Source organism: Actinomadura opuntiae (genome assembly GCF_030283205.1).
Lineage (GTDB): Bacteria > Actinomycetota > Actinomycetes > Streptosporangiales > Streptosporangiaceae > Spirillospora.
In genome coordinates this window covers 56,278-169,723 of record NZ_JASNWF010000021.1, presented here as the reverse complement: position 1 = coordinate 169,723, position 113,446 = coordinate 56,278, and the positions used below count along the sequence as shown (strand labels likewise).

The following is a 113,446-nucleotide window of genomic DNA, read 5'->3' as shown; positions in this document are numbered from 1 at the left end:
CCTCGGCTACACGCTGGCGCACGGCGTGGCGACGTCCTGGTATCCGTACCCCTACCTGGACACGGCGGAGTACGGCTTCGGGCCGTTCACCTCCTACACCTCGGCCATCGCGGTGCTGTTCGTGGTCCTGGCGGGACTGCTGGCCGCCTGGCCCGCGCTCCGCCGCCGGACCGCGGCTCAGCGACGGCGGCGGCCCAGCAGGTAGCCAACGGCGACGCCGGCGAGCGCGATGGCGCCGCCGGACGCGAACGCGGCGGTCATCGGCCACGCGGGCGACACGCCGCCGGAAGGCGGTCCGGCGGCGCGTCCGGCGAAGACCCGGCCGGTCCCCGAGGCCGGGGCGGGCGGCACGGCGTCCGACGAAGGTTCCGCGGGTGCGGGCGACGGCGCGGTGAGGTCGCGTTCGACGGCGGCGAAGAACTCGCCCGCGGTCCGCTTGGCGACGCCGCCGAGCATCCGCTGGCCGACGCCGCCGATCATCCCGCCGACGACCGCGTCGGCGTCGTAGTCGACGCGGGTGGAGCCGCCGCCGTCCGACAGCCGGACGCGGACCGTCGCGTCCACCGTGCCGGGCGCGCCCTGCCCCCGCGCGCGCAGCGTGAACGCGCGCGGCGGGTCGGGGTCGGCGAGCTCGACGCGGCCGACGTAGGTGCCCTGGATGGAGGCGACGCCGGCGGTGACCGTCATGCGGTAGGTGTCGGGGCCGGTCTCCTCCAGGGAGCGGCACCCGGGGATCGTCCGGGCGAGCACGGCCGGGTCCTGGAGCGCGTCCCAGACGCGGGCGAGCGGCGCGGCGACGCTGGCACTGCCGTTGACCTGCATGTACCGACCTTAGGGAATGGGGGCGCGGCACCGAACGGCAACATCTGCCGAGTACACGCCGACGATTGGGCACATCCCTGGCACCACCCCTGAAAAGTGATCAGATATGTCCGGCTGATCCTGCCGCGCGCGAACTCCCGGGCGCGCGGGCGCGTCAACCGAAGCGAACGACGCACAACTGAACCTCCCCCCACCTGAATGGAGTACGCGGCCGATGCGAGGGAAGACGCCCGTGATCGCGATGGTGACCGCCGGAGTCGTCGGCGCGGCCGCGGGCGGCTGGCCGGCGGTCCGGGCCGAGGCGGGCGGCGGCTCGGGGCCGTCCATGCGGACGCAGCTCTCCTCGGTGCTCGCCGACCAGAGATGGGCGACGCCGAAGCCCGGCACCTGGACGCCGCCGAAACCGCCCGCCGACGGGCTGCCCCCGGTCATCGACCACATCGACACCACCGAGCGCGTCGTCTTCCTCACGATCGACGACGGCTACACCTACGACTCGGAGTTCGTGGACATCGTCCGCAAGGAGAAGGTGCCGATCCTGACGTTCCTGACGACGACGTATCTGAAGGGCCAGGGCCAGTACTTCCTCGCGATGCGCAACGCGGGCTCGCAGATCGAGGACCACACCGTCACGCACCCGAACATGCCGACGCTGTCCCCCGAGGCGCAGAAGCGGCAGATCTGCGACTCGGCGGACGCGATCCAGCGCGAGTACGGCCGCCGCCCGCAGATCTTCCGGCCGCCGTTCGGCGCCTACAACCAGGCGACGCGGCAGGTGTCCAAGGAGTGCGGCATGAAGTCGATCCTTACCTGGACGGCGGAGTTCTACAACGGCACCACCGGTCCGGGCGTCGGGTACAACGGGTTCGCGCGCGCCGACGGCGGCAAGGGCTTCAAGCCGGGCGACATCATCCTGATGCACTACCGCAAGGGCCTCGCCGGGGAGTTCCGGATGATCCTCGGCTGGATCAGGCAGGCGGGCCTGCGGCCCGCCGCCGTGCAGAACTACCTGCCGCGCTCGCTCGGCGGCAACGCGCCCGACACGCCCGCCGGGAACTGACCGCCGTCCACGGGGGCGGCGTCCGGCCGGACGCGCAGGCCCGGCTCGTCGAACGCCCGTTCGCGCAGGTCGTAGAGGGCGTCCGGGGACAGCGGCATCGCCTCGACGCGCAGCCCCTCGGCGTCCTCGACGGCGGACGCGATGACGGCCGACACCGGGATGACGCCGGCCTCGCCCGCGCCCTTGATCCCGAGCGGGTTCAGCGGGGACGGTGTCTCCAGGTGGTCGGTCTCGATGCGCGGCACCTCCGTCGCGTACGGCATGAGGAAGTCCATGAACGAGGCGTTGACCAGCTGGCCCGACTCGTCGTAGACCATCCGCTCGTAGAGGGCGCCGCCGATGCCCTGGGCGACGCCGCCGTGGATCTGGCCCTCGACGACCATCGGGTTGATGAGCTTCCCGCAGTCGTGGACGACCGCGTACCGCAGGATCGCGATCTCGGCGGTGTCCGGATCGGTCTCCACGATGGCGGCGTGCGCGCCGGCGGCGAACGTCGACCGGACGGGCGAGTAGTACTCGCGTCCCTCCAGGCCGGGCTCGTCCCCCGCCGCGACGGGCGGCTCGGTCGGCGGGCGTCCCACCGCGAACTGCGTCGCGGCGGCGGTCTCCGCGTCGAAGGCGTACCGCAGCGGGTTGGACAGCACCGCGACCGTCCGCAGCGGGACCGACGCCGAGGTGTCGCCGCGGACGTGCACGACCCCGTCGGTGATCTCCAGGTCGCGGGGGTCGGCCTCCAGCGCCTCCCCCGCGATCCGCAGCGCCTTCTCGCGGACCTTGCGGCAGGCCAGCGCGATCGCGTTGCCGCTCATCACCGCCGCGCGGGACGCGAACGTGCCGACCGCGTACCCGAAGCGCCGCGTGTCGCCGGTCGTGACGTGCACGCTCCTGAGGGGCACGCCCAGCTCCTCGGCGGCGATCTGCGCGAACACGGTCTCGTGGCTCTGCCCCTGTGAGGTGAGGCCGGTCGACACGTGCACCCGTCCGGCCGTGTCGATCTCGACGTGGCCGCCTTCGTACGGGCCGACGCCGGTGCCCTCGACATACACGCCGAGGCCGATGCCGATGCGGCGGCCGCGGCGCGCGGCGGCCTCCCGTTCCGCCTCGAACCCGTCCCAGCCGATCAGCTCGCGGGCCTTGCGCAGCAGCTCGGGATAGTCGCCGGAGTCGTAGATCAGCGGGCGGCCGTCCTGGAACGTCAGGCCCTGGTCGTAGGGGAACTCGTCGGGCTGGATGAGGTTCGCGGCGCGCACGTCGGCGCGGTCGAGGCCGAGGTGGCGGGCGATGCGGTCCATCGTCCGCTCCATGCAGAACACGCCCTGCGGGCGGCCCGCGCCCCGGTACGGCGTGACGATGAGGGTGTTGGTGTAGAGGCTGACGACCTCCGCCCGGTACGCGCCGATCTTGTAGGGGCCGAGGAGCTGCGTGGACGTGACGATCGGGATGATGATCCCGTACGGGGTGTAGGCGCCGTGGTCGTGCAGGATCCGCACGTCCAGGCCGAGGACGCGGCCCGCGTCGTCGAACCCGACCCGGACGTCCTGGAGCTGGCCGCGCTCGTGGGCGGCGGCGACGAAGTGCTCGCGGCGGTCCTCGGTCCACTTGATCTCGCGGTCGAGCAGCCGCGCGGCCCACGGGACGAGCACCTCCTCCGGCCACGGGTGCACGATCTTGACGCCGAACCCGCCGCCGACGTCCGGCGCGACGACCTCGACCTTGCCGTTCGGCAGCCCGAGCCGTGCGGCGATCGCGGCGCGCACGCTGGTGGACGCCTGCGTGGAGGAGTACACGCGCAGTGACCCGTCGTCGGCGTCCCAGCGCGCGTAGACGCCGCGTCCTTCCAGCGGCGTGGACGCCGACCGCTCGATCGACAGCCGGAACTCCAGCTTGTGCGGTGCCGCGTCGATGGCCGCGCCCGCGTCACCGGTCTCCTGGAGGAGGACGGCGCCGACGTTGCCGGGGACGTCGTCGTGCACGAGATGCTCGGCGCGTTCGGCGTTCTCGATGCCGACGACGGCGGGCAGCGGCTCGTACTCGACGCGGATGCGTTCGGCGGCGTCCTCGGCGAGGTAGCGGTCGCGGGCGACGACCATCGCGACGGGCTCGCCGACGTGCCGGACGACGTCGCGCGCCAGCGGGTACCCGGTGCGGCCGTGCGTGAGCGCCGGGTGCGGGATGAGCAGCGGCAGCGGCTCGCCGACGCGTCCGGGCAGGTCCTCCCAGGTGTAGATCGCGACGAGGCCGTCCACGTCGAGGGCGTCGGACACGTCGATGTCGACGATGCGGGCGTGGGCGTGCGGCGACCGGACGAACGCCGCCGCGAGCGCGTCGCGGCCGAGGTCGTCCAGGTAGCGTCCGCGGCCGGTGAGGAGCCGGGCGTCCTCGCGGCGCTTGACCGGCTCGCCGAACACGCGCGTCCCCATCACGCCTCGCTCTCTGCGCCGGACGTGCCGGACGCGCTGGGCGCGCCGGACGCGCTGGCCGCGCCGGGTTCGGCGAGCAGTTCGGCCGCGCGGTGCACCGACCTGACGATGTTCTGGTAGCCGGTGCAGCGGCACAGGTTCCCGGAGATGCCTTCGAGCACCTCGTCCTGCGTCGGACGCGGCGTCTCGCGCAGCAGCGCCGTCACCGTGCACAGGAAACCGGGGGTGCAGAAGCCGCATTGCAGGCCGTGGCATTCCCGGAACGCCCGCTGCACCGGCGACGGCGTCCCGTCGGGCGCGGCGAGGCCCTCGACGGTGGTGACGTCGTGCCCGGCGGCGGTCACCGCGAACGTCAGGCAGGACCGCACCGGCTCGCCGTCCATCAGCACCGTGCAGCAGCCGCAGACACCGTGCTCGCAGCCGACGTGCGTGCCGGTCAGGCCGAGGTCGTGGCGCAGCAGGTCCGACAGCAGCCGCCGGGCCGGGGCGCGGGCCGTGCGGTGCACGCCGTTGACGGTCAGGGCGATGTCGTGGAGTTCCTCCATCAGTCCCGCGCCCTCCTCAGCGCCTCGGCGGCCGCCCCCGCCAGCGCGCGCTCGGTGAGCACGCCGGTGAGGTGGCGGCGGTAGCGGGCGCTCGCGTGGATGTCGGCGTCCGGGTCGATCCGGTCCCGGACGAACGCGGCGGCGGCCGGCCAGTCACCGCGCGGCCCGGCCGCCTCGGTGAGGTCGAGGACGAGCGGCGCCGGCGCGATGCCGAGGTAACCGGCGCGGACGCCGCCGACCCGCAGGTCCTCGTCCAGCGTGACGACGGCGGCGACGCCGGACAGCGCGTAGTCGCCGTGCCGCCGGGCCGTCTCGGTGAACGCCGTCCCGGTCCGGGGCGGCGCGGCGGGGAAGAACGCGGCGACGGCCAGCTCCCCCGGCTCGAGCGCCGACTCCAGCGGGCCGACGAAGAACTCCGCCGCCCGGATCGTCCGGCGCCCGCGCGCGGACGCGACCTCGACCGTCCCGCCGAGCACGGCGAGCACGGCGGGCAGCTCGGCGGCCGGATCGGCGTGCGCGAGGCTCCCGACGACCGTGCCCCGGTTGCGGATGACGGGATGCGCGACGTGCCGCAGCGCCCGTCCGAGCAGCGGCTGCACGGCCGCCGCCTCCACCGACCGCTCCACCCGCGCGTGCCGGGCCAGCGCGCCGACCCGCACGCCCTCGTCACCGGCGTCGAGGGTGTCGAGTTCCGTGACGCCGTTGATGTCGACCAGGTCGGACGGCGCGGCGAGCCGCATGTTCAGCAGCGGGATGAGGCTCTGCCCGCCCGCGAGCACCTTGCCCCCCGGCGCGGCGGCGAGCATGCCGAGCGCCTCGTCGACGGTGCGGGGCGCGTGGTGGCGGAACGGCGGCGGTTTCACGGCGCCGCCCCCTCAGCCCGCATCGTTCTCGCGTCCCGGAGACTCGCCGCGTTCGCCGCCGGGCCGCGCGGCCGTGCCGGGCCGGACCGGGCCGCCGATCTCCTCCTCCGCCGGTGCGATGACGCCGCCGCCCGCGCCGTCCGGCCGGCGCACCGCGTTCAGCACGTGGTAGCCGACCAGCACCGCGATGGTGCCGAGCGCGATGCCCTGCAGCGGGAAGTCGTCGGTGATCTTCAGCGTCACGTTCCCGATCGCCAGGATGATCGCCGCCGCCACCGGGACGAGGTTGACCGGATCGCCGAAGTCGACCCGGTTCTCGATCCAGATCTTCGCGCCGAGCAGGCCGATCATCCCGTACAGCACGACGGTGATGCCGCCGAGCACCCCGCCGGGCGTCGCCGCGACCAGCGCGCCGAACTTCGGGCACAGCCCGAACAGCACCGCCACGATCGCCGCGACGTAGTACGCGGCCGTCGAGTAGATCCGCGTCGCGGCCATCACGCCGATGTTCTCGGCGTAGGTCGTGGTCGGCGAGCCGCCGACGGCGGTGGCCAGCACGGTGCCGACGCCGTCCGCGCCGATCGCGCGTCCCAGCACCGGGTTCAGGTCGTCGCCCGTCATCGCCGCGACCGCCTTGACGTGCCCGGTGTTCTCCGCGATGAGCGCGATGACCGGCGGCAGCGCCAGCAGGATCGCCGAGGTCTTGAAGTCGGGCGCGTGCGTGTGCGGGAACCCGAACCAGTCCGCCGCCTTCACCGCCGAGAAGTTCAGCCGGTCGTGCCCGAACGCCGTCGCGACGCAGTACGGGCCCTCCGCCGTGCACGCCTTGCCCGACCCGTCCAGCAGGTTCTGCCCCGGCAGCACCGAGGTGATCTGCCCGGCCGTCTTGTCCAGGACCCACGACAGGACGAACCCGAACACCAGCGCCAGCAGGATCGCGATCCGCGACCAGAACCCGCGCAGGATCACCGTGCAGAACACCGCGAAGCACAGCGTCGCCAGCGCGACCCACTGGTCCTGCGGCCAGTAGGTGTTCGCGACCACCGGCGCCAGGTTGAAGCCGATCAGCATGACGACCGCGCCGGTCACCACGGGCGGGAACACCCGCTGGACGACCTCGCCGCCGAGGAAGTGCACGACGACGCCGATGACCAGCAGCACCGCGCCCGCGACCAGGATCGCGCCGGTGACCCGCGCGCTGTCGCCGCCCGCCGCGCGGATTGCCGCGACCGCCCCGACGAACGAGGCGCTCGTGCCGAGGTAGCTCGGCACCCGGCCGCCGACGATCAGCAGGAACAGGATCGTCGCGAACCCCGACATCATGATCGACAGGTTCGGGTCGAGGCCCATCACCACCGGGAACACGAACGTCGCGCCGAACATCGCCACGACGTGCTGGGCGCCGATGCCCGCGGTGCGCGGCCACGAGAGCCGCTCGCCGGGCCCGACCACCTCGCCGGGCGGCGGCGTGCGCCCGTCCCCGTGCAGCTTCCAGCCGATCACCATCGGGGCCCCTCCTGCTCGTCCTGTCCGCCCGCGGGCACACCCCGCCACCGGACGGGCACGCTTGCGCGCAACGTAGATCTACCCCGGTGGACGGGCATCGGCGACATCTGCCGAAGTTCGGCGCGCCGTCCGGGCGGACCCGGACGGCGCCGCTACGCTCAGATACCGCGCATGCGCAGCACGTGCAGGGCGAGGGTGAGGTTGAGCCGCAGATGCGCGTCCTCGGTGAACGCCCCGAGCATCCGTTCCAGCTTGCCGATCCGGTACCGCAGGGTGTTGTAGTGGAAGTGCAGCCGGCGCGCCGTCTCGGCCACGTTGAGGTTGGTCTCCAGCAGCACCTGCAAGGTGCGGCGCAGGTCCACCAGCTCCGGCTCGTCGTCGCCCGCGAGGTCGCCGAGGGTCTCCTTGACGAACGCGTGCAGTTCCGCCGGATCCGACACCAGGCTCAGCAGCCGGTACACCCCGAGCTGGTCGAAGTGCGCCCGCGCGCCCGCGCCGTGCAGCTGCCGCCCGACCCGGACGGCCTTCACCGCCTGCTCGTAGGCCTCCGGCAGCTCCGTCGGGGAGGCGACCGTGCGGCTGATGCCGGTGGAGAACGTCCGGCGCACCGGCAGGTGCTCGGTGAACAGCGCCGCCGCCTCCTTCACCATCGCCTGCACCGGTCCCGCCGGCACCTCGCCGCCGCCCGCGCCCGCGCCGTCGGGTTCTGCGCCGACGATCGCGACGATCTCGTGCGCGAAGCTGGCGACCGCGGCGCCGCGGTCGTGCCGCCGCACGGCGGTGCTCCAGGCCGCGGCGAGCCGTTCCTGCGCGGTCCGCTCCTCGGCGCCGCGCACGCCGCGCAACGCCGCCTCGGGTTCCGCGCCGCGCCCGCGCGCCTGCTCGGCACCGCGCCGCGTCTCCCCAGCGCGCTGGGTATCCGGACCGCGCTGGGTATCCGCACCGCGCTGTGCCTCGGCACCGCGCTGGTCGGGGACGCGCTGGTCGGCGGAGCGTCCGCGCGCCGGGTCCGCGCCGTGCTTGCGCGCCTTCGCGTCGTTCTCCGGGCTGGGCGCGGGCGCCGGGACGCTCACCCCGGACGCGCCGCGCGGCCGCCCGTCCAGCTCGGCGACGACCACCATCACCGGGCGGTCCAGGTCCCAGCCGAAGCCGCCGCAGTGCGCGACGACCCGGTCGTCGTCGCCGGCGCGGCCCGCGAGGATGTCGCGCAGGAAGTCGGCGCGGTACTTGCTCTCCACCGCCGCGACGGCCTGCTGCTTGGTCACCACGAGCGCCGCGACGGTCGCGGCCCGCTCCAGGATGCCGAGGTCGGAGCCGCGCAGCGTGCCCGCCGGGCTGAACGCGATGATCCGGCCGTGGTCGAAGCCGCCCGCGACGACCGGCACCACCAGGTGGTCGCCGGTGCCGTGCGCGCCGATGATGCCGCAGCCGCCGCGCCCGCAGGCCGCGTGCCGGCCCGCGTCGAACGCCCGCATCGCCTGGACGTGCTCGTCCGGGCCGGCGCCGGCGAGCACGCGCTGCTCGCCGTCCAGCACCACGACCGCCGCGTCCAGCAGCGTCGCGACCTCGTCCACGACCTCCTGGAGGCCGCCGCCGCACAGCACGATCTGCACCAGCGCCCGGTGCACCTCCTCGGTGCGGGCGAGGACGGCCGCCTGCCGGTTCAGGATGTCGGTCAGCACCTGGTTCAGGATGTCGTCGAAGCCGACGTCGTTGGGGAGCAGGATGAGCGGGAAGCCGCGCCGGTCCGCCTGGGCGATCATCTCGGCGGGCAGCGAGTCCAGGTAGCGGCCGAGCTTGATGGCCAGGGCCGCCAGGCCCCGCTCGTCCAGGTCGGCGACCAGGTTGTCCAGCGACTGGGGGGTGTTGCGCAGCGGGTAGCCGGTGGTCAGCAGCAGCTCGTTGGGTTTGACCCACGACAGGATGTCGGGGACCTCCATCACGTTGAGCCGCTGCACGACGCGCTCGATGCCGGACCGCCCGGCGATGAGGCGGGCGCCGTTCAGGGTGCTGGCGCCGAGGACCTCGCCGACGGACAGGCCGTAGGTCAGTGTTCCGGTGCTCGCGAGCCGCAGGGCCGGTGGGCCCGGGTCCGCGCTGGTGTAACTCATGCCAGGGGTCACCTCGCCTTTTGGTGCGTACATCGCCGGATGTGGCGATTTCGCTACCGATTCCTGATCAACACTGACAACAAAGACGAACGATGACAACCATCCTTGGCAGCTTTCCCCATACGTCCGCCGCGGGGGCCGTTCTACCGTCTCACCGGAGGCCGGGCCGCCCGCGATCCGGGCGGCAGCCGACACCGGCCCCGGGAGGTTCCGTGACCGCACTCGTCCGCGACCCGATCCGGTTCCCGGCGCGTCCCGGACGGCGGCCGCCCGCCACCGGCGCCGCGAGCACCGCGCTGCGCCCGCTGCTGGACCCGCCGCGCCGCGCCGCCCGCGTCATCGCGGTGTTCCCGTCCGCGCTGTACCTGGAGAGCCGCGGCGGGCCCGAACCGCGGGTGCTCGCCGTCGTCACCTGCGACGCCGTCCGGCTGCCGAACGCCGTGGTGGTCGCCGCCGAACGCCGCGAGCAGCCGTTCCGGTCCGTCCGCGAGGGCGACGAGGCGCTGGTCGGCGACGGCCGGGTGGAGGCCGGGGCGCTGTGCGTGCGGGTGCGCCGCTGGTGGGACCCGGCGCCCGTGCTCGGCCGGATGCAGCCCGCCGAGCTGGCCCGCGGCGTCGCCGTGCTGGAGGACGCGTTCGTCGACGCCGGGATGGCGGGCGGCGGGCTCGCCGGGCACCCCGACCCGCTGCTCCTCGCCGAGTGCTGCGCCGACGGCGACCTCGCGGGCGCCGTCGAGGCCGCCGAGCGGATCGTCGGCCTCGGCCCCGGCCTCACCCCGAGCGGCGACGACATTCTGTGCGGGCTGCTGGTGTCGCTGCGGCTGGTCGGCGGCGCGGTCTCCGCCCAGCGGGGGGAGACGGCGGTGTGGCTGGCCGACTGGCTCGGCGCCGCCGTCACCGCCGACGCGGGCACCCGCACGACCGCGCTGGCCGCGACGCTGCTGCACTGCGCGGCGGCGGGCGGGGCGGGCGGGGAGATCGCCGCGGTGCTGCGCTGCGTCGCCGGCCACGAGCCGCCGTCGGCCGCCGTCCGCCGGCTGCTGGCGATCGGGCACACCTCCGGCACCGACCTGGCGTGGGGCGTCCTCGCCGGCTGCCGCGCCGCCCTCGCCCTCACCTCCCCCGCGCGGCACCGTCCCGTCCCGCACCGCGAGAACACCGCATGAGCGCTGACTGGGTCGAGGTGCGGCGGGGGGGCTACCGCGATTCGGTCACCCTGATGCGGGTGAGCCGGCTGCTGTCGCAGCGGGCGGGCGTGTCGGCGGCGATGACGGCGATGGGCACCGAGCTCAACCTGGAGATGCTGGCCCGGATGGGCTTCGCGGTGCCGGCGGACGCGGGCCCGGCGGACCTGGTCGTCGCGATCCGGGCGGACGACGGCGGCCTCGACGGGGCGCGGGACGCGCTGGAGGGTCTGCTGCGCGAGGCCGCGCACGCCCCGGACGGCGGCGCGCCCGATGGACTGCTCGGCGCCCCGCCCGCTCCGCGGACGACGGCGTCCGCCGCGGCGCGCGGCGAGGCGTCGGTCGCGCTGGTGTCGGTGCCGGGGCCGCACGTGTTCCCCGAGGCGATGGACGCGCTGGACGCCGGCCTCAACGTGATGATCTTCAGTGACAACGTGCCGGTCGCGCAGGAGATCGCGCTGAAGGAGGCGGCGGCGCGGCGCGGGCTGATCGTGATGGGCCCGGACTGCGGGACGGCGGTGGTCTGCGGCGCCGGGCTCGGGTTCGCCAACGCGGTGCGGCCGGGACCGGTCGGCGTGGTCGCGGCGTCCGGCACGGGCGCGCAGCAGGTGATGTGCCTGCTGGACGCGGCGGGCGCCGGGGTCGGCCACGTCCTCGGGGTCGGCGGGCGCGACCTGTCGCCGGAGGTCAGCGGGCGGTCGGCGCTGGCGGCGCTGGCCGCGCTGGACGCCGATCCGGGCACCGGGCTGATCGTGCTGGTGTCCAAGCCGCCGGCGCCGCAGGTCGCGGACCTGATCCGGGAGGCCGCGCGGCGGCTGGACACCCCGGTGGTGTTCGCGCTGCCGACGCCCGGCGAGGACGATCTGACGCGGGCGGTGGAGAAGGCGCTGAAGGCGCTCGGGCTGCCCGTCCCGCAGTGGCCGCGCTGGCCCGCGCCGGCGGCGGCGCGGGTGCCGGCCGGGCGGGCGCTGCGCGGGCTGTTCGCCGGCGGGACGCTGCGCGACGAGGCCGAGGTGATCGCGCGGGAGGCGCTCGGCTGGGACCTGGAGGCGCGCGGGCACCGGTTCACCGACTTCGGCGACGACGCCTACACCCGGGGCCGCCCGCACCCGATGATCGATCCGACGCTGCGGCTGGAGGCGCTCGCCGGCGCGGCGGGCGACGCGGCGTGCGGGGTGCTGCTGCTGGACGTGGTGCTCGGCCACGGCGCCGATCCCGACCCGGCCGCGGCGCTGGCGCCGGCCGTCGCCGCCGCGCTGCGGGACCGTTCCGACCTGGCGGTGGTGGTGTCGCTGTGCGGGACGCGCGCCGATCCGCAGGACCGCGACCGGCAGGCCGAGGCGCTGCGGGACGCGGGCGCGGCGGTGTTCGCCTCGAACGCGCAGGCGGCGCGGCACGCGGTCGCGCTGGTGCAGGGGCCGCACCCGCAGGACGGCGGCACGGGAGGAAGCACGCGATGACGGACGCGCGGCCACCGCTCGGCGGGCTGCTCACGCGGGAGCCGCGGGTCGTCGCGGCGGGCGTGGAGGTGCTCGCGGACGCGCTGGCGGACCAGGCCGTGCCGGTGCGGAGGGTCGACTGGCGGCCCCCGCCGGCCGGCACCGAGGCGGCGCTGGCGGCGGTGCTCGGCGATCCGCGGCACGCGGCGGCCAACGCCGAGGCGGTCCGGCGGATGACGACGGCGCGGCCGCATCTGGTGGACGTCCGCCCGGCCCGCGAGGTCCTCGGGCTGGAGAAGGGGACGTTCCTGCACGCGGGCCCGCCGCTGGAGTGGGACCGGGCGTCCGGACCGATGCGCGGCGCGCTGATCGGCGCGATGATGCTCGAAGGTCTCGCCGAGACGCCGCGCGGCGCCGAGCGGGAGCTGGAGCGCGGCGCGGCGGTGCTGGAGCCGTGCCACCACCACGGCGCGGTCGGGCCGATGGCGGGCGTGGTGTCCCCGTCGATGTGGATGCTGGTCGTGGAGGACGCCGAGCACGGCGGCACCGCGTGCTGCTCGCTGAACGAGGGGCTCGGCAAGGTGCTGCGGTACGGGGCGTACGGGCCGGAGGTGATCGAGCGGCTGGCCTGGATGGGCGAGGTGCTCGGCCCGGCGCTGCGGGCGGCCGTGCGGCGGCACGGGCCGGTCGACCTGATGGCCATCGTCGCGCAGGCGCTGCAGATGGGCGACGAGCTGCACAACCGGAACCGGGCGGCGACGTCGCTGCTGCTGCGCGAGCTGGCGCCGGACCTCGCCGCCGCCGAGGAGGTGCCGCGCGACCGGGCCGCCGAGGCGCTGCGGTTCGCCGCCGGCAACGACCACTTCTTCCTGAACGCCGGGATGGCGGCGGCGAAGGCGTGCGCGGACGCGGCGCGGAACGTCCCGGGGTCGAGCATGGTCGTGGCGATGTCCCGCAACGGCACCGACTTCGGCATCCAGGTGGCGGGGACGGGCGACCGCTGGTTCACCGGCCCGGCCGGGGTGCCCGACGGGCTGTACCTCGGCGGGTACGGCCCGGCCGACGCCAACCCCGACATCGGCGACTCGGCGATCACCGAGACGGCCGGGATCGGCGGGTTCGCGCTGGCCGCCGCGCCGGCGATCGTCCGGTTCGTCGGCGGCGAGGTGCCGGACGCGGTCGCCGCGACGCAGCGGATGTACGAGATCACCCTCGCCGAGCACCCGGTGCTGCAGATCCCGCTGCTGTCGTTCCGCGGCACCCCGGCCGGGATCGACGTGACGCGGGTCGTGCGGACCGGGATCCTGCCCGTCATCGACACCGGGATCGCCGGCCGGGAGGCCGGGACCGGCCAGGTCGGCGCCGGGATCGTCGAACCGCCGTCGAACGCGTTCGGCGCCGCCCTGCACGCGCTCGCGGAGATCGCGTAGCGGGTCCGGGTCGGGGTACCGTCCGGGACATGACCGAGTCGATCACCGGAGAGCAGTACGCCATCGGCGCCGGGCCCTACCGGGCCGTCATCACCGAGTCGGGCGCGAGCCTGCGCGAGCTGACGCACGAGGGGCGGCCGCTGGTGCTGTCGCACGGCGCCGACGAGCCCGCGCCCGCCGCGTTCGGGCACCTGCTGATCCCGTGGCCGAACCGCGTCGACCGCGGCCGCTACACCTACGGCGGCACCGCCTACCAGCTGGACGTGTCCGAGCCGGAGCTGGACTGCGCGATCCACGGGCTCGTCCGGTGGGCGGCCTGGCGGGTCGCCGAGCACGCCGGCGACCGGGTCAGGCTGACGCACCGGCTGCTCGGCACGGCCGGCTACCCGTTCCGCCTGGACCTGGAGGCCGAGTACACCCTCGACGCGGCGGACGGCCTGCGCGTCCGGATGACGGCCGTGAACGCCGGCACCCGGACGGCGCCGTACGGGCACGGCGCGCACCCCTACCTCACGGTCGGCGTGCCGATCGACGAGTGCACCGTGACGCTGCGCGCCGACCGCTACATCCCGGTGAACGACCGGATGATCCCGGACGGCGGGGACGCCGACGTCACCGGCACCGACCACGACCTGCGGGACGGGCCGGTGCTCGGCGCACGGAAGATCGACAACGCGTTCGCCGGGGTGCGCCGCGACGACGGCGGGCTCGCCTGGGTGACGCTCGCCGGCAACGGCCGGACCGTCCGGCTGTGGGCCGACGACGCGCACCCCTGGATGGAGATCTACACCGCCGACAACGCCCCGGACCCCCGCGCGGGCCTCGGCGTGGAGCCGATGACCTGCCCGCCCAACGCGTTCGCGTCGGGCGAGGGCCTGGTCGACCTCAAGCCGGGCGAGCGGTTCACCGGCACCTGGGGCGTCCGGGCCGGCTAGCCGGCCGGCGGCGCAGTGGCGACCGGGTCCTCGGCGGGGACGGTGTCGGCGGGGGGCTTGGCGGCCGGGCCGCTGCCGCGCAGCGGGACCTCCTTGATGAACCACGCGACGGCGAACGCGATCGCCGCGAGCACCGTCCCGCCGATGGCGATGCCGTGGACGCCGCTGGTGACGCCGGCCTCGAACGCGTTGCGGACCGTGGCGGGGAGCGTCTTCAGCATGTCCGGGGTGACGTGCTGGCCGCCGGAGGCGAGCTTGTGCCCGGCTTCGGGGCCGATCCTGCGCACGAGCTCGTCCTCGAACCGGTTGTTGTAGACCGAGCCGAGCAGCGCCACGCCCAGCGAGCCGCCGATCGTGCGGAACAGCGTGACCGACCCGCTGGCCGAGCCCATGTCGCGCAGCTCGACGCTGTTCTGGGTGACCAGCATCGTGTTCTGCATGATCAGCCCCATTCCGAGGCCGACGCCCATCGTCAGGAACGAGCTGGTGAGCGTGCTGGTGTCGACCTTCAGCATCAGCAGGAGCAGCATCCCGCCGGTCAGCACCGCGCCGCCGATGATCGGATAGTGCCGGTAGCGGCCGGTGCGGGTGATGAGCTGGCCGCTGAGCAACATCATGGCGAGCATCCCGAACATCAGCGGGAGCAGCAGCAGCCCGCTGGTGGTCGGGCTCGCGCCCTGGACGGTCTGCATGTAGAGCGGCAGGTAGTTCACCGCGCCGAACATCGCGGCGCCGACCATGAAGCTGAGGATCTGCGCGGCGGTGAAGTTGCGGCTGCGGAACAGCCGCGGCGGCAGGATCGGCTCGGGCGCCCGGTTCTCGGCGAACACGAAGACCACGAGCGCGGCGACGCCGACGACGGCCAGCGCGATGATCCGCGCGGACCCCCACGGGTACTGCGAGCCGCCCCAGCTGGCCACCAGCGTGACGCAGACGATCCCGACGGTCAGCAGGGCCGCGCCGAGGTAGTCGATGCGGGCCTTGATGCGGACGGTGTGCAGCCGCATCCCGAACGCGATGACCAGCAGCGCGACCGCGCCGATCGGCACGTTCACGTAGAAGGCCCACCGCCAGCTCAGGTGGTCGGTGAGGAAGCCTCCGAGCAGCGGGCCGCCGACGAACGCGACCGGCATCATCGCGCCGATCAGCCCCTGGAAGCGGCCCCGCTCGCGCGGCGGCACCAGGTCGCCGATGATCGACATCGCGCCGACCATCAGCCCGCCCGCACCGAGGCCCTGCAGCGCGCGGAAGCCGATCAGCTCGCCCATGTTCTGCGACAGCCCGGACAGCATGGACCCGACCAGGAACACCACGATCGAGGTCATGAACATGCCCTTGCGGCCGAACAGGTCGCCGAGCTTGCCCCAGATGGGGGTGGCGGCGGCGGTGGCCAGCGTGTACGCGGTCACCACCCACGACAGGTGCTCCAGCCCGCCGAGGTCGCCGACGATCGTGGGCAGCGCGGTGCCGACGATCAGGTTGTCGAGCATCGCCAGGAACATCCCGAGCATCAGCCCGAAGATGGCGATGTAGATCTGCCGGGTGCTGAGCGCCGGGCGCTCGGCCGCCCCGTGTTCGGTCATGGTCACCTTCCCCTGGGGTTCCCGCGGGACGGGAACCCACTTACTTGCCGCCCGGCTAGTTATACTAGCCCCAAGCCGGAGGAATCGGTCCACGTCCCCGGCTTCGGAGGGGACGTCCCCTGACAATCGGCCGGGTCTTGCGGGATCATGGCGGGGTGAACTTCAGCGTCTCCTCGTTCGACGACCTGTCCGCGCGCATCGCCGCCGTCCGCGACGAGCACCGCGAGCGCTTCCCCGGCGGCGCCGACGGCCGCCAGCCGGTGCACACCGTCTACGTGCCGGCCGACCGGTTCTCCCGCTCGACGCCGGCCGACTTCGGCGCGGAGGCGCTGCGCCTGCTGAACACCCACACCCCCGGCGCCGGGTCGTTCGGCGCCGCGTTCGGGCTCGACCCCGAGCTCGCCGGCCCGGTGCGCGAGCGGGTCGCCGCCAAGCTCGCCCGCGAGCCGATCGAGGACGTGCGGATCGACTTCGAGGACGGCTACGGCGTGCGCTCCGACGCCGAGGAGGACGCGCACATCGAGCAGGTCGTCGAGGCCGTCGCCGCCGCCTACCAGGTCAAGGGGCTGCCGCACTACTGGGGCGTGCGGATCAAGTCGTTCGCCGACGGCGGCCACGACCGCGCGATGCGCACCCTCGACGGATTCCTCACCGCGCTGCGCGACCGGCTCGGCCGGCTGCCCGGCGGGTTCACCATCACCTTCCCCAAGATCGTCGCGGCCGAGCACGTCGCGCTGTTCGCCGAGTACCTGGACCGGCTGGAGACCGCGCTCGGGCTGCCGTCCGGCATCCTGCGGTTCGAGATCCAGGTGGAGACCACCGAGGCGATCTTCGACCCGGACGGCCGGATCGCGCTGCCGGGCATCGCGGCCGCCGCGGGGGGCCGGCTCACCGCCGCGCACTTCGGCGTGTTCGACTACACCGCCGCGCTCGGGCTGCCGCCCGAGCAGCAGCGCCTCGACCACCCCGCCTGCGACTTCGCCCGGCACGTCATGCAGGTCGCGTTCGCCGGCACCGGCGTGCGGCTGTCGGACGGCTCGTCCAACGCGGTCCCGCGCAACGACGGCCCGGACGAGGTGAACGCGACCTGGCAGGCGCACGCCGCGCAGGTCGCGCACTCGCTGCGGCACGGCTTCTACCAGGGCTGGGACCTGCATCCCGCGCACCTGCCGAGCCGCTACGCCGCCGTGTACGCCTTCCACCTGACCGGCGCCGACGAGGTGATCGGCCGGGTCCGCGCCTGGCACGAGCAGGCCGCGACCGGCGGCGTCCTGGACGAGCCCGCCACGATCCGCGCGCTCACCGACCGGCTGCGCCGCGCCGTCGACTGCGGCGCCCTGGACGAGAGCGTCCTGCCCGCGTCCTGACTAGGCCCCGTCGGTGAAGGCGGCGAGGTCGTCCGGGGTGTCGATGTCGGCCGGGGACGCCACGTCGTCGCACGGCACGCGCGTCACCAGCTCGGGGTGGGCGCGCAGGAAGCCGCGCGCGCCCATGTCCCCGACCGCGGCCTCGGCGACCGCAGCGAAGTGCGCCGCCCGCAGCAGGACGGGGTTGCGCGGCGCCCCGCCGTAGGCGGCGACCGCGATCTCCGCGCCCGCGTCGTGCGCGGCGATCAGCCGGGCGACCGCGGCGGCGGTGACCTTCGGCTGGTCGACGAGCGCGACGACCACCGCGGGGCAGCCGGGCGGCAGCGCGGCGAGCCCGGCGCGCAGCGACGAGCCCATCCCGTCCCGCCAGTCCGGGTTCGGCACCACCACCGCGCCGATCACCTCGACCTGCGCGGCGCCCGCCACCACCAGCACCGGGGCGCAGCCGCCGTCGCGCAGCGTCCGCACGCCCCGGTCGACGAGGCGCTCGCCGTCCAGCTCCACCAGCGCCTTCGGCCGGCCGAGCCGGCTGCCCTCCCCCGCCGCGAGCAGCAGGCCGGCCGGGGAGCCGGCACCGTGCCGGCTCAACTCATACGCGGTCATCCCGCGAGGGTAGCCCGCCGCTCACGGGCCGGCGTGGATCCTGCCGCCGGTGTCGGTCAGCGGCCGCCCCGAACCGCCCCAGCGCAGCTGCACCAGCTCCGCCGCGATCGACACCGCGGTCTCCTCCGGCGTCCGCGCGCCGAGGTCCAGGCCGATCGGCGAGCGCAGCCGGGACAGCTCCGCCCCGGTCAGGCCCGCCTCGCGCAGCCGGGCGAGCCGGTCGTCGTGGGTGCGCCGCGACCCCATCGCCCCGACGTACCCGGCGCGGGTGCGCAGCGCCACCTCCAGCAGCGGCACGTCGAACTTCGGGTCGTGGGTGAGGACGGCGATCGCGGTGCGCTCGTCGATCTCCGCGCCGGACTCCTCCAGGTACTTGTGCGGCCACTTCACCACGACCTCGTCGGCGTCGGGGAACCGCTTCGGCGTCGCGAACACCGGCCGCGCGTCGCACACCGTCACGTGGTAGCCGAGGAACTTGCCGATCCGCGCCACCGCCGCCGCGAAGTCGATCGCGCCGAACACCAGCAGCCGGGGCGGCGGCGCGAACGACTGCACGAACACCGCGAGGTCGTCCAGCCGCCGCTCCCCCTCGCGGCCGTAGTGGCGCTGGCCGGTGAGGCCCTGCGCGAGCATGCCGCGCGCGTCGTCGTCGACGGCCGCGTTCAGCCGCGCCTCGTGCGGCTCGCCGGGCGCCAGCGAGCCCGCCGCCCGGTCCCGCCAGACGACGCGGCGCGCGCCGGTCCGGCCGGGGCCCGCCACGATCGTCGCGACCGCGACCGGCTCGCGCGCCGCGATCGCCGCCGCGACCTCCGGGAACTGCGGGAACGTCGCGGGGCTCACCGGCTCCACCAGCACGTCCAGGATCCCGCCGCAGGTCAGCCCGACCGCGAACGCGTCGTCGTCGCTGACCCCGTAGCGCTGGACGACCGGCTCCCCGCTGTCCATCACCGACCGCGCCAGCTCGTAGACGGCGCCTTCGACGCAGCCGCCGGACACGCTGCCCGCGACCTCGCCGCCCGCCGACACCGCCATCGCCGCGCCCGCCGGACGCGGCGCGCTGCGGAAGGTGTTCACCACCGTCGCCAGCCCGAACGCCTCCCCCGCCGCGTACCAGCCGGCGATGTCATCCAGCACGTCGCGCATGCGAGCGCCCCTTTCCGCTGTCGGCGATCAGCCTCGCCAGCTCCTCCAGGGCCGCGAGGCTGTGGCCGGAGGTGAAGTCGTCGACGTGCGGCAGCGCGGCGGCCATCCCGGCGGTCAGCGGCGCGTAGCCCGGCCGCGCCTTGTGCGGGTTCGCCCAGATCACCCGGTGCGCGAGCCGGCGCAGCCGGGCCATCTGCCCGCCGAGCAGGGCCGCGTCGCCGCGCTCCCAGCCGTCGGAGGCGATCACCGCGACCGCGCCGCGCGCCAGTCCGCGCTGCCCGAACCGGTCGAGGAACTCCTTCAGCTCCTCGCCGAGCCGGGTGCCGCCGCTCCAGTCCGGGATCGCGGCGGACGCCGCCGCCATCGCCGCGTCCGCGTCCCGGTGCCGCAGCTCGCGGGTGAGCCGGGTCAGCCGCGTCCCGGCGCTGAACACCTCCACGTCGCGGCCGCCGGAGCGGGCGGCGGCGTGCGCGAACCGCAGCAGCGCGTCGGCGTACGGGCTCATCGAGCCGCTGACGTCCACGATCAGCACGACGCGGCGCGGCCGGGTGCGGTGCGTCCGGTGCCGCAGCAGCGACGTCTCGCCGCCGCGCCGCAGCGTCTCGCGGACGGTCCGGGCCGGGTCGAGGCGGCCCGACGGCGCGGGCGCGAACCGGCGCGACCGGCGGCGCTCGGCCCCCGCGTCGAGGAGCGCGATCAGCCGGGCGACCTCGGCGCGCTCGGCGGTGGTGAGGCGCGCGACGTCCCGGTCGCGCAGCACCTCCACCGCGCTGGCCGTCGCCGCCGTCGGCTCGCCGTCCTCCTCGCCGCCTGCGCCGTCGTCCGGCTCGGCGACCGTCATGCGGCGCACCACCACGGGCGGCGGGCGGTGGGACGGGCGCGCCGTCGCGCCGGAGAAGTACGCGGCGAAGCAGCGGTCGTAGCGGGCGAGGTCGCCGGGGTCGGCGCACAGCGTCAGCCGGCCCGCCCAGTACACGGCGGACGGGTCGAGGACGTCGAGGTGGTCGAGCGCGGCGAGCATCGCCTGCACCCGCTCGGGATCGGCGGACCCGCCGGCGGCGCGCAGCGTCCTGGCGAACCCGACCATCGTCTCGGTGACGTCCCGCACCACCCGCTCAGCCTCCGTTGAGCAGGGCGTCGAGGCCGCCGGCGAGCACGCGCTGCTGGTCCTCGCGGTACTTGAGCACGGCGCCGAGCGTCACGGCGGCGGTGCCGGGGTCCAGCTCGCGGGCGCCGAGCGCGACCAGCGCCTCGGTCCAGTCCAGGGTCTCCGCGACGCCGGGCGGCTTGAGCAGGTCCCGGTCGCGCAGCCGCTGCGCGGCGCCGGCGACCTGCCCGGCCAGCCGCTCGGCCGCGCCGGGCAGCCGCCGCCGGATGATCGCGACCTCCCGGTCGAACGACGGGTGCTCCAGCCAGTGGTACAGGCAGCGCCGCTTCAGCGCGTCGTGCACCTCCCGCGTCCGGTTGGACGTCACGACGACGACCGGCGGGTGCTCGGCCCGGATCGTGCCGAGTTCGGGGACGGTGATGGTGAAGTCGCTGAGCACCTCGAGCAGGAACGCCTCGAACTCGTCGTCGGCGCGGTCCAGCTCGTCGACCAGCAGGACGCTCGGCGCGGTCTCCAGCGCCCGCAGCAGCGGCCGGGCCAGCAGGAACCGGCGGTCGTAGAGCTCGCCTTCGAGCCGGTCCACGTCGTGCACGCCCGCGGCCTCGGCGGCGCGCAGGTGCAGGAGCTGGCGGGGGAAGTCCCAGTCGTAGAGCGCCTGGGAGGCGTCCAGCCCCTCGTAGCACTGCAACCGGATCAGCGGCGCGCCGAGCGCCCGCGCGAGCGTCTTGGCCAGCTCGGTCTTGCCGACCCCGGCCTCGCCCTCCAGGAACAGCGGGCGGCCCATCCGCAGCGCGAGGAAGCAGGCGGTCGCCAGCCCCTCGTCGCAGAGGTAGGCGTGCCGGTCCAGCAGGCCCGCGAGCTCCGCGGGCGAGGCGACCCCGCCGGCTGCCGTCTCCGCCATGCCTGCCAGGCTACCCAGCCGGGGACCGGTCTCCCAGACGTCCGCATCGCGGGTTTCCGGAAGGGTTTCCATGGTAATTCCGTAGGGAAAGTCGACTTTCGGCTGGGCCATCAGCAGCATCGAGCCCATGCGACCCGGTGACACCGCCCACGGCTGCCTTCCCGACCCCGGCGACGACCTGACCGACGAGACGACCTACGAACGCGTGCGCTCCGCCCAGGCGCCGTCCGTCTTGCCGCTGTCGCGGCGCGGCATGCTGCGGCTGTCGGCGGGCGCGGGCCTCGGCGCCGCCCTCGGCACGGCCGCCACCGCCCCGCGCGCGCTCGCCGCTCCCGTCGCCGCACCCGCCACCGGGATCGTCAAGCCGCTGCCGCCCGAGCTGTTCATCCCGCAGGGCACCAACGCCGAGATGCGCTGGGAGGCCATGCGCGGGCAGGGCGACCTGACGCCCGTCGACCGGTTCTTCGTCCGCAACCACGTCGCCACCCCGCGCATCGACGCCCGCACCTGGCGCCTCAGGCTCTGGGGGACGGGCCTGCACGGCTCCCCGCCGGAGTCGCGCCCGGTCGAGTTCTCCTACGAGGACCTCCTCGGCATGCGCGCCGAGACCATCACCTCGTTCATCGAATGCACCGGCAACGGGCGCAGCTTCTACGCCTCCCAGCAGGGCCAGGAGGTCTCGGGCACCCCGTGGAAGCTCGGCGGCGTGGGCGTGGCGCGCTGGCGGGGCGTCCCGCTGTCGGCGGTCCTCGAACGCGCGGGTCTCACCTCCCGGGCTGTGGACATTCTGCCGCGCGGATTGGACGCTGACTTCGTGGACAAGGGCGAGAACCTCGGCCCGGTCAGGCGTCCCCTGCCGGTCGCGAAGGCGCTCAAGGACGTCCTGCTCGCCTACGAGATGAACGGTGCGCCGCTGCCGCCCGACCACGGCTTCCCCGTCCGGCTCGTCGTCCCGTCCTGGGTGGGCGTCGCGAACATCAAGTGGCTCGGCGACATCCAGGTCGCCGACGGGCCCCTCTTCTCCCCGTGGAACACCCGCTACTACCGGCTCTTCGGCCCCGGCTACCCGCCCGAGGGCAGCGCGCCGCTCACCCGCATGAACGTCAAGTCGGCGTTCGAGCTGCCGTGGGAGGCGACCCTGCCGGCCGGCCGCCACGCCCTGCACGGACGGTCCTGGTCCGGCAACGGGCGGGTGCGCAGGGTCGAGGTCAGCGCGGACGGCGGGGCCACCTGGCGGGCCGCCCGCGTGCGCGACCGGCACGCCAACCCGCGCGGCTGGGTCCGCTGGGAGTTCCCGTGGCGGCCGGACGGCCCGGGACGCCACGAGCTGCTCGCCCGCGCGACCGACGAGACCGGCGCGTCCCAGCCGTCCACCGCGCCCTACAACACGCTCGGCTACCTGTTCGGCGCCGTCGTCCGCCACCCGGTCACCGTCTCCTGAAGGGACCCGCCATGGCACTGTGGAAGCCCGACCCGACCTTCTACGCCTCGCCGCGGGACGCGGTGTCGGCGCCGCCGGAGAAGCTCGCCTACGTCGCCGCGTTCGACCGCGCCGCCGAGAAGCCGGACGCGATCGCCGTCCTCGACGTCGACCCCGGCTCGGCGTCCTACGGCGACGTCGTCGGCTGGACGGACCTGCCCTACCTCGGCGACGAGCTGCACCACTTCGGATGGAACGCGTGCAGCAGCGCCCTGTGCCCGTACGCGCCGCACCCGCACGTGGAGCGCCGCTACCTGATCGTGCCGGGGCTGCGGTCGTCGCGGGTCTACGTCATCGACACCAAGGACAAGCCGACCGCGCCCGAGATCATCAAGGTGCTGGAGCCCGACGAGCTGGCGAAACGCGCCGGGTACTCGCGGCCCCACACCGTCCACTGCGGCCCCGAGGGGCTGTACCTCACCGCGCTCGGCGGAGCGAACGGTGAAGACGGGCCGGGCGGGATCGCGCTGCTCGACCACACCTCGTTCGACGTCCTCGGCCGCTGGGAGGTCGACCGCGGCCCCCAGTACTTCGCCTACGACGCCTGGTGGCACATCGCGCACGACGTGCTCATCACCTCCGAGTGGGGCACCCCGTCCATGATCGAGGACGGTGTGGTCGGGGAGCTGCTGCTCGGCCGCAAGTACGGGCACAAGCTGCACTTCTGGGACCTGCGCAAGCGCCGCCACGTCCAGGAGGTCGACCTCGGCGACGAGCACCAGATGGTGCTGGAGCTGCGGCCAGCGCACGACCCGACCCAGCAGTACGGCTTCGCCGGCGTCGTCGTCAGCGTCGAGGACCTGTCGGCCTCGGTCTGGCTGTGGCACCGCGACGGCGACCGGTGGGCCGCGACGAAGGTCATCACCATCCCCGCCGAACCCGCCGACGAAAGCGCGCTGCCGCCGGTCATCGCGCCGTTCGGGGCCGTCCCGCCGCTGGTCACCGACATCGACCTGTCGGTGGACGACCGGTGGATGTACGTCTCGTGCTGGGGCACCGGCGAGCTGAAGCGCTACGACGTCAGCGACCCGTTCCACCCCGTCGAGGCGGGCTCGGTGCGCATCGGCGGCATCGTCGGGCGCACCCCGCACCCGGCCGCCCCGGACGTGCCGCTCGCCGGCGGGCCGCAGATGGTCGAGGTCAGCCGCGACGGGAAGCGCGTCTACGTCACCAACTCCCTCTACGGCTCCTGGGACGACCAGTTCTACCCCGACGGCGTCGGCGCCTGGATGGCCAAGCTCGACTCCACCGCGGACGGCTTCGCCTTCGACGAGCGGTTCTTCCCGCACGGCGACGCGTTCCGCGGCCGGCGCCCCCACCAGACGCGGCTGCAGGGCGGGGACGCGTCGTCCGACTCCTACTGCTACCCGTAACCGGTGAAGGACGGCTCGCTCGCCGCGCTCGTCGCGATGGGCGCGTTCCACGGCCTCAACCCGGCGATGGGCTGGCTGTTCGCCGTGGCCCGCGGCCTCCAGGAGCGCAGCAGGGCCCTGGTCCTGCAGTCGCTCCCGGCGATCGCCGCGGGCCACGCCGCGTCCGTCGGGGCCGTCGCGATCCTCGTCGCGCTGACCCGCTCGGTCGTGGCGACCCAGGCGGTCGCGATCGGCGGCGGGATCCTGCTGGTCGGGTTCGGGCTGTGGCGGCTGCTGTCGCAGCGGCACTTCCGCTGGGTCGGCATGCGGATCTCGCTGTGGCAGCTGGCCGCCTGGTCGTTCCTGATGTCGTCGGCGCACGGCGCGGGGCTGATGCTGTTGCCCGTCCTCACCTCGTCCGGGACGATCCCCGCCGGCCACCACCACGGGCTGGCGTCGGCGTCCGGGAGCGCCGTGTCCGCCGCGATCTTCGTGACCGGCGTCCACACGCTGGCGATGCTGGCCGTCGCCGGGATCATCGCCGTCGCCGTCTACGAGATCGTGGGCCTGGCGATCCTGCGCCGCGCCTGGTTCAACCTGGACCGGCTCTGGGCCGCCGCCCTCATCACGGCCGGCGCCGTCACCCTCGTGACCGCCCTTTAGGCGGTGGTGGCGCGGGTCAGGTGGAGGCCGATGCCGTAGCCGGTGACGACCGTCAGGGTGTAGGCGTCGATCGGGGTTCGGGCGGCGTCGTAGGCGGTGCCGGTGATGGCGAGCGCCGGGTCGCCGGGGGACGCGCCGCAGCGCTCGGCGTCGGCGGCGTCCAGGACGGCGGGTTCGAGGCGTTGCAGGCTCTCGGCGACGCGGCTGCCGGCGAGCGTCAGCGCGTCGACGATGGTGGGGCTCGCGTCGAGGACGTCCGGGGTGATGCGCTCGGCGACGGACTGCGGGACGACGTCGGTCGCGACACCGTAGGGCACGCCGTGCCGGAGCCGGGTGGCGCGGTAGCGGACCACGGGCGCACCCACCGGGACCTTCAGGCGCGCGGCCAGTGCCTCGTCCGCGGCGAGCGTGTCCTGGACACGGTCGCGTTCGACGACGTGGTGGGCCTCGTTGTCCAGGTCGTCGAGGAAGCCGGTGTAGACGGGGCCCGAGCGCGGTGACAGCGGCTCGATCGGCAGCGGATCGGCGACGTAGCTCCCCGAACCGCGGCGGCTGGTGACGTAGCCGGTGTCGCGGAGCTCGGTCAGCGCCTGGCGGACGGTGCTGCGGCTGGCGCCCATCGCCGCGGCGAGGTCGTCCTCCCCCGGCAGGCGCTGGCCCGGCGTGTAGTGGCCGGCCAGGATCCGGCTCTTGAGCGACATCGCGATCCGCACGTACAGCGGGCGGTCCGCCCCCGGCGGGCGTGCCATGGCAGGTTCCTCCTCGTCACAGGGCGACGTCGTCGAGTTCCCGGCGGACGGCGGTCTTGGTCGCGGCGGGGGCGTACGAGGCGCCGAGCGCGGCCGCCTGCGCGTCCAGCAGCGCGTGGCGGGTGAAGCCGTGCAGGTCGTGGGCCATGCGCAGCTCGTCGTTCAGCGTGGTCTGGAAGTAGGCCGGGTCGTCGGTGTTCAGCGTGACGACCAGCCCGGCCCGCGCCAGCTCGCCGAGCACGTGGCTCTGCGGGTCCTTCGCCAGCCTGAGGGCGACGTTCGACGTGGGCGCCACCTCCAGCGGGATCCGCCGCTCGGCCAGGTGCGCCACCAGCGCGGGGTCGTCCAGGCAGCGGATGCCGTGCCCGATCCGGTCGGCCTTCAGCGACCGCAGCGCGCCCCAGATGCTCTCCGGGCCGACGGTCTCCCCCGCGTGCGGGAGCGCGGCCAGCCCGGCGGCCTTGGCCTTGGCGAACGACGACGCGAACGGCTCCGGCGGGAATCCCTCCTCCACCCCGCCCAGGCCGAGGCCGACCACGCCGGCGGGCGCCGTCCGGCCCAGCAGGAAGTCCACGGTGAAGTGCGAGGCGGGTTCCTCCGACTCGCGGGAGATGTCGCAGATCCAGCCGATCTCCACCCCGTGCTCGTCGCGGGCGCGGCGCCGCCCCTCGTCCAGCCCGGCCGCGTACTCCTCCAGCGCGACGCCACGGCGGTGGTGCTGCACCGGCGTGGTCGTGACCTCGGCGTACCGGACGTTCTGCGCCGCCAGCTCGGCGGTCAGCGCGACCGTGGCGTCCGCGAAGTCAGCGGCGCCGCGCAGGACGTCCAGCCCGGCGAGGAACAGGCGCGCGAAGTCGCCGAAGTCCTCGAACCGGTACAGCCCTTCCAGGTCCTCGGCCGACTCGGCCCCCAGGTCGACACCGTGACGGCGCGCCAGCGACAGCAGCGTCGCCGGCCGCAGTGACCCTTCCAGGTGCACATGCAGCTCCACCTTGGGCAGCCGCGCGATCCACGCGTCGATCCCCATCGCCCCTCCGATCTGTACGGTCAACCATACAGGTCAATTTGTACGCTTGACCATACAGATCTCTTGGTGGGACATTTGCCCTGGTGACGGGCCCGGACGGTGCTTGAAGACGGGGCGTCCGGCTGGCAGTGTCCGAATGTGTGATCATCACACTCGCCGCCCGCCACCGCACGGTCGCCGCCCTCCTGCCCCTGGTCGCCGTCCCGTCGCTCCTCACGGCCCCGGCCCGTGCGGCGGCGCGTCCCGCCGCCGGACCGACCGGCGTCGGCGCCAGGTCGGCGCTGCTGTACGACGCGACGTCCGGCACCACCGTGTGGTCGCGCGCCGCCGACACCGAACGCCCCATCGCCAGCATCGCCAAGGTGATGACCGCGCTCGTCGTCCTGCACGAGGGCGGGCTCGACCGCAAGATCACGATCAAGCGCAAGTACCTGACGTACGCCAAGAAGCACGACGGCAGCAACGCGGCGCTCCACACCGGCGACAAGCTCACCGCGCGGCAGCTCCTCAACGCGATGCTGCTGCCGTCCGGCTGCGACGCCGCCTACGCCCTCGCCGACGCCTACGGCCCCGGCAAGGAACGGTTCATCGCCAAGATGAACGACGCCGCCCGCGAACTGCGCCTCGACCACACCACCTACGCCAACTTCGACGGCCTGCCCTGGCCGACCGCCACGTCCACCCGCTCCACCGCCCGCGACCAGGTCCGCCTCGCCGGCTACGCGATGGACGACGCGACCTTCCGCACCACCGTCGGCCGCAGAACGTACAAGCTCGCCAGGACCAAGACCCACCACGCCTACAAGTGGACGAACACCAACCGGCTCCTCGGCTCCTACCGGGGCGCGGCCGGCATCAAGACCGGCACCACCGACGCCGCCGGCTACTCCCTGCTGTTCGCCGCCCGCCGCGACGGCCGCGCCCTCACCGGCATCGTCCTCAACAGCTCCACCACCGACGAGCGCGCCCGCTTCACCGACGCCGCCCGCATGCTCGACTGGGCCTTCGGCACCACCGACCCCTACCGCGTCCCACCCGCCCCCACCAACACCCCCACCGACTGACCCGCGCCCTCACCAGCGCGCGTCGATGGCTTCCAGATCGATCTCGATGTCGAACGGCACCGTCACCTTAAGCCGATCATGATAGATGCCGGTCAGGAAGTACGCCTTGGCGGCGGGATCGATCTCGTAGACGTAGACGACCGTCCGGTCCCCGTCTTCCTCGACTCGCCAGAAGTGCTTGATCCCCGCGGCCGCGTACCTTCGGGGCTTGACATCGCGGTCGCGCATCCTGGAGTCCGGCGACACCACCTCAACGGCGAGCACAACCTCGTCCGGCAGGAGGTAGGCCCGTCGCCTCTGGTCGGCCTCTACCTTGAATACCGAGATGTCTGGTTCTGGCGCCTGATCGCTCGCCAACCGGATCGTCATCTCGTCCATGGCCTTGAACTCGGGCGGAGCCTGACGATCGAACTCGTTGGAAGACGTCCCTGAGTCCGATGTCGATGGAGAACGGGACGGTCACCTGGAGGCGGTCGCGATGGACCCCGATCAGAACGTAGGACTCCATGACCGGATCGAGTTCATGGACGTATACGACCGCGTCCCTGCCGTCCTGCTCCCCCGCGAGCCTGACGTCCTCGAGAAAGAAGTAATGGTCGGGGACTCTGCGATGGAAGGCCTCCGACGAGACGAGCAGCACGTCCGGCGCCGGCGCCTGCCGTTCGTCGAGCCGTACCGTCATGCCGTGAAGCGGCTCGATGCTCTCCGGGGCCTGCCGCCTGAGTTCGGCGACCATCAAACTGACCACCGCCGAATGCCACTTGCTCTGCGGAGCGGCGAAGACCAGGGCACCGTCGATCAGCTCAGTCCGGCGGGGCAGACCACACATGCGAAGGAAGTGATCCGCGGTGAACCCGCCCGTCGCGGAAATGCCCGTCTGGAACGTCAGGTGGGGTCAGGGGTTTCGCTGCGGGTGCGGAGGAGGGTCTCCAGCTCGGTGAGCTGGCGGGCGGCGAGGGGCTTCTCGGCGCCGTTGATGCCCATCGCGCCGAGGGACGTGCCGTCGGCCAGGTCGAGGGTGGGCCACGGGTCGCCCTCGGTCATCGTGACGCCGAGCACCTCGGGCCAGGCGAGGCGGCGGGTGCGGAAGGCGTTGACGACCGTGAGGCCCGACTCGTCGGCGGTGACGCGGCAGCGGGCCAGCATGTGCAGGACCCACGCGACGACCAGGCCGAACACGACGATCAGGACCCGGTCGAACAGCTTGAACTGCGGTGCCACCACCACGGCGAGCGCGATCAGGCCGACGACGACCACGCCCGCCGTGATGTAGGCGACGAGCCGTGTGGTGCGCGGGCGCCACACGGCCGGCAGGGCCCCTTCCTCAGTCAACGATCTTCGAGATGGGGATTTCGAGGATGTCGTGGGCGCCGGCGGCCTTGAGGGCCGGGATCAGCGTGTTCACGCCGCGCTTGGCGACGACGGACTCGACCGCGCTGGAGTCGCCGCCGGCCAGGGAGGTGACCGTGGGCGCGGACATCGACGGCATGATGTCGAGGACGTTCTGCAGGTCGGCCTGGGCGACGTTCAGCTTCAGCAGCACGTTGCCGCGCGCACGGATGGCGCCCTGCAGCAGCAGGGAGATGTCCTCCATCGCGGCGCGCTTCTCGGCGTCCTCGTAGGCCTCGCGGTTGGCGACCAGCTCGGTGTAGCTGGTCAGGAGGGTGTCGAGGATGCGCAGGCCGTTCTTGCGCAGCGACGAGCCGGTCTCGGTGAGGTCGACGATCGCGTCCACGATGTCGGGGACCTTCGCCTCCGTCGCGCCGTAGGACGGGACGACCTTCGCCTTCACGCCGTGCTTGTCGAGGAACCGCTTGGTCATCGCCGGGAACTCGGTGGAGATCCGGACGCCCTCCGGCAGGTCGGACACGCTCCGCCAGGGCGCGTCCTCCGGCACCGCCATGATCACGCGGACGGGGTTGGAGGTCGCCTTGGAGTACTGGAGCTCGCCGAGGCTGACGACGTCGGAGTCGGTCTCGGTGATCCAGTCGCGGCCGGTGATGCCGAGGTCGAACAGGCCCTGTTCGAGGTAGGTCGGGATCTCCTGCGGGCGCAGCACCCGGACGCGGTCGATGCGCGGGTCGTCGATGGAGGCGCGGTAGTCGCGGTCCGAGGCGCGCCGGACGGTGAGGTCGGCGGCGTCGAACAGCTGCATGGTCGCCTTCTCCAGCGACCCCTTCGGCAGGACGAGTGACAGCACGGAATTGCCTTTCGGAATGGGTTGCGTACGGGATACCGGGGTGAGCTCAGGAGCCCGAATGCTCCAGGCCGTGCCCGGCGTGACCGTGATGCCGCAGACCTCGCAGGGTCAGTGCCGTGTCGAGTGCGGCCACAGTCGCCTCCCATCCCTTGTCCTCGGAGCTGCCTGGCAGCCCGCTGCGTTCCAGTGCCTGCTCAATGGTGTCACACGTGAGGACCCCGTTGCCCACCGGAGTCGACTCGTCCAGTGCAACGCGTGTCACACCGGTCGTCACGGAGTCGCAGACATAGTCGAAATGCGCCGTCGCTCCCCGGATGACCGCGCCGAGGCAGACGACGGCGTCGAGGTCGCGTGCCATCTGCTGGGCGATCACGGGGAGTTCCAGGGCGCCGGCGACCCGCACGACGACGGGGGCGTCGACGCCGCAGGCCTTCGCGGCGGCGACGGCGCGTTCCAGCAGCTGGTCGGTGATCTGCCCGTGCCAGCGGGTGCAGACGATGCCGAGCGTCAGCCCGGCCGCGTCGACGGCGGTGTCCTCAGGGCGTCCGGCGCCGCTCATGAGAGTCCTTCGATCTGGTGCCCGAGACGGTCCCGCTTGACCGTCAGGTAGCGCCGGTTGTGCTCGGTGACGATGACGGGCATCGTCTCGCGGCCGCGCACCTCCAGCCCGAACCCGTCCAGGCCCTTGAGCTTGTCGGGGTTGTTGGTGAGCACCCGGATCGAGCGGACGCCGAGGTCGCGCAGCATATGGGCGGCGTTGGAGTACTCGCGCGCGTCGGCGGGCAGGCCGAGCTCGAGGTTGGCGTCGACGGTGTCGGAGCCGTTGTCCTGCAGCGCGTAGGCGCGCAGCTTGGCCAGCAGGCCGATGCCGCGGCCCTCGTGCCCGCGCAGGTAGACCACGACGCCGCGGCCCTCCTCGGCGATGCGCTCCATCGCGGCGTCCAGCTGGGTGCCGCAGTCGCAGCGCTCGGAGTGCAGGACGTCGCCGGTGAGGCATTCGGAGTGCGCGCGGATCAGGACGTCCTCGCCGTCGCCGATGTCGCCGAGGACGAGCGCGAGGTGCTCGCCGCCGTCGATCTCGCTGGAGAACCCGATGGCGCGCCACATCCCGTACCGGTTCGGCAGCCGGGTCTCCACGACCCGGGTGACCATCGGCTCGGTGCGGCGGCGGTACTCGGCGAGCTGCTCGATGGAGATCAGCTTGAGGCCGTGCTCCTTGGCGAACACCTGCAGCTCGGGCAGGCGCGCCATGGTGCCGTCCTCGTTGACGACCTCGGCGAGGACGCCCGCCGGGGTGAGCCCGGCCATCCGGGCGAGGTCGACGGCGGCCTCGGTGTGCCCGCGCCGGCGCAGCACGCCGCCCTCGTGGTAGCGCAGCGGGAAGATGTGCCCGGGACGGACGAGGTCGCGCGGCTCGGACGCCGAGTCGGCGAGGGTCCGGATCGTGCGGGCCCGGTCGGCGGCGGAGATGCCGGTGGTGACGCCGAGCCGGGCGTCCACGCTGACGGTGTAGGCGGTGCGCATCCGCTCCGTGTTCTGCGCGGTCATCAGCGGGATCTGCAGCCGGTCCAGGTCGGCGCCCTCCATCGGGACGCAGATCACGCCGCTGGTGTAGCGGATCGTGAAGGTGAGCAGCTCCGGCGTCGCCTTCGACGCGGCGAAGATGATGTCGCCCTCGTTCTCGCGGTCCTCGTCGTCGACGACCACGACGGGACGCCCCGCCGCGATGTCGGCGATCGCCTCCTCGATCGGGTCGAAGATCCCGCCGCCGTTCAGTCCGCCGCCGCCGTTCAGTCCGTCACTGCCGTTGAGTCCGTCGCTGCCGTTGAGTCCGTCGTTGCCGCTCATGCGGTCACCGCCTTGTTACCGGGGGCCGGCACTGCCTTCGCTTCCCGCAGCCAGTTCCTGAACCCGACCATCACCATCACGAAGAAGATCACGTAGACCGCGCCGGAGACGTACAGCCCGGAGTGCAGGGCCACCGGCACGCCCACCAGGTCGACCAGCACCCACACGATCCAGAAGTCGACGAGCGCGCGGCTCTGCGCGAACGTCGCGACGGCGCTGCCGACGAAGATGTAGGCGTTCGCCCACGGCGACCAGGCGGCCTTCAGCCAGTCGACGTGGAGGAACAGCTCGGCGACCGCGGCGGTGCCGACGGCGAGGGCCGCGATCAGCACCACGCGCTCCTTCGCGGTCGCGCTGCGCACCACCAGGGGGTCGCCGCCGCGCCGCCCGCGCGCCCACATCGCCCAGCCGTAGAGGGCGAGGAAGCCGAACAGCACCTGCTTGAGGGCGTTGCCGGGGACGTCGGCGTGCACGGACGCGGCGAGCAGCAGCAGCGCGCCGACCAGCTGCACCGGCCACGTCCAGAGGGTCTTGCGCATGGCGAGCCACACCACGGCGAGCGACAGGACGTTGCCGACGAGGTCGGTCCACAGGATGTGCTCGCCGAAGAGGTCGAAGCCCGCACCCAGCCAGCTCATGCCACGCCGCCCGTCACGCCGTCGGTCAGGCCGTCGGTGGGACCGCCCGTCAGGCCGTCCGCCGCCGCGCGGTCGCCGAGCATGCGCTCGACGTACTTGGCGACGACGTCGACCTCGAGGTTGACGGGGTCGCCGGGCTTCTTGCGGCCGAGCGTGGTGAGCGCGAGCGTGGTCGGGATGAGCGCGACGCTGAACCGGTCGGCGCCGGCCTCGACGACCGTGAGGCTGATCCCGTCGACCGTGATCGAGCCCTTGTCGACCAGGTAGCGGCTCAGGTGCGCGGGCAGCGAGACCGTGACGACGTCCCAGCGCTCGCCGGGCTCGCGGGACAGGATCGTTCCGACGCCGTCGACGTGGCCCTGGACGAGGTGGCCGCCGAGCCGGTCGGAGAGCCGGACGGGCCGCTCCAGATTGACGTTGGAGCCGGGTTCGAGGGAGCCGAGGCTGGACCTGTCGAGGGTCTCCTTCATCGCGTCGGCGGTGAAGGCGCCGTCCTTGACGTCCACCACGGTGAGGCAGACGCCGTTGACCGCGATCGAGGCGCCGTGGACGGCGTCCTCGGTGACGAGCGGGCCGCGGATCGTCAGGACGGCCGAGTCCCCCTCGGCCTCGATCGCGACGATCTCGCCGAGCTCCTCGACGATGCCGGTGAACATCTCCCGGGCCTCCTCGTTCCGCTGCTACGGAACCCGGCTCCGGGGGTGTACGTGCGTCGACGTTGCATCACCCTCCTGCGACAGAGGGTGTACTGCGCGCTGCCTCCCATCCGGACTTTCACCGTCGGTCCTGGAGTTCCACCAGGTCAACCGGCCGATGGCTTCGGCCGGGTCGCGGACTGTCACCGCCGGTTCGGAATTTCACCGACCCCGGAGCACGCGTTCATGCTTTGGAACCAGTGTGCCATGCGAACCATTCCCGCGCCCATGTGAGGATCGCCACGGGCACCGGGCCGCCTACCAAGCGCTCGCTCGGGTTATCCTGGCCCGGTTCAACGTTCAACGATCTCCGGCACCGGGTACGCCTGGCGCAAGGCCCCGCTCCCCGACACCGTGCCGCCGCGGCCCGTGGTGACCGCCATTCCCGACCTTGGGCCCGGCGGCGCGGCCCGCCGGACCGCTCCGCGTCGACCCCCGGACCGCTCCGCGTCGGCCCTCCGCGCCGCTCCGCGTCATTCGGGCGGTCAGCCGGGCGCGCGCACCGCGTCCAGCGTCACCGCGACCAGGCGCTCGACCGCGTCCCGCGACGGAAGGGCGCCCGCCGCGCCGAGCGCGTGCAGGCAGAAGACCGCCAGCTCGTCCGGCGGGACGTCGGCGCGGACGGCGCCGTCGCGCGCCGCGTCCGCCAGCAGCCCCACGACGAGCTCGCGCAGCCGCCGTTCCGCGTCCGCCATGCGGCCGCCGCGGTGGACGAGCGCCGCCATCTCGGTGCCGTGCGGCCGCTCGTGCGTCGTCACCGCGTAGGTCCGCAGCACTTCGGCGAGCCGCTCGGCGGGCGTCCCGGCCCGGTCGCGCGCGGCGGCGAGGCGTTCGAGGTGCCCGCCGACCTGCTGGTCGTGCCAGGCGACGAGGATCGCCTCGACGTCCGGGAAGTACTTGTAAAGGGTGGCGCGGCCGATGCCGGTCTCCTTGGCGATCCGCGACATCGTCACCGCCGCCAGGCCGTGCTCGGCCACCAGTGCCGCCGTGGTCCTCAGCGTCGCCTCGCGGACCGCGTTCCGGTGCGCCTCGATCGTCTCGTTCCACAGCTTCGGCACGCCCCAAACCTACGGCACCCCCGCGCCGGCAAGGCGTTGGCGCGGGTCAGAGCGTGCGGACGAGGCGCAGGCCGCCGGGGGCCGGGAGCACGTGGGTCAGGTCGGGGACGATCCGGTGCGCGGCCGTCAGGGACGCCTCGGCATGGCTGGTCGTGACGGCGACGACGGTGGCGCCGGCGGCGCGGCCCGCCGCTATGCCGGCGGGGGCGTCCTCGACGACCACGCAGGCCGACGGGTCGACTCCGAGCCGCTCGGCCGCCTGGAGGTAGCCGGAAGGGTCGGGCTTGCCGCGCGGGACGTCCTCGGCGGTGATCACGACGGACGGCAGCGGGACGCCCGCGACCCCGGTGCGGACGCGGAGCTGCTCCTTGTCCATGGACGTGACCAGCGCCCACGGCAGCCCGTCCATCGCCGCCAGCAACTCCGGGACGCCGGGAAGCGCGGTGATGCCGTCGGTGCGAGCCGCTTCCAGCGCGTCCAGGCGGGCGGTGGCCTCCCGCACCCGGTCGGCGGGCAGGAAGTCGGCGACGCGGTCGCTGGTGCGGCGGCCGTGGGCGTCCGAGAGGAACTCGTCGGCGTCGATCCCGTACTCGACGGCCCACTCGCGGGCGGCGCGCTCGACCAGCGGCGTCGAGTCGACGAGCGTGCCGTCGACGTCGAACAGGACCGCCGCGCAGGGCAGTGTCACCATGCGGTCACCATGCGGTCACCATGCCGCGGCGGCCGTCGCCTTCTCCGCCTGGGCCTTCAGCTTCCGGACGGCCTCGGACGGGTCGTCGGCGCCGTAGACGGCGCTGCCCGCGACGAACACGTCCGCGCCGGCGTCCGCGCAGCGCTCGATCGTCTCGGCGCTGACGCCTCCGTCGACCTGGACCCAGACGGGCAGGTCCCGGCCCTTGATCATCTCGCGGGCCCGGCGGACCTTCGGCAGCACCACGTCCAGGAACCTCTGGCCGCCGAAGCCGGGCTCGACGGTCATCAGCAGCAGCATGTCGATCTCGCCGAGCAGGTCCTCGAAGCCCTCGACCGGGGTGGCGGGGTTCACGCCGAGCCCGGCGCGGGCGCCGGCGGCGCGGATGGCGCGCAGCGTCCGGATCGGAGCCTTGGCGGCCTCGGCGTGGATGGTGACGCTGCCCGCGCCGGCCTCGGCGTACTGGGGCGCCCACCGGTCCGGGTCCTCGATCATGAGGTGGCAGTCGAGCGGCAGCGCGCTGTGCTTGAGCAGCGCCTCGACCACCGGCAGCCCCAGGGTCAGGTTGGGCACGAAGTGGTTGTCCATGACGTCGACGTGCACCCAGTCGGCGGTGCCGGAGATGAGCGCGACGTCCTCGGCGAGGCGGGCGAAGTCCGCGGAGAGGATGCTGGGTGCGATCTGTGGAGCCATGATTCCCCGAGTCTATTGCCGCACTTCGGGCGGATCATCACCCGGGCGGGTGAGCGGAGGTGTGGTGCGGTGCGCCAGCCGGAGCCGGACGAAGGCCTCCGGCGCCCCGGCGGTCGCCCACAGGCCGAGCATGGCCTGGACGGCGAACGCCTCCGGCGGGCGCGGCCCCGGCAGCAACTCCAGGGCGGCCAGGATCGCCGCGCCGAGGGCGCCGACCACGATGCGGGCCAGGCGCCGGCCGAGCGAGCCGCCCGCGTCGAACCAGCCGCGGGCGGCGCAGATCGACACTCCGGCCAGGACCCCGAACAGGCCCCCGGTGGCGGCGGCCGCCTCGTTGACGGTGACGGGCCGGGTGTGCCCACCGGCGACGGTGATCGCCTTCGCCCAGGCGTCCGGCCACTGCCATCCGTGCAGCGAGCGGACGGCGAGCCACGCCCCCGCCAGGAAGATCAGGGAGATCGCCAGCGCCATGGCCACCTGCGCCACCAGCGGACGGCGGCTCCACCACGGGACGACCCGCGGTTCCAGCCACAGCCCCAGGACCAGCACGCCGATGCCGACACCCCAGCCGACCAGCACCTGGCTCAGCGAGTGCACGCCCAGGTAGACGCGCGACGCCCCGATCAGGACGATGACGACGGCCGCGCCCGCCCAGATCACGGCGCGTCTCGTGCGGGACGCGAAGTAGCCCCAGGTGACGACGGCGTTCTGCGCGTGACCCGACGGCATGCCGAACGAGGCGAGCGGCTGCCTGACCTTGATCGTGGGGTCCGTCCAGAAGGGGCGGGGCTCTTGCCACACCAGCTTCAGCACGGTGTTGAGCGTCGACCCGAACGCCAGCAGCACCGCCGCCCGCGCCATCAGCCGCGGGTGCACGCACCAGTAGAGGACCGCCAGCGCCGGGATGTAGAACCCGGCGCTGCCGAGGTAGGTCATGGCGAGCATGAAGCCGGTGAGCACCGGCGTATCACTCCCCGCGGCGCAGCAGGGCGAGGAACATGGCGTCGGTGCCGTGCCGGTGCGGCCAGAACTGCGCGTACGGGCCGTCGCCCAGGTCGGCGAGGCCCGGCGCCACCGAGGCGAGCGCGGCGGGCGCGTCGATGCGTTCGACGTCGTCGCGGCCGCGCAGCACGTCGCCCACCACCACCCGCGTCTCCGCGAGGTGCGGCGAGCAGGTGACGTAGGCGACGACGCCGCCGGGACGGACCGATTCCAGCGCGGACGCCAGCAGCCGGCGCTGCAGCGGGCCCAGTTCGGCGACCGCTTCGGGGCCGCGCCGCCAGCGGGCCTCGGGACGGCGCCGCAGCGCGCCGAGGCCGGTGCAGGGCGCGTCGACCATGACGCGGTCGAACGCGCCGGGCCGCCACGCCGGGACGGTTCCGTCCGCCGCGACGACTCCGGTGCGGCCGTCCACCGCGCGCCTGACGAGCCCGGCACGGTGCGGCTGGACGTCAGCGGCCAGCAGGTGCGCGCCGCGCTCGGCGGCGACGGCCGACAGCAGGCCGGCCTTGCCGCCGGGGCCCGCGCAGACGTCGGCCCAGCGGGCGTCCCGGCCGTCCAGCGGAGCCGCCGCCAGCGCCAGGGCGACGAGCTGGCTCGCCTCGTCCTGGACGGCGGCGCGGCCGTCGCGGACGGCGTCGATGTTCGCCGGGTCGCCCTCGCCCAGCACGGCCGCGTACGGCGAGTAGGACGACGGCTCGGCGCCCGCGTCGTACAGCTCCTGCACGGTCGCGCGGCCGGGCCGGGCGACCAGCGTCACGCGCGGGCGCGCGTTGTCGGCCTCCAGCAGGGCGTCGATCTCGCCGCGGTCGGGGCCGAGCGCGTCGCGCAGCGCCGACACGATCCACTTGGGGTGGCTGTGCGCGATCGACAGGCGGGTGGTGGTGTCGGCGTCGGCGGGCGCGACGATCGCCAGCCACGCGTCCATGTCGCGGGAGGCGACCTTGCGCAGCACCGCGTTGGCGAACTTGGCCTGGCCGGGGCCCGACACCGACCGGGCCAGCTCCACCGCCGTGCCGACGGCGGCGTGCGGCGGGATGCGGGTGGCGAGGATCTGGTGCGCGCCGAGGCGCAGGACGTCCAGCAGCGGCGCGTCGATGCGGCGCAGCTCGCGGTCGCTGCACAGCGCCAGGACGGCGTCGTAGGTGCCGCGGCCGCGCAGCGTGCCGTAGGTCAGCTCGGTGGCGAGGGCGGCGTCGCGTCCGGTGATGCCGCGGTCGCGCAGGCGGCTGGGCAGCAGCAGGTTCGCGTACGCGTCGCGGGTCTCCACCGCGCGGATCACGTCGAACGCGGTGCGCCGGACCAGGTCCTGCGGGCGGCCCGTGTTGCGGGGACCGCCGGGCCTGCGGTTGTGGTCGGGGCGGCCCCTGCGGCCGCGGGTCGGCGGCATCAGTGCAGCGCGTCCTTGCCTGTGAGGTCGGTGCCGCGCACCCAGTCGGCGGCGGCCATGCGGCGCTTGCCCTGCGGCTGGACGTCCCCGAGCACGACGGGGTGCGTGGCCGTGCCGACCAGCACCTCCTTCTTCCCGGCGCGCAGCTCGCCGGGCGACAGCTTCTCGCCGTCGGGCGCGGGACGGACCGGGCCGAGCTTGAGGCGGGTGTCACGGAACGTCGTCCACGCGCCCGGCGCGGGCGTGCAGGCCCGGATCAGCCGGTCGACGTGCCGCGCCGGGGCGGTCCAGTCGACGCGGGCGTCCTCGGGAGTGAGCTTCGCGGCGTGCGACACGCCCTCGGTCGACTGCGGGCGCGCCTCCAGGACGCCGGCCTCGATCCCGTTCATCGTGTCCAGCAGCAGGCCCGCGCCCGCGACCGCCAGCCGTCCGAGCAGGTCGCCCGTGGTGTCGGTGGGGCGGATCGGCTCGGTCAGCACCCCGTAGACCGGGCCGGTGTCGAGGCCCTCCTCGATCTGGAAGGTGGCCGCGCCGGTCACGTCGTCGCCGTGCAGGATCGCGCGCTGGACGGGCGCCGCGCCGCGCCAGGCCGGCAGCAGCGAGAAGTGCAGGTTCACCCAGCCGTGCCGGGGGATGTCCAGCGCCTCGCGCGGCAGCAGCGCCCCGTAGGCGACGACCGGGCAGCAGTCGGGCGCGATCGCGCGCAGCCGGTCGAGGAACTCCGGGTCGCGCGCCTTGGCCGGCTTGAGCGCCTCGACGCCCGCCTCCGCGGCCCGCTCCGCGACCGGGCTGGCCTCCAGCCGGCGCCCGCGGCCGGACGGCGCGTCCGGGCGGGTCACCACCGCGGCCACCTCGTGGCCGGACGCGAGCAGCGCGTCGAGTGCGGGGAGGGCGGTCTCGGGGGTCCCGGCGAAGACGAGGCGCATCTAGATCGCCTTCCCGAAGGTGCGGTGCGGCGACGCCTTCACCACGGGCGCCGGGTCGCCGAACCACTCGGCCTCGCGGATCGCCTTCATCGCGGCCTTGCGCTGCTCGGGGTCCATCCGGTCGATGAAGATGATGCCGTCCAGATGGTCGGTCTCGTGCTGGACGCAGCGGGCCAGCAGATGCGTGCCCTCCAGCGTGATCGGCTCCCCGTGCATGTTGAAGCCCTTCGCCACGACCCCGACCGAGCGGGGGGTCGGGAACGCCAGGCCGGGCAGCGACAGGCATCCCTCGTCCTCGGTCTCCTGCTCCTCCGACAGGTCCAGCGTCGGGTTCACCACGTGCCCGAGCCGGTCGTCGACGTAGTAGGTGAACACCCGCAGGCCCACGCCGAGCTGCGGCGCCGCCAGGCCAGCCCCGGGCGCGTCGATCATGGTGTCGGTGAGGTCCTTGACGAGCTGGCGCAGCTCCTTGTCGAAGTCCTTCACCGGCTCCGCGGGGGTGCGCAGCACTGGGTCGCCGAAGAGGCGGATGGGCTTGACGGCCAACGAGGACTCCGTTCCTGCGGGTGGGGCGCCGCGCGCCGCCCGTTCCGGGCGCGCCGGGCGGGACCGTGGGTGTCGCGTCCCCAGTCTACGGAGGGATCACGCCGATCCCGCACGCCGCTCTCGGACGCCGCTCTCGGACGCCGCCGGGTCACGCGCGGCCCGCGCCTGACCGCGCCTTGTAGGCGGCGGTGCGGGCGGCCTTGGCGGTCGCCTTGTCGGGATGGTGGTCGCCGAGCGCCTCCAGGACGTCCGCGACGCCCGGGTGGTCGGTGCGCCACAGCTCGTCCACCATCTCCCGCATCTCCGCGCCGGGCGGCGCGTCGGCCAGCGCGGCGGCGACCGCCTCCGCGGGCTCGGCGGTCTCCAGCATCCCGGCGACGGTGTCGACGAACACCCACAGGTACTCGGCGCGGGACAGCTCCCGGCCCGCCGGGTCGCCCGCCGCGTTCAGCCACAGCGCCGCGTACGGCGACACCAGCGGATGCTCCTGCGCCGCCCGCACGACCGGCGCGGCCTCCGGGCCGACGCGGTGCAGCACGGCGGCGGCGAGGTTGCGGGCGCCCGGCCCGCCGCCGCGCATCACGGCCAGCAGGTCGGCGGCGGCGTCCTTGACGTCGTGCGCCGCCAGCCACCCGTCGATCTCCTCGTCGGCGGTCTCGGGCCGGTGCCAGGCCAGCCCGGCGACCAGCTCGGCGGCGGACGCCCCGGCCAGCTCGCCCACGACCGGCGCGGCGAATCCGTCGGCCAGCAGCAGCTCCCGCACGCCCCACACGCCCAGCGGCGTCAGCGTGCGGCCGCCGTCCCCGGCGGGCTCGACGACGCCCCAGCGGGCCAGGTCCTCCAGCTCCAGCTCCAGCGCGTCGCGCACCGCCGCGCCCAGCGACCCCCGGTCGGAGATCTCGTAGGCCTCGGTGACGTGCCCGAGCAGCGCGTCGGCCAGCTCGTCGAGCGTGGCGGGCTCCTCCTGCTCGTACAGGTGGATCAGCACGCCGGTCAGCTCGTTCTGGACGAGCTCGATCGCGTCCAGTCCGTCGGACGAGTCGTGCTCGGGGACGGCGACCGAGTCCAGCAGCCGCAGCCACAGGCCCAGCACGCGCTCGTCGTCGCCGGACTCCAGGTCGCGCAGCGCCGGCCCCGGCCCGGCCCGGCCGCCCTGGGCGACGACGACCTCCGCCTCGGTCGCGGCCCACCACAGCCGGTCGAGCTCCGGCAGGTCGGTCTGGTCCGCGACGTCGGTGTCCGGCAGGCGGCGCGGCGTGGCCAGGCCCAGCGCGGCCACCGCGGCCTCGGCGTCCGCCGCGGTCAGCTCGTCGATCTCGGTCAGGTCCCGCTCGCCCGTCCACTCGGCCAGCGCGCGGACCTCCGCGGTCAGCCCGGAGCGGCGCGCCGCGTCCGCCAGCTCCGCCGCCGGCGCCAGCCGGACCGGCGGGACGACCAGCTCCTCCGTCCGCCGCAGGTACTCCTCGGCGCGGGTGTAGCGCTCCTCGTCGGGCAGCGCCTCGAACCGCCGCATCCACTCCTCGACGGCGTCCTGGTCGTCCAGCGCGACCCCGTCGGTCTCCATCAGCCCGGCGACGACCTCGGCGGCCACCTGCCGCTCGGCGCCGTCGGTCTCGGCGACCACCTCGGCGAACTCGGGGGCGAGCCGGTCGATCTCCGCGGCCAGCTCCGCCGCGCGCGCCCCGGGCACGGCGCCGCTGTCGCCCAGGAACGCCGCGACGGCCCGCATCGCGTCCAGCACGGACGGCACCTCGTCGGCGCCCGCGACCACCGTGTCCGGGAACACCTCCAGCAGCAGCTCGCGCACCGCCCGCGGGGTGAGCTCGCCCGGCCCGGCCAGCCCCATCTCCCGCCCGGCGAGGTCGAGCAGCAGGTGCGCGCCCTGCTCGTCCACCTTCTCGCCGCGTTCGTCCGCCCAGCGCCGCAGGTCGTCCGCGGTCGTCTCCACCCAGTTGTCGGCCACCAGAGAACCCTATTGGTCGGTGCCCGCCCCGGGGGCCGAACCCGCACACCCCGGGGGCGACTTCGCCGCGATCGGATTCGCCCGGATCAGATGAGTTCGAGGGGGTCGATCTGGACGCGCACGGTCTCGGCCGCCTTGCGGGCACTGCGAACGCCCTGGGCCTCCTTGAGCGCGCGCGCGAGGGCCTGGCCCGCTGAGCGGGGGACGCGGACGAGGGCGCGTTCCTTCTCCGGCCCCTCCGCCCCCGGCTGCCGCGGGACGGGGACCGGGCCGAGCACCTCCGCGCCGTCCGGCAGCCGCGCGTCGGCCAGCAGCTCCCGGATCGCGGCGGGCGTCGCGGTCAGCGACGCCATCCGGGCCGCCGGCGGGAACCCCGCCTCCCGGCGCTCGGCCAGCTCCCGCTCGGCGTAGGTGACCGGATCCCAGCGGACGAGCGCCTGCACCGCCGGAAGCGCCCCCTCCGCCGCCACGACCACCGGCCCCTCCGGGCGGACGAGCGCCGCCGCGTTCATCCAGCGCCGCAGCGTCTCCTCCCCCGCGCGCAGGTCGGGCCGCCCCAGCAGCACCCAGCCGTCCAGCAGCAGCGCGGCGGTGTAGCCGGCCTCGGCGGGCGGCTCCGCGCCGGGCGTCGCGACCACGAGCGCCCGGTCGGGGCCGACCTGTTCGAGGATCGCCTCCCGCCCGGACGTCCGTACCGGCACGCCGGGAAAAGCGCGGCCCAGTTCCTCCGCCGTCCGTTTTGCGCCCACGACGAGCGCACGCATCTGGAAGAACCCGCACTCGGGGCAGTGCCAGTCGCCCGCAATGCGGCCGCACCACCGGCAGTAGGGGGCCGCATGCGACGACGGCAGCGCCAATGGACCCTGGCACGTCGCGCAATGCGCCGGAGTCCGGCACCGGGCGCACGCGATGCCCGGGACATAGCCGCGCCTCGGCACCTGGACCAGCACCGGCCCGTGCTCCAGCGCGCCCCTCGCGGCCTCGAACGCCACGTTCGGCAGGCGCGCCGTACGGGCGGCGGCGTCCCGGGCGAGCTGCGCGTCCTCCCCCACGTACCGGACGCGCGGCATCGCGCGCCGTACCCGCGCACGGTCGGCGGCCAGGGAGTGCGCCCAGCCCGTCTCGACCAGCACGGTCGCGTCGGTGGTCCGGGTGAAGCCGCCGATCAGCGCCCCGGCCCGGGCCCGGTGCGCGCGCAGCGCCAGCACCTCGCGCGGATGGGGATAGGGGGCGTGCGGTTCGGCGTGGACGTCGTCCCCGTCGTCCCACAGCACGGCGAGGCCCAGGTCGGCGACCGGCGCGAACATCGCGGCCCGCGTCCCGACCACCGCCCGCGCCCTGCCCCGCAGGACGGCCAGCCACCGCCGGTAGCGCTCGGCCGGGCCCAGCTCCGCCGTCAGCGCGACGTGCAGCCCCTCCCCCAGCTCCGCCGTCAGCGCCGCGTCGACCCGTGCCACGTCGCGGCCGTCGGCCACCACGACCAGCGCGCCGCGTCCGCCCCGCAGCGTCACCGCGACGGCCCGCGCGATGGCCGCCGCCCACCGCGGCCCCGGCAGCGCCGTCCATACCGCCCGCGGTGCCCGCCCGTCGGCCAGCGCCGTGAGGAACGAGGCGCCCGCCGGATACTCCAGCCAGGGGTTATCCGCCTCCGGCGGTTCCGGGGGCTCCTCCGGCGCCTCGCCGCCGTCCTTGGCCGCCTCGGCCTCCACGCGGGCGTGGCGCGGCGGGACGGCCAGCCGCACGACGTCCGCGAACGTCCCGGCGTAGCGGTCGGCGATCTCCCGCGCCAGGGACGCGATCTCCGGAGTGAGGACGCTTTCCGGCGACGTCACTCGTTCCAGATACAGGAGCTTCCCGCCGTGGCCGCTCTCCTCGACGCGTTCCAGCAGGAACCCGTCGACGAGCTGCCCGGCGAACCGGACCCGGACCCGGCATCCCGGCACGGCCGCCGCGTCCAGCTCGGCCGGGACCAGATAGTCGAAGGGACGATCGAGGTGCGGCAGTGACATGTCGACGGCGACGCGCGCGATGGGCCGTTCCGCGGCGGGGCTGCGCGCCCCCTTCTTCGGGCCCTTCCGCGCCGCCTTCCCCGCGGCCCCCTTGCCCGGCGGGGCCTTCTCCGCGGGCACCCGGGGCACCTCGTCCAGGCCCGGGATCAGGTCGGCTCCCCCTCCGTCCTCGGTCACGCCCCCGTCCTACCAGATCAGCCCGACAGTCACCGGCGCACGCTAAGGTGTGGTCCGTTTGAACGGGGCGCGCACCCGGAGGATCCGCGGACACGTGGGATCGCCCGGTGCCCTTCGCGCCCTCGCCGTCCGACGAGCACGTGCAGGCGATGTGACCACAGCGCATAAACCAGAGCTGACCGACGCCCGGACCGGGGCCGCGCCCTCGGCGAACCCGGGCCGTTCCCGCGCGCCCTGGTGGAAGCGGTGGACCAACCCCCGCAACCCCGTCGTGGCCGCCGGCGTCGCCGCCGCCGTCATGCACCTGGTCTGGGCCCTGTACCTCGCGGCCGAGGGCGGCGACCTCGCCGCCCAGGCCGCCTGGACCGACTTCGCCTGGAAGCACCCCACCGCCGCCTACAGCTTCGCCTGGTACGGCGGCATGCACCCCGCCTCCTACAGCGTCCTGTCGCCGTACCTGATGGCGCTGTTCGGGATCCGCACGGTCGCCGTCATCGCGGGCACCGTCTCCGCGGCGCTCACGGGGCACCTCCTGGTCCGCTTCAAGGCGCCGATGGCGCTGCCCGCCGCGCTGTGGGCCGCGTTCGCGCTGTCGTGCAACACCGCCTCCGGCCGCGTCACGTTCGGGCTCGGCCTGATGTTCGCGCTGATGGCGGTGATCGTCGCGTTCACGCCGCGCGGCACCCCCGCGCTGCGCTTCGCCGGGATGGTCGGCCTCGGCCTGCTGGCGACGGCGTCCAGCCCCGTCGCGGGGCTGTTCCTGCTGGTGCTGGCCGCCACCCTCTTCGTGACCGGACGGCGCCGCGCCGGGATCTCCCTCGCGATCGGCATGCCCGTCGTCGTCGGGACCACGAGCCTGCTGTTCCCGTTCAGCGGCGTCCAGCCGATCTCGTTCACCGCGATCGTGGTGTGGTGCATCGTCAGCGTCATCGCGATCCTGGTGTTCGCGCCGCCGAGCTGGCGGTTCGTCCGGATCGGCGCCGGCATCTACCTGCTCGGCATCGCCCTCACCTGGCTGATCCCCTCGCCCGTCGGCAGCAACGTCGAGCGCCTGTCGCTGGTGTTCGGCGGCATGTTCTGCCTGTCGGCCGTCGCGCGCGCGCACGGCGGGGTCCGCATCGCCGTGCTGTCGGTGGCGTTCATCTTCACGGCCTCGTGGCAGGTCGTGAAGCCGATGGAGGACCTCGTCCACACCGTCCCCGCCGCCTCGGCCGCCGCGAACGCCCAGGGCCTCGTCGACGAGCTGCACGCGCTCGGCGCGCAGCGCACCCGCATCGAGGTCGTCCCGCTGCGCTCGCACTGGGAGGCGGCCGGGATGAGCCGGCACTTCATCCTCGCGCGCGGCTGGAACCGGCAGGTCGACGCCGAACGCCACGAGCTGTTCTACGAGAAGGACGCGCTCACCCCCGCGTCCTACCGCGACTGGCTGCACAAGTGGGCGGTCCAGTACGTCGTGCTCCCCAAGCAGGAGAACGACTGGTCCGGCAGGGACGAGGCCGCCCTGGTGAAGGCCGGCCAGCCGTACCTGGCGGAGGTGTGGCACGACGAGCACTGGCGGCTGTTCCGGGTCTCCTACCCCACCCAGCTGGTCGACCCGCCCGCCACCGTCCACGAGGTCAACTCCGGCGAGCTGGTCGTGGACATGCCGTCGCCCGGCTCGGTGCTGGTCCGGGTCTCCTGGTCGCCGTGGCTGAGCGTCACCGGCCGCGGCGACGCCTGCCTCGCCCGCGCGGGCGAGTTCGTCCGCATGAAGGCCCAGGACGCCGGCCGCTACACGATCGCCGCCCACTACGGCCTCCACCGCGGCAACCACTGTCCTGCTGCTTAGAACAAGCGCGGCCCAAGGCGCTCGCCTAGCGGCTGTGTTTCCACAATCCCGGCCCAGCGCGCTCGCCTAGCGGCTCGCCCGCTGACCGTGCTTGGGCGAGCGCGACCTCGCTTCGCGAGCTTCCCGGTGGGGGCTCGCCTTCGGCTTCGCCCCACCGGTCAGATAACGCGCTCGCGTGACGGCTGAGGTTTCTGACGAGTTCTCGTCGGCGCGCTGCGGATCGCTTGGAGGATTTGTGCGGCTCTGGGCGTCTGCGGGCGTCAGGCGGCGTGTGGCGGCTTTCGAGGGGTCGGGAGTGCCCGACATGCAAAGAGGGCCCCGGAACGTCTCCAGGGCCCTCTCGGCGGCGATCAGCGGTGCCGGCGGCTCACAGGCCGGCGGCGGAGGCCAGGTCCTTGGCGCGGTCGGTGGACTCCCAGGAGAAGTCCGGCTCCTCGCGGCCGAAGTGGCCGTAGGCGGCGGTCTGGGAGTAGATCGGCCGCAGCAGGTCGAGGTCGCGCACGATCGCGGCGGGACGCAGGTCGAAGACGTCGGCGACGGCCTTCTCGATCTTGTCCGGGTCGACCTTCTCGGTGCCGAAGGTCTCCACGAACACGCCGACCGGGTGCGCCTTGCCGATCGCGTAGGCGACCTGGACCTCGGCGCGGTCGGCCAGCTGCGCGGCGACGATGTTCTTGGCGACCCAGCGCATCGCGTACGCGGCGGACCGGTCGACCTTGGACGGGTCCTTGCCGGAGAACGCGCCGCCGCCGTGCCGGGCCATGCCGCCGTAGGTGTCCACGATGATCTTGCGGCCGGTGAGGCCGGCGTCGCCCATCGGGCCGCCGATCTCGAAGCGGCCGGTGGGGTTCACCAGCAGCCGGTACCCGTCGGTGTCCAGGTCGAACTGGGCGAGCACCGGGTCGACGACGTGCTCCTTGACGTCCGGGGTGAGCAGCTCCTTCAGGTCGATGTCGGGAGCGTGCTGGCTGGACACCACGACGGTGTCGAGGCGGACGCCGCGGTCGCCGTCGTACTCGATGGTGACCTGGGTCTTGCCGTCCGGGCGCAGGTAGGGGACGGTGCCCTCCTTGCGGACCGCGGACAGCCGCTGCGCGAGCCGGTGCGCCAGCGTGATCGGCAGCGGCATCAGCTCGGGGGTCTCGTTGGTGGCGTAGCCGAACATCAGGCCCTGGTCGCCGGCGCCCTGGCGGTCCAGGTCGTCGCCGCGCTTGTCGCGGTCCTCGCCCTCGCGGGTCTCGTAGGCGTCGTCGACGCCCTGCGCGATGTCGGGCGACTGCGCGCCGATCGACACCGAGACGCCGCAGGAGTGGCCGTCGAAGCCCTTCTTGGACGAGTCGTAGCCGATCTCGAGGATCTTCTCCCGGATGACGCCGGGGATGTCCACATAGGTCTCGGTGGTGACCTCACCGGCCACATGCACCTGACCGGTCGTGATCATCGTCTCGACGGCGACCCGGCTGGTCGGGTCGTCCTTGAGCATCGAGTCGAGGATCGCGTCGCTGATCTGGTCCGCGATCTTGTCCGGGTGTCCTTCGGTGACGGACTCGGAGGTGAACAGGCGGCGAGACACGTACGTGAACTCCTTGCAGCGGCTGCTGACTGGCGTCGCAGGACGGATATGTCATCGAGTTCGGCGGGGACGTCCCCCGCGCGGGTATCCAAGGTGTAAGCCCGCAGTCTAGCCCGATCGCCGCCGGGCGCCGGAATGGGCTCGGCCGCGGCCGGCGGCCGCGGTCAATCCGCGGGCAGCGGGTCCAGGCGCGCGGCGACCAGGTCCCAGACGACCTCGGCGAGCGCCTCCTTGGCGCCGCGCGGCACCTCGGTGCCCGACCCGTCGGCGCCGAGGATCACCGCGGCGTTGTCGGGGCGGCCGAAGGTGAGGTCCTCCCCCACCTGGTTGACCACGAGCAGGTCGCTGCGCTTGCGGGCGAGCTTGGCGCGGCCGTTGGCGAGCACGTCGTCGGTCTCGGCCGCGAAACCGACGATCACCTGCCCGGCCCGCCGGCGCTCGCCGAGCTCGGCCAGGATGTCGGGGTTCTTGGCGAGCCGGATCGGCTCCGGCTCGCCGTCCTCGGTCTTCTTGATCTTCGAGCCGCGGTAGTCGACCGGGCGGAAGTCGGCGACGGCGGCGGCCATCACCACCGCGTCGGCGGAGCCGGCGGCCTCCAGGACGGCCTTGCGCATGTCCTCCGCCGACCCGACGGGCACGACCCGGGCGCCGGCCGGGTCGGGCAGCGCCACGTTGGCCGCGACGAGCGTCACCCGCGCGCCGCGCGCCGCCGCCGTGCGGGCCAGCGCGTAGCCCTGCAGCCCGGACGAGCGGTTGCCGATGAACCGGACGGGGTCGATCGGCTCGCGGGTGCCGCCGGCGGACACGACCACGTGCCGTCCGGCGAGGTCGCGTCCGGCGGCGCCGCGGGCGAGCACGTGCCGGGCCACCTCGAACAGCTCGGCGGGGTCGGGCAGCCGGCCGGGGCCGGTGTCCCTGCCGGTGAGCCGGCCGGAGGCGGGCTCCACGACGACCGCGCCGCGCTCGCGCAGCGTCGCGACGTTGGCCTGCGTCGCGGGGTGCTCCCACATCTCGGTGTGCATCGCGGGCGCGAACACCACCGGGCAGCGGGCGGTGAGCAGGGTGTTGGTGAGCAGGTCGTCGGCCAGGCCGTGCGCGGCCCGGGCGAGCAGGTCGGCGGTGGCGGGGGCGACGAACACCAGGTCGGCGCCCTGCCCCAGCCGGACGTGCGGGACCTGGGAGACCCCGTCCCACACCGCGGTGGACACCGGGTTGCCCGACAGCGCCGCCCAGGTCGGCTCGCCGACGAAGCGGAGCGCGTCCTCGGTCGGGACCACGGTGACGTCGTGGCCCGACTCGGTGAGCCGCCGCAGCAGCTCGCACACCTTGTACGCGGCGATCCCGGCGCTCACACCGAGGACGACGCGCGGCTTTCGGGAGGTCATGCGCACACGATCCCATCACGCGCCGGACGGGCGCCCACCGGGGGTCTCAGGGCCGCTTCCCAGGACGGCGCCGCGGCGAGAACGGCCGATGAGCGCGGGTGGGCCGATGAGCGGCGTGGGCCGTGGGCCGTCCCGTCCGGTCGGGTGGGGCTCAGCCCTCGATCGGCTCGGCGTTGAGGAGGCCCTCGCGGGTCTCGCGCAGCGCGATCGACAGGGGCTTCTCCTGCACCTGCGTCTCGACGAGCGGGCCGACGTACTCCAGCAGGCCCTCGCCGAGCTGGGCGTAGTAGGCGTTGATCTGCCGGGCGCGCTTGGCCGCGATGCTCACGAGGCCGTACTTGGTCTCGACGACCTCGAGGAGCTCGTCGATCGACGGGTTGGTGATGCCTTCGCTGCTGGCTGCCACTCCGTGGCCTTCCCCTAGTGATTCACTGCGGTGCCGGCCGCCGGACACGGCGGTCGCCGACACTAACGAACAACCATCAAGGCTAGCAGCTCGTCGCACACGTCCTGGACGGACGTGTTCACCAGGGTGACGTCGAACTCCTTCTCGGCGGCCAGTTCCACCCGGGCGGCCTCCAGCCGGCGCTCGATCACCTCGGGCGGCTCGGTGCCGCGGCCGGTGAGGCGGCGGACGAGCTCCTCCCAGCTGGGCGGCGCGAGGAAGACCAGCCGCGCGCCGGGCATCGTCTCGCGGACCTGCCGGGCGCCCTGCAGGTCGATCTCCAGCAGGACCGGCTCGCCGCGGGCGAGGCGCTCCTGGACGGGCCGGCGCGGGGTGCCGTAGCGGTTGCCCGCGAACTCGGCCCACTCGAGCAGCTCCCCTTCGGCGACGAGCCGGTCGAAACCGGCGTCGTCGACGAAGAAGTACTGCACACCGTGGGTCTCACCCGGCCGGGGGGACCGGGTGGTCACCGAGACCGACAGCCACACCCGGGGGTGTGAGCGCCGGATCTCGGCGACGACCGTGCTCTTGCCGACGCCCGACGGTCCGGACAGGACCGTCAGGCGGGACACGAGCGGGCCATGCGGTTGTTCGGAGCCCTCCGGCGCAGTGATGGGTGCGCCGGAGCCGGACGGGATGGTGCCGGTTCCGTGGAGCCCGGACCCGGCCGCGGCGGCCTCCTCTTGCCAGGAGCCGCCGCGCCCGCCCGAGAGTCGCGCGTCAGCGGTTCGCACTTCCGCCGAACTCACGCTCCAGGGAGGCGCGCTGGTTGGCGCCGAGGCCCCGCACGCGGCGGGACTCGGCGATGCCCAGGCGCTCCATGATCTGCTTCGCACGGACCTTGCCCACACCGGGCAGGGACTCCAGGAGGGCCGACACCTTCATCTTCCCGATGACGTCGTCGGACTGACCCTCCTTGAGAACCTCGGCCAGCGAGGTCCCCCCGTGCTTGAGCTTGTTCTTAACCTCGGCCCGCTCCTTGCGAGCCTTGGCAGCCTTCTCCAGGGCTGCGGCGCGCTGTTCGGGGGTTAGGGGCGGAAGAGCCACGCCGGGTCACCTCAGGTTTCCACTCGACGGAGTCGGACGGGTTGGGAAACTAGCGAGTTCACGCCCCATAAGGCAACGTGAAGTGCCGTTTAGCCCGCCACAAAATCACGAAAATCACTCCCCGGAGTGTCCTGAATACAGAGTGTACTCGACTTGGGGCCTCCGGCGGCCCATCCCCCTGCCTTGCTGGGACTTTCGCATGATCGTGAAAATCCGCCCATTCTGCCCCGTTTTGCGGCACCGGGCACCGCCCCGGCGCGGCGGTCCGCGCCCGCCGGGGGCCTCCCCGCCATGATCCCGCCACCCCCCGCGGACCCGGATCCGGCCCCCCGGTCCGGCCCCGGTGTGAAGTCCCCCACAACCGCTCCCGACCGAGTGACGCTCGTCACGCCGGGCCGTTCCGCACGTCGCGGCCGCACCGCAACTGCCATCCTCGACAGCACACCCGCCAAGATCGTTCCCCGCTCCCGGAGGCGCCCCCTCCCGCACCCCCAGCTCCCCCTCCCGCGCACGCCCGCCTCCCCGGTGCGCCCGGACCCCCGTCCGGCCCCGCGGGCGTCCCGGACCGCGAATCGAACCGACTTCGCCGTCCGCCCGTATCGCTTTGCGGATCCCCGCCCCGGCATTCGCAAGCGAAAAACGACAATGCGCGCTCCCGCACGCCCGACAACACCCGCGCTAAATCAACCCCTAAAACCAAATCCACCCCCCCGCCCCCAATCCCCAGCACCCGTATCCGGACGTGGACCCGGCTGAGCACGCCGCGGAAGGCCAGAGCCCAGCCACCGGCACGGGCAGGCACGCGGAGCGAGCGCAGCGAGCGGAGCGGGCATGCCCGGCGGCCGGTAGGCCGTTTCGCGCGGAGCGCCAGCGGAGCGGGAGACGGCCTACCGGCCGTGACGGGGGGTTCCGGGGGGTCGCTCCCCCGGGAATCTCCGGAGCGCGGCCGCCATCGCCGCCGCGGCGGCGCCGGGGTCGGGGGCGCCGGTGATGGGGCGGCCGATGACCAGCAGGTCCGCGCCGGCGGCGAGGGCGGCCTCGGGGGTGGCGACCCGGGCCTGGTCCTGGGTGTCGGCGCCGGCGGGCCGCACGCCGGGGGTGATGAGGGTGATGTCGGGGCCGACCTCGGCGCGCACGGCGGCGGCCTCCTGCGGGGAGCAGACGAGGGCTTGGGCGCCGGCGCCGACGGCGAGGGCGGCCAGCCGGCGGACCGCGTCGGGGGCGGGGCCCGCGACGCCGACGGCGCGCAGGTCCGCCTCGTCCAGGGAGGTCAGCACCGTCACCGCGGCGATCCTGGTGGCGGGGGCGGCCTCGACCGCCTCGCGGATCATGGCGGGGCCGCCGGCGGCGTGCACGGTCAGGTACGCGGGCTTGAGCCGGGCGACGGCGCGGGCGGCGCCGCGCACGGTCGCGGGGATGTCGTGCAGCTTCAGGTCCAGGAACACCTGGACGCGGCTGGCGCCGCGGACGCTGGCGACGACGTCGGGGCCGTAGCGCAGGTACAGCTCCAGGCCCACCTTGACGGTGGTGACGTGCGGCGTGACCAGGGTGGCCCAGCGCGCGGCGGTCTCCAGGTCGGGGGCGTCCAGCGCGACGGCGATGGGGGCTGCGGTCACGGCTTCTCCTTCTCGGGCTCGGTCGGCCGCACCTGGGGCGGCACGTAGCCGGCGGGCTTGTGGGCGAGCCCGACGGCGTCGGCCAGGCGTCCGATGCGGCGGGCCGCGAGGGCCTCCTCCAGCTCGCGCAGGACGCGGGGCCCGGCCGCGGGGTCGTGGAACAGGGCGGTGCCGACGGCGACGGCGGACGCGCCGGCGAGGATGAACTCCAGCGCGTCCAGGCCGGTCGAGACGCCGCCGACGCCGATGATCGGGGTCGTCGGCAGCGCGGCGTGCACCTGGTAGACGCAGCGGACCGCGACGGGCCGGATCGCGGGCCCCGACAGCCCGCCGGAGACGCCGGTGAGGGCGGGCCGCAGGGTCTGCGGGTCGATCGCCAGGCCGTCCATCGTGTTGATCAGGGTGAGGCCGTCGGCGCCGGCGTCGACGCAGGCCAGCGCGATGCCGACGATGTCGGTGACGTCGGGGGCGAGCTTGGCGAAGACCGGGGTGCCGGGCCGGGCGCCGGCGCGGACGGCGCGCAGCACCGACGCGGCGGCCGAGGGATGCCAGCCGAACATGCGGCCGCGGTCCTCGACGTTGGGGCAGGCGACGTTGACCTCGATGGCGGCGACGCCGGGGACGTTGCGGAGCCGGCGGGCGAGGTCGCCGAACTCCTCGACGCTGTTGCCCGCGATGGACACGATGGTGCGGACGTCCTGCTCGATGAGCCAGGGGAGGTCGCGTTCCAGGAACGCCTCGACGCCGGGGCCGGGCAGGCCCATGGCGGTGAGCAGGCCGCTGGGCGTCTCGGTCACGCGCGGGGTGGGGCGTCCCGCGCGCGCCTGGGACATCACCGAGGTGGTGACGAACGCGCCGAGGCGGGACAGTTCGAAGAACTGGGCCAGCTCGCGTCCCGTCCCGCCGCACCCGGAGGCCGTCAGGACGGGATTGGGGAGCTCCAGGGCGCCGAGGGTGGTCGTGACCCGGTCGCTCACTTCGGGCCCCCTTCCGTGACGCTCAGGACGCGCGGGGCGCCCAGCGCGTCGAACGGGATGGTGCCGAGGTCGCCCCAGCGGACGCGGTCGCCGCGCAGGACGGGCCCGTCGGCGCAGGCGCGGACCATGCGGGTGACGCCGTCCTCGCCGTGGATCGGCAGCATGCACGTCATGCAGGCGCCGATGCCGCAGGCGCCGGTCCGCTGCAGGAACTCCTCCACCGACACCTGGGACGGCAGCCCGAACTCGCCGGCGATCTGGGTGACCGAGCGCAGCAGCCCGGTCGGCCCGCAGGCGTAGACGACGTCGGCGCCGGTCTCCTGCACGACGCGGGGCAGCACGTCGCGCATGGCGCCCTTCTCGCCGAGCGAGCCGTCCTCGGTGACGACGGTGGCGGAGTCGCCGATGCGCTGCGCCATCCGGGACCCGAACACCTGCCGGGCGGACGGCCCGGCGAGCACGAAGTGCACCTGGCAGCCGCGCCGCAGCAGCGTGTCGGCGAGCGCGAACACCGCGGCGCCGCCGGGGCCGCCGGCGGCCAGCAGGCAGCTGACGGGGTCGCGGGGCAGCCGGAACGGGCGGCCGAGCGGGCCGAGCAGGTCGAGCTGGTCGCGGGAGCGGCGGCCGGCGAGCCAGCCGGTGCCGGGCTCGGTGTCGGCGAACACGACCTCGACGGTGCCGCCGTAGTCGGACTGCACCTGGTGGACGCCGAAGCAGCGGCGCACCAGCCGGGCGGTGTGCTCGCCGCCGACGGCGACGGCCACGAACTGGCCGGGCCGGAACCGCTCGGCGATGGCGGGCGCCACCAGCGTCATCGCGTGGTAGTCCTGCACCTGGCGGACCGTGAGGACCGTCGCCGACGTCTGCACCGGCGTGTCGGACACCCGTCTCCCTCTCTCGTCGCGTTCGCCGCGCGGGCGGGACGCCTGGTCCCGCCCGCGCGGCGGCTGTCACCCGGGCGTCACCGCGCCGTCACCGGCCCCCGCGGCCCCGGTGCGTCCGTGGGCGCCGGCGATCCGCTCGGCGTGCTCCTGGAGGGAGCGGACGCCGACCTGGCCGCCCGCGACGGCCTCGATGCCCTGGACGGCGGCGGCGAGCCCCTGGACGGTCGTCACGCACGGTACGCCCCGCAGCACGGCCGCGGTGCGGATCTCGTAACCGTCGAGCCGCGGCCCCGACTGGCCGGGGCTTCCGAAGGGAGTATTGACGATGAGGTCGACCTCGCCGTCCAGGACGCGCCGCACGATGGTGGGCTCGCCGTCCGGGCCCGGGCCTTCGCTGTGCTTGCGCACGATCTTGGCACGCACGCCGTTGCGGCGCAGGACCTCCGCGGTCCCTTCCGTGGCAAGAATCTCAAAGCCCAGGTCAGCCAGGCGCTTGACGGGGAAGATCATGTGCCGCTTGTCCCGGTTCGCCACCGACACGAACGCGCGGCCCTTGGTGGGCAGCGAGCCGTAGGCGGCCTGCTGCGACTTGGCGAACGCGGTGCCGAACACCTCGTCGATGCCCATGACCTCGCCGGTGGAGCGCATCTCGGGGCCGAGGACGGTGTCGACGCCCTGCCCGCGCTCGTTGCGGAACCGGTCGAAGGGCAGCACGGCCTCCTTGACCGCGATCGGCGCGTCCAGCGGCAGCGAGCCGCCGTCGCCGGAGGCCGGGAGCAGCCCCTCGCCGCGCAGTTCGGCGATCTTGGCGCCCATCATGACGCGGGCGGCGGCCTTGGCGAGCTGCACCGCGGTCGCCTTGGACACGAACGGGACGGTGCGGGACGCGCGCGGGTTGGCCTCCAGGACGTACAGGACGCCCGCCGACAGCGCGTACTGGACGTTCATCAGCCCGCGCACCCCGACGCCCTTGGCGAGCGCCTCGGTGGACTCGCGGATGCGGCGGACGTCGTCGTGGCCGAGGGTGATGGGCGGCAGCGCGCACGCCGAGTCGCCGGAGTGGATGCCGGCCTCCTCGATGTGCTCCATGACGCCGCCGAGGTACAGCTCCTCGCCGTCGTAGAGGGCGTCGACGTCGATCTCGATCGCCTCGTCGAGGAACCGGTCGACGAGCACCGGGTGCTCGGGGCTCGCCTCGGTCGCCCGCGCCATGTACGACTCCAGCGTGGAGTCGTCGTACACGATCTCCATGCCGCGCCCGCCGAGCACATACGAGGGCCGGACGAGGACCGGGTAGCCGATCTCGGCGGCGATCTCGAGGGCCTCCTCGTAGGACGTGGCGGTGCCGTGCTTGGGCGCGAGCAGCCCGGCACGGTGCAGGACGTGCCCGAACGCGCCGCGGTCCTCGGCGAGGTGGATGCTCTCGGGGGACGTCCCGACGATCGGCACGCCGGCGTCCTTGAGCTTCTGCGCCAGGCCCAGCGGGGTCTGCCCGCCGAGCTGGACGATCACGCCCGCGACCTCGCCGGACTGCTGCTCGGCGTGCACCACCTCCAGGACGTCCTCCAGGGTGAGCGGCTCGAAGTACAGCCGGTCGGAGGTGTCGTAGTCGGTGGAGACGGTCTCGGGGTTGCAGTTGACCATGACCGTCTCGTAGCCGGCCTCGGCCAGCGTGAACGAGGCGTGGACGCACGAGTAGTCGAACTCGACGCCCTGCCCGATCCGGTTGGGCCCGCTGCCGAGGATGATCACCTTGGGCTTGGCGCCCGGCGGGACCTCGGTCTCCTCGTCGTAGGCGGAGTACAGGTACGGGGTCTGCGCGGCGAACTCGGCGGCGCAGGTGTCGACCGTCAGGTAGACGGGCCGGACGCCGAGCGCGTGCCGCAGTTCCCGGACGACCTCCTCCGACAGCCCGCGCAGCTCGCCGATCTGCGCGTCGGAGAACCCGTGCCGCTTGGCGCGCAGCAGCTTGTCGCGGGTGAGCGCGTCGTCGGCGGTGCGGATCTCCTCGGCGATCTCGTTGATCGCGGCGATCTGGTCGAGGAACCACGGGTCGATCCGGGTCGCCTCGTAGGCCTCCTGGAGGCCCGCCCCGGCCGCCAGCGCGCGCTGGACGTCCCGCAGCCGCCCCTCGTGCGGGCGGCTGGCCGACTCCAGCAGCGCGGCCGGGTCGGCGCCGTCGATCCCGGCCCAGCTGAACGAGGACCCCTTGCGCTCCAGCGACCGCAGCGCCTTCTGCAGCGCCTCGGTGAAGCAGCGGCCGATCGCCATCGCCTCGCCGACCGACTTCATGTGGGTGGTGAGGGTCGGGTCGGCGCCGGGGAACTTCTCGAACGCGAACCGTGGCACCTTCACCACGACGTAGTCGAGGGTCGGCTCGAACGACGCGGGCGTCTCGCGGGTGATGTCGTTCGGGATCTCGTCGAGGGTGTAGCCGATGGCGAGCTTCGCGGCGATCTTGGCGATCGGGAAGCCGGTGGCCTTGGACGCCAGCGCCGACGACCGCGACACCCGCGGGTTCATCTCGATGACGATCATCCGGCCGGTGCCGGGGTGCACCGCGAACTGGATGTTGCAGCCGCCGGTGTCGACGCCGACCTCGCGGATCACCGCGATCGCGACGTCGCGCATGTTCTGGTACTCGCGGTCGGTCAGCGTCATCGCGGGCGCGACGGTGATCGAGTCGCCGGTGTGCACGCCCATCGGGTCGAGGTTCTCGATGGAGCAGACGATGACCACGTTGTCGGCGCGGTCCCGCATGACCTCCAGCTCGTACTCCTTCCAGCCGAGGATGGACTCCTCCAGGAGCACCTCGCTGGTCGGGGACGCGTCGAGGCCGGCGCCGGCGATGCGGCGCAGCTCGTCCTCGTCGTGGGCGAAGCCGGAGCCCCGGCCGCCCATCGTGAACGACGGCCGCACGACGAGCGGGTAGCCGAGCTCGCCGGCGGCCGCGACGATCTCGTCCATCGTGTGGCAGATCACCGACTTGGCGGACTCGGCGTTCAGGCCCTGCTCGGCCGCCACCTTGGCGACGATCTCCTTGAACTTCTCGCGGTTCTCGCCGGCCTGGATCGCGTCCACGTCGGCGCCGATCAGCTCGACCCCGTACCGCGCCAGGACGCCGCTCTCGAACAGCGCGATGGCGGTGTTGAGGGCCGTCTGGCCGCCGAGGGTGGGCAGCAGCGCGTCCGGCCGCTCCTTGGCGATGATCTTCTCGACGACCTCGGGGGTGATCGGCTCGACGTAGGTGGCGTCGGCGAACTCCGGGTCGGTCATGATCGTGGCGGGGTTGCTGTTGACCAGCGTCACCCGCAGGCCCTCGGCCTTCAGCACCCGGCACGCCTGGGTGCCGGAGTAGTCGAACTCGCACGCCTGGCCGATGACGATCGGCCCCGAGCCGATGACCAGGACGGACTTCAGGTCTTCGCGGCGCGGCATTACTTCGACGCCTCCATCAGGTCGCAGAAACGGTCGAAGAGGCCGGACGCGTCGTGCGGGCCCGCCGCCGCCTCCGGGTGGTACTGGACGCTGAACGCCGGGCGGTCCAGGAGCCGCAGCCCCTCGACGCAGCCGTCGTTGAGGTTCACGTGGCTGACCTCGGCGCGCCCGTAGGGGGTGTCGAAGGGGCCGTCGGTGGGGGCGTCCACGGCGAACCCGTGGTTGTGCGCCGACACGTCGACCTTGCCGGTCGCGCGGTCCTGGACGGGCTGGTTGATGCCCCGGTGCCCGAACCGCAGCTTGTAGGTGCCGAGGCCGAGCGCGCGGCCGAAGATCTGGTTGCCGAAGCAGATGCCGAAGAACGGCTTGCCGGCGTCCAGGACGCCGCGCAGCGCGTCCACGGCGTAGCCGGCGGCGGCGGGGTCGCCGGGGCCGTTGGAGAAGAACACCCCGTCGGGGTTCAGCGCGAGGATGTCCTCGGCGGTGCTGCCCGCGGGCAGCACGTGCACCTCGCAGCCGCGCTCGGACATCCGGTACGGCGTCATCGACTTGATGCCGAGGTCGACGGCGGCGACGGTGTAGCGCTTCTCGCCCTGCGCCTGGACGACGTAGGGCTCGGCGGCCGAGACGTCGCGGGCGAGGTCGGCGCCCTCCATCGACGGGCTTTGCCGGACGCGCTCCAGCAGCGCGTCCTCGCCGGGCGCGAGGGCGTCCGGGCCGCTGAAGATCGCGGCGCGCATCGCGCCCCTGTCGCGCAGGTGCCGCGTCAGCGCGCGGGTGCCGGGGATCGCGATGCCGACGATCCCCTGGTCGCGCAGCGCCGACCCGAGCGAGCCGGTGGCGCGCCAGTTGGAGGCCACGCGCGCGGGCTCGCGCACCACGTACCCGGCGACCTGGATGCGCTTGGACTCCGGGTCCTCGGTGTTGATCCCGGTGTTGCCGATGTGGGGGGACGTCATGGCCACGATCTGGCGGGCGTAGGAGGGGTCGGTGAGCGTCTCCTGGTAGCCGGTCATGCCGGTGTTGAAGACCATCTCGCCGAAGGTCTCCCCCGTGGCGCCGTAGGCGGCCCCGTGGAAGACCCTGCCGTCTTCCAGAACGAGCAGAGCAGGGGTCACTGAAGCTTCCCTTCCAGGACGGTCGGCGCGCCGCGCAGGAACGTCGCGACGACCCGGCCCGGCAGCTCCAGCCCCGCGAACGGGGTGTTGCGGCTCTTGGAGGTCATCGCCGACGGGTCCACGGCGCGGCGCGGCGACGGGTCGTACAGCGTGATGTTGGCGGGCGAACCTGCCTCCAGCGGACGACCCTGTCCGGTAAGGCGGCCGATCTTCGCGGGACGGAGCGACATGCGGTCGGCGACCCCGGCCCAGTCCAGCAGGCCGGTCTCGATCATGGCCTCCTGGACGACCGGCAGCGCCGTCTCCAGGCCGATCATGCCCATCGCCGCGACCGCCCACTCGGTCTCCTTGGCCTCGACCGGGTGGGGGGCGTGGTCGGTGGCGACGCAGTCGATGGTGCCGTCGGCGAGCGCGTGCCGCAGCGCGGTGACGTCGTCGGCGGTGCGCAGCGGCGGGTTGACCTTGAAGATCGGGTCGTACGTCCCGGCCCTGGCGTCGTTGAGCAGCAGGTGGTGCGGGGTGACCTCGGCGGTCACCGGGCAGCCCTTGCTCTTGGCCCACCGGATGATCTCCACCGAGCCGGCGGTGGAGACGTGGCAGACGTGCAGCCGCGACCCGACGTGCTGGGCGAGCAGCACGTCCCGGGCGATGATCGCCTCCTCGGCGACCGCGGGCCAGCCGCGCAGCCCGAGCGCCGCCGACATCTCGCCCTCGTTCATCTGCGCGCCCTCGGTGAGCCGGGGCTCCTGCGCGTGCTGGGCGACGACGCCGTCGAACGCCTTCACGTACTCCAGCGCCCGCCGCATGATCACCGCGTCGGACACGCAGTGCCCGTCGTCGGAGAACACCCGGACCCGCGCGGCGGAGTCGGCCATCGCGCCGAGCTCGGCGAGCTTCTCGCCGGCGATCCCGCGCGTCACGGCCCCGACGGGCTGGACGTCGCAGTACCCGGCCTCGCGGCCGAGCCGCCAGACCTGCTCGACCACGCCGGCGGTGTCGGCGACCGGGTCGGTGTTGGCCATCGCGTGGACGGCGGTGTAGCCGCCCATCGCGGCCGCCTTCGTGCCGGACTCGACGGTCTCGGCGTCCTCGCGTCCGGGCTCGCGCAGGTGGGTGTGCAGGTCGACCAGGCCGGGCAGCGCCACCAGGCCCTCGGCGTCGACGACCTGCGCGCCGGCCTCGTCCAGGCCGGTCCCGACCTCGGCGATGACGCCGTCGCGGACCAGGAGATCGGCCGGCTCGCCGCCCAGGATCCGGGCGCCCTTGATGATGTGCGTGCTCACTGGGAGACCTCCTGGCCGATCGCCGGCTCGGAGCCCCCGAGCAGCAGGTACAGGACCGCCATGCGGGCGCTGACGCCGTTGGCGACCTGCTCGACGATGGTGGAACGGACGGAGTCGGCGACCTCTGCGGCGATCTCGACGCCGCGGTTCATCGGTCCGGGGTGCATGACGATGGCGTGGTCGGGCAGCGCCGCCATGCGCTCGGCGTCCAGGCCGTAGCGGCGGCTGTACTCGCGGACCGTCGGGAAGTAGGCGGCGTTCATCCGCTCCTGCTGGACGCGCAGCATCATGATGACGTCGCTCTTGGGGAGCACGCCGTCCAGGTCGTAGGAGACCGAGCAGGGCCAGGTGTCGATCGCGACCGGCAGCAGCGTCGGCGGCGCGACGACGGTGACGTCGGCGCCGAGCGTGTTCAGCAGCAGCACGTTGGATCGTGCCACCCGGCTGTGCAGGACGTCGCCGACGATCGTGACGCGGCGGCCCTCCAGGTCGCCGAGCCGCTTGCGCATCGTGAACGCGTCCAGCAGCGCCTGCGTCGGGTGCTCGTGGGTGCCGTCGCCGGCGTTGACGACGCTGCCCTGCACCCAGCCCGCCAGCCGGTGCGGCGCGCCGGACGCGCCGTGCCGGATGACGACGCCGTCGGCGCCCATCGCCTCCAGGGTGAGCGCGGTGTCCTTCAGGCTCTCGCCCTTGGACACGCTGGACCCCTTCGCGGAGAAGTTGATCACGTCGGCGGACAGCCGCTTGGCGGCCGCCTCGAACGAGATCCGGGTGCGGGTGGAGTCCTCGAAGAACAGGTTGACGACCGTCCGGCCGCGCAGCGTCGGCAGCTTCTTGACGGCGCGGCTCGCGATCTGGGCCAGCTCCTCGGCCGTGTCCAGCACCAGCAGCGCGTCGTCGCGGGTGAGGTCGGCCGCCGAGATCAGATGGCGTTTCACTTGGCTCCCTCCGCGGGCGCGGGCGCCCCTGCCGCGGGGCCGAGCAGCACGGCGTCGCGGCCGTCGTTCTCGGCCAGCAGCACCTTCACGTTCTCGCGCATCGAGGTGGGCAGGTTCTTGCCCACGTAGTCGGCGCGGATGGGCAGTTCCCGGTGCCCGCGGTCCACCAGGACGGCGAGCTGGACGGCGCGCGGGCGGCCGAGGTCGTTGAGCGCGTCGAGCGCGGCGCGGACCGTCCGGCCGGAGAACAGCACGTCGTCGACCAGCACCACCACGCGGTCGTCGATCCCGTCGGACGGCAGCTCGGTGCGGCCGAGCGCGCGGGCGGGGCGCATGCGCAGGTCGTCGCGGTACATGGTGACGTCGAGGGACCCCCACGGCACCGGCCGGCCCTCGACGTCGTGCAGCAGCCCGGCGAGCCGCTCGGCGAGCGTCACGCCGCGCGTCTGGATGCCGAGGAGCAGGACGTCGTGCCCGCCCTTGGTGCGTTCGAGGATCTCGTGCGCGATCCGGGTCAGCGCGCGTCTGATGTCGGGACCCTCGAGAACGGCCTTGGGCCGGGGATCTCCGTCCGCGCGCGCCCCGGCAGGCCGGACCGGCCTGGAGGCAGCATTCACCGCCGGAACCTCCTTTCCCGCCTCACGGGACGGGTCTTAAAGGACGCCTTGTCCCGACCACGGTAGCAGCCGGGCGCGGCTGCCCCGCACCGGGCCCGTCGAGCGTCCTGCCTGGTGAGACGGGGTGAGAGGGGTCACATTCCGGGCCGCCGGCCGGGCCCGCCCGGCGGCCGCGCGGCCGCCGGGGGCCCGCCGCGCCGGGCCTTCCGGGGATCCGGACGACCCGGATCGAGACCTGCGGATTCGACCGCTTTTTTCCAATCAGCTTGACCTAGGGCCTTCCCCGTTTTACCGTCACTGTCCGTAACCATCCCTGGAGACAGGGTCTTGGGGCCCAATGGCGCCGGGAAACTGTCTCCCCCCGGCCTCCCGCCGGGGTCCAACGACGACGAAAGTGAGCCTGGGGGGCCGCAGAATGCCGTCTGAATACGCAAAGGCTCTCGGCGCGCGCCTGCGCGCCATCCGCACCCAGCAGGGGCTGTCGCTGCACGGTGTGGAGGAGAAGTCCCGCGGCCGCTGGAAGGCCGTCGTCGTGGGTTCGTACGAGCGGGGCGACCGCGCCGTCACCGTTCAGAAGCTGGCCGAGCTCGCCGATTTCTACGGCGTGCCGGTTTCCGAGTTGCTGCCCGGCGGAGCCGCGCCGAGCCCGCTCGGGCCTACGCCCAAGCTCGTCATCGACCTTGAGCGGCTGCAGCAGCTTCCGAAGGACAAGGCCGGTCCTCTCGCCCGCTACGCCGCGACGATCCAGAGCCAGCGGGGCGACTACAACGGAAAGGTCCTGTCCATCCGCCAGGAAGACCTACGGTCCCTGGCGGTCATCTATGACAAGTCCCCGACCGAGCTGACCGAGGAGCTCATCACCTGGGGCGTGCTCGACCCGGAGGCGCGCCGCGCCGTCGAGTCGTTCTGACCCGCGGGGGCGCGGGGGGCCTTCCCCCGCGAAAGGCACCGCCCCCGCCGCACCACCGAGACGGGGCCCGGCCGCCGGCCGGGCCCCGTTCCGCGCCCGCCCGCAGTTCCGCGCCCGCGCGCCGTTCCCGATCGGGCGCCGCGCGCCGAACTCGATAGCGATTCCTCCCGCAATCCACCGGGGGCATGGAATTTCCCCGAAAAGCCCGGCGGCCTCTCCCGCACTCGCCGGTTCCCCCGGCCCACGCGGCGCATCGATCACTCTGCGTCCAACCTCCCGCGTCACCCCACCGGAGCGGTGCGACACTCCTTGCCCGCGAGGGGCGCGCACCTGCGCGGACGGCCCCGCCGGGGCACGAGCAGAGCGAGCGGGAGGACGGCGGCCATGACGGCGGAGCTGACCGCGAACCCGGTCGAGAAGCCGCGCTCGCCCGGCAGGCCGGCGACGATCACGGCGCTGACCTGGGTGCCGAGGGACGCGCCGACCGTCCGGATGAGGGTGTTGATGCCGGTGGCGACGCCCGTCTCCCCCGCCGGGACCGCCGCGACGACGAGGTTCGCGACGGCGGCGTAGGCGAACCCGAGCCCGATGCCGCGTCCCAGGCCGCCGGCGTAGAGCTGCCACATGGCCGCGTGCTGGACGGTCACGAACGCGTAGCCGGCGGCGGTCATCACCGCGCCGCCGAGCAGGACCATCCGGGACCCGATCCGGCGGTCGAGGATCCCGGCGACCATGCCCGCCGCCGTCATCCCGATGCTGGCGGGCAGCTGGAGCAGGGCCGCCTGCGTGGCCGTCCCGCCGAAGCCGTAGCCGGTGCCCGCCGGCAGCTGGACGAGGAGCGGGAACAGCAGCCCGCCCGCCATCAGCGCGTACCCGGACAGCAGCGAGGCGGCGTTCGCCGTCCACACCCCGCGCAGCCGCATCAGGCGCAGGTCGACCAGCGGTTCGGCGACGCGGGCCTCGACCCGCAGCCACACCGCCGCCAGCACCGCCGCCAGGGCGAGCAGGCCGAGCACGCCGGGGGACGCCCAGCCCCAGTCCATCCCCTCGGTGAGCGCGGTCAGCGCGGCCACCAGCCAGCCGGCGAACAGCGCGGCGCCCCACCAGTCGACCCTGGCCGCGTCGCGCGGCGGGGACGTGGGAACGATCCACCAGGCGAGCACGAGGCCCGGCAGGAGCCCGGCCACCGGCACCCACAGCAGCCAGCGCCAGCCCACCAGGTCGATGATCGGCCCGGCGATGCACCAGGAGATCGCGCCGCCGAGGCCGAGCATGGACGACATCAGGCCGACCGCCGACGCCGTCCGGGCGGGCGGGTAGACGTCGCGGATGATCGTGTAGGCGAGCGGGAAGACACCGCCGCCGATCCCGCCGAGCATCCGTCCGGCCAGCATCAGCGGCAGCGACCCGGCCGCCGCCGCGACGACCATCCCGGCGGTGGCGACCACCAGCACGGCCAGCAGCACGCGGCGCGGGCCGTACAGGTCGCCGAGCCGGCCGATCACCGGCGTGGACACGGCCGCCGACAGCGTCATCGCGGTGATCGCCCAGGCGGCCCCGGCCGCCGAAGTGTGCAGGCCCTGCTGGATCAGCGCGAGCGCGGGGGTCACGACGGCCATGGACAGCGAGTACGCCATCATGCCGAGGAACGCCAGCAGCGGCACCAGCCCTCGTCCGCCCCGCGCCGTCACCACGCCCTCCTTTACTTCGCCGCCCTAACGATCTCATGGACGGACGAAGCAGGGACAAAGCGGGTCATTTCATGGCGGGCTCGCCGACGATGCCGCGCTCCCGCAGCGACCGCGCCTCGTCCGCCGGGACGCCCAGCACCTCGCGGAGGACCTCGTCGGTGTCGGCGCCGAGCACCGGCGCGTGCGCCGGGACGGGAACGTCCTCACCCAGCCGCAGCGGCGACGCCGGGGCGAGATGGGGGCCGATCCCCGGCTCGTCGAGCTCGGCCATGAGCGGCTCGTCGTGCAGGCCGGCGGCGACCTCGGCGAAGTCGCGGTACCGGGAGCACAGCACGGAGGTGCCCTTCAGCCCGTCCTCGACCTCCGCGCAGGTGCGGGACGCGAACCAGGGGGCGAGGACGCCGCCGAGCGCGTCCCGGTAGGCGTACCGGTCGACGGCGGTGCGGAAGTCGGCGCCGAGGGCCCGCTCCAGCGCCTCGGCGACCTCGGCGAGCCCCGTGGCGGCGACCAGGTCGCGCCAGTGCCGCGCGGTCAGCACCGCGACCATGACCCGTCCGTCGCTGGTGACGAAGTCGCGCCCGAAGTCGCCGAACAGCCGGTTCCCCAGGCGCGGCCGCACCTGCCCGAGCTGCGCCTCCGCGAGCATCCCGAGGTTCCCGGCCGTGGCGAGCGCCACATCGGACAGCGCGACCCGCAGCCGGGTCCCCTCGCCGGTGCGCAGCCGGTGCCGCTCGGCGGCCAGCAGCCCGATCGCGAGGTACAGCCCGCACGCCACGTCCCAGGCCGGCATCACGTGGTTGGACGGCTCGGCGCTCCCGGACGGCCCGGTGATCGACGGGAACCCCAGCGCGGCGTTCACCGTGTAGTCGACGGCGTTGCCGCCGTCCCGCGTACCGAGCAGCTGCACATGGATCAGATCCGGCCGCGCCTCCCGCAGCGCCTCGTAGGTCAGCCCGTCGCGCGGCGGCGCGTTCGTCAGCACGACGCCGGCCTCGCCCGCCAGCCGAGCGACGAGCGCCCGCCCCTCGGCCGACCGCAGGTCGACGGTCAGCGACCGCTTCCCCTTGTTCAGCCCGGCCCAGTACAAGCTCCGCCCGGACGGCGCGAGCGGCCAGCGGTCGATGTCGGGCCCTCCCCCCACCTGATCGACCCGGATCACGTCAGCGCCCAGCTGGGCGAGGGTCATCCCGCCGAGCGGCGAGGCGACGAAGCTGGACAGCTCGATCACCCGCAGCCCCGCCAACGGCAACGTCGCATCACTCTGCATCCCACCGAGTATGCGCACCCCCACCCAACCCCCCACCGCCGCCCCACCGCCCTCAGCCGAGACCCCCAACACACCACCGCAACCGGCAACCCCAACCACGCGCCGCCCCGACCCGCCGCGATCGCGAGCAAAGCGAGACCCACCGATCCCGCGCCCCCAGCCGTCCTCCCCCAGCCCCGCGCCGACCTGGACCGTTGCGATCGCGAGCGAAGCCAACTTCGAGCGAAGCGAGAACTTGATCGCGCAGCGAGGCCCCCAGGGCCGAGTCGAAGCGATGCAGCGATCGCACGCAGTGCCCGCCGAAGGGAGGGCCCCCAGGGCCCGACCGCCAAGGGCACTGCAAAACAACTCGGACCGCGCCGGGCCGGTCGGCTCGGGGGGATGCGACCGGCGCCGGCGCGGCCGGCTCGGAGTGTCTTCAGTTGTTGCTCTCCTCAGCCCTGCGCCGACCCGAACCGTCGCGATCGCGAGCGAAGCCGGATTCGAGCGAAGCGAGAATCCGATCGCGCAGCGAGGCCCCCAGGGCCGAGCCGGAGCGATGCAGCGATCGCACGCAGTGCCCGCCGAAGGGAGGGCCCCCAGGGCCCGACCGCCAAGGGCACTGCAATCAAGGCAGAGTGGGTTGGCTGGTGATGCCGAGGGTGTCTTCGACGAGGGTGACGAAGACTTCGGCGTCGTGGAGGAGTTCCTCCGCTTCGCGCGGGGTGACGGCGCGCGGGAGGCCGGCTTCGGCGGCGGCGCGCTTGTCGGCGCCGGCGGCGAAGAACGCGGCCCATTCGCGCAGGGCGGGTTCGGCTTCGGGCAGCAGGACCCAGACGCTGCGCGGGCGTCCGCGCCGGTGGGTCTCCAGGGGCTCCTTGGACGCCAGCACCGCGGCGGCGGCGCGCAGCGCGGCGAGGTGGGCGCAGACGTAGCGGACGGCGGGCGAGGTCGCCTCGGCGGCCTCGGCGAGGCCCATGCGGGCGGCGTGCAGCTGGCCGACCGCCGTGTGCGCCGGGCGCGGCGCCGGGAGCGCGCGGTGGCGCGGGGGCGGCGCGGGCTGGGCGGCGGAGTGGGCTCCGCGCGCGGCCGTCGTTGCGGACATGACTGCCTCCTTCCGGGGCTCGGGCCGGCCGGGCGGAGAGCTTCCCCTCACTCCGCCCGGCCGTCCGTCCCGCCGGCCACTGCTGCGCCGGTCGGGGACGTCGCCCTGGCGCGGGCCGCGAGTCCCGCGCCACATCGAACATAAGTTCGACGCACTCACAGTAAAGCGCCCTGTCGCCGATTCGTCAACGTGTTCGAACGCACGCCGCCCGACCTGCGCCGACGGCATATCCGCAGGAGAACGGCGGGATGGGACGGGCCACCGCACCGTAGGGTGCTGGCATGCATCCGAATGTCGAACGGGTCGCCGCGGCGCTGCGCGCGCAGGGCGCGGCGGGCCAGATCGTCGAGCTGCCGGATTCGGCCCGCACCGCGCAGGCCGCCGCGGACCAGCTCGGCTGCGAGGTCGGCGCGATCGCCAACAGCCTGGTGTTCGACGCCGACGGGGCGCCGCTGCTGGTGATGACGAGCGGCGCGCACCGCGTGGACACCGGCAAGGTCGCGCTCCTGGTGGGGGCGGAGAAGGTGGGGCGGGCGACGCCCGAGTTCGTCCGGGAGGCGACCGGGCAGCCGATCGGCGGCGTCGCGCCGGTCGGGCATCCGGCGCCGATCCGCACGCTGGTGGACGTGTGGCTGGACAAGTACGACGAGGTGTGGGCGGCGGGCGGGCATCCGCACACGGTCTTCCCGACCACGTACGAGGAACTGCTGAGGATCACCGGGGGCGCCCCGGCCGAGGTGGGTTGAGAGGACTGGGCATGGAGATCTGGCACAACCCGCGCTGCTCGAAGAGCCGTGCCGCCAAGGCCGCGCTGGACGAGGCGGGCGTGGAGTACACCGAGCGCCGCTATCTGGACGAGCCGCCCACGGCGGACGAGCTGGACGCGGTGCTGAAGCGGATCGGCGCGGAGCCGTGGGACGTGGCGCGGCTCGGCGAGCCGGTCGCCAGGGAGCTGGGCCTGAAGGACCTCGAGCACGACCGCGCCCGGTGGATCGAGATCATGGTGGCGAACCCGGTGCTGATCCAGCGTCCGATCGTGCTGACCGGCGGGGAGGCCGTCGTGGCGCGGGACCCGGAATCGGTCAGGAAGGCCCTCGACAGCCGCTGATGCGGGTGTGATTCTGGGGATCGGAACGCTGCGGCGTTCCATGCCGACGATGAGTGACGTCCGGGAGGGGCGATGAGCGCTCAGATGCGCACGGGCCCGGCCGCGCGCGACCCGGAGTTCCGGGGCATCGACCCGCCCGCGCTGGACCAGGTGATCCGGCAGCTGCGCGACGCGCAGGCGGCGATCTCCGGCTGGCTGAACGGGCACCGCCCGCCGGCCGGGGTGTCGCAGGCCGGGTACCGGCAGGCCGACGAGGTCGCGCACTGGGCCGCCGCGCAGCTCGGGATGCTGACGCGGCGGTACAACTTCGCGGTCACCCACCCCGACGCGGGCGGCGGGGTGGACGCCCCTCCCGCACCCGCGCCGGCGCCGACGCCTCCTCCGACGAAGGCGCCCGGCCCGGGCGGGACGCCTTCTCCGGTGCGTCCGCCGCGCCGGACGTCCCCGGTGCGCAAGGTCGCGCCGACGCCTCGGGGCGCCGGCGACCTCGGCGGCTACCCGGACCGCCCGGCCGCGCAGAAGGCCGCGAGGGCGGACGCGCTGGCCGTCGCCGCCGCCGTCCAGGGCGGCCGGGCCGTCCCGGACGCGGTCTGGAAGCGGCTGAAGGCCGACGCCCGCGACCCCGACTACACCGAGACGCTGTACGAGCGCCTCGGCCCCGTCGGCGCCGCCGGCCTGGTCGAGGCGGCGCACGGCGACGCGGCGCGGCTGAAGGTGATCGAGGAGTCGCTCGGCACCTCCAGCCACCATCTGGCGATGGACGTGACGTGGCTGCGCGCCTTCCTCGCCGAGGCCGACCGCGCCGGGGTGCGTCCGGCGGCCGTCCAGGTGGTCACCGAGGCCGATATGAGCGGCAGGACCCGCGAGGCCATCGCCAGGCTCCATCTGGACCCGGTGATGCACACGCAGTCCGCTCCCGCGCGTCCGGGGAGCGGACCGGGCCACGGCGCGCCCGGCGGCACGGACGCACCGAGCCACAGCAGCACGCCCAGCAACGTCGCCTGATGTGAGGTCGCCATGGCCGCTCCGCCGCCTCCGGGGAGCCTGCCCCCGCCGTACACCGCCGCGGGCGCGGCCCAGCTGTCGCCCACCGAGCAGCCGAACCCCGAGTACGAGCGGCTGTACCGCGCCTACGCCGACGCCTACGGCAGCATCGACCAGGTGCGGCGGGCCCTGGACGCGCCCGCGCGGACGCTCGGCTCGTCCGACGCGTGGCTGGGCCCGGAGGCGCGCGAGTGGGGCGCCCAGCTCGACTCCCGGCGCGGGACGCTGAGGAAGGCCGCCGACCGGATCCTGTGGGACATCTACGACCGGCTGTCGTCCACGCAGCGGACCACCCCGCGGGTCTAGTCTCTTCCGGGTGAGGGACCCGAAGCTGCGCGAGATCGACGAACGCGCCTTCCTACGGCGGCTCAACCCCATGCTCGAGGTGTACCGGGCCGCGATGGAGCCGCCGGAGGAGCAGTTGCCGGGCCGGCACACCATCATGGAGCGGCACGCGTCGTACCCGTCGTTCCGCGCGTTCGTCGCGGAGCGGCGCGCCGCGCTGCCCGGCCTGCCGGGACCGGTCCACGGGTTCGCCTACGGGTTCCGCGGGACGCGCGGGCAGTGGTGGCACGACGTGGTGTACCAGGCGCTCATCGACGTCGGCGGCGCCGCGCACGCCGAGTCGTGGATGGACGACTCGTTCGAGGTGGCGGAGCTGCACGTGCACCCTCAGGCGCAGGGACGGGGGCTCGGGCGGGCGCTGCTGACGGCGCTGTGCGAGGGCCGTCCGGAGCGGACGGTCGTGCTGTCGACGCTGGACCGCAGGCCCGAGACGCCGGCCCGCCGGCTGTACCGCTCGGTCGGCATGGTGGACCTGCTGACCGACTTCGAGTTCCCCGGCGGCGGCCCCCGCTACGCGGTCATGGGCGGGACGCTGCCCCTGGCGCCGTACCCGCCGGACTCCAGCAGCCCGTAGACCTCGCGCGTGGCGGTCGACTGGTTGAAGGTGATGAAGTGGATGCCGGGCGCGTCCTGCTCGAGCAGGTCGCGGCACAGGTCGGCGGCGTGCTCGATGCCGAGCCGCCGCACCGCCTCCGGGTCGTCGGCGACGGCGTCGAAGCGGGCCCTGACCTCGGGCGGGAACGGCGCGCCGGACAGCTGCTCGGACCGCTCGATGGTGCTGTACTTGGTGACCGGCATGATGCCGGGGATGATCGGCGTCTCGCAGCCCACGGCGGCGACCCGGTCGCGCAGCCGGAAGTAGTCGTCGGCGCGGAAGAACATCTGCGTGATCGCGTAGTCGGCGCCGGCGCGGCACTTGTCGACGAAGAAGCGGGTGTCGCTCTCGATGTCGGGCGAGCGCGGGTGCTTGTAGGGGAACGCGGCGACGCCGACGCAGAAGTCGCCGTAGGAGCGGATCATGCGGACGAGCTCGGCGGCGTACTCGACGCCCTCGGGGTGCTTGACCCACTCCCCCGTCGGGTCGCCGGGCGGGTCGCCGCGCAGCGCGAGCACGTTGCGGACGCCGGCGGCGGCGAACCGGCCGATCAGGTTGCGCAGCTCGGCCTGGGAGTGGTTCACGGCGGTGAAGTGCGCGACCGGGGTGAGGGTGGTGTCGGTGGCGATCCGCTCGACGATGTCGACGGTCGTGTCGCGGGTGCCGCCGCCCGCCCCGTAGGTGACCGACACGAACGTCGGGTGCAGGGGCTCCAGCTCGCGGATCGTACGCCACAGGTTCCGGACGCCCTTGTCGGTCTTGGGCGGGGAGAACTCGAACGAGAAGGACCGCTCGCCCGAGGCCAGCAGGTCGCGGACGGTCGGGGGCCGGTCGGGACGTACGGGTCGCATCCCCCAAGCCTACAGGCGGGCCCGGCCGGGGACCCGCCCGCCGCCGGGCCGGGCGGCCGGCTCCATTACGGGTGATCCTGCACACGTCCACACCAACGTAATGCCTCTATTTCCTGTGATCGACTGACATATCCCCCGATAGCTGGCGGGTGGATTCCGTCCGGCTGGATACGATCGCGGGCATGTCGAGGCTGCCTGCGGGAGGACGACCCCCCGCATCCCCCGGATCGCCCGGCTCGCCCTGGAGCCGCATCCGCAAGGAGGTCGACGAGGCGCTGCTGGCCTTCGTCGACCGCCAGCGCCCCGGCCTGCTGTCCATCAGCGACGACCTCGGGCCGCTGCTGTCGGCGCTGGACGCGCTGCTGGAGGGCGGCAAGCGGCTGCGTCCGGCGTTCTGCTACTGGGGGTGGCGCGCGGCGGACGGCGGAACCGACGACCCCGCGATCGTGCACGCGGCGGCGTCCCTGGAGCTGCTGCAGGCCAGCGCGCTGATCCACGACGACGTGATGGACTCCAGCGACACCCGGCGCGGGCAGCCGTCGGTGCACCGCCGGTTCGAGGCGCTGCACCACGCGCAGGGCTGGCCGGGCGCCGCCGTGCCGTTCGGCGCGGGCACCGCGATCCTGCTCGGCGACCTGTGCCTGGCCTGGTCGAGCGAGATGTTCGAGACGTGCGGCCTGGACGAGGAGCGGCGCCGCCGCGGCCGGGCCGTCTACGACCTGATGCGCACCGAGGTCATGTGCGGCCAGTACCTGGACATGCTGGAGGGCACCCGCGGCCGGGCGACGGCGGAGACGGCGCTGCGGGTGGTGGAGTTCAAGAGCGCCAAGTACACGATCGAGCGGCCGCTGCACCTGGGCGCCGCGCTGGCCGGCGCGGACCCGCGGGTGACCGCCGCGCTCACCGGCTACGGCCTGCCGCTCGGCATCGCCTTCCAGCTGCGCGACGACGTGCTCGGGGTGTTCGGCGACCCCGCCGAGACCGGCAAGCCGGCCGGCGACGACCTGCGCGAGGGCAAGCGGACCGTGCTGGTCGCGCTCACGCTGGAACGCGCCACGGCGGCGCAGGCGGCGGCGCTGGAGCGCCGGCTCGGCGACCCGGGGCTGGACCGCCCCGGGGTGGACGAGGCGCGCGCGATCATCGAGGAGACCGGCGGCCTGGCGGCCTGCGAGGCGATGATCGACCGCTATCTGGACGAGGCCGGCCGGGCGCTGGACGGCGCGCCGATCGCCGGGGAGGCCCGCGACGCGCTCGCCGGCCTCGCGGTCGCCGCCACCGCGCGCCGCACCTGAACCCGGCGTCCCGCCCGCGATCGGGCGTGTGATCGAAATGTAACAATTGGGCCAAGTGAGGCCGCCGGGGTAGCACTGTCCCACCATTTGGTGGCAGAAATGTCGCCATGTGCGCAGACAACCCCGGGAACCGCGTGCCGCGCATCGCCCCGCTGCCCGAGGCGGAGTGGGACGACACGCTCAAGGCCGCGACCGCGTCGATCGGGCCGCTGAACGTCCTGACGACGCTCGGCCGCCACCCGAAGCTGTTCAGGAGCTGGATCGGCCTCGGCACGGCGCTGCTGATGAAGGGCCTGCTGGGCGACCGCGACCGGGAGCTCGCGATCATGCGCACGGCGCACCTGCGGGACTGCGCGTACGAGTGGGGGCACCATCGCCGGCTCGCACTGGCCGCGGGCCTGACCGAGACCGAGATCGCCGCGCTCCGGCTGCCCCTCGACGACCACGCGTGGGACGAGGACGACCTGATGGTGCTGACCGCGGCGGACGAGCTGAACGAGCGCAGCACGCTCACCGACGCGACGTGGGCGGCGCTGTCGGCCCGGTTCGGCGAGCGGGAGCTGATCGAGCTGGTGATGCTCGTCGGGCACTACCACATGGTCGCCTTCGCGCTGAACGCCCTGCGCGTCCAGGACGAGGAGGAGCACTGATGCGGCCCTTCACGAGGCGGGCGGGACGGCGGACGGGAAGGTGGACGCCGGCCGCGGGGGCGCTGGTGTCCGTGCTCGCGCTCGCCGCGCCCGTCTCCGCCGCGTTACCGGCGCGGGCGACGCAGACCCGGTGCGGCGACCCCGCACAGCGCCCCTGGTGCGCCACGGCGCTCGGCGCGGACCGGCGGACCGCCCTGCTGATGGCGAAGATGACCGACGACGAGAAGATCGCGATGCTCGCGTCGGACGACCCGCTGGGCGGCCCGCTCGGCGGCTTCATCGACACCGCGCACGCCGACACCAACGGCGGCATCCCTCGACTGGGCATTCCGCCGCTCTACATGGCCGACGGCCCGGCGGGCGTCCGGCAGGGCAAGGCGACCCGGCTGCCCGCGCCGATCGCGCTGGCCGCCGGCTTCGACCCGGACGCGGCGCGGCTGTACGGCGGGACGGTCGGGTGGGAGGCCAGGCACCGCGGCAACGACCTGATCTTCGGGCCGACCGTGGACGTGCTGCGCGCGCCGCGCAACGGCCGCTCGTTCGAGGGGTTCGGCGAGGACCCGTACCTGTCGTCCGGGCTGGGGGCGGCCTGGATCCGCGGCGCGCAGGCGCAGGGCGTCATGGCGTCGGTCAAGCACATGGCCGTCTACACCCAGGAGACCGACCGGCTGTCGCTGGACATGCGGGTGGACCCGCGCACGCTGCGCGAGATCTACCTGCCGCCGTTCGAGGCGGCGGTGAAGCAGGGCGGCGCGGCCACCGTCATGTGCGGGTTCGGGAAGCTGAACGGCCGCTGGGCCTGCCAGGACGACGGCGCCCTCAACAAGATCCTGCGGTCGGAGTGGGGCTTCAGGGGGTTCGTGCCGTCCGACCACACCGCCGTGCAGGACACCGTGGCCGGCGCCAACGGCGGCGTCGACATGGAGCTGCCGATCGGGATGAAGTACAACGCGTTCCTGCTCAAGCAGGCGGTCGCGCAGAAGAAGGTCACGTGGGCGACGATCGACGGGCACGTCCGCAACGTCCTGCGGACGATGTTCGCGTTCGGGGTGTTCGACCGGCCCGCCTACCCTAACGACCTGGGGAGGATCGACCGGACGGCGAGCGAGAACGCCGCGCGGAGGCTCGCCGAGGGCGGCATCACGCTGCTGCGCAACGCCGGCGGGATCCTGCCGCTGAAGTCGCCGTCGTCCATCGCGCTGGTCGGGCAGGCGGCGCGGGAGAGCCAGAGCGGATCGGGCTCGGCGAACGTCGTCCCGTTCACCTCCGTCGGCGCGCAGGACGGCATCGCCCGCCGCGCGGGCTCCGGCACCAAGGTCACCTACACCGACGGCGGGAACCGCGACGCCGCCGCCGAGGCCGCCCGCAAAGCCGACGTCGCGATCGTGTTCGCCACCGACAGCGAGGGCGAGTTCTTCGACCGGTCCTGCCTGACGCTGCAGTGCGGCGACCCGCTGCGCGGCGACCAGGACGCGCTGATCAGCGCCGTCGCCAAGGCCAACCCCAACACGATCGTGGTGCTGGAGACCGGCGGTCCCGTGCTGACGCCGTGGCGCGACCAGGTGAAGGGCATCGTCGAGGCCTGGTATCCCGGCCAGGAGGGCGGGAACGCGCTGGCCCGCGTCCTGTACGGGGACGTCGACCCGGGCGGGCGGCTGCCCGTCACCTTCCCCGCGGCCGAGAACGACGCGCCGACGGCCGGGAACCCCGCCCAGTTCCCCGGCGTGAACAAGACCACCACGTTCTCCGAGGGCGTCATGGTCGGCTACCGGCACTACGACGCCAAGCGGATCGCGCCGGCGTTCCCGTTCGGGCACGGCCTGTCCTACACCGCGTTCCGCTACAGCGGGCTCACCGCGTCGTCCACGTCGGTGCAGGTCACGGTGACCAACACCGGCCCGCGGGCGGGGACCGCCGTCCCGCAGCTGTATCTCGGGATGCCCTCGCCGGGCGTGGACGTCCCGCAGCCGCCCCGGCAGCTGAAGGGCTACGCCAAGGTCGCCCTGGCGCCCGGCGAGAGCAGGCGGGTGACGTTCCCGCTGACCGCGCGGTCGATGGCGTACTGGAACCAGGGCGCCAAGGCGTGGAAGGTCGCGAGCGGCTGCTACCAGGTCATGGTCGGCGGCTCCGAGCGCGACATCGCGCAGAAGGGGAGCTTCGGGACGTGTCCCGCCAAGTAAAGATCCGGGTTCCCCTGCCCTACTCGGCGGTCACACGGTAGAAATGAGGGATTCTTCGTCCGTCCCCGCCGAGTCGGAGTCCCCCCTTGCCGCATGACACCTCCCGCGGGAGGACGACCCCCCACAGCGCCCGTCCCGCGCCGCGCTCAGGCCAGCAGGCGCGTTCGGGCCAGCAGCCCCGCCCCGGGCAGGGCCGCGCGAGCCAGGGCCGCGGCGGCCGCCCGGCCGCGCCGCGCCCCGACCGGTCCGGGCAGAAGGGCCGGCCGGTGCAGCAGAAGCAGCGCGGGGAGCGTCCCGAACCGCGGCAGGGCAGGCGGCACGAGCGGCCGCTGCGTCCCGGCGACCCGCGCAGCATCGGCGGCTACCGGCTGCTCGGCCGGCTCGGCGAGGGCGGCCAGGGCGTGGTCTACCTGGGCCGGGACGCCGAGGGCGCGCCGGTCACGATCAAGGTCCTGCGCGGCGGCCTGGACGCCGGGGAGCGGGCGCGCGGCCGCTTCGTCAAGGAGGCGGAGGCGGCCCGCAAGGTCGCCGGGCGGCACACCGCGCGGGTGCTGGACGCCGACGTCACCGGCGACCGCCCCTACATCGTCAGCGAGTTCGTCGAGGGCCCGACGCTGCAGCGGGTCGTGGACGAGGAGGGGCCGCTGCCGGGGCCGCGGCTGCGCAAGACGGCGCTGCGCACCGCCGGGGCGCTCGCCGCGATCCACCGCGCGGGCATCGTGCACCGCGACTTCAAGCCCGCCAACGTGGTGCTCGGCCCCGACGGCGCGAAGGTGATCGACTTCGGGATCGCCCGCGCCGCCGACGCGCTGACCCGCACCGAGCCGCTCACCACCGGCCCGATCGGCACGCCCGGCTACATGGCGCCCGAGCAGATCGAGGACGAGCCGGTCGGCCCGCCCGCCGACGTGTTCGCCTGGGGCGCCGCGATGGTCTTCGCCGCGACCGGCCGGCCGCCGTTCGGCACCGGGCCGGGCGCGGCGGTGATGCGGCGGGTGACCTCCCGGCCGCCCGACCTCGGCGACATGGACGGGCCGCTGCGCGACCTGGCCGCCCGCTGCCTGGACAAGAACCCGGCGGCCCGGCCCACCGCGCCGCAGCTCGTCCGCGCGCTGCGCGAGGGGCAGGGTCCGGCGCCCCGGCCGCGGCCCACCCGCATCCCGCGCTACCGGTGGCGGATGATGCTGGCGCTCGCCGCGGTGATCATCGCCGGGTTCGTGCTGGGCGTGCTGTTCTAGCGGCGCTCACCAGAGCTCACCGGTGCGCTGGTCACCAGTGCAGGGCTCACCAGTGCGGGGCTCACCAGTGCAGGGCTCACCAGTGTGGTGGGCGCTCGTCCAGCAGCCGCGCGTCGTCGTCGCCGTCGCCGCGCCACTCGCCCCATCCGGTGTCGGTGTCGTCGGCGGTCTGGTCCGGCAGGATCTCCAGGTCGTCGCCCAGGTCGACCGGCCGGTCGTCGTCGGGTCCCACGGTCATGATCCCATTGTCGGTCATCGGGCGCACCGCCCGCACCGTGATCCCCGTCGCCGCTCGCCAGCCCCGCTCAGGCGGCCGCCAGGCGGCGGGCGAACTCCGCGGCGGCGGCGCCCGGGTCGCCGGCCTCGGTGATCGCCCGGACCACCACGACGCGCTCGGCGCCGGCGTCCAGCACCTCGCCGAGGTTGGCCAGGTCGACGCCGCCGATCGCGAACCAGGGTCGCGGCTGGCGCTGCGCCGCCACGTACTCCAGCAGCTTCGGGCCGGGCGCGGGGCGTCCCGGCTTGGTCGGCGTGGGCCACACCGGGCCCGCGCAGAAGTAGTCCACGCCCGGCTCGGCGGACGCCGCCGACGCCTGCTCGTCGGAGTGCGTGGACCGGCCGATCAGCACGTCCCCGCCGACGATCTCGCGGGCGGCCGGCACCGGCAGGTCGTCCTGCCCGAGGTGCAGCACGTCCGCGCCGACCGCGCGGGCGACGTCGGCGCGGTCGTTGACCGCCAGCAGCGCCCCGTGCCGCTCGCACGCCGCCCGGAACACCTCCAGGTACGCCATCTCCTGCCGGGCCTCCAGGCCCTTCTGGCGCAGCTGGACGATGTCGACGCCGCCGCCCAGCACCGCGTCCAGGAACGCGGGAAGGTCCCCCTGCCGCTCCCTCGCGTCCGTGCAGAGATAGAGGCGGGCGCGGCTGAGCCGGGCGCGCAGCGCCACGGCCCGTTCGTTCGGGATGTGCCTGGACACGGTGGGGGCGGTTTCCTTTCGCGGGGCGGGCACGGGTCGCGGGGCCACGCACGGCGGCGTGGCCCCGCGGGCGGATGCTCCGTGGTCGTGCCGGTCAGAATGCCAGGGCCTGGGCGCGGCGGCGCACCTCGGTCCCCCGGTTCTCGCTGAGCGCCTGGACGGGCGTGCCGGGCAGCGTGTCGTCGGCGGTGAACAGCCAGCGGACGGTCTCGACCTCGTCGAAGCCGGCGTCCGACAGCAGCGTCAGCGTGCCGGGCAGGCCCTTGATGACCTGGCCGTCGCGGATGAACGCCGCCGGCACCATCGGCTCGCCGCCGCGGCGGACCGCGAGCAGCTTGCGCTCGCTGATGAGCTGCTTGATCCGGCTGGTCTTGATGCCGAGCCGCTCCGCCGTCTCCCGGAGGGAGAGCCAGTCGCCGGCGAGGGCGTCGGTGCGGGGGTCCAGTGCGCTGTCAACGGTTGCGTGCGTCTGGGTCACGCCTCCTTGCTACCACGCCTTCGGAAGCCGCAAACCCCCCGCGCAGCCGTTACCGCCGGTCACCGTCCGCTACCCGCGAACGGCCTGGCGGACGGGCACGTCGGGGTCCGCGATCGCCTCCGGATCGACGGGCGTCCCGGCCGCGATCACCCGCCTCGCCTGCACCAGGTCGCGGGGCCGGTCGACGGTCAGGATCGCGTCCAGCCGGTCGCCGGTCAGCCACGCCACCGCCCACTTGCGGCCGGACGGGTCGCCGCGGTGCACGAGCCGCTCCGAGCGCGCGTGGTTCCCGGCGTACTGCACCATCCGGCCGAACTGCTCGGACCAGAAGTAGGGGGCGGCGTCGTAGGCCGCGTCCTGGCCGAGCAGGGTGGCGGCGGCGACGTCGGGAGCGTTGAGGGCGGTGTCCCAGTGCTCGACGAGCAGCCGCCGCCCGTACCGCTGCGACCACCAGGCGGCGCAGTCGCCGACCGCGACGACGTCGGGGCGGACGGTGCCGTCCTCGTCGTCGGTGACGGTGCGGAACGAGCCGTCGGTGACGACGCCGCGCTCCAGCAGCAGGCCGGAGCCGTCCAGCCAGCCGAGCGCGGGTCGCACGCCGATGCCGACCACGACCTCGTCGGCGCCGATCCGCTCGCCGCCGTCCGGGCCGGCGAGGGCGAGGCCGCCGTGCTCGACCGCGGCGACCTTGACGCCGGTGCGCAGCTCGACGCCCGCCTCGGCGTACCAGGGGGCGGTGAGCGCGCCGATCTCGGGGCCCATCGCGACCGCGAGCGGGGTGTCGGCGGCCTCGACGACGGTGACGGCGCAGCCCTTCTTCGCCGCCGTCGTGGCGACCTCGGCGCCGATCCAGCCGGCGCCGACGATGACGATCCGGGCGCCCTCGGTGAGCCGGCCGCGCAGGTCGCGGGCGTCCTCGATGGTGCGCAGGACGTGCTGGCGGCCGTCGCCGGGCAGCGTGACCGGCTCCGCCCCGGTCGCGATCACCAGGCCGTCGAAGGGCAGGTCGCCCGCGGTGGTGGCGACGGTGCCGCCGCGTCCCGGCGCGTCCAGGCGCAGGCCGGTGGCCCGCTCGCCGAGCAGCAGGTCGCAGCGGAGCGCGTCCCAGTCGGCGTCGACGGTCGTGTCGTCGGAGTCCCCCGCCAGCACCGCCTTCGACAGCGGCGGCCGGTCGTAGGGCATGTGCCGCTCGGCCGAGACGAGGGTCAGCGCGCCCCCGTAGCCCTTGCTCCTCAGTGCCTCGGCGGCCCGCACGCCCGCCAGCCCGCCGCCCACCACGATGACCCTGTTCATGGGCGCCCACCCTAACGGGCCCGTCCGCAGGGAGTTGGACTGGTGTCCAGACAGCCGGTCCCGGGCCGTTGGCCGTATGGTGGAAGGGGAGAACCGCACATCTACAACACAACAGGGCGCGGGAGTCCGGTGCGACCGGGCTGAGAGGGCGGCTGAGCGGGCCGCCGACCGCCACGACCTGATCCGGATCATGCCGGCGAAGGGAGCGCGCAGTGCGAATCGTGATCATCGGGGCCGGGGTCATCGGGCTGGCCACCGCGTGGCGGGCCGCGCAGGGCGGCGCCGCCGTGACCCTGGTCGACCCGGCGCCCGCGAGCGGCGCGTCGTCGGTGGCGGCCGGCATGCTCACCCCGGTCAGCGAGCTGACCTACGGCGAGGAGCCGCTGCTGCGCCTCGGCCTGGCCTCCCGCGACCGCTACGGCGCGTTCGCCGCCGAGCTCGCCGAGGCCACCGGCCTGGAGACCGGCTACCGCGACGACGGAACGCTCCAGGTCGCGTTCGACTCCGACGACCTGAAGATCCTGGACGACCTGCGCGCCTTCCAGGAGGAGCTCGGCATCCCCGTCGAGCCGCTGAGCGGCCGCGAGTGCCGCAGGGCCGAGCCGATGCTCGCGCCCGGCGTGCGCGGCGGCCTGCTCGCCCCCGAGGACGGCTCGGTCGACCCGCGTCGGCTCGCCGCGGCGCTGCTGGCGGCGGGCGAGCGGCTGGGCGTCCGGCTGGTGCGGCGGCGGGCGCGGGGCGTGCTCGTCGAGCACGACGCCGCCGCCGGGGTCCGGCTGGACGACGGCACCGAGATCGGCGCGGACAGGGTGCTGCTGGCCGCCGGGCCGTGGTCGGGCGACCTGGAGGGCCTGCCCGCCGGGACCGTTCCACCCGTCCGGCCGGTCAAGGGCCAGGTGATCCGGCTCCGCACGCCGGTGCCGTTCCTGCGGCGCACCACCCGCGGCGTGGTGCGCGGCTCGTCGGTGTACCTGGTGCCGCGAGCGGACGGCGAGATCGTCATCGGCGCGACGCAGGAGGAGCTGGGCTTCGACACGCGCGTCACCGCGGGCGGCCTGTGGGAGCTGCTGCGGGACGCCCGCGAGCTGCTGCCCGGCATCACCGAGCTGGAGTTCGCCGAGGTCAACGCCGGGCTGCGGCCCGGCTCCCCGGACAACGCGCCGCTGATGGGCCCCACCGCGCTGCCCGGCCTCCTCCTCGGCACCGGGCACTTCCGCAACGGCGTCCTGCTCGCGCCCGTCAGCGCCGACGCCCTGGCCGCGATGCTGCTGGACGGGCCCGTCCCGGACGTGGCCGCCCCGTTCTCCCCCGCCCGCTTCGCCCCCGAGCCGCAGTGATGAAGGTCGTGCAGAAATGAAGATCACCGTCAATGGAGAGCCGCGCGAGCTGCCCGACGGCGCGTCGGTGGCGCAGGCCGTCGCGTCGGTGACCACCGCCGCGTCCGGGGTGGCCGCCGCGCTGAACGACGAGGTCGTCCGGCGGTCGGCGTGGGAGGCGACGACGCTGCGCGAGGCGGACCGCCTCGAGGTGCTGACCGCGGTACAGGGAGGCTGACCGGTGACACGGGACACGACGAACGAGACCGACGCCCTGGTGATCGCCGGCGAGGAGATCGGCTCGCGGCTGATCATGGGCACGGGCGGCGCGCCCAGCATGCACGTGCTGCGCGAGGCGCTCACCGCGTCGGGGACGGCGCTGACCACGGTCGCGATGCGGCGGGTCGACCCGTCCGCGCGCGGTTCGGTGCTGGACGTGCTCGCCGACTGCGGCATCCGGGTGCTGCCGAACACCGCGGGCTGCTTCACCGCCGGCGAGGCCGTGCTGACCGCGAAGATGGCCCGCGAGGCCCTCGGCACCACCTGGGTCAAGCTCGAGGTGATCGCGGACGAGCGGACCCTGCTGCCGGACCCGATCGAGCTGGTCGAGGCCGCCGAGCAGCTCGTCGACGACGGCTTCACCGTGCTGCCCTACACCAACGACGACCCGGTGCTCGCGCACCGGCTGGAGCAGATCGGTTGCGCGGCGGTCATGCCGCTCGGCTCGCCGATCGGGTCGGGGCTCGGCATCCGCAACCCGCACAACATCGAGCTGATCGTCGAGCGGGCGGAGGTCCCGGTGATCCTGGACGCGGGGCTCGGCACCGCCTCCGACGCGGCGCTGGCGATGGAGCTGGGCTGCGACGCGGTGCTGCTGGCGACCGCCGTGACCCGCGCGCAGTCCCCGGCCCGGATGGCGGCGGCGATGCGGCACGCCGTCGAGGGCGGCCGGCTGGCGCGGCTGGCGGGCCGGATCCCCAAGCGCCGCTACGCGCAGGCGTCCTCGCCCTTCGAGGGCCTCGCCTCGCTCTGACCCGGGCCCGGCTGAAGCAACGCTAAAGCTTCGGCTGAAGAAATATTCGCTGGACCTGAACGGTGGGCGTCCCCAGACTGAGGGGCGTCCACCGAAGGCCCGCCCGCAACCGCGCACGGCCCTTCGGTGTTCCTGGAAACGTTCCGACCCTAAGGTGCGTGACATGCAACAGGGCAGTGCCCGGCGAACGGGCGTCGACCGGCTCGCCGTCGCGGCGGCGGCCGTCACGGTCGTGCTGTGGGCGTCGGCGTTCGTCGCGATCCGCAGCGCCGGCGACGAGTACGGGCCCGGCGCCCTCGCCCTCGGCCGGCTCCTGTCCGGGACCGTCGTCCTCGCCGCGTTCTGCCTCGTCCGGCGCGAGGGCCTGCCGCCGAGGGGCGCCTGGCCCGGCATCGTCGCCGCGGGCGTGCTGTGGTTCGGCGCCTACATGGTCGCGCTGAACTGGGGCGAGCGGCTCGTGGACGCCGGCACCGCGGCCCTCGTCGTCAACATCGGCCCGATCCTGATCGCGCTGCTCGGCGGCTGGCTGCTCAAGGAGGGGTTCGCGCCCCGGCTGCTGGCCGGCATGGCGGTCTCGTTCGCGGGCGCCGCCGTCGTGGGGCTGTCGATGTCCGGGGACGGGAGCGCCTCGGTCGGCGGCGTGCTGCTGTGCCTGGTCGCCGCCGTGACCTACGCGTTCGGCGTCGTCAGCCAGAAGCCCGCGCTCCGGCACGCCTCGCCGCTGCAGTTCACCACGTGGGCCTGCGCCATCGGCGCCATCGCGTGCCTGCCGTTCGCGCCGCAGCTGGTCTCGCAGGCCGCGCACGCCCCGGCCGGCGCGACCCTGAACATGGTCTACCTCGGCGTCTTCCCCACCGCGATCGCCTTCACCACCTGGGCTTACGCGCTGGCCCGCACGTCCGCCGGGAAGATGGGCGCCACCACCTACGCGGCGCCCGCGCTCGTGGTGGCGATGTCGTGGCTGTTCCTCGACGAGGTGCCCGGGCTGATCACGCTGGCCGGCGGCGTCCTGTGCCTGGCCGGCGTCGCCGTCTCCCGCAGCACCCGCGGCCTCCGCCGCGCCGCTCCGGCCGTCCCGGCGGACCCCGTGGCGGCGGCCGCCGCCGCCGGATCCGACCCGGGGCTCATCGATGCTCATACTCCCGAGTGATGAGAACATCCGTCATTCGCCCGTAAACTCGCACCGATGGACACGTCGGTTGCAGATCCACTCGTCGGGCAGGTGCTCGACGGGCGCTACCGCATTGAGTCCCGGATCGCGCGCGGCGGCATGGCCACCGTGTACGTGGCCCGCGACATCCGGCTCGACCGCACGGTCGCGATCAAGGTGATGCACGCCGGGCTCGCCTCCGACGAGGACTTCGTCGCCCGCTTCATCGGCGAGGCCAAGGCCGCGGCGGCGCTCTCCCACCCCAACGTCGTCGCCGTCTACGACCAGCGCTCCGACGGCGAGCACGTCTTCCTGGTGATGGAGTACGTCCCCGGCCGGACGCTGCGCGACGCGCTCACCGAGCTCGGCCGGCTCGGCCCGCGCTCCGCCCTGGAGGTCATGCAGCCGGTGCTGGCGGCCCTCGGCGCCGCGCACCGGGCCGGGCTGGTGCACCGGGACGTCAAGCCGGAGAACGTGCTGATCTGCGAGGACGGCACGGTCAAGGTCGCCGACTTCGGGCTCGCCCGGGCCGAGACCGCGAGCAAGATGACCAAGACCGGCATGATCATCGGCACGGTCGGCTACCTCGCGCCGGAGCAGGTGATGGCCGGCCGCGCCGACGTCCGCTCCGACGTCTACGCCGCCGGGATCATGCTGTTCGAGCTGCTCACCGGGCGGCTCCCGCACGTGGCCGACACGCCGCTCGCGGTCGCCTACAAGCACGTCAACGAGGTCGTCCCGCCGCCGTCCGGCGTCGTGCCGGGCATCCCGCGGCGGGTGGACGAGCTGGTCACCGACGCCACGGCCCACGACCCGTCCCGCCGGCCGGAGGACGCCAACCAGTACCTCGCGGAGGTCGCCGAGGTCTACGGCGGGCTGCCGCGCGACTTCGACCGCCGGATGGAGGAGGCGTCCCGCAACGCCACCAGCGTGCTGGAGTCGCCGCCCCCGGCGCCGCCGCAGGGCCGCACCGCCGTCATGGACGCGAGCACCCTGCCGCCCGAGACGCTCCCGGGGGGCCGGGTCCCGCGCTCCCGCACCGACCGGGCGCTCGGCGCGCTCACCGGCAAGTACGTGCTGATCGCCATCGGCGCAATCGCCGCGGTGATCCTCGGCTGGGCCGTCTGGTACCAGACGTCCGGCCAGTACGACCACGTCCCGTCCCAGATCATCGGGATGAAGGTCGCGGACGCCCAGCGCGAGCTCGACCACGCCGGCCTGGACGTGCGGGTCGCCACCGCCGTCTACGACGACCACGTCCACAAGGGCATGGTCGCCAGGAGCGACCCGCCCGCCGGGGCCCGCGTCGCCAAGGGCGAGACCGTCACGCTGACACCGTCCAAGGGCATCACGCCCCGCGAGATCCCGGACGTGTCGGGCAAGTCGCTCGACGACGCGAAGCAGGCCCTGCAGAGCAAGGGCTTCACCGTCGGCAGGACCAGCACCGCGCCGTCCCAGCGGGTCGGCAAGGGCAAGGTCATCGGCACCGATCCGGACGCGGGCGAGAAGCTGTCCCCCGACAAGCCCGTCGACGTCGTCGTCAGCAGCGGCATGTCGATGCCGAACGTCGTCGGCGACGACGGCGACACGGCCGCCAACCAGCTGCGCTCGATGGGCCTGAACGTCAAGGTCACGAAGAAGAAGGTCGACGGCAAGCCCGCCGACACCGTGATCAGCCAGGACCCGTCCGAGGGCACCGGCGTGTCCCGCGGCGACGACGTCACCCTCGTGGTCAACGAGCGCGACTGCCTGGTGAACGTCGGCGGGGTGCACATCGGCTGCAACGACGGCGACCCGCAGCAGAACATCCCGGTCCCGAACGTGACCGGCCGCAGCGTCCCGGACGCCAGGAAGGCCCTGGAGGACTCCGGGTTCCAGGTGAACGTCACCGGCTTCGGCGGCAACACCGTCCGGTTCCAGAGCCCGAGCGACGGCGAGGCGCCGCGCGGCTCCACCGTCACCCTGGTGAAGGGCCCCTGACCGGCCCGTCCACCCGCGCCCGGCGACTAGGCTGGACGGGCTATGACCGCACCGCAGAGCCCCGTCGGGGCGCATGTTCCCGTGGCCGGCGGGCTCGCCACCGGCGGCCTGAAGTACGCCGCCGAGATCGGCGCCGAGGCGATCCAGGTGTTCGTCTCCAACCCGCGCGGCTGGGCGCTGCCCGAGGGCAGGCCGGCCGAGGACGCCAAGCTCCTCGCGCGCACCGACGTGCCCGTCTACGTGCACGCCCCGTACCTGGTCAACTTCGGCTCGCCCAGCGAGGAGACCCTCGCCAAGTCGATCTCGACCGTCCGGCACTCCCTGGTCCGGGGCCGCGCGATCGGCGCCCGCGGCGTGGTCGTCCACACCGGCTCCGCCGTCAGCCAGAGCTACGACGCGGCCATGGCCCAGATCCACGAGCACGTGCTCCCGCTGCTGGAGGAGATCCCCGAGGACGGCCCCGACCTCCTCCTGGAGCCGATGGCGGGCCAGGGAAAGATGCTGTGTGCGAAGGTCCAGGACCTCGGCCCGTTCTTCGAGCGGCTCGAGCACCATCCGAAGCTCGGCGTCTGCTTCGACACCTGCCACGCGTTCGCCGCCGGCCACGACCTCGCCGCCCCCGGCGGCGTCAAGGACACCATCGACGCGCTGGTCGCGACCGTCGGCGAGGGCCGCCTGAAGCTGGTCCACGCCAACGACTCCAAGGACGCCTGCGGCTCCGCCAAGGACCGCCACGAGAACATCGGCGCCGGCCAGATCGGCGAGCGCCCGTTCGGCGACCTCCTCCGCCACCCCGCCGCGGCCGGCGTCCCCCTCATCATCGAGACCCCCGGCCGAGCCCCCGCCCCCCACGCCAAAGACATCACCACCCTGAAAACCCAAAGAGGCGACTAGCGGACGACCCCAGCCGGAGGCATCAGCCACAACGGACCGCCAGACGATCGTCCGTAACCCAAGCCCCCAACGACCGGAACGTTGCGATCGCGTGCGAAGCCAGATTCGAGCGAAGCAAGAATCTGATCGCGAAGCGAGGCCCCCAGGGCCGAGTCGAAGCGATGCAGCGATCGCCGCATTGCCCGCCGAAGGAAGGCCCTCTAGGGCCTGACGCCAAGGGCAATGCAATAAATAGGACTCGGGCGCCGCTGAACAACCCCCCGACTGTCCAACGGCGCCCGAGCCACAGGTCGTCGGGTCCCACCCCCCCGGTACGGGACCCGGCGACTCACGATCCGGCGTTCGACTGGCGTTCGCCGGATCTCCGGATTTGCTTTTGTGGGAGGTTTCGCGGCGGTGGACGGTGGGGCCGTCCGGTCCGTCGCCCGCTCCTCCGGAGCGGTGTGGCGTGTGGTGCCACTGAGAACACTAGAGGTCTGATGCCTCCGTTCGGCACCCGGGAAGCACAAGGCTCGGTAAACGGTTCGTAGTCATAGATGTGCGGAGAGTAGTTGCACGGCGGGCGGTCGGTTTCGCGCGACGAGCGGGCGCGGCGGTGTCCAGGAACGGTCCACACGGCGGTGAGCGGTTCCGAAGGAAAATCACGGGACGGTGTCGCGTCCGGTTCGCCGGGTTCTCAGCGGGCGGCGGCGTGTTCGGGGAGGTGCAGCCGGGCCATGGCGCGGTCCGTGCGGCGGGGGGCGCGGCGGCGGGTGAGCAGCGACACCGCGATCATGGCGGCGAACGCGGCGGGGGCGACGGCGAGGGTGGGCTGGGCGAGCAGTGCCGCGGCCCAGCCCGTCCGCGGGGCGGACGCGAGCCGGGTGACGCCGGCGGCGACCGCGAGCCCGCCGCCGGTGACGACGCCGGCGCAGGCTCCGGCGGCGGTGAGGCCGCGCCACCAGATGCCGAGGACGAGCAGCGGGCACAGCGAGCACGCCGACACGCACAGCGCGGTGGTGACGAGGTCGGCGGCGTCGTGCGGGGCGATGCCGGGGAGCGCGGCGAGCGGCGCGGCCAGCGCGAGCACCACGCCGATCCGGAACGCGGTGACGCCGTCGCGGTGCCGCATCCGCTGGGTGACCGTCCCGGCGATGGCCATGACGAGCCCGCAGGAGGTGGAGATGAACGCGGCGAACGCGCCGGCGGCGACGACGCCGGTCAGCAGCGCGCCGGCGGGGCCGGGGGCCGCCCTGCCCGGGAGCAGCAGGATGGTGGCGTCGATGTCGCCGGTCATCAGCAGTTCGGGGGTGTAGAGGCGGCCGAGCGCCCCGTGGACGGCCGGGAAGACGTAGAAGAGCGCGAGCAGGCCGGGGACGAGCGCGGCGGTGCGGCGAGCGGCCCGTCCGCAGGTGTTGGTGTAGAAGCGCATCAGGATGTGGGGCAGGCCCATCGTCCCGAGCAGGACGCCCAGGAGCGTCGAGTAGGTGGTGTAGGCGCCGTGGCCGGCCGCGCGGCCGAACGGCGCGGGCCACGTCCCGTCCTGGCGGGCGGGCAGCCGTTCGGCGCGCGGGACGGCCGCGCCGCGCGGGAACACCAGTTCGGTGCCCGCGCCGAGGGTGTGGCGGCCGGGGGGCAGCGGCACCGCGGCGGCGTCGTGGCGGGCGCCGTCGACGCGTCCCGTGGTGGTGACGGTCACGGCGGCGGGGACGGTCACCGCGGTGCCGGTGCGGACGTGGACGCGCGTGGCGTGCTCGAAGCGCATGGGCCGGTCCGCGGTGGGGGCGCCGGGTGCGTGGAGGTGCCAGCAGGCCAGCAGCGCGACGGCGGGGATCGCGACGGCGAGCAGCTTCACCCAGAACTGGACGGCCTGGACGGCGGTGATGCCGCGCATGCCGCCGGAGGCGACGAGGGCGAGCGCCACCGCGACGATCACGGCCCAGCCGGTCCACACGGGCGCTCCGGTCAGGACCCGCAGCGTCACGCCGGCGCCCTGGAACTGGGGCAGCAGGTAGAACCAGCCGACGAAGCAGACGCAGCAGGTGACGGCGCGGCGGACGGCCCGCGATCCGAGCCGCCATTCGGCGAAGTCGGAGAGCGTGTAGGCGCCCGAGCGGCGCAGCGGGGCGGCCACGAACGCCAGCAGCAACACGTACCCGGCGGTCGCCCCGATCGGCAGCCACAGCATGTCGGCGCCGTAGGCGAGGATGAGCCCGGCGGTGCCGAGGTAGGCGGCGGCGGAGATGTACTCGCTGCCGATCGCGGTGGCGTTCCACAGCGGGCTGACGCCGCGGGAGGCGACCAGGAAGTCGGCGGGGGTGCGGGCGGCGCGGCGGCCGTGCAGTCCGAGGGCCGCCGTCAGCGCCAGCACGACGGCCAGGGCGGTGAGCGCGGCCGGCACCGCCGGGGCGGTCACCGACGGCCCGCCGGCCTCGTGAGGTCGCGTTCGGCGCGTTCGGCGCGGCGCAGGTGCCGGAGGGCGGCGAGCATCCACAGCGGCTGGACGACGAGGACCGGCAGCAGCCACGACAGCGGGACGCCGAACGGCCGGATCCGGCCGAGGCCCGGCGCCAGGACGGGCAGCGCCGGGACCGCCGCCGCCACGGCCAGCACGATCGCGGCGGTCTCCAGCGCGATCCGCAGCTGCGCCCTGACGAGCGCCCGCACATCGGGCGGCCCGTCCGCGCGCGCGGCGGTGTGCGGATCGGCCGCGTCCGGCGCCGGCTCCGCCCCGTCCAGGCCGGGACGTGGGCGTGGGGCCGGGGCGGCCGCGGCGGTATCGGGTGGGTCGGCGTCGGGGGCGTCCTGGCCCGCGGTGTCGGAGGCGGCCGGGCCGCCGCCCGCGCGCCGGGCGGGGGCCGCGGGCGGGCCGGGGAGCGCCGTGCCGCGCGGGTCAGCCGCCGTCATGGCCGCCGCCGTCCCCGGCGCCCTCCGGCGCGTGGTGGAACCTGCGCACCAGCAGGTCGCGGACCTCGCGGGTGTGCCGGCGGCTCACCGGCAGCAGCGCGTCGCCGATCTGCACGGCGGCCCGCCCGCCGTCGAAACGCAGCTCGGTGATGTGCGCGGACGCGACGAGCGTGCTGCGGTGGATCCGGATGAACCCGGCGCCCTCCCACCGCTTGGTCAGCGCCGTCAGCGGCATCCGCACCAGGTAGCCGCCGTCGGCGGTGTGCAGCCGGACGTAGTCGCCCTGCGCCTCCACGTGCGTGACGGTCCGCCGCGACACCAGCCGGGTGCGGCCGCCGAGCTCGACCGGGATCATCTCGTCGTCGGCGCCGGCGCCCGGGGCGTCCTCGCCCGGCGGGCCGGTCCAGCGCGCCGCCCGCGCGACCCGCCGGACCGCCTCGGCGAGCCGCTCGGGCCGGACCGGCTTCAGCAGGTAGTCGAGCGCGCCGAGCTCGTAGGCGGTGACGGCGCAGTCGTCGTGCGCGGTGACGAACACCACGTGCGGGGGCGCGGCGAAGCCGGTCAGCAGCCGGGTGAAGTCCAGGCCGTCGAGCCCGGGCATCCGGATGTCCAGGAACACCGCGTCCAGGCGCTCGCCCTCGACGAGCATCCGGCTGAGGTCGCGCAGCGCCGACGAGGCGTCCTCCGCGCCGGTGACCCGCCCGATCCTCGGGTCCTCGCGGAGCAGATGGGTCAGCTCCTCCAGGGCGGGGCGCTCATCGTCGACGGCCAGGACGTGAAGCATGAGGGCGACTTTGCCGCGATTACCGTCTGTCCGCAATCGATTCCAAAAAGTGAGTGAGCCGCGGCGGTGGGGCCGCTCAGTCCGGAAACACGCCCGGACGGTACTTCGGAACGCGCAATCTGACCTTGGTTCCGGCGCCGAGCGCTGTCTCGACGGTCAGGCCGTACTCCTCTCCGTAGACCTGGCGCATCCGCTCGTCGACGTTGGCGAGCCCGATCCCGCCGCCGCGCCGGTCGGGGGTGGCGACGCTCCCCCATCCGGTGGGGCCGGGCCGGCCGACCGGGGCGGCGAGGATCTCCTGGAGCCGTTCGGGGTCCATGCCGACGCCGTCGTCCTCGACGCTGATCGCCGCCTCGGCACCGGAGTCGCGCGCCACGATCGAGATGTGCAGCGGGCCGCGGGTGCCCTTCATGCCGTGCCGGATCGCGTTCTCCACCAGCGGCTGCAGGGCCAGGAACGGGACGGCGACCGGCAGCACCTCGGGCGCGACCTGCACGTCGAACCGGAGCCGCTCGCCGAACCTGGCCCGCTCCAGCAGCAGGTAGCGGTCGATGGAGCGCAGCTCGTCGGCGAGCGTGGTGAAGTCGCGCGGGTTGCGGAAGGAGTAGCGGGCGAAGTCGGCGAAGTCCAGCAGCAGGCCGCGGGCGCGCTCGGGGTCGGTGCGGACGAACGAGGCGATCGTGGTCAGCGAGTTGTAGACGAAGTGCGGGGAGATCTGCGCGCGCAGCGCCCGCATCTCGGCCTCGGCGAGCCGGATCCGGGCGGCGTCCAGCCCGGCCAGTTCCAGCTGGCCGGTGACCAGCCGGGCCGCCTCGCCGACGGCGCGGACGCGCGCGGTGGACGGCCCCGTCCAGTAGGCGGCGAGCGCGCCCTCGACGCGTCCCTCGATGGTGAGCGGCGCGACCATGGCGACCCGGATGCGGCACAGCGGGTCGTGGCAGCCGAGCAGTTCCGGGGGGATCACGCGGGGGCGGCCGGAGGCGAGCACCGGCAGCGTGTGCCCGACGGCGTCGGCGGCGTGCCCGTCGCGGCCGGCGCCGTCCCAGGCCAGCAGCCGGGGGGCGGGCTCGCCGTCCGCCGCGTCGCGCTCCTCGCCGGGGTCCTCGAGATACGGATCGTCGTCGGCGAAGGGGTCGTCGTCACCGGCCGGGACGCCGACGAACGCGACGGCCTCGGCGCCGAGCAGCGCCCGCAGGGGACGGGCGGCCTTGCGGGCCGAGTCGGGGGTCAGCCCGGCCCGCAGCGGCGGCGACAGGCGGGCGATGGTGTGCAGGGCCGCGAACGCGGCCTGCTCCGCCGGGCCGGCGGGGCCGCGGCGCGGGAGCCGCAGCCGCCCGCGCAGCGCGACGGCTGCCGCGGCGGCGCCCGCGGCGAGGGCGCCCGCCAGAATGTCCGCGACGGACGGTAGGACCATGACAACGTACGGTAACGGTTGTCTTCCGCTCGGGACGGCGTGTTGCCGATTTACGACGGTGTCCGACGCGCCCTCGCCGGCCGGCGCTCCCCCGCGGTCACAGGGGCGGGGCCTGCGGTCACAGGGGCGGGGCCTGGCCCTCGTCCTCCTGGTAGGAGTACCGCTGCTCCGACCAGGGATCGGCGACGTTGTGGTAGCCGCGCTCCTCCCAGAACCCGCGGCGGTCCTTGACCAGGTACTCCACGCCGCGGACCCACTTCACGCTCTTCCACGCGTACAGGTGCGGGACGACGATCCGGGTCGGGAACCCGTGGTCGGGGGTGAGCCGCTCCCCGTCGTGGTGGGTGGCGAACATCGTCCCGTCGGCGAGGAAGTCGCTCATCCGGATGTTGGCGCTGTAGCCGTACTCGGCCCACACCATCACGTGCGTGACGTCCGGCGCGGGCGGCGCCAGCTCCACGATCGCGGTGCCGGGGACGCCCTCCCACCGGTTGCCGGGGATCGTGAACTTGGTGACGCAGTGGAAGTCGGAGACGGCCCGCGCCTTCGGCAGCGCGTCGAACTCCTCCCAGCTCCACCGGTGCTGCTCCCCCGACGCGGTCGCGCCGAAGACCCGGAAATCCCAGTCCTTGGGACGGAACTTCGGGACGGGTCCGTAGTGCAGGACCGGCCAGCCCCGGGGGACGTACTGGCCGGGCGGCAGGTCCCGCGGCTGCGGTGCGGGCTGTTCGGGGTGGGACATGACGCGGCCATCCTGCCATCCGGCGTGAGCTGAGCCATATTCGGGGGGCTCGCGGGACTGCGCTCCCCGCATCGGCTACGCTGATGTCCGTGCGCAACACCGTGTATTTCTTCTGGTTCGACCAGCCCGGGCGGCTGGTCTGCCAGACGTTGCGCTGACAGACCACAAGACGAGAGCCCCGGGCCCCATCGGCCCGGGGCTCTCGTCGTTTCTGCAGGGCCGCCCGCGGGATCCGGCCGGGATCCCGCGCGGTCCGCGTGATGGAGAGAGGCAGCACACCATGGTCGTCGTCATGGGCCCGGAGGCCACCGAAGCCGATATCCAGGCCGTCGTCTCGCTGGTCGGGACGGCGGGGGGCGAGGCGTTCGTCAGCCGCGGCGTGGAACGGACCATCGTCGGGCTCGTCGGCGACGTCCAGCAGTTCGGCTCGCTGAACCTGCGCGCCATGCGCGGCGTCCGCGACGTGGTGCGGATCTCGGTGCCCTACAAGCTCGTCAGCCGCGAGCACCACGCCGAGCGCTCGGTGGTGCGGGTCGGCGGCGTGCCGATCGGCCCCGGCACGATGACGCTGATCGCCGGCCCGTGCGCGGTGGAGACCCCGGAGCAGACGCTCGGCGCGGCGCAGATGGCGCAGGCGGCGGGCGCGACCCTGCTGCGCGGCGGCGCGTTCAAGCCGCGCACCTCCCCGTACGCCTTCCAGGGCCTCGGCGAGGCCGGCCTGCGGATCCTCGCGGACGTGCGGGAGGAGACGGGCATGCCGATCGTCACCGAGGTGGTGGACGCCGGGGACGTCGACCTCGTCGCGTCCTACGCCGACATGCTGCAGATCGGCACCCGCAACGCGCAGAACTTCTCGCTGCTGCAGGCCGCCGGCGAGGCCGGCAAGCCGGTGATGCTCAAGCGCGGCATGAACGGCACGATCGAGGAGTGGCTGATGGCCGCCGAGTACGTCGCGCAGCGCGGCAACCTCGACATCGTGCTGTGCGAGCGCGGCATCCGCACGTTCGAGAAGGCCACCCGCAACACCCTCGACATCTCCGCGGTCCCGGTGGCGCAGCGCCTGTCCCACCTGCCGGTGATCGTGGACCCGTCGCACTCGGGCGGCAGCCGCGACCTGGTGCTGCCGCTGACCCGCGCGGCCGTCGCGGTCGGCGCCGACGGCGTGATCATCGACGTGCACCCGCACCCGGAGACCGCGCTGTGCGACGGCCCGCAGGCCCTGGTGGACGGCGACCTGCGCGAGCTCGCCAAGCTCGTGCGCGACCTGCCTCCCATCGTCGGCCGCACCCTGACCGCGGCCCCCGGCCCCGTCCTCGCCTGACCCCTGCCGTCGACGTGCGGCGAGCCGTCGCTGTGACGCGGCTCATGACTCCGGCTCGCCGCAGCCCCACCGGTGTTACGGCGCTGGTACGGTCGTCGGCATGGCGTACTGGACCCCTGACCTCGGACCGCCTCGCTCCTGACGGGGCGCGGTGACGGAACCCCACGAGTCCTGACGGACCGGCGCACCCGCGCCCGGCCCGCGTTCTCCTGCGCCCCGGATCCGGATCTTCTCTTCCGATTCGAGCCCAGGAGCACCCACCGTGTCACTGCACACGTCCAGAACGTCCAGAACCTCCAAGCGGCGCCTCTCCGCGCCCTCCCGGCGCCCGCGCGGCGGCGACGCCGACATCCTGCTCGCCGCGTCCCTGTGGGGCACGACCGGGACGGCCCGCACCTTCGCCGGCGGCGGCGCCTCCAGCGTCTCCGTCGCCGCCGCCCGGATCGTCATCGGCGGGCTGCTGCTGCTCGCGCTCGCCGCGCTCACCCGCCGCGACGGCCTGCGCCGCCTCCTCACCGGCCGCCGCGACCGGGCGCTGCTCGCCCTCGGCGCCGTGGCGGTCGCCGTCTATCAGACCGCGTTCTTCGTCGCGGTGACCCGGACCGGCGTGGCCGTCGGCACCGTCGTCACGATCGGCAGCGCCCCCGCGTTCACCGGGCTGATCGGCCTGGCGACGCGCCGCGCGGTCCTCACCCGCCGCTGGACGCTCGCGACGGCGGGCGCCGTCGCCGGCTGCGCCCTGCTCGTCGGCGCCGGGCACGGCTCCGGCGTCGAACCGGCGGGCATCGCGCTGGCGCTGCTGTCCGGGCTGTCGTACGCGGTGTACGCGACGGCCGCGTCCGTCCTGATCATCCGCGGCGAGGACGACCGGGCGGTCGCCGGGGCGCTGTTCGGCGGCGCGGCGGTGCTGCTGCTGCCCGTCCTGGCGGCCGGGTCCGCCGGGTGGCTGCTCACCGCCTCCGGCGCGGCGACCGCGCTCTATCTCGGCGCCGTCACCACCGGCCTCGGCTACGTGCTGTTCACGCGCGGCCTGCGCGGCACGCCCGCCACGACCGCGACGACGCTGACGCTCGCCGAGCCCGCCGTCGCCGCGGTCCTCGGCACGGCGGTGCTCGGCGAGCACCTCGGCGCGGTCGCCTGCGTCGGCCTCGCCCTGCTCGCCGCCAGCCTCGTCGTGCTCGTCGCGCCCGTCCGGCGCCCGCGAAAGCACGGGAACCGCGGCGGCCGGAGCGACTAATTGGTCTGAACCACTCGCCAGAACGGGAGGCGGCGAGGATGATGTCCGGCATGACGATGGGCGATGGCGACGCCGGGGGCCGGCTGTTCCCGGAGGACCTCGACGGCGTCGACCCGGTCGCCGCCGTGATGCTGGCGGACGCCTGCCGGTCCCTCGCCGCCTACCCCGACCTGGTGGCGGTCGGCGCGCTGTTCACCGCCGCCGAGCGGGTCGGCGGCGGCTGGCAGGTCGTCTGCCCGCCCGACCCGCTGCCGCAGGGCGCCCGCGAGCTGCTCGCCGACCATCTCGACGACCTCGCCGCCCCGCTGGACGGCGCGGCCGCGGACGGGTTCCGGCGGGCGGCGGACGCGCTGCGGTCCGGGCCGTGCGACGCGGTGACGGCGGACGGCCGCCGGTTCGCGATCGTCCGGGTCGAGCAGCTGGTGCGGACCGGCCCGGACGGCCCCGAGCCGCCCCGCCCGAGCGACCCCGACCCGCGCCCCGCGTCCCTCCCCGCCTCCTACCGCCGCCCCTACGACCTGCTGTCCGACGAGGGCACCGGATCCGACCTCGCCACCGCCGAGCTGCTGTGCCAGGTGCTCGACGCGGCGGCCGGCGCCGGCAACGAGCCGTCCGGCGCGTTCCTCACCCCGGTCACGCTCGCGCCCGCGTTCACCGTCGCCGAACGCGTCCCCGCGGGACCGCCCGGGCGCAGGCGCCGCTGGCGCCCGGTCGGCCGGCTGCACGCCACCCCGCAGCGGGCCCGCGACTCGCTGATCGGCTACCTGCGCGACGTGGCGCCCGTCGTGGAGGGCCTCGCCGAGGCCCAGGCGTCCGCCTACGCCGAGGCCGCCGAACTGCTGACGGAGGAGCCCCGCCGCAACGGCATCGCCGTCGCGGGCCGCCGCTTCCGCATCGTCCGCATCGAACGCATCACCCTCATGGGCCCCAACGGCCCCGAACCACCGAGAGCCACAGACTTCGACACCCGTATTTGATTGCAGTGCCCTTGGCGTCGGGCGCTGGGGCGCCCTCCTTCGGCGGGCACTGCGTGCGATCGCTGCATCGCTCCGGCTCGGCCCTGGGGGCCTCGCTGCGCGATCAAGTTCTCGCAAGCTCGAACTTGGCTTCGCACGCGATCGCAACGTTGCGGTCGCCGGCGGCTGAGGTTAGGGCGTGCCTCCGCTGCGGCTCTGCCAGGTTGCGGCTTCCTGCCGGAGCGATCGGCCGGATCAACTGCAGCTAAATCCGATGCTCTTGGACGGAGTCGGCGAGTTGGTCGGCGAGTTCGCCGACGTCGAGGCGCTTCTCGATCTGGCGGAGGTCGTCGATCTTGGCGCGGGTCTCCGCGCGGCGCGGGGCGAGCATCGTGCAGCAGTCCTCGTCGGGCAGCTCGGAGATGGACAGCGTGCGGATGCGGCGCGCCTGGTCCATGATCTCGATCTTGTCCATGCCGACGAGGGGGCGCAGGATCGGCAGCTCGACGGCGTCGTCCAGCGCGGTGATGTTGGCCAGGGTCTGGCTGGAGACCTGGCCGAGCGCGTCGCCGGTGATCAGCGCGGAGCCGCGCAGGCGGCGGGCGAGCACCTCGCCGGTGCGCAGCATCAGCCGGCGCTGGGCGATGACGGCGAGCCGGTCGGCGCCCGACGACTTGATCTGCTGCTGCGCCTTGCCGAACGGGACGACGAACAGCCGCGACCCGCCCTGGAACTTGTCCAGCTCGCGGACCAGTGCGTACGCCTTGTAGATCGACTCGGGGCCGGTGAACGGCATGCCGGAGAAGTGCAGGTAGTCGACGCGCAGGCCGCGGCGCATCATCCGGTAGGCGGCGACGGGCGAGTCGATGCCGCCGGACATCAGCACCAGGGCGCGGCCGGACATCCCGACGGGCAGGCCGCCCTGGCCGGGGAGGCCGCCGGAGTAGACGAACACCTCGTCGCGGTCGACCTCGATCGACAGGGTGTGCTCGGGGTCCTTCAGCCGGACGGGCTGGCCGTAGCGGTCGGCGACGAGGGCGCCGATGTGCCGGTCGAGTTCCATGGAGGTCAGCGGGAACCGCTTGTCGCGGCGCCGGGACCGGACGGCGAACGTGCCGGTGCGGCCGTCCATGAGCTCGAGGGCGGCGCGCTCGACGCTGGCGACGTCCTTGCCGACCCGCCAGGCGCGGTGCGCCCAGACGATGCCCATGACGTCGGTGACCCGCGCCGCGACCTGCTCCATGGTGGCCAGGTCGGCATCGTGCTTGCGGACGATGAAGACGCCGTGCCGGCGGATCACGTCGACGCGGGCGATGGGGCGGACGGCCTGCCGGACGTTGTCGGCGAGGCGCCGCTCGAACTGCTCGCGGTTCTTGCCCTTGAGGACGACCTCGCCGAGCTTGAGCAGCACGCACGGCTCACCGTCGACCGGGGACTGCTCCCGGATGTCCGCGGGCGCGGTCTCGAGCGTGGTCATGCGTGGTCCTCCCGGCGGGAACAGGTCGTGGGGCGGTCTCCAGTGTGGCCCACTGAACCCAACATCGCGACCCGGAAAGGGTGTTCCCGCCGGGAGGCACCGGTTCAGCCGAAGAAGACCTCGGCCTCGGCGTAGCGCTCCAGCGGGACGGTCTTCAGCTCCTTGGTGGCCTCGTCGAGGCCGACCCGGACGATGTCGGTGCCCTGCAGCGCGACCATCTTGCCGTAGTCGCCGTCGCGGACGGCGTCGATGGCTTGCAGGCCGAAGCGGGTGGCGAGGACGCGGTCGAACGCGGTCGGGGTGCCGCCGCGCTGGATGTGGCCGAGCACGGTGGCGCGGGCCTCCTTGCCGGTGCGCTTCTCGATCTCGTCGGCGAGGGCCTGGCCGATGCCGCCGAGGCGGACGTGCCCGAACGAGTCGCGCTCGCCGGTCTGGAGCTGCATCTGCCCGTCGATCGGGTGCGCGCCCTCCGACACGACGATGATCGGCGCGTAGCGGGTCTTGAACCGGCTCTCGACGTACTCGACGACCTTGTCGATGTCGAACGGCCGCTCGGGGATCAGGATGACGTTGGCGCCGGCGGCCATGCCGACGTGCAGCGCGATCCAGCCCGCGTGCCGGCCCATGACCTCGCAGATCAGCGCGCGGTGGTGGCTCTCGGCGGTGGTGTGCAGCCGGTCGACGGCCTCCATGCCGATGTTCACCGCGGTGTCGAACCCGAAGGTGTAGTCGGTGGCGTTGAGGTCGTTGTCGATCGTCTTGGGGACGCCGACGACGTTGACGCCGTTGGCGTACAGCTCGCGCGCGACGCCGAGGGTGTCCTCGCCGCCGATGGCGATGAGCGCGTCCACGCCGAGGCCGGCGAGGTTGTCCTTGATCCGCTCGATGCCGCCCTCGACCTTGACCGGGTTGGTCCGCGACGAGCCGAGGATCGTCCCGCCGCGCGGCAGGATCCCGCGCACGGCCTGCACGTCCAGGGCGACGGTGTCGCCTTCGAGGGGCCCGCGCCAGCCGGCCCGGAAGCCCACGAACTCGTAGCCGAAGACCTGCACGCCCTTGCGGACGACCGCGCGGATGACCGCGTTCAGGCCGGGGCAGTCCCCACCTCCGGTGAGCACTCCGACTCGCATGCCGTCTCCTTCTCCCGCCACCGGGCTCCTCCCTCGATTCACACGGCCAGACTAGTAGTCAGGGCATGACCACGCAGGGCATTCGCCGGCCGGACCGGCGCGCCGCCATTGGTCTAGACCATAGTCCCCGGGGGCGCGCCGCGGCACGCCGTCCGGCCGTCCGGCGCATCAGGCCCGCGGGCGCCCGAGGGTCCGGACCCTTCCCCGGAACCGCACCGCCACTCCCCCGGGGACGCGCCGCAGCGCCGCCCGCCGGGGACGCGGCGCGGACGCGCCGTCGTAGGCCCAACTGATCTCCGCCAGCGCCAGTTCCCGCGCGGCGTCCCCGGCGAGGCCGTCACGGTGCGCCCGCGCGAAGTCCCATCCGTCGCGGAAGGAGCCCCGGGTCGGGCGTCCGGCCGCCCACGCAGCGAACTCCGCCTTCCAGGACGTGCCGTACGCGGCGGCGAGCGCGGGCCAGGCGCACGCCACCTCGCCGGCCCGCTTCAGCAGGATGCCGTACGCGGCGGCCTGGACCGCGTCCGCGTCGAACCCGCCGGGCACGGGGCCGCCCGCCGCCATCGCCCGCACTAGCGCCTCCTGCGCCGCCGCCAGCCCCGCGTGTCCCGACTCGCTCATGTGATGGCCGCCAGCCCGGACGCGGCGGCGATGGCGTCCAGCTCGGCGCGCATCTCGCCGATCGGCGGGTAGTGGCCGTCGCGTTCCAGCAGGAAGCCGGGCGGGCGGTGTCGCGCGCACAGTGCGGTGATCAGGTCCAGGACGTCCGGCGGGACGGCGGCGGTGTGCGTGTCGTGGTACCGGCCGCCCTGCTCGACGCCGCCCGCGACATGGCAGTACGCGACGCGCTCCAGCGGCAGCCGGTCGAGCAGCCGGACGGGGTCCTCGCCGCGGTTGCGGGCGTTGGCGTACACGTTCGCGACGTCCAGCAGGAGCAGGGCGCCGGTGCGTTCGAGCAGTTCGGTGAGGAAGTCGCCTTCGGTGTACTCGGCGTCCGGCCAGTCGAAGAGCGTCGCGATGGGCTCGACGGCCAGCGGGACGGGCAGTTCGGCCTGGGTGCGGCGGATGTTGGCGGTGAGCGCGTCCAGCGCCGCCCGGGTGCGGGGCACCGGCAGCAGGTGCCCGGCCTCGATCCCGCCCGCGCGGACGAACGCGACGTGCTCGCTGACCATCGGTGAGCCGAGCGCCTCGGCGCAGGCGGCCAGGTGCGCGACACGCTCGGCGGCGACCGGTTCGGCGCCGCCCAGCGACAGCTTCACCCCGTGCGGGACGACCGCCGCGCCGCGCTCGCGCAGTCCGAGGAGTTCGGGAGCGGGGTGCGCCGGGTGCACGGACTCCGCGATCACCTCGGTGAAGCGCAGGCCGGGCAGCGCGCCCACGAACCCGGCGATCTCCGGCCGCCACCCGATCCCGACGCCCAGGTCCATGTCAGCTCCCGCCACCGCAGCTGCTGCCGCCACCGCCGCAACTGCTCCCGCACCCACCGCCGCCGCCACAGGAGTGGTGGCCGCCGCCGGAGCCGCCGCCGCAGCCGTGATGGTGGCCGCCGCCGGAACCGCCGCCACCGCAGGAAGCGGACGAGCAGACGGGCGCGGACGCCGAGCAGGCCGAGCCCGTGTACCCGCCCGAGGCCGCCGCCACCCCGGTCAGCTGGAGGTAGCGGCCGAGCCCGACCGTCTGGGCGAACATCTCGTCGAACGCCATCAGCGCGGCCGTGCCGAACAGCGCGACGCCCATGACGACGTCCGGGCCGGGCAGGCCGGCGTAGGAGGCGCCCTGCGCCGGGTCGAGGTGCGGGCCGGCCGACCTGGCCTGCGCGACGGCCCGCTCGCCCTCCTTCGTCGGGCCGTGGCCGGCCGCGAGCCCGACCGCCGCCCCGGACAGGGCGGCGAGCGGCGCGAACACGATCAGGGCCTTCGGGAAGCCGTCGAAGGCGTCACCGATCAGGAAGAAGTAGACGAAGCCGGCGAGCACCCAGGCGCGCAGGAGCCACCGGACCGCCCACAGACCCGGCCGCATGCCGAGGCGGATCAGCAGCCCCTGCTCGATCAGGCCGTCGCGGAGCTCGTCGAGCGCGGTCGACACGCCCGTGTCGGCGGTCAGCTCGGCGAGCGTGCCGGCGCGTCCGCCCGCGATCGCTTCGAAGACCGCGCCGTCCAGCGGATGGCCGGCGGTGCGCGACGCGCCGGACGGCGGCGGGACCGCCGTCATGCGCCCGTCGCCGTGGGCGTCGACCGCGCCGTCCACCCGCAGCGCCGCCAGCGACGCGGCGATCGCGTGGCGCCCCCCGCCCTGCAGGTAGGCGATCTCGTACGGGTGCGGGTCGCGCGTCGGCGGCGTGCCGCGCACCAGGGCCGATCTCTGCCGCCACAGGACCGCGACCAGCGCGAGCCCGACCAGGAAGTGCAGCGCGAGGAGCCACAGCGTCTCGTCCACCGAACACGCTCCCGTCAGTCGGCGTCGTCGTCGCGGATCAGACGCACGCGTCCCGGCGGGAGTTGGAGGCGGGCACGGCCGGAACCGGCCTACTCCTCGTCGTCCAGGCCCTTCTCGATGGCGTAGCGGACGAGTTCGACGCGGTTGTGGAGCTGGAGCTTGCCCAGGGTGTTCTGCACGTGGTTCTGCACCGTGCGGTGCGACAGGACGAGCCGCTGGGCGATCTGCTTGTACGTCAGGCCCTTCGCGACCAGGCGCAGCACCTCGGTCTCGCGGTCGGTGAGCCGGGGCGCGTCGTCGTCCTCGCGGGCGGGCGCGGCGGCGAGCCTGCGGTACTCGCCGAGGACGAGGCCGGCCAGCCCGGGGGTGAACACCGCGTCGCCGTCGGCGGTGCGCCGGACGGCGTCCAGGAACTCCTCGCGCCCGGCGGACTTGAGCAGGTATCCGGTGGCGCCCGCCTTCACCGCCTCCAGGACGTCCTGCTGCTCGCCGCTGGCCGACAGCACCAGCACGCGGACGGGCGGGTCGGCGGCGGCCAGGTGCCGGGTGACCTCGACGCCGCTGATGTCGGGCAGCTGCAGGTCGACGACGGCGACGCGAGGGCGCGCGGCGGCGGCGATCCGGACGGCGGCGCGGCCCTCGCCGGCGGTGGCGACGACCTCGTGCCCGGCCTCGGCCAGGTCGCGGGCGACCGCCTCGCGCCACATCGGATGGTCGTCGACGACCATGACCCTCAACGGAACCTCGCTCACCATCACACCTTAGACAGACCTGGACGAACGAGGCACGGTCATCTCGATCTCGGTGCCCTCGCCGGGCGCCGAGTCGATCGCGACGGTGCCGCCGAGGTCGCGGACGCGGCCCCGGATGGACTGGGCGACGCCGAGCCGGCCGGACGCGGCGGCGTCGTCGAGCCGCCCGGGCGGCATGCCGGGGCCGTCGTCGCGGACGCTGACGGTGACCGCGGCGGGGTCGTCCTCCAGCAGGACCCAGGCGCGGGCGCCGTCGCCGCAGTGCCGCCGGACGTTGTCCAGCGCCGCCGCGACCGCCGCCGCGAGCTCCGCGGCGGCGTGCTCGGGCAGCGTCACCGGCGTCGCCGGCGTCGACACGGTCACCGACGCGGACGCCTGGCCGGTCAGCAGCGGCCGCAGGTCGGTCCCGCGCCCGGCGCCGGCGGAAGGGCCCGGCGCCGGCGCGGCGTGCACCCGGCCGGAGGCGGACGGGCCCGCGCCGATCAGGGCGCGCAGCGCGGCCTCCTGCTCCCCCGCCAGCCGGCCCAGCTCGGCCGCCTCGCCGCCCGCCTCGCCGCCGCGCCGCTGCACCATCGCCAGGACCTGCAGCACCGAGTCGTGGATGCGGCGCGCCAGCCGCTCGCGCTCCCGGGTCGCCGCCTCCATCTCCACGGCCCGGGCCAGCCGCGCCTCCGCCTCCCGCGCCAGCCGCACCACCTGCCCGACGACCAGGCCGGCGAGGAGCAGCAGCACGATGCCGTTCAGGGTGGTGTTGCCCATCCCGCCGGCCGTCCCGGCGACGGCGTGCACCAGCAGGTTCGCGACGCCGAGCACCAGCGCGGCGGCGACGCCGAACCGCCGCCCGCCCGCGACCGCCCAGGCCAGCACGGACGCCGCGACCCACGACACCGGCAGCGTCGGGCGGCCCGCCGCGATGTGCGCGGGGGTCTCCACCCACGCGGTCGTGACGATGCACCCGAACGCGACGGCGAGGTCGGCGGCCAGCAGTGGCCATCCGCGGCGCGCCGGGTCCCGGTACGCCAGCGTCGCCACGCCCGTCCAGACGGCCAGCACCGCGAGGACGGCCCAGCCCCCGAGCGGCCGCGCGTACCCGCCGGAGTTCTTCACGATCACGACGGCGGCGTACACCAGCGCCAGCGCCCGGTACACCGCCACCGACCGCCACAGCGCCGCGTCCAGGGCCGCGCCGGTCGCGGCGGCGTCCTGCCCGCGCTCCTCGCGGGCCGCGCGGTCCTCGTGCACGGGCACCGGGGATCAGTCCTCGGTGAAGCCCTCGTCGCCGTCCTCGACCGGGCGGACGGGCTTGCCGTCCATCTCCGCCTTGACCTCGGCGGCGTACCGGTCGACGTACTCCTGCCCGGACAGCTTCCGGATCGCCTGCATGATCTCGTCGGTGACCGCGCGGAGCACCTCGCGGTCGTCCTCGCGGCCGAAGTAGCGGGAGAAGTCCATCGGCTCGCCGAACCGCACCCCCGGGCGGATCCCGAGGCGCGGGTACGGCTGCCCGGGCGGCATCAGCTTGAACGTGTTGATCATCGCCATCGGGATCACCGGGACGCGGGACTTCAGCGCGAGCCGCGCCACCCCCGTCTTGCCGCGGTACAGCCGCTCGTCCGGCGCCCGGGTGCCCTCGGGGTAGATGCCGAGCAGCTTGCCCTCGCCGAGGATGCGCAGCCCGGTCTGCAGCGCCGCGTCCGCCTCGGGCCCGCCGGTCCGGTCGACCGGGACGACCCCCACGCCGGTGAAGAACCCCTTGCTGATCAGGCCCTTGATCCCCGTGCCGGTGAAGTAGTCGGCCTTGCCGATGAAGAAGATCGGCCGCATCAGCGGCAGCGGGCCGAAGAAGTGGTCGGCGAACGACTGGTGATTGGAGGCCAGCAGGGCGGGCCCGCGCTTGGGGACGTTCTTCATGCCCCGGTTCCGCGGCCACCACGCGCCGTACATGATGGGAGAGAGCACGACCCTCAGCAGGATCCAGAACCAGAGCATGCCGACACCTTCCTCCGAACCGCGTGTGCCTGCGGCGCGCACGTCCAAGTCCCCGTCCGAGGGGGGTAATGATGGGACATCTTCGCATCCCGTGCGGCGCACGCCCACACCACTGTCCCGGTCCCGCCGGACGGTCCCGCGCGTCCCGCCGGATGACCGTAGGCTGTGGTCGCGACGCAGTCGGTCCGGGAGGGGCGGGGGGCCGCGGCCCCTCGGGGGATACTGACCGGAAATCTCAATCGGGTGCGCCCGGGGGCTTGTCCAGCGCGGCGCAGCGAATACCGTGGGACACACGTTTCGGGTCGTCCGGGAGGCCGGGCGCCCGCCTCAATGGGGGAGCGGAGGCCGCCATGCCGGTGCTGTCGGTCACGCCGGAGTCGTCGAAGGAGCCGGCCCCGTGAATCGCCGTGGCAATGGACTGTCCGCCGACACCTACGCGCCGCTGGTCGACCTCGCCCCGCATCTGGCCGACGCGATGCTGGCCGCGCTCGGCGAGGCGGGCGTGGCGGCCTACGCCACGTCGCCGGACGGCCTGCCCGAGATCGCCGGGACGGCCGGCGACGCGGTCGGCGACGTCCTGGACCGGCTGTACGTGGACGTGGAGATGAAGCCGGCCGCCGAGGGCATCCTGCGCGCGCACCTGGCGCGGCTGCGGGACGCCGGGGTGCGCGGCGACGGCGACGGCCGGCCCGAGACCGACCTGGCCGATCCGGGGCCCGATCCGTCGCCCGGCCGCGACGGGGCCCACGACGGGCCGCGCGACGGCGCGTTCGACGGGGCGTTCGACGTGTTCGACGCGGCGGCGTCCGGCCGGCGGGGCGACGCCGGGTCCGAGGGCGGGTCCGGCGCGTCCGGCAAGGGCGACGGCGCCGACGAGCCGGGCCGCGACCGCGACCTCGACGAGGACGCGATCTGGGCGCAGATCGTCGCGGGGTTCGACACCGCGCCGGAAGGCGACGAGGTCCCCTGGCCCGACCAGGAGAACATCGACGACCGGCCCCGGCCGCCGCGCGAGGGCGACGACCGCACCGGCCGGCTGCCGCGGGCGCGGGTGATCCGCCCCGCCGACGACGCCCCCGAGTTCCCGCCCGGCGACGACGAGGAGGGCCACTACATCCCGCCGCCGCCTCCGCCGCTGCCGAGCGCGGACCCGCTCACCAAGGGCGCCTGGGTCGCGCTGATCGGCGGCCCGGTCTACCTGCTGGTCACCGTGATCCTCGACTGGGAGGTGCCCGGCTGGGCCGCGTTCCTGGCCGTCGCCGCGTTCATCGGCGGGTTCGTGACGCTGGTGCTGCGGATGGGCGACGAGCCCCGCGACCCTGACGACGGCGCCGTCGTCTAGCCCTTCGGCTCGCGCACGCGGAGCTCGGGTACGCGCAGGTCGGCGCGCAGCGGCCGGTGGTCGGTGGCGCGGACGTGGTCGCCCGGCTCGTCCGATTCGTCCGGCGGAACGCCGCAGCCCGCCACCTCGACGCCCGGATCGGCGAACACCCCGTCGATGCGGCGGCGCGGGTCGCGGGCGGAGAAGGTGAGCTCCTCCCCCGCCGGCGCGGTCGCGTAGCCGTCCTGGAAATGGTCGGTGAGCAGCGTCCAGGACGGGCCCCCGGGCTCCTCGTTGATGTCGCCCGCGAGCACGACCGGCGCGCTGTACAGGGCGCGGGCTCGGTCGAGGTGCGCCAGCACCTCGTGGACGTGCCGCAGCCTCGGCCCGTCGGCGAGGTCGAGGTGGGTGCTCGCCGCGATCAGCCGCGCCGGCCCGATCTCCAGCACCGCGATCGCCAGCGCCCGGCGGTGCAGGCCCTCGTCCGGCGTCAGCAGGTGGAACTCGCGGCGGACCCGGCGGACGCGCGGCGCCGCGAGGACGGCGAGGCCGCACGCCCGGCGGCCCGCCGCCACGTCCATCCCGCACGCCCGCGCCAGCCGGCGCCGCTGCGCGCGCCAGCCCCAGAACCGCGGCACCTCCTGCAGGCACAGCACGTCCGGGTCGTTCGCGCGGACGACGCGCGCCACGGCCTCCGGGTCGTCGCGCAGGGACCGGATGTTGTAGCTCAGCACCCGCACCGGCGTCGCCACGGCGCCGGGCCTAGACGGGCGCCTCGTGGAGGGGCCGGACGCGGGCGAGGTCGGCGGCGCCGACGATCCCGGCGGCCGAGCCGAGCTCGGCGATCCGGATGTCGGGCAGCGGACGGTGCCCGCGGCCGGTCAGCGCCTCCTCGAACGCGACGCGGATCGGGTCGAGCAGCAGGTCGCCGGCGTCGGACAGGCCGCCGCCGATGATGAACGCGCCCGGGTCCAGGATCGCGCTGAGGTCGGCCAGGCCCTGGCCCGCCCAATGCGCGATCGTCCGGAAGCACTCCAGCGCGGCCTTGTCGCCCTCGCGGGCCGCCTGCGACACCTCGGGGCCGCTGATGCCCTCCGGCCGGCCGCCGCCGAGCTCCAGCAGCCGGCCCGCCATCGCCGGCGCGACCCGCGCCAGGTCGCGGGCCTCGTGCACGAGCGCGTTGCCGCTGGCGTACTGCTCCCAGCAGCCGCGGTTGCCGCAGCCGCAGCGGCGCCCGTCCGGGACGACCCGGAAGTGCCCCATCTCGGCGCCGATCCCGAACCGGCCCCGGTACAGCTCGCCGTTGATGATGATGCCGCCGCCGATGCCGGTGCCGAGGGCCACCAGCACCAGGAAGTTCTCGCCGCGGCCCGCGCCGAACTTCGCCTCGCCCCAGGCGGTGGCGTTGCCGTCGTTCTCCACCACGACCGGCAGCCCGACCAGGTGCTCGACCTTCTCCCTGATCGGCTCCTCGCGCCAGGCGAGGTTCGGCGCGAACAGCACGTGGGAGCGGGTCTCGTCGACGAACCCGGCGGCGCCGAGGCCGACCGCCGACACCTCCGCGTACTTGCCCTTGAGCAGGTCGACGACCTCGGCGATGGTCTCGGCGGTCTCCTTGGGGTTGGTCGAGGGAGTCGGCCGCCGGACCTTCTCCAGGATCGTTCCCCGGTCGTCGACGACGCCGGCGGCGACCTTCGTGCCGCCTACGTCCACGCCGATGGTCAGGGCCATGTACGCTTCCTCCTCCTCGCGCGCCCCTGGCTGGAGCCCGTCCGCACCACTACCCGATGTCGATGGAGTCGCCGCCGGTGGCGGCCGCCCACGGGTCGCCCGGCTCCCCGCCCGGCGCCTCCGCGCGCGGCGCCTCGCCGCGCGGGGTCTCGCCGCTCGGGGCGGCCTCGTGGCGCGGGGCCTCCTCGCGGGGCGACCGTCCCGACCGCTCGGACGTACCCGCCCGGGGGCCCGCCGACGCATCGCGCGGCCGCGGGGGCCGGTCCCGGTTCGGCTCCGGGCGGGTGCGGTCGAAGCCCTGCACCACGTCCAGCGCGGCGGCCAGCAGCGACTGCCCGGCGTCCCGGACGTGCCGGCCGATGTCGGGCCCCGACTCGCGGGACACCGCGATGGCCCGGCAGACCGGGCAGTGGCAGCACTCGGGGGCGCCGGTGGCGTAGCGCGGCGGCGCGGCGGTCGCGGTCGCCCACGCGTCGCCGCCGCCGCCCTCGCGCGGCCGGTCGCCGCGCGGGCGCTCCTCGCGTTCGGCGCGGTCGTCGCGGTCGTCGGCGGACCCGCCGCCGACCACCCGCTTCAGCACCGCGTCGAAGAGCTTGCCCGCCTCGTTGATCAGGTCACCCGGCTGATCGGTCATGACTCCATCATCCATCCGTCATCGGCGTGAAACGGTACCGCCTCCCGGGCGTGCTCAGCTCTCGACGCGGCGCTTGAGGCCCTTGAGCGCCGAGTCGATGATGCGCTTCTCGCCCTTGCGCTTCACCATGCCGATCATCGGGACGCGCACGTCCACCGCCAGCTCGTAGGTGACCTCGGTGGCGTCGCCGGCGCCGGCGAGCGCGTAGGTGCCGTGCAGCCCGGTGACGACGGCGCCCTTCTCCACCAGCTCCCAGCTCACCCGGTCGTCGCCCTCCCAGGTGTAGGCGAGGCCGACGGTGTCGCTGAACGGGCCGCCGTCGAAGGTCAGCCGGCCGCGCAGCGCCCGGCCGTCCGGGCCGGTCTCCTGGACGGTGAACTCGCGGATCCCGCTCGCCCAGTCCGGATAGGCCTCCAGATCGGCGATCACCGCCATGATGTCGGCCTTCGCGGCCTTGATCGTGATGGAAGAACTCGTGCGGTCCGCCATCTGCGTTTCCCTCCGGCTCGCCGTGAACCCGCGCCCGGGCCCGCTGTCCTACAGCACGGTAGCCGTCACACCGTCAGGACGTACGGCACCCCGCGCGCGCGGAAGTGGCCCACGTTCACGCATTCGGTGCGGCCGATGCGGGTGCGGGCGGCGAGCGGCTGGTGGACGTGGCCGAACAGCACGTATTTCGGCTGCGTGCGGTGGATCGCGTCCAGGATCGCCTCGCTGCCCCGCTCGAACCGCCGGGCGACGGTGTCGTAGAGCAGGTCGGGGACGGCGGGCGGGATGTGGCAGCACAGCACGTCCACCTCCCCCACCGCCTCGACCTTGGCCGCGTACGCGTCGTCGTCCAGCTCGTAGGGGGTGCGGTACTCGGTGCGCAGCCCGCCGCCGACGAACCCGAACCGCAGCCCGCCGATCTCGGCGGTCTCCCCGTCCAGGACGCGGTGCCCGTCGCGCAGGTGCGGCGCCCACATACGCGGGATGTCGACGTTGCCGTAGGTGAGGTAGGCGGGGGTCGGCATCGCGGCGAAAAGCTCGGCGTACTGGCGGTCGACGGCGCGCTCGATGTGCGGCCACGCGTCCCCCTCCAGGGACGCCCACAGGCCGCGGGAGAACTCCCGGGCCTCGTCGAAGCGCTTCTGCGTCCGCAGCGCGATGAAGCGGTCGGCGTTCTCCTGGCCGAACAGGTCCGCGAAGATGCCCTGGCCGTGGTCGGAGTAGTCGACGAACAGGATCAGGTCGCCCAGGCAGATGAGCGCGTCCGCACCGTCGCCCGCGCTGCGCAGCGCGTCCGCGCGGCCATGGACGTCGCTCACCACGTGGATCCTCATGACGCGACTCTAATAGGGCACTACTCCCCCGAAAACGGGCGGCCCTCCGGGGCGCCGGCGTCCGCGCGAGCAGGCGGGCAGGCGTCAGCCCGCGGCGGCGGACACCAGCGCACGCCACTCCCCCACCAGCGCCGGGTCGACCGGGGCGTCCCACGACCCGTCCGGGCGGACGGCGGTGCCGACGTGGAACGCGGTGACGCCGGCCGCGGCGAGCACCGCGACGTGCTTGCGGCGCAGCCCGCCGCCCGCCATGATCATCGCGGCCGAGCGCGGGTCCTCCGCGGCGCGCCGGACCAGCACGTCGACCCCGGCGTCCACGCCGCGCGCCGAACCGGCCGTGAGCACGGTGTCCAGGCCGCCGTCCAGCGCCCGGACCGCCTCCCACGCCTGGACGGGGTCGGCGGCGTGGTCGACCGCGCGGTGGAACGTCCACGGCAGCGGCGCGCAGCCGGACGCGAGCTTGCCCGTCGCGCCCGCGTCGACATGGCCGGAGGAGTCGAGGAAGCCGAGCACGAACCCGTCGGCCCCGGCGGCGGCGAGGTCGGCGGCGGCGCGCACGAGCCGGTCCAGCTCCGCGCCGGTGGTGCGGAACCCGGCGTTGGCCCGCAGCATCACCCGCATCGGCAGCGCGGTGGCGGCCCGCACCGCCTTCACCACGTCCGGATCCGGGGTGAGCCCGTCGGCGCCCATGTCGGCGACGACCTCGATCCGGTCGGCGCCGCCGTCCTGCGCGGCGCGCGCGTCCGCGGCCGTCAGCGCGATCACTTCGAGCAGCGCCATGGCCCTCCCCCGACCGGATTCCGTATACGACCAGGTCAAGGGTAGGGGAAGGACCGGCGGCCGCCCGGCTGCGACGAGCGGTCTTTGCCGTGCCGTTAACCGTCGATCCGGAGGCCGGCGCGGGAGGCGATGCTCACTTCCCGGCGATATTCCTACTCGTGGGTATCATTCAGCTTCGGAGGGACCGGCAGGTTCCCCCGCCGTCCCCGAAGATCGACTACAGGAGTGGGCCGTGCGCGAGTTCAGCGTCCCCGCGATGGTGGAGGTCCCCGACTCCGCCAATCTGACCGACGCGCCCTTCACCCGGGCCGCCGAGGAACCCGGCCGCATCGTGCTGCGCCGCCGCAGCGGGAGCGCGTGGAGCGCCGTCACCGCGGCGGAGTTCGCGGCGGAGGCGGCGGCGGTCGCCAAGGGCCTGGTGGCCGCGGGCGTCGAGCCCGGCGACCGGGTCGCCCTGCTGTCGCGCACCCGCTACGAGTGGACGCTGCTGGACTACGCGATCTGGACGGCCGGCGCGGTCGCGGTCCCGATCTACGAGACGTCCTCCGCCGAGCAGATCGAGTGGATCACCGGCGACTCCGGCGCCAAGGCGCTGTTCGCCGAGACCGACGCGCACCTGGCGCTGGTCGCGCAGGTCCGCGACCGGCTCCCGGGCCTCGCGCACGTCTGGGGCATCGACGCCGGCGGCGTCGCCGAGGTCACCGGGCTCGGGAAGGACGTCACCGACGCGGCGATCTCCGAGCGCCGCCGCTCGCGCACCGCCGCCGACGTGGCGACCCTCGTCTACACCTCCGGCACCACCGGCCGCCCCAAGGGCTGTGAGATCACCCACGGCAACCTCGTCCGGACCGCCCGCAACGCCGTGCAGGGCGCCATCTCCGAGATCGCCGTGGACGGCAGCTCCACGCTGCTGTTCCTGCCGCTGGCGCACGTGTTCGCCCGGCTGATCGAGGTCGCCACCATCGAGGGCGGCATCGTGCTCGGGCACAGCGACATCCCCAGCCTGCTGCCCGACCTCGCCTCGTTCCGGCCCACGTTCCTGCTGGCCGTCCCGCGGGTGTTCGAGAAGGTCTACAACGGCGCCGAGCAGAAGGCCGACGCCGACGGCAAGGGCAAGATCTTCCGGACGGCCGCGGACACCGCGATCGCCTACAGCCGGGCGCTGGACTCCGGCGGCCCGGGGCTCGGGCTCAAGCTGAAGCACAAGGCGTTCGACGTGCTGGTGTACGGCAAGCTGCGCGCGGCCGTCGGCGGCCGGGTCGAGTACGCGGTGTCCGGCGGCGCCGCGCTCGGCGAGCGCCTCGGCCACTTCTTCCGCGGCGTCGGCATCACGATCCTGGAGGGCTACGGCCTCACCGAGACCACCGCGCCCGCAACAGTGAACCGGCCCACCGCGATCAGGATCGGCACGGTCGGCAAGCCCATCCCCGGCGTGGACGTGCGGATCGCCGAGGACGGCGAGGTCCTCGTCCGCGGCGTCAACGTCCTGCGGGGCTACTGGAACAACGAGGCCGCCACCAAGGAGGCGCTGGAGGACGGCTGGTTCCACACCGGCGACCTCGGCGCCCTGGACGCCGACGGCTTCCTGAAGATCACCGGTCGGAAGAAGGAGATCCTCGTCACCGCGGCCGGCAAGAACGTCGCGCCCGCCCCGCTGGAGGACCGGCTGCGCGCCCACCCGCTGATCAGCCAGTGCCTGGTCGTCGGCGACGGCCGCAAGTTCATCAGCGCGCTGGTCACGCTGGACGAGGAGGCGCTCGGCCCGTGGAAGGAGCGGCACGGCAAGCCCGCCGCGATGAGCGTGGACGAGCTGCGCCGCGACCCCGACATCGTCGCCGAGATCGACGGCGCGGTCGCCGCCGCCAACAGCTCGGTCAGCCACGCCGAGGCGATCAAGAAGTACGTCATCCTCGGCGTGGACTTCACCGAGGAGGCCGGGCACATGACCCCGAGCCTGAAGGTCAAGCGCAACGTGGTGATGAAGGACTTCGCCGACGAGATCGAGTCCCTCTACACCGCCTGATCCGCACGCCGCGCCGCGCCGCGCTGCTCGGTGCCGCCTTGCTCGGTGCCGCGTTGCTCAGTGCAGTGCCGCGTTGCTCCAGTGCAGTGCTGCTCAGCGCAGCGCGGCGACGGCGTCGGCGATCGGCACGTCGCCGTTCAGCAGGTCGAGCGTGCGGTGCCGGGCGCCCGGCAGGGCGTCCAGCAGCGCGACGATCACCGCGGCGACGTCGTCGCGGGTCACCGCGCCGTGCCCGATCGGCGGTTCGGCGAGCGTCACGCGCCCGGTGCCCGGGTCGTCGGTGAGGCGGCCCGGGCGCAGGACCAGCCAGTCCAGGCCGCCGCGCGCCCGCAGGTCGTCCTCGGCCTCGCTCTTGGCGCGGATGTAGGCGGCCCACACCTCGTCGCGGCCCGCCGCGGGCGGGTCGCCCGCGCCCATCGCCGAGATCTGCACGAACCCGCGCACCCCGGCGTGCTCCGCCGCGTCCGCCAGCAGTACCGACGCGGCCCGGTCGACGGTGTCCTTGCGGGCGGCGCCGCTGCCCGGCCCCGCGCCGGCGGCGAACACCACGGCGTCCGCGCCGGCCAGGTCGCCCGCGATCTGGCCGGCGGAGGCCGCCTCCAGGTCGCGCACCACCGGCGTCGCGCCCGTCGCCCGCACGTCCGCCGCGTGGTCGGGGTTGCGGATGAGGCTCACCACGGTGTCGCCGCGCCCGGCCAGCAGCCGGGACAGCCGCAGCGCGATCTGCCCGTGCCCGCCCGCGATCACGATCTCCATACCGGCGATCCTACGCGCGGGCGCGCACGGGCCCTCGGGCCGGGGATCAGCGGCGGCTCCCGTTGATCGCGGCGACGGCCTTCCGCATCAGCTGGTCGTTCATGACGTTGATGAAGTCGCCGTGGTCGGTCACCGGGTCGTGCCCCTGCTCGGGGAAGGTGTCCAGCGCGAACGCCAGCGCCTTGGCGGGCACGTTGTAGGACAGCGTCATCCGCAGCTGCGGCACGGCCTTGCGGCCCTGCGGGCACTGCCCCGTCCGCTGGTCCGGGAAGACCATGTGGTCGCGGTGGTTGGCGCTGTCGGTGTTCTGGCCGTCCCAGCAGCTCGGGAAGTTCAGCACGCGCTCGACCTTGCTGCCGCTGGGGCACAGCGGGTACTTGTCGGTGAACGCCCGGTTCTCGAACCCGCTGCACGTCCACTGGGAGTGCGCGTTCGCCGGACCGTTCGTCGCGGCCTTGGCGTCACCGGTAACGATCCGCGTGAAGCGCGGGATCGCCGTCACCTTGCTGCGCGGGTTGCCGAGGAACTGCAGGCGCACCTTCGCCGGGGTGACGATGCTGCCGGTGTTGCCGTCCGCCTGGCTCTGCCCCGCGCGGTCGGAGCCGTCCTGGCCGGAGCGCAGCCGCACGACGGGCCAGTAGTAGGTCGACTGGTCGCCGTTGGTGCACGTCGTCCCGGCGGCGGCGAGCGTCTGGTCGGTCGAGAACGCGCTGGTGTCCTCGTTGCCGACGTAGTCGTGGATGTGGTGGGCGCCGTTCTGCACGCCGGGGGCCACGATCACGTTGTCGGGGTTGCTGTGCTTCTGCCCCGCGTTCGTGCCGCAGCTCGAGGTGAACACGCCGGTGGAGGCGGTCCGGCTGCGCCGCGGCTGGCGGACGGGCGGCGCCTTGCGGATGTCGACGAACTGGTCGGCGCGCGGGCCCTGCTTCACCTGGCTCTGGCCGCCGCCCTGGTTCTGGCCGCCGCCGTTCTGGCCGCCGCCCTGGTTCTGGCCGTCGCCGTTCTGCCCGCCGTCGCCGTTCTGCTGCCCGTCCCCGTTCTGGCCGCCGTCGCCCGGCTGGTTCGGATCGGTCTGGCCGGGGTCCGGGGAGCCGGAGTCCGGCGGATCGGGGACGGCCGTCTGCGAGGGGTCGCCCGTCTGGCCGCCGCCCTCCATCCCGGGCATGCCGGGCATCTGGCCGCCGCCGTTCTGCCCGCCGTCCTGACCGCCGTTCTGCCCGCCGTCCTGACCGCCGTTCTGGCCGCCGTTCTGGCCGCCGTTCTGGCCGCCGGGAGCGCTTGTCCGGCCGCCGCCCTGGTAGTGCTCGACGTGCCCGGCGGGGTCGGCGGCGATGGTCGTGCCGCCCGGCAGCGGCGCCGCGGCGCCCCCGGGCACGTCGTTGCACGCCGACGCGGCCATCAGGACGGCCGGGACCATCAGGACGAAGGCTTTTCTCTTTCTTCCCATTGAGTGCTCCCTTTGAGCGGGGGTTGGGATACCCGTCAGTGCAGCGCGGATTTGGTGACCAGGCCGGTGCTCTCCAGCAGCTGCATGTGGTGCAGGACGAATCTCATGCCCCGTTCCGCATAGGCCCGGACGAGCGAGTTCTCGCTTTGCACGCGGGCCTTGGCGGCGAACGGGAGCACCTGGCCGTGCGCGGAGCGCATCCGGAACACGTAGTCGGTGTCGAACGATTTCCCGTCGAGCCCGGCCAGCTCCCGGAGATAGCTCCGCTGGGTGCCGTTCGGAATGGCCGGCAGGGACACGCCGAGCTGCTGGGCGGTCGCCCGGGTGTCGGCGTCCAGCTGCATGTGCTCCTGGTTGATGATCTTGCCGATCTCGCGCACCCGGGGGCTGGCGCCGCGCCGGACGGCCATCTGGCTGGCCGGCATCTCCCAGAGCCCCGCCTGCCGGACTTTGACCAGCAGGAGCCGGTCCTGGGCGCTCAGCGGTCCCCATTGCGACGGGACGGTGGCACCCTTGTCGACGCCGTTCGCCGGGGCGACCCGCGGGTTGAGGAGGATCGCGAGGGCGGCGGCGACGACGGCCGCGACGGCCAGCAGCAGCAGTCCCCGGCCCCGCCGGAGCCCGAACCGCGGGAGCCGGTGCAGTTCCGCGGCACCGTACGAATTCCTCACCGAAATCCCTTCCTCCTTCCGGGAGCGCACCGGATAACACGGCCGGCACGGTTTCGCCGGGGAATACGCACCACGCCCGGCGGGGGGTTCACCGCTGTTCGGACTTTTTCACTTCCCGGCCCGTCCGTAATGGCCGGACGGGCCGCCGTCAGGGGCGCCGCACGGGGTTCCCCGGGACTCCACCGACGACCCGCAGCGCCAATGCCGGGCACATCGCGACCGCTTTCTGCACGTCCCGTTCCATCCAGGACGGAATGTCGCTGCCGAGCACCACCGGAAAGCCGTACCGGTCCAGCTGGATCAGCTCCGGGACGAGGTAGGCGCACAGCCCGTGGCCGTCGCAGCGGCTCCAGTCGATCGCCACCCGGCCCTCCCGCCCGGTCGGGACGGGCAGCGGCAGCACCCCGAACGTCGACAGCCCGCAGGTGCCGCCGTAGCGGTGCGCGTCGATGTCGGCGGTGAACGCCTCGACCGCCGACAGCACGAACCTCGCGGTCCCGTCCGGATGCGTGCAGGCGCCGCGGCCGCGCCCGATCGCGGCGGCGCGGCGCACGTCCTCCACCGTCCCGCCGCCCTCGCTGAGCGCGTTGAGGGCGCGGACGACGTCGGGCAGCCCGAGCCGGCACGGGCCGCACTGCCCGGCCGACTGCGCGGCGAGGTAGGAGGCGATCCGGGTGACCTCGCCGAGCGGGCAGGTCCCCTGGCCGAGCGGCAGGACGATCCCGGCGCCGATCGTCCCGCCGGCGGCGCGCATCCCGGCCCGCGACAGCACGGCCCGCGACGCCGCGGCGGGGCCGAGCCACATCCCGTGGTACCCGCCGACAAGCACGCCGGGGCCCGGCGGCACGTCGCAGTGCTTCAGGACGTCCCGCAGCGGCGTGCCGAGCGGCGCCTCGACGACCGTGGTGCCGCCGACGGTGAGCAGCGTGGTGCCCGGCTCCTCGTCGGTCCCGGCCGAGGCGTACAGGTCGGGGCCGAGCGAGACCAGCACCGCCAGCTGCGCGAACGTCTCGGTGTTGGACAGCAGCGTCGGGTACCCGTCGACCCCGGACTCGGCGGCGCGCACCTTGACGCCCGGCGGGATCGGCGTCTCGCCGTTGATGGCGCGGACCACCGCGCCGCTCTCCCCGGAGATGAACCGCTCGGTCAGCCGGACGACGCGGGCGGGCATCCGCCGTTCCCCGATCGCGGCGCGCACCGACCGGGCCGCCTCGTCGCTCTCCACGGCGAGGACGATCCGCTGGGTGCCAAGGGCGGTGGCGACGATCTGCGCGCCGTCCAGGACCAGGTGCGGGGCGCGGCCGAGCAGCACCTTGTCCTTGGCGCTGCCCGGCTCGCCCTCGGCCCCGTTGACGACCACGACGACGTCCTCGCTGGAGCCGCGGTCGCTGCCCTTCTCGCCCGGCAGCAGCAGCGTCTGGTCCGCGCTCGGGTGGTTCACCCGGGACGCGACGGCCGCCAGCTTGCGGGCGAACGGGAACCCGGCGCCGCCGCGGCCCCGCAGGTCGACCTGCTCGGCCATGCGGATCAGGTCGTCCAGGTTGGGGACGCGCAGCCGGCCGTGCACGGCGAGGTGCCGGTCGAGGTCGAGCCGGTCGAAGCGGTCGAAGCCGAGGGTGAGCCGGGGACCGCCGATGTTGGAGACCGTGGCCACCGGGTTCATCGGATGACCTCGGTGTCCCAGCCGCCGCCCTCGCCCGGCAGCGGGACGCCGCGCGGATCGGTCGTGGTGGCCCGGGAGTCGCGCCCGGCCCGCATCCCGCCGACCCGCAGGTCGTCCGCACCCCGTGCTCCGTCCGCACCGCGCAGCCCGTCGGCACCGCGCAGCCCGTCTGCTCTCCGCAACCCGTCCGCATCGCGCAGCCCGTTCACGTCGCGCGGGTCGTCGTAGGCGCGCGGATCGTCGTAATCGCGCAGGTCGTCATAG

General features: G+C 74.3%; 107 protein-coding genes, 1 pseudogene and 1 riboswitch (2 of these 109 running past the window's edge). Of the genes and pseudogenes, 33 read left to right on the top strand and 75 right to left on the bottom strand.

What is annotated here, in order from left to right:
- Positions 1-205, top strand: partial view of a Pr6Pr family membrane protein gene (locus tag QP089_RS37575; protein ID WP_285918499.1) — the final stretch only. 371 nt of this gene lie to the left of the window's left edge; the window shows 205 of its 576 coding nt (coding positions 372-576); its start codon lies off the left edge, out of view; its stop codon occupies positions 203-205.
- Here QP089_RS37575 and QP089_RS37570 read toward each other — a convergent pair.
- Entirely contained in the window at positions 178-822 is a 645-nt protein-coding gene (locus QP089_RS37570; RefSeq protein ID WP_285918497.1) for an SRPBCC family protein, read from the bottom strand. The genes QP089_RS37575 and QP089_RS37570 overlap by 28 nt on opposite strands.
- A gap of 214 nt (positions 823-1,036) precedes the next feature.
- Here QP089_RS37570 and QP089_RS37565 point away from each other — a divergent pair, with 214 nt between their 5' ends.
- Positions 1,037-1,882 carry a polysaccharide deacetylase family protein gene (locus tag QP089_RS37565; protein WP_285918496.1) on the top strand — a complete coding sequence of 282 codons (846 nt, stop codon included), beginning with the start codon at positions 1,037-1,039 and terminating at the stop codon, positions 1,880-1,882.
- Here the strand turns inward: QP089_RS37565 and cutA are convergent.
- The 5 genes from cutA to QP089_RS37540 form a co-directional block, all read right to left on the bottom strand.
- Positions 1,828-4,302: an aerobic carbon-monoxide dehydrogenase large subunit gene (cutA, locus tag QP089_RS37560; RefSeq protein WP_285918495.1), complete on the bottom strand. Its 2,475-nt coding sequence runs from the start codon at positions 4,300-4,302 to the stop codon at positions 1,828-1,830. The genes QP089_RS37565 and cutA overlap by 55 nt on opposite strands.
- Complete coding sequence (locus tag QP089_RS37555) at positions 4,302-4,847, bottom strand: (2Fe-2S)-binding protein (protein WP_285918494.1); 546 nt, start codon at positions 4,845-4,847, stop codon at positions 4,302-4,304. The genes cutA and QP089_RS37555 overlap by 1 nt, the downstream gene beginning before the upstream one ends.
- A complete protein-coding gene (locus QP089_RS37550) occupies positions 4,847-5,710 on the bottom strand; it encodes an FAD binding domain-containing protein (RefSeq protein WP_285918492.1) in 864 nt (287 codons plus the stop codon). The genes QP089_RS37555 and QP089_RS37550 overlap by 1 nt, the downstream gene beginning before the upstream one ends.
- Positions 5,711-5,722: 12 nt before the next feature.
- Positions 5,723-7,216: a uracil-xanthine permease family protein gene (locus QP089_RS37545; RefSeq protein ID WP_285918490.1), complete on the bottom strand. Its 1,494-nt coding sequence runs from the start codon at positions 7,214-7,216 to the stop codon at positions 5,723-5,725.
- A gap of 158 nt (positions 7,217-7,374) precedes the next feature.
- Complete coding sequence (locus QP089_RS37540; RefSeq protein WP_285918488.1) at positions 7,375-9,327, bottom strand: PucR family transcriptional regulator; 1,953 nt, start codon at positions 9,325-9,327, stop codon at positions 7,375-7,377.
- Between the two features lie 212 nt (positions 9,328-9,539).
- Between QP089_RS37540 and QP089_RS37535 the strand changes: the two genes are divergently transcribed.
- From QP089_RS37535 to QP089_RS37520, 4 genes are read left to right on the top strand one after another with little or no spacing between them, the layout of a single operon-like run.
- Positions 9,540-10,493 (top strand): oxamate carbamoyltransferase subunit AllH family protein, encoded by a 954-nt coding sequence (locus QP089_RS37535; protein ID WP_285918486.1) that lies wholly within the window; start codon positions 9,540-9,542, stop codon positions 10,491-10,493.
- The gene (locus QP089_RS37530) at positions 10,490-11,971 is read left to right on the top strand and encodes an AllF/FdrA family protein (RefSeq protein ID WP_285918485.1); all 1,482 of its coding nucleotides are present in this window, start codon (positions 10,490-10,492) and stop codon (positions 11,969-11,971) included. The genes QP089_RS37535 and QP089_RS37530 overlap by 4 nt, the downstream gene beginning before the upstream one ends.
- Positions 11,968-13,380, top strand: a complete 1,413-nt coding sequence (locus QP089_RS37525; RefSeq protein WP_285918484.1) for a YlbE family protein — start codon at positions 11,968-11,970, stop codon at positions 13,378-13,380. The genes QP089_RS37530 and QP089_RS37525 overlap by 4 nt, the downstream gene beginning before the upstream one ends.
- Positions 13,381-13,409: 29 nt before the next feature.
- Positions 13,410-14,315, top strand: a complete 906-nt coding sequence (locus QP089_RS37520; RefSeq protein WP_285918482.1) for an aldose 1-epimerase family protein — start codon at positions 13,410-13,412, stop codon at positions 14,313-14,315.
- On the opposite strand, the gene QP089_RS37515 is transcribed toward QP089_RS37520, so the two are convergent.
- A complete protein-coding gene (locus QP089_RS37515) occupies positions 14,312-15,898 on the bottom strand; it encodes an MDR family MFS transporter (protein WP_285918480.1) in 1,587 nt (528 codons plus the stop codon). The two genes, QP089_RS37520 and QP089_RS37515, sit on opposite strands and share 4 nt — an antisense overlap.
- Before the next feature lie 155 nt (positions 15,899-16,053).
- Between QP089_RS37515 and QP089_RS37510 the strand changes: the two genes are divergently transcribed.
- A complete protein-coding gene (locus QP089_RS37510) occupies positions 16,054-17,265 on the top strand; it encodes a DUF6986 family protein (protein ID WP_285918478.1) in 1,212 nt (403 codons plus the stop codon).
- Here the strand turns inward: QP089_RS37510 and QP089_RS37505 are convergent, their stop codons facing one another.
- The 4 genes from QP089_RS37505 to QP089_RS37490 are packed head-to-tail and all read right to left on the bottom strand — an operon-like array spanning position 17,266 to position 21,020.
- The gene (locus tag QP089_RS37505; RefSeq protein ID WP_285918476.1) at positions 17,266-17,868 is read right to left on the bottom strand and encodes a nucleotidyltransferase family protein; all 603 of its coding nucleotides are present in this window, start codon (positions 17,866-17,868) and stop codon (positions 17,266-17,268) included. It lies immediately after the preceding gene.
- A gap of 21 nt (positions 17,869-17,889) precedes the next feature.
- The gene (locus QP089_RS37500) at positions 17,890-19,011 is read right to left on the bottom strand and encodes an XdhC family protein (protein ID WP_285918475.1); all 1,122 of its coding nucleotides are present in this window, start codon (positions 19,009-19,011) and stop codon (positions 17,890-17,892) included.
- The gene (locus QP089_RS37495; protein ID WP_285918474.1) at positions 18,992-20,122 is read right to left on the bottom strand and encodes a vWA domain-containing protein; all 1,131 of its coding nucleotides are present in this window, start codon (positions 20,120-20,122) and stop codon (positions 18,992-18,994) included. The genes QP089_RS37500 and QP089_RS37495 overlap by 20 nt, the downstream gene beginning before the upstream one ends.
- 4 nt (positions 20,123-20,126) lie before the next feature.
- The gene (locus QP089_RS37490) at positions 20,127-21,020 is read right to left on the bottom strand and encodes an AAA family ATPase (protein ID WP_285918473.1); all 894 of its coding nucleotides are present in this window, start codon (positions 21,018-21,020) and stop codon (positions 20,127-20,129) included.
- A 127-nt stretch (positions 21,021-21,147) separates the two neighbouring features.
- Between QP089_RS37490 and QP089_RS37485 the strand changes: the two genes are divergently transcribed.
- From QP089_RS37485 to QP089_RS37475, 3 genes are read left to right on the top strand one after another with little or no spacing between them, the layout of a single operon-like run.
- Positions 21,148-22,461: a sulfite oxidase gene (locus QP089_RS37485; RefSeq protein ID WP_285918471.1), complete on the top strand. Its 1,314-nt coding sequence runs from the start codon at positions 21,148-21,150 to the stop codon at positions 22,459-22,461.
- Positions 22,462-22,472: 11 nt separating this feature from the next.
- Positions 22,473-23,873, top strand: a complete 1,401-nt coding sequence (locus QP089_RS37480) for a selenium-binding protein SBP56-related protein (RefSeq protein WP_285918469.1) — start codon at positions 22,473-22,475, stop codon at positions 23,871-23,873.
- 3 nt (positions 23,874-23,876) lie between these two features.
- Positions 23,877-24,515 carry a hypothetical protein gene (locus QP089_RS37475; protein WP_285918467.1) on the top strand — a complete coding sequence of 213 codons (639 nt, stop codon included), beginning with the start codon at positions 23,877-23,879 and terminating at the stop codon, positions 24,513-24,515.
- Here QP089_RS37475 and QP089_RS37470 read toward each other — a convergent pair.
- Entirely contained in the window at positions 24,512-25,264 is a 753-nt protein-coding gene (locus QP089_RS37470; protein WP_285918465.1) for a GntR family transcriptional regulator, read from the bottom strand. The two genes, QP089_RS37475 and QP089_RS37470, sit on opposite strands and share 4 nt — an antisense overlap.
- A gap of 16 nt (positions 25,265-25,280) precedes the next feature.
- On the bottom strand, positions 25,281-26,291 hold the full coding sequence (gene add / locus QP089_RS37465) for an adenosine deaminase (RefSeq protein ID WP_285918464.1): 1,011 nt from the start codon (positions 26,289-26,291) through the stop codon (positions 25,281-25,283).
- Positions 26,292-26,431: 140 nt separating this feature from the next.
- Here add and QP089_RS37460 point away from each other — a divergent pair, with 140 nt between their 5' ends.
- Positions 26,432-27,355, top strand: a complete 924-nt coding sequence (locus QP089_RS37460; protein WP_285918463.1) for a D-alanyl-D-alanine carboxypeptidase family protein — start codon at positions 26,432-26,434, stop codon at positions 27,353-27,355.
- A gap of 9 nt (positions 27,356-27,364) precedes the next feature.
- Here the strand turns inward: QP089_RS37460 and QP089_RS37455 are convergent, their stop codons facing one another.
- The 17 genes and pseudogenes from QP089_RS37455 to QP089_RS37375 all read right to left on the bottom strand — a co-directional run bounded on the left by QP089_RS37455 (position 27,365) and on the right by QP089_RS37375 (position 43,188).
- Positions 27,365-27,733 (bottom strand): Uma2 family endonuclease, encoded by a 369-nt coding sequence (locus tag QP089_RS37455; protein WP_285918461.1) that lies wholly within the window; start codon positions 27,731-27,733, stop codon positions 27,365-27,367.
- Positions 27,734-28,067: 334 nt separating this feature from the next.
- A pseudogene (locus tag QP089_RS37450) lies at positions 28,068-28,226 on the bottom strand (Uma2 family endonuclease); the annotation flags it as partial.
- Between the two features lie 14 nt (positions 28,227-28,240).
- Positions 28,241-28,687 (bottom strand): PH domain-containing protein, encoded by a 447-nt coding sequence (locus tag QP089_RS37445; protein WP_285918459.1) that lies wholly within the window; start codon positions 28,685-28,687, stop codon positions 28,241-28,243.
- Positions 28,680-29,555, bottom strand: coding sequence for an ATP phosphoribosyltransferase (hisG, locus tag QP089_RS37440; protein WP_285918458.1), 876 nt, complete (start codon positions 29,553-29,555; stop codon positions 28,680-28,682). Before hisG ends, QP089_RS37445 begins: the two co-directional genes overlap by 8 nt.
- A gap of 46 nt (positions 29,556-29,601) precedes the next feature.
- Complete coding sequence (gene ribH / locus QP089_RS37435; RefSeq protein WP_285918457.1) at positions 29,602-30,114, bottom strand: 6,7-dimethyl-8-ribityllumazine synthase; 513 nt, start codon at positions 30,112-30,114, stop codon at positions 29,602-29,604.
- A complete protein-coding gene (locus tag QP089_RS37430) occupies positions 30,111-31,403 on the bottom strand; it encodes a bifunctional 3,4-dihydroxy-2-butanone-4-phosphate synthase/GTP cyclohydrolase II (RefSeq protein WP_285918456.1) in 1,293 nt (430 codons plus the stop codon). Before QP089_RS37430 ends, ribH begins: the two co-directional genes overlap by 4 nt.
- Positions 31,400-32,041, bottom strand: coding sequence for a nicotinamide riboside transporter PnuC (gene pnuC, locus QP089_RS37425; protein ID WP_285918454.1), 642 nt, complete (start codon positions 32,039-32,041; stop codon positions 31,400-31,402). Before pnuC ends, QP089_RS37430 begins: the two co-directional genes overlap by 4 nt.
- Positions 32,038-32,697 carry a riboflavin synthase gene (locus QP089_RS37420; protein WP_285918453.1) on the bottom strand — a complete coding sequence of 220 codons (660 nt, stop codon included), beginning with the start codon at positions 32,695-32,697 and terminating at the stop codon, positions 32,038-32,040. The genes pnuC and QP089_RS37420 overlap by 4 nt, the downstream gene beginning before the upstream one ends.
- A gap of 92 nt (positions 32,698-32,789) precedes the next feature.
- Positions 32,790-32,920, bottom strand: a riboswitch (FMN riboswitch).
- 301 nt (positions 32,921-33,221) lie between these two features.
- A complete protein-coding gene (locus QP089_RS37415; RefSeq protein ID WP_285918451.1) occupies positions 33,222-33,794 on the bottom strand; it encodes a TetR/AcrR family transcriptional regulator in 573 nt (190 codons plus the stop codon).
- Between the two features lie 46 nt (positions 33,795-33,840).
- A complete protein-coding gene (locus QP089_RS37410) occupies positions 33,841-34,485 on the bottom strand; it encodes an HAD-IA family hydrolase (protein WP_285918449.1) in 645 nt (214 codons plus the stop codon).
- Positions 34,486-34,500: 15 nt separating this feature from the next.
- The gene (rpe, locus tag QP089_RS37405; protein WP_285918448.1) at positions 34,501-35,178 is read right to left on the bottom strand and encodes a ribulose-phosphate 3-epimerase; all 678 of its coding nucleotides are present in this window, start codon (positions 35,176-35,178) and stop codon (positions 34,501-34,503) included.
- A gap of 12 nt (positions 35,179-35,190) precedes the next feature.
- Positions 35,191-36,138: a phosphatase PAP2 family protein gene (locus QP089_RS37400; RefSeq protein WP_285918447.1), complete on the bottom strand. Its 948-nt coding sequence runs from the start codon at positions 36,136-36,138 to the stop codon at positions 35,191-35,193.
- Between the two features lie 7 nt (positions 36,139-36,145).
- Positions 36,146-37,567: an RsmB/NOP family class I SAM-dependent RNA methyltransferase gene (locus QP089_RS37395; protein ID WP_285918445.1), complete on the bottom strand. Its 1,422-nt coding sequence runs from the start codon at positions 37,565-37,567 to the stop codon at positions 36,146-36,148.
- Entirely contained in the window at positions 37,567-38,493 is a 927-nt protein-coding gene (gene fmt / locus QP089_RS37390; protein WP_285918443.1) for a methionyl-tRNA formyltransferase, read from the bottom strand. Before fmt ends, QP089_RS37395 begins: the two co-directional genes overlap by 1 nt.
- Positions 38,494-39,039, bottom strand: a complete 546-nt coding sequence (def, locus tag QP089_RS37385) for a peptide deformylase (protein WP_285918441.1) — start codon at positions 39,037-39,039, stop codon at positions 38,494-38,496. It abuts the gene before it with no gap.
- 148 nt (positions 39,040-39,187) lie between these two features.
- Entirely contained in the window at positions 39,188-41,002 is a 1,815-nt protein-coding gene (locus QP089_RS37380; protein ID WP_285918439.1) for an amino acid adenylation domain-containing protein, read from the bottom strand.
- An 86-nt stretch (positions 41,003-41,088) separates the two neighbouring features.
- The gene (locus QP089_RS37375) at positions 41,089-43,188 is read right to left on the bottom strand and encodes a primosomal protein N' (RefSeq protein ID WP_285918438.1); all 2,100 of its coding nucleotides are present in this window, start codon (positions 43,186-43,188) and stop codon (positions 41,089-41,091) included.
- Between the two features lie 151 nt (positions 43,189-43,339).
- Between QP089_RS37375 and QP089_RS37370 the strand changes: the two genes are divergently transcribed.
- Positions 43,340-45,016 carry a DUF8823 domain-containing protein gene (locus QP089_RS37370; RefSeq protein ID WP_285918437.1) on the top strand — a complete coding sequence of 559 codons (1,677 nt, stop codon included), beginning with the start codon at positions 43,340-43,342 and terminating at the stop codon, positions 45,014-45,016.
- A 367-nt stretch (positions 45,017-45,383) separates the two neighbouring features.
- Here the strand turns inward: QP089_RS37370 and metK are convergent, their stop codons facing one another.
- The 13 genes from metK to pyrR all read right to left on the bottom strand — a co-directional run bounded on the left by metK (position 45,384) and on the right by pyrR (position 60,337).
- Positions 45,384-46,589, bottom strand: coding sequence for a methionine adenosyltransferase (metK, locus tag QP089_RS37365; RefSeq protein ID WP_285918436.1), 1,206 nt, complete (start codon positions 46,587-46,589; stop codon positions 45,384-45,386).
- A 164-nt stretch (positions 46,590-46,753) separates the two neighbouring features.
- Positions 46,754-47,974: a bifunctional phosphopantothenoylcysteine decarboxylase/phosphopantothenate--cysteine ligase CoaBC gene (gene coaBC, locus QP089_RS37360; RefSeq protein ID WP_285918435.1), complete on the bottom strand. Its 1,221-nt coding sequence runs from the start codon at positions 47,972-47,974 to the stop codon at positions 46,754-46,756.
- A 151-nt stretch (positions 47,975-48,125) separates the two neighbouring features.
- Positions 48,126-48,380 carry a DNA-directed RNA polymerase subunit omega gene (rpoZ, locus tag QP089_RS37355; RefSeq protein ID WP_151542026.1) on the bottom strand — a complete coding sequence of 85 codons (255 nt, stop codon included), beginning with the start codon at positions 48,378-48,380 and terminating at the stop codon, positions 48,126-48,128.
- A gap of 62 nt (positions 48,381-48,442) precedes the next feature.
- Positions 48,443-48,991, bottom strand: a complete 549-nt coding sequence (gene gmk / locus QP089_RS37350) for a guanylate kinase (protein ID WP_285918433.1) — start codon at positions 48,989-48,991, stop codon at positions 48,443-48,445.
- A gap of 148 nt (positions 48,992-49,139) precedes the next feature.
- The gene (gene mihF, locus QP089_RS37345) at positions 49,140-49,466 is read right to left on the bottom strand and encodes an integration host factor, actinobacterial type (RefSeq protein WP_021597647.1); all 327 of its coding nucleotides are present in this window, start codon (positions 49,464-49,466) and stop codon (positions 49,140-49,142) included.
- A gap of 887 nt (positions 49,467-50,353) precedes the next feature.
- The gene (gene pyrF, locus QP089_RS37340) at positions 50,354-51,082 is read right to left on the bottom strand and encodes an orotidine-5'-phosphate decarboxylase (protein ID WP_285918424.1); all 729 of its coding nucleotides are present in this window, start codon (positions 51,080-51,082) and stop codon (positions 50,354-50,356) included.
- Complete coding sequence (locus QP089_RS37335; protein ID WP_285918423.1) at positions 51,079-52,059, bottom strand: dihydroorotate dehydrogenase; 981 nt, start codon at positions 52,057-52,059, stop codon at positions 51,079-51,081. Before QP089_RS37335 ends, pyrF begins: the two co-directional genes overlap by 4 nt.
- Complete coding sequence (locus QP089_RS37330) at positions 52,056-52,943, bottom strand: iron-sulfur cluster-binding protein (protein ID WP_285918420.1); 888 nt, start codon at positions 52,941-52,943, stop codon at positions 52,056-52,058. The genes QP089_RS37335 and QP089_RS37330 overlap by 4 nt, the downstream gene beginning before the upstream one ends.
- Before the next feature lie 66 nt (positions 52,944-53,009).
- Entirely contained in the window at positions 53,010-56,381 is a 3,372-nt protein-coding gene (gene carB, locus QP089_RS37325) for a carbamoyl-phosphate synthase large subunit (protein ID WP_285918418.1), read from the bottom strand.
- The gene (gene carA, locus QP089_RS37320) at positions 56,381-57,499 is read right to left on the bottom strand and encodes a glutamine-hydrolyzing carbamoyl-phosphate synthase small subunit (protein WP_285918416.1); all 1,119 of its coding nucleotides are present in this window, start codon (positions 57,497-57,499) and stop codon (positions 56,381-56,383) included. The genes carB and carA overlap by 1 nt, the downstream gene beginning before the upstream one ends.
- Positions 57,496-58,782, bottom strand: a complete 1,287-nt coding sequence (locus QP089_RS37315; protein ID WP_285918414.1) for a dihydroorotase — start codon at positions 58,780-58,782, stop codon at positions 57,496-57,498. The genes carA and QP089_RS37315 overlap by 4 nt, the downstream gene beginning before the upstream one ends.
- Complete coding sequence (locus QP089_RS37310; RefSeq protein ID WP_190861828.1) at positions 58,779-59,720, bottom strand: aspartate carbamoyltransferase catalytic subunit; 942 nt, start codon at positions 59,718-59,720, stop codon at positions 58,779-58,781. The genes QP089_RS37315 and QP089_RS37310 overlap by 4 nt, the downstream gene beginning before the upstream one ends.
- Positions 59,717-60,337 (bottom strand): bifunctional pyr operon transcriptional regulator/uracil phosphoribosyltransferase PyrR, encoded by a 621-nt coding sequence (gene pyrR / locus QP089_RS37305; protein WP_446474117.1) that lies wholly within the window; start codon positions 60,335-60,337, stop codon positions 59,717-59,719. The genes QP089_RS37310 and pyrR overlap by 4 nt, the downstream gene beginning before the upstream one ends.
- Before the next feature lie 415 nt (positions 60,338-60,752).
- Here pyrR and bldD point away from each other — a divergent pair, with 415 nt between their 5' ends.
- Complete coding sequence (gene bldD / locus QP089_RS37300) at positions 60,753-61,247, top strand: transcriptional regulator BldD (protein WP_030145002.1); 495 nt, start codon at positions 60,753-60,755, stop codon at positions 61,245-61,247.
- Positions 61,248-61,528: 281 nt separating this feature from the next.
- Here bldD and QP089_RS37295 read toward each other — a convergent pair whose 3' ends face one another.
- The 3 genes from QP089_RS37295 to QP089_RS37285 form a co-directional block, all read right to left on the bottom strand.
- Complete coding sequence (locus QP089_RS37295) at positions 61,529-62,938, bottom strand: MFS transporter (protein ID WP_285918409.1); 1,410 nt, start codon at positions 62,936-62,938, stop codon at positions 61,529-61,531.
- 64 nt (positions 62,939-63,002) lie between these two features.
- A complete protein-coding gene (locus tag QP089_RS37290) occupies positions 63,003-64,205 on the bottom strand; it encodes a CoA transferase (protein WP_285918407.1) in 1,203 nt (400 codons plus the stop codon).
- A gap of 607 nt (positions 64,206-64,812) precedes the next feature.
- A complete protein-coding gene (locus QP089_RS37285; protein WP_285918405.1) occupies positions 64,813-65,289 on the bottom strand; it encodes an SAV_6107 family HEPN domain-containing protein in 477 nt (158 codons plus the stop codon).
- A gap of 281 nt (positions 65,290-65,570) precedes the next feature.
- On the opposite strand from QP089_RS37285, the gene QP089_RS37280 reads away from it, so the two are divergent.
- From QP089_RS37280 to QP089_RS37260, 5 genes are all read left to right on the top strand, one after another.
- The gene (locus QP089_RS37280) at positions 65,571-66,035 is read left to right on the top strand and encodes a YbaK/EbsC family protein (protein WP_285918403.1); all 465 of its coding nucleotides are present in this window, start codon (positions 65,571-65,573) and stop codon (positions 66,033-66,035) included.
- A gap of 11 nt (positions 66,036-66,046) precedes the next feature.
- Positions 66,047-66,397 (top strand): arsenate reductase family protein, encoded by a 351-nt coding sequence (locus QP089_RS37275; protein ID WP_285918402.1) that lies wholly within the window; start codon positions 66,047-66,049, stop codon positions 66,395-66,397.
- A gap of 72 nt (positions 66,398-66,469) precedes the next feature.
- Positions 66,470-67,402, top strand: a complete 933-nt coding sequence (locus tag QP089_RS37270; RefSeq protein ID WP_285918401.1) for a hypothetical protein — start codon at positions 66,470-66,472, stop codon at positions 67,400-67,402.
- A gap of 12 nt (positions 67,403-67,414) precedes the next feature.
- Complete coding sequence (locus QP089_RS37265) at positions 67,415-67,747, top strand: hypothetical protein (protein WP_285918399.1); 333 nt, start codon at positions 67,415-67,417, stop codon at positions 67,745-67,747.
- A 10-nt stretch (positions 67,748-67,757) separates the two neighbouring features.
- Positions 67,758-68,360 (top strand): GNAT family N-acetyltransferase, encoded by a 603-nt coding sequence (locus tag QP089_RS37260; protein WP_285918397.1) that lies wholly within the window; start codon positions 67,758-67,760, stop codon positions 68,358-68,360.
- Here the strand turns inward: QP089_RS37260 and metF are convergent.
- Positions 68,297-69,232 carry a methylenetetrahydrofolate reductase [NAD(P)H] gene (gene metF, locus QP089_RS37255; protein ID WP_285918396.1) on the bottom strand — a complete coding sequence of 312 codons (936 nt, stop codon included), beginning with the start codon at positions 69,230-69,232 and terminating at the stop codon, positions 68,297-68,299. The genes QP089_RS37260 and metF overlap by 64 nt on opposite strands.
- A 182-nt stretch (positions 69,233-69,414) precedes the next feature.
- Between metF and QP089_RS37250 the strand changes: the two genes are divergently transcribed.
- The 4 genes from QP089_RS37250 to QP089_RS37235 all read left to right on the top strand — a co-directional run bounded on the left by QP089_RS37250 (position 69,415) and on the right by QP089_RS37235 (position 74,592).
- A complete protein-coding gene (locus tag QP089_RS37250) occupies positions 69,415-70,524 on the top strand; it encodes a polyprenyl synthetase family protein (protein ID WP_285918394.1) in 1,110 nt (369 codons plus the stop codon).
- Positions 70,525-70,631: 107 nt separating this feature from the next.
- On the top strand, positions 70,632-71,174 hold the full coding sequence (locus tag QP089_RS37245) for a carboxymuconolactone decarboxylase family protein (protein ID WP_285918393.1): 543 nt from the start codon (positions 70,632-70,634) through the stop codon (positions 71,172-71,174).
- Positions 71,174-73,354 carry a glycoside hydrolase family 3 C-terminal domain-containing protein gene (locus tag QP089_RS37240; protein ID WP_285918392.1) on the top strand — a complete coding sequence of 727 codons (2,181 nt, stop codon included), beginning with the start codon at positions 71,174-71,176 and terminating at the stop codon, positions 73,352-73,354. The genes QP089_RS37245 and QP089_RS37240 overlap by 1 nt, the downstream gene beginning before the upstream one ends.
- Before the next feature lie 86 nt (positions 73,355-73,440).
- Positions 73,441-74,592, top strand: a complete 1,152-nt coding sequence (locus QP089_RS37235; protein WP_285918390.1) for a serine/threonine-protein kinase — start codon at positions 73,441-73,443, stop codon at positions 74,590-74,592.
- 76 nt (positions 74,593-74,668) lie between these two features.
- On the opposite strand, the gene QP089_RS37230 is transcribed toward QP089_RS37235, so the two are convergent.
- The 4 genes from QP089_RS37230 to QP089_RS37215 all read right to left on the bottom strand — a co-directional run bounded on the left by QP089_RS37230 (position 74,669) and on the right by QP089_RS37215 (position 77,340).
- On the bottom strand, positions 74,669-74,830 hold the full coding sequence (locus QP089_RS37230; protein WP_285918388.1) for a hypothetical protein: 162 nt from the start codon (positions 74,828-74,830) through the stop codon (positions 74,669-74,671).
- 67 nt (positions 74,831-74,897) lie between these two features.
- Entirely contained in the window at positions 74,898-75,569 is a 672-nt protein-coding gene (gene thiE, locus QP089_RS37225; RefSeq protein WP_285918386.1) for a thiamine phosphate synthase, read from the bottom strand.
- 94 nt (positions 75,570-75,663) lie between these two features.
- Positions 75,664-76,047 (bottom strand): Rv2175c family DNA-binding protein, encoded by a 384-nt coding sequence (locus QP089_RS37220; RefSeq protein ID WP_208245516.1) that lies wholly within the window; start codon positions 76,045-76,047, stop codon positions 75,664-75,666.
- A 69-nt stretch (positions 76,048-76,116) separates the two neighbouring features.
- Positions 76,117-77,340 carry an NAD(P)/FAD-dependent oxidoreductase gene (locus QP089_RS37215; protein WP_285918383.1) on the bottom strand — a complete coding sequence of 408 codons (1,224 nt, stop codon included), beginning with the start codon at positions 77,338-77,340 and terminating at the stop codon, positions 76,117-76,119.
- Between the two features lie 212 nt (positions 77,341-77,552).
- On the opposite strand from QP089_RS37215, the gene thiO reads away from it, so the two are divergent.
- From thiO to QP089_RS37185, 6 genes are all read left to right on the top strand, one after another.
- The gene (gene thiO / locus QP089_RS37210) at positions 77,553-78,677 is read left to right on the top strand and encodes a glycine oxidase ThiO (RefSeq protein ID WP_285918381.1); all 1,125 of its coding nucleotides are present in this window, start codon (positions 77,553-77,555) and stop codon (positions 78,675-78,677) included.
- 16 nt (positions 78,678-78,693) lie between these two features.
- On the top strand, positions 78,694-78,894 hold the full coding sequence (gene thiS / locus QP089_RS37205; RefSeq protein ID WP_285918379.1) for a sulfur carrier protein ThiS: 201 nt from the start codon (positions 78,694-78,696) through the stop codon (positions 78,892-78,894).
- Between the two features lie 3 nt (positions 78,895-78,897).
- Positions 78,898-79,689, top strand: coding sequence for a thiazole synthase (locus tag QP089_RS37200; RefSeq protein ID WP_285918377.1), 792 nt, complete (start codon positions 78,898-78,900; stop codon positions 79,687-79,689).
- 163 nt (positions 79,690-79,852) lie between these two features.
- Positions 79,853-80,839, top strand: coding sequence for a DMT family transporter (locus tag QP089_RS37195; RefSeq protein WP_285918375.1), 987 nt, complete (start codon positions 79,853-79,855; stop codon positions 80,837-80,839).
- Between the two features lie 36 nt (positions 80,840-80,875).
- Positions 80,876-82,819: a Stk1 family PASTA domain-containing Ser/Thr kinase gene (pknB, locus tag QP089_RS37190; RefSeq protein WP_285918373.1), complete on the top strand. Its 1,944-nt coding sequence runs from the start codon at positions 80,876-80,878 to the stop codon at positions 82,817-82,819.
- Between the two features lie 42 nt (positions 82,820-82,861).
- Positions 82,862-83,713: a deoxyribonuclease IV gene (locus QP089_RS37185; RefSeq protein WP_285918371.1), complete on the top strand. Its 852-nt coding sequence runs from the start codon at positions 82,862-82,864 to the stop codon at positions 83,711-83,713.
- 676 nt (positions 83,714-84,389) lie between these two features.
- Here the strand turns inward: QP089_RS37185 and QP089_RS37180 are convergent.
- From QP089_RS37180 to QP089_RS37160, 5 genes are all read right to left on the bottom strand, one after another.
- On the bottom strand, positions 84,390-86,108 hold the full coding sequence (locus QP089_RS37180; RefSeq protein WP_285918369.1) for a sodium/solute symporter: 1,719 nt from the start codon (positions 86,106-86,108) through the stop codon (positions 84,390-84,392).
- On the bottom strand, positions 86,105-86,599 hold the full coding sequence (locus QP089_RS37175) for a hypothetical protein (protein ID WP_285918367.1): 495 nt from the start codon (positions 86,597-86,599) through the stop codon (positions 86,105-86,107). Before QP089_RS37175 ends, QP089_RS37180 begins: the two co-directional genes overlap by 4 nt.
- A complete protein-coding gene (locus QP089_RS37170) occupies positions 86,586-87,383 on the bottom strand; it encodes a LytR/AlgR family response regulator transcription factor (RefSeq protein WP_285918365.1) in 798 nt (265 codons plus the stop codon). The genes QP089_RS37175 and QP089_RS37170 overlap by 14 nt, the downstream gene beginning before the upstream one ends.
- A gap of 76 nt (positions 87,384-87,459) precedes the next feature.
- Positions 87,460-88,797: a histidine kinase gene (locus tag QP089_RS37165; RefSeq protein WP_285918363.1), complete on the bottom strand. Its 1,338-nt coding sequence runs from the start codon at positions 88,795-88,797 to the stop codon at positions 87,460-87,462.
- Between the two features lie 118 nt (positions 88,798-88,915).
- Positions 88,916-89,539: a sulfite oxidase-like oxidoreductase gene (locus QP089_RS37160; RefSeq protein ID WP_285918361.1), complete on the bottom strand. Its 624-nt coding sequence runs from the start codon at positions 89,537-89,539 to the stop codon at positions 88,916-88,918.
- Positions 89,540-89,819: 280 nt separating this feature from the next.
- Between QP089_RS37160 and aroF the strand changes: the two genes are divergently transcribed.
- The 3 genes from aroF (at position 89,820) to QP089_RS37145 (ending at position 93,074) form a co-directional block, all read left to right on the top strand.
- A complete protein-coding gene (gene aroF / locus QP089_RS37155) occupies positions 89,820-90,860 on the top strand; it encodes a 3-deoxy-7-phosphoheptulonate synthase (RefSeq protein WP_285918360.1) in 1,041 nt (346 codons plus the stop codon).
- 262 nt (positions 90,861-91,122) lie between these two features.
- The gene (locus QP089_RS37150) at positions 91,123-92,097 is read left to right on the top strand and encodes a DMT family transporter (RefSeq protein ID WP_285918358.1); all 975 of its coding nucleotides are present in this window, start codon (positions 91,123-91,125) and stop codon (positions 92,095-92,097) included.
- 50 nt (positions 92,098-92,147) lie between these two features.
- Entirely contained in the window at positions 92,148-93,074 is a 927-nt protein-coding gene (locus tag QP089_RS37145; RefSeq protein WP_285918357.1) for a DUF5954 family protein, read from the top strand.
- Between the two features lie 244 nt (positions 93,075-93,318).
- Here the strand turns inward: QP089_RS37145 and thiI are convergent, their stop codons facing one another.
- The 8 genes from thiI to QP089_RS37105 form a co-directional block, all read right to left on the bottom strand.
- On the bottom strand, positions 93,319-94,530 hold the full coding sequence (gene thiI / locus QP089_RS37140; protein WP_285918355.1) for a tRNA uracil 4-sulfurtransferase ThiI: 1,212 nt from the start codon (positions 94,528-94,530) through the stop codon (positions 93,319-93,321).
- Between the two features lie 104 nt (positions 94,531-94,634).
- A complete protein-coding gene (locus tag QP089_RS37135) occupies positions 94,635-95,660 on the bottom strand; it encodes a 6-phosphofructokinase (protein ID WP_285918353.1) in 1,026 nt (341 codons plus the stop codon).
- A gap of 168 nt (positions 95,661-95,828) precedes the next feature.
- Positions 95,829-96,278, bottom strand: coding sequence for an SCO6045 C-terminal-like domain-containing protein (locus tag QP089_RS37130; protein WP_285918351.1), 450 nt, complete (start codon positions 96,276-96,278; stop codon positions 95,829-95,831).
- Positions 96,275-97,084, bottom strand: a complete 810-nt coding sequence (locus tag QP089_RS37125; protein WP_285918350.1) for an MbnB/TglH/ChrH family RiPP precursor modification enzyme — start codon at positions 97,082-97,084, stop codon at positions 96,275-96,277. Before QP089_RS37125 ends, QP089_RS37130 begins: the two co-directional genes overlap by 4 nt.
- A gap of 1 nt (position 97,085) precedes the next feature.
- A complete protein-coding gene (locus QP089_RS37120; protein ID WP_285918349.1) occupies positions 97,086-98,093 on the bottom strand; it encodes a TIGR04222 domain-containing membrane protein in 1,008 nt (335 codons plus the stop codon).
- A gap of 89 nt (positions 98,094-98,182) precedes the next feature.
- Complete coding sequence (locus QP089_RS37115) at positions 98,183-98,848, bottom strand: response regulator (RefSeq protein ID WP_285918347.1); 666 nt, start codon at positions 98,846-98,848, stop codon at positions 98,183-98,185.
- 6 nt (positions 98,849-98,854) lie between these two features.
- Positions 98,855-100,093 carry a MacS family sensor histidine kinase gene (gene macS / locus QP089_RS37110; protein WP_446474116.1) on the bottom strand — a complete coding sequence of 413 codons (1,239 nt, stop codon included), beginning with the start codon at positions 100,091-100,093 and terminating at the stop codon, positions 98,855-98,857.
- Positions 100,094-100,099: 6 nt separating this feature from the next.
- Complete coding sequence (locus tag QP089_RS37105; protein WP_285918345.1) at positions 100,100-100,834, bottom strand: lysophospholipid acyltransferase family protein; 735 nt, start codon at positions 100,832-100,834, stop codon at positions 100,100-100,102.
- A gap of 397 nt (positions 100,835-101,231) precedes the next feature.
- Here QP089_RS37105 and QP089_RS37100 point away from each other — a divergent pair, with 397 nt between their 5' ends.
- Positions 101,232-102,176, top strand: a complete 945-nt coding sequence (locus QP089_RS37100) for a hypothetical protein (RefSeq protein ID WP_285918343.1) — start codon at positions 101,232-101,234, stop codon at positions 102,174-102,176.
- Here QP089_RS37100 and QP089_RS37095 read toward each other — a convergent pair.
- The 6 genes from QP089_RS37095 to QP089_RS37070 form a co-directional block, all read right to left on the bottom strand.
- A complete protein-coding gene (locus QP089_RS37095) occupies positions 102,173-102,907 on the bottom strand; it encodes an endonuclease/exonuclease/phosphatase family protein (protein ID WP_285918341.1) in 735 nt (244 codons plus the stop codon). The two genes, QP089_RS37100 and QP089_RS37095, sit on opposite strands and share 4 nt — an antisense overlap.
- A gap of 10 nt (positions 102,908-102,917) precedes the next feature.
- Positions 102,918-103,886 carry an ROK family glucokinase gene (locus QP089_RS37090; protein ID WP_285918340.1) on the bottom strand — a complete coding sequence of 323 codons (969 nt, stop codon included), beginning with the start codon at positions 103,884-103,886 and terminating at the stop codon, positions 102,918-102,920.
- A gap of 49 nt (positions 103,887-103,935) precedes the next feature.
- A complete protein-coding gene (locus QP089_RS37085) occupies positions 103,936-104,520 on the bottom strand; it encodes a hypothetical protein (protein WP_285918339.1) in 585 nt (194 codons plus the stop codon).
- Positions 104,521-104,574: 54 nt separating this feature from the next.
- Positions 104,575-105,009, bottom strand: a complete 435-nt coding sequence (locus QP089_RS37080; RefSeq protein ID WP_285918338.1) for an SRPBCC family protein — start codon at positions 105,007-105,009, stop codon at positions 104,575-104,577.
- Between the two features lie 65 nt (positions 105,010-105,074).
- Entirely contained in the window at positions 105,075-105,842 is a 768-nt protein-coding gene (locus QP089_RS37075) for a metallophosphoesterase family protein (RefSeq protein WP_285918336.1), read from the bottom strand.
- Positions 105,843-105,926: 84 nt separating this feature from the next.
- Positions 105,927-106,622, bottom strand: a complete 696-nt coding sequence (locus tag QP089_RS37070; protein WP_285918334.1) for a copper homeostasis protein CutC — start codon at positions 106,620-106,622, stop codon at positions 105,927-105,929.
- Positions 106,623-106,854: 232 nt separating this feature from the next.
- Here QP089_RS37070 and QP089_RS37065 point away from each other — a divergent pair, with 232 nt between their 5' ends.
- Positions 106,855-108,645, top strand: coding sequence for an AMP-dependent synthetase/ligase (locus QP089_RS37065; RefSeq protein ID WP_285918332.1), 1,791 nt, complete (start codon positions 106,855-106,857; stop codon positions 108,643-108,645).
- A 93-nt stretch (positions 108,646-108,738) separates the two neighbouring features.
- Here QP089_RS37065 and QP089_RS37060 read toward each other — a convergent pair whose 3' ends face one another.
- The 5 genes from QP089_RS37060 to QP089_RS37040 all read right to left on the bottom strand — a co-directional run.
- A complete protein-coding gene (locus tag QP089_RS37060) occupies positions 108,739-109,401 on the bottom strand; it encodes an NAD(P)H-binding protein (protein WP_285918330.1) in 663 nt (220 codons plus the stop codon).
- A 46-nt stretch (positions 109,402-109,447) separates the two neighbouring features.
- Positions 109,448-110,848, bottom strand: a complete 1,401-nt coding sequence (locus QP089_RS37055; protein ID WP_285918329.1) for a DUF1996 domain-containing protein — start codon at positions 110,846-110,848, stop codon at positions 109,448-109,450.
- A gap of 35 nt (positions 110,849-110,883) precedes the next feature.
- Entirely contained in the window at positions 110,884-111,519 is a 636-nt protein-coding gene (locus QP089_RS37050; protein WP_285918328.1) for a DUF4142 domain-containing protein, read from the bottom strand.
- 148 nt (positions 111,520-111,667) lie between these two features.
- On the bottom strand, positions 111,668-113,182 hold the full coding sequence (locus QP089_RS37045; protein WP_285918327.1) for an NADH-quinone oxidoreductase subunit NuoF family protein: 1,515 nt from the start codon (positions 113,180-113,182) through the stop codon (positions 111,668-111,670).
- Positions 113,179-113,446 carry the 3' portion of a hypothetical protein gene (locus QP089_RS37040; RefSeq protein WP_285918325.1) on the bottom strand. Its footprint extends 785 nt past the window's final position, so the window shows 268 of its 1,053 coding nt (coding positions 786-1,053); its start codon lies off the right edge, out of view; it ends in the stop codon at positions 113,179-113,181. Before QP089_RS37040 ends, QP089_RS37045 begins: the two co-directional genes overlap by 4 nt.

What these genes read in the sequence shown, in the direction of transcription:
- QP089_RS37570 (WP_285918497.1), bottom strand. Translation starts at nt 822, where the DNA reads ATGCAGGTCAACGGCAGTGCCAGCGTCGCCGCGCCGCTCGCCCGCGTC.
- QP089_RS37565 (WP_285918496.1), top strand. Translation starts at nt 1,037, where the DNA reads ATGCGAGGGAAGACGCCCGTGATCGCGATGGTGACCGCCGGAGTCGTC.
- cutA (WP_285918495.1), bottom strand. Translation starts at nt 4,302, where the DNA reads ATGGGGACGCGCGTGTTCGGCGAGCCGGTCAAGCGCCGCGAGGACGCC.
- QP089_RS37555 (WP_285918494.1), bottom strand. Translation starts at nt 4,847, where the DNA reads ATGGAGGAACTCCACGACATCGCCCTGACCGTCAACGGCGTGCACCGC.
- QP089_RS37545 (WP_285918490.1), bottom strand. Translation starts at nt 7,216, where the DNA reads ATGGTGATCGGCTGGAAGCTGCACGGGGACGGGCGCACGCCGCCGCCC.
- QP089_RS37540 (WP_285918488.1), bottom strand. Translation starts at nt 9,327, where the DNA reads ATGAGTTACACCAGCGCGGACCCGGGCCCACCGGCCCTGCGGCTCGCG.
- QP089_RS37530 (WP_285918485.1), top strand. Translation starts at nt 10,490, where the DNA reads ATGAGCGCTGACTGGGTCGAGGTGCGGCGGGGGGGCTACCGCGATTCG.
- QP089_RS37525 (WP_285918484.1), top strand. Translation starts at nt 11,968, where the DNA reads ATGACGGACGCGCGGCCACCGCTCGGCGGGCTGCTCACGCGGGAGCCG.
- QP089_RS37520 (WP_285918482.1), top strand. Translation starts at nt 13,410, where the DNA reads ATGACCGAGTCGATCACCGGAGAGCAGTACGCCATCGGCGCCGGGCCC.
- QP089_RS37515 (WP_285918480.1), bottom strand. Translation starts at nt 15,898, where the DNA reads ATGACCGAACACGGGGCGGCCGAGCGCCCGGCGCTCAGCACCCGGCAG.
- QP089_RS37505 (WP_285918476.1), bottom strand. Translation starts at nt 17,868, where the DNA reads ATGACCGCGTATGAGTTGAGCCGGCACGGTGCCGGCTCCCCGGCCGGC.
- QP089_RS37500 (WP_285918475.1), bottom strand. Translation starts at nt 19,011, where the DNA reads ATGCGCGACGTGCTGGATGACATCGCCGGCTGGTACGCGGCGGGGGAG.
- QP089_RS37490 (WP_285918473.1), bottom strand. Translation starts at nt 21,020, where the DNA reads ATGGCGGAGACGGCAGCCGGCGGGGTCGCCTCGCCCGCGGAGCTCGCG.
- QP089_RS37485 (WP_285918471.1), top strand. Translation starts at nt 21,148, where the DNA reads ATGCGACCCGGTGACACCGCCCACGGCTGCCTTCCCGACCCCGGCGAC.
- QP089_RS37480 (WP_285918469.1), top strand. Translation starts at nt 22,473, where the DNA reads ATGGCACTGTGGAAGCCCGACCCGACCTTCTACGCCTCGCCGCGGGAC.
- QP089_RS37470 (WP_285918465.1), bottom strand. Translation starts at nt 25,264, where the DNA reads ATGGCACGCCCGCCGGGGGCGGACCGCCCGCTGTACGTGCGGATCGCG.
- add (WP_285918464.1), bottom strand. Translation starts at nt 26,291, where the DNA reads ATGGGGATCGACGCGTGGATCGCGCGGCTGCCCAAGGTGGAGCTGCAT.
- QP089_RS37455 (WP_285918461.1), bottom strand. Translation starts at nt 27,733, where the DNA reads ATGGACGAGATGACGATCCGGTTGGCGAGCGATCAGGCGCCAGAACCA.
- ribH (WP_285918457.1), bottom strand. Translation starts at nt 30,114, where the DNA reads ATGAGCGGCGCCGGACGCCCTGAGGACACCGCCGTCGACGCGGCCGGG.
- QP089_RS37430 (WP_285918456.1), bottom strand. Translation starts at nt 31,403, where the DNA reads ATGAGCGGCAACGACGGACTCAACGGCAGCGACGGACTCAACGGCAGT.
- pnuC (WP_285918454.1), bottom strand. Translation starts at nt 32,041, where the DNA reads ATGAGCTGGCTGGGTGCGGGCTTCGACCTCTTCGGCGAGCACATCCTG.
- QP089_RS37420 (WP_285918453.1), bottom strand. Translation starts at nt 32,697, where the DNA reads ATGTTCACCGGCATCGTCGAGGAGCTCGGCGAGATCGTCGCGATCGAG.
- QP089_RS37410 (WP_285918449.1), bottom strand. Translation starts at nt 34,485, where the DNA reads ATGGTGACACTGCCCTGCGCGGCGGTCCTGTTCGACGTCGACGGCACG.
- rpe (WP_285918448.1), bottom strand. Translation starts at nt 35,178, where the DNA reads ATGGCTCCACAGATCGCACCCAGCATCCTCTCCGCGGACTTCGCCCGC.
- QP089_RS37395 (WP_285918445.1), bottom strand. Translation starts at nt 37,567, where the DNA reads ATGCCGCCGACCCGCGGCCGCAGGGGCCGCCCCGACCACAACCGCAGG.
- fmt (WP_285918443.1), bottom strand. Translation starts at nt 38,493, where the DNA reads ATGCGCCTCGTCTTCGCCGGGACCCCCGAGACCGCCCTCCCCGCACTC.
- coaBC (WP_285918435.1), bottom strand. Translation starts at nt 47,974, where the DNA reads ATGACCTCCCGAAAGCCGCGCGTCGTCCTCGGTGTGAGCGCCGGGATC.
- carB (WP_285918418.1), bottom strand. Translation starts at nt 56,381, where the DNA reads ATGCCGCGCCGCGAAGACCTGAAGTCCGTCCTGGTCATCGGCTCGGGG.
- bldD (WP_030145002.1), top strand. Translation starts at nt 60,753, where the DNA reads ATGCCGTCTGAATACGCAAAGGCTCTCGGCGCGCGCCTGCGCGCCATC.
- QP089_RS37290 (WP_285918407.1), bottom strand. Translation starts at nt 64,205, where the DNA reads ATGCAGAGTGATGCGACGTTGCCGTTGGCGGGGCTGCGGGTGATCGAG.
- QP089_RS37285 (WP_285918405.1), bottom strand. Translation starts at nt 65,289, where the DNA reads ATGTCCGCAACGACGGCCGCGCGCGGAGCCCACTCCGCCGCCCAGCCC.
- QP089_RS37280 (WP_285918403.1), top strand. Translation starts at nt 65,571, where the DNA reads ATGCATCCGAATGTCGAACGGGTCGCCGCGGCGCTGCGCGCGCAGGGC.
- QP089_RS37275 (WP_285918402.1), top strand. Translation starts at nt 66,047, where the DNA reads ATGGAGATCTGGCACAACCCGCGCTGCTCGAAGAGCCGTGCCGCCAAG.
- QP089_RS37270 (WP_285918401.1), top strand. Translation starts at nt 66,470, where the DNA reads ATGAGCGCTCAGATGCGCACGGGCCCGGCCGCGCGCGACCCGGAGTTC.
- QP089_RS37265 (WP_285918399.1), top strand. Translation starts at nt 67,415, where the DNA reads ATGGCCGCTCCGCCGCCTCCGGGGAGCCTGCCCCCGCCGTACACCGCC.
- metF (WP_285918396.1), bottom strand. Translation starts at nt 69,232, where the DNA reads ATGCGACCCGTACGTCCCGACCGGCCCCCGACCGTCCGCGACCTGCTG.
- QP089_RS37250 (WP_285918394.1), top strand. Translation starts at nt 69,415, where the DNA reads ATGTCGAGGCTGCCTGCGGGAGGACGACCCCCCGCATCCCCCGGATCG.
- QP089_RS37245 (WP_285918393.1), top strand. Translation starts at nt 70,632, where the DNA reads ATGTGCGCAGACAACCCCGGGAACCGCGTGCCGCGCATCGCCCCGCTG.
- QP089_RS37240 (WP_285918392.1), top strand. Translation starts at nt 71,174, where the DNA reads ATGCGGCCCTTCACGAGGCGGGCGGGACGGCGGACGGGAAGGTGGACG.
- QP089_RS37230 (WP_285918388.1), bottom strand. Translation starts at nt 74,830, where the DNA reads ATGACCGTGGGACCCGACGACGACCGGCCGGTCGACCTGGGCGACGAC.
- QP089_RS37215 (WP_285918383.1), bottom strand. Translation starts at nt 77,340, where the DNA reads ATGAACAGGGTCATCGTGGTGGGCGGCGGGCTGGCGGGCGTGCGGGCC.
- thiS (WP_285918379.1), top strand. Translation starts at nt 78,694, where the DNA reads ATGAAGATCACCGTCAATGGAGAGCCGCGCGAGCTGCCCGACGGCGCG.
- QP089_RS37195 (WP_285918375.1), top strand. Translation starts at nt 79,853, where the DNA reads ATGCAACAGGGCAGTGCCCGGCGAACGGGCGTCGACCGGCTCGCCGTC.
- pknB (WP_285918373.1), top strand. Translation starts at nt 80,876, where the DNA reads ATGGACACGTCGGTTGCAGATCCACTCGTCGGGCAGGTGCTCGACGGG.
- QP089_RS37185 (WP_285918371.1), top strand. Translation starts at nt 82,862, where the DNA reads ATGACCGCACCGCAGAGCCCCGTCGGGGCGCATGTTCCCGTGGCCGGC.
- QP089_RS37175 (WP_285918367.1), bottom strand. Translation starts at nt 86,599, where the DNA reads ATGACGGCGGCTGACCCGCGCGGCACGGCGCTCCCCGGCCCGCCCGCG.
- QP089_RS37170 (WP_285918365.1), bottom strand. Translation starts at nt 87,383, where the DNA reads ATGCTTCACGTCCTGGCCGTCGACGATGAGCGCCCCGCCCTGGAGGAG.
- QP089_RS37165 (WP_285918363.1), bottom strand. Translation starts at nt 88,797, where the DNA reads ATGGTCCTACCGTCCGTCGCGGACATTCTGGCGGGCGCCCTCGCCGCG.
- QP089_RS37160 (WP_285918361.1), bottom strand. Translation starts at nt 89,539, where the DNA reads ATGTCCCACCCCGAACAGCCCGCACCGCAGCCGCGGGACCTGCCGCCC.
- aroF (WP_285918360.1), top strand. Translation starts at nt 89,820, where the DNA reads ATGGTCGTCGTCATGGGCCCGGAGGCCACCGAAGCCGATATCCAGGCC.
- QP089_RS37145 (WP_285918357.1), top strand. Translation starts at nt 92,148, where the DNA reads ATGACGATGGGCGATGGCGACGCCGGGGGCCGGCTGTTCCCGGAGGAC.
- thiI (WP_285918355.1), bottom strand. Translation starts at nt 94,530, where the DNA reads ATGACCACGCTCGAGACCGCGCCCGCGGACATCCGGGAGCAGTCCCCG.
- QP089_RS37135 (WP_285918353.1), bottom strand. Translation starts at nt 95,660, where the DNA reads ATGCGAGTCGGAGTGCTCACCGGAGGTGGGGACTGCCCCGGCCTGAAC.
- QP089_RS37130 (WP_285918351.1), bottom strand. Translation starts at nt 96,278, where the DNA reads ATGAGCGAGTCGGGACACGCGGGGCTGGCGGCGGCGCAGGAGGCGCTA.
- QP089_RS37125 (WP_285918350.1), bottom strand. Translation starts at nt 97,084, where the DNA reads ATGGACCTGGGCGTCGGGATCGGGTGGCGGCCGGAGATCGCCGGGTTC.
- QP089_RS37115 (WP_285918347.1), bottom strand. Translation starts at nt 98,848, where the DNA reads ATGGTGAGCGAGGTTCCGTTGAGGGTCATGGTCGTCGACGACCATCCG.
- QP089_RS37105 (WP_285918345.1), bottom strand. Translation starts at nt 100,834, where the DNA reads ATGCTCTGGTTCTGGATCCTGCTGAGGGTCGTGCTCTCTCCCATCATG.
- QP089_RS37090 (WP_285918340.1), bottom strand. Translation starts at nt 103,886, where the DNA reads ATGGCCCTGACCATCGGCGTGGACGTAGGCGGCACGAAGGTCGCCGCC.
- QP089_RS37085 (WP_285918339.1), bottom strand. Translation starts at nt 104,520, where the DNA reads ATGACCGATCAGCCGGGTGACCTGATCAACGAGGCGGGCAAGCTCTTC.
- QP089_RS37080 (WP_285918338.1), bottom strand. Translation starts at nt 105,009, where the DNA reads ATGGCGGACCGCACGAGTTCTTCCATCACGATCAAGGCCGCGAAGGCC.
- QP089_RS37075 (WP_285918336.1), bottom strand. Translation starts at nt 105,842, where the DNA reads ATGAGGATCCACGTGGTGAGCGACGTCCATGGCCGCGCGGACGCGCTG.
- QP089_RS37070 (WP_285918334.1), bottom strand. Translation starts at nt 106,622, where the DNA reads ATGGCGCTGCTCGAAGTGATCGCGCTGACGGCCGCGGACGCGCGCGCC.
- QP089_RS37060 (WP_285918330.1), bottom strand. Translation starts at nt 109,401, where the DNA reads ATGGAGATCGTGATCGCGGGCGGGCACGGGCAGATCGCGCTGCGGCTG.
- QP089_RS37055 (WP_285918329.1), bottom strand. Translation starts at nt 110,848, where the DNA reads ATGGGAAGAAAGAGAAAAGCCTTCGTCCTGATGGTCCCGGCCGTCCTG.
- QP089_RS37045 (WP_285918327.1), bottom strand. Translation starts at nt 113,182, where the DNA reads ATGAACCCGGTGGCCACGGTCTCCAACATCGGCGGTCCCCGGCTCACC.